This window comes from Paenibacillus sp. N22P23, assembly GCF_059383735.1.
In genome coordinates, this window is record NZ_JBXENT010000009.1 from 1 (window position 1) to 115,343 (window position 115,343).

Annotated in this window: 102 protein-coding genes, 1 tRNA gene, 1 pseudogene and 1 riboswitch (1 of these 105 running past the window's edge); of the genes and pseudogenes, 68 read left to right on the forward strand and 36 right to left on the reverse strand. The window is 52.0% G+C overall.

Annotated elements, in window-relative coordinates:
* The coding region (locus tag AC506A_RS25315) for a hypothetical protein (RefSeq protein ID WP_495463778.1) at positions 1-276 on the reverse strand (276 nt) is incomplete at its 3' end.
* Between the two features lie 465 nt (positions 277-741).
* On the opposite strand from AC506A_RS25315, the gene AC506A_RS25320 reads away from it, so the two are divergent.
* The 5 genes from AC506A_RS25320 to AC506A_RS25340 all read left to right on the forward strand — a co-directional run bounded on the left by AC506A_RS25320 (position 742) and on the right by AC506A_RS25340 (position 6,019).
* The gene (locus AC506A_RS25320; protein WP_495463779.1) at positions 742-2,169 is read left to right on the forward strand and encodes an S-layer homology domain-containing protein; all 1,428 of its coding nucleotides are present in this window, start codon (positions 742-744) and stop codon (positions 2,167-2,169) included.
* A gap of 42 nt (positions 2,170-2,211) precedes the next feature.
* On the forward strand, positions 2,212-3,165 hold the full coding sequence (gene corA, locus AC506A_RS25325; RefSeq protein ID WP_495463780.1) for a magnesium/cobalt transporter CorA: 954 nt from the start codon (positions 2,212-2,214) through the stop codon (positions 3,163-3,165).
* Positions 3,166-3,226: 61 nt separating this feature from the next.
* On the forward strand, positions 3,227-3,517 hold the full coding sequence (locus AC506A_RS25330) for a small, acid-soluble spore protein, alpha/beta type (protein ID WP_495463781.1): 291 nt from the start codon (positions 3,227-3,229) through the stop codon (positions 3,515-3,517).
* 280 nt (positions 3,518-3,797) lie between these two features.
* Positions 3,798-4,481: a response regulator transcription factor gene (locus AC506A_RS25335; RefSeq protein WP_495463957.1), complete on the forward strand. Its 684-nt coding sequence runs from the start codon at positions 3,798-3,800 to the stop codon at positions 4,479-4,481.
* Positions 4,478-6,019 carry a sensor histidine kinase gene (locus AC506A_RS25340; RefSeq protein ID WP_495463782.1) on the forward strand — a complete coding sequence of 514 codons (1,542 nt, stop codon included), beginning with the start codon at positions 4,478-4,480 and terminating at the stop codon, positions 6,017-6,019. Before AC506A_RS25335 ends, AC506A_RS25340 begins: the two co-directional genes overlap by 4 nt.
* A 28-nt stretch (positions 6,020-6,047) precedes the next feature.
* Here the strand turns inward: AC506A_RS25340 and AC506A_RS25345 are convergent, their stop codons facing one another.
* A complete protein-coding gene (locus AC506A_RS25345) occupies positions 6,048-6,677 on the reverse strand; it encodes a cyclodeaminase/cyclohydrolase family protein (RefSeq protein WP_495463783.1) in 630 nt (209 codons plus the stop codon).
* A 2-nt stretch (positions 6,678-6,679) separates the two neighbouring features.
* Entirely contained in the window at positions 6,680-7,543 is an 864-nt protein-coding gene (locus AC506A_RS25350; protein WP_495463784.1) for a bifunctional 5,10-methylenetetrahydrofolate dehydrogenase/5,10-methenyltetrahydrofolate cyclohydrolase, read from the reverse strand.
* Positions 7,544-7,623: 80 nt separating this feature from the next.
* A riboswitch (ZMP/ZTP riboswitch) is annotated at positions 7,624-7,709 on the reverse strand.
* 136 nt (positions 7,710-7,845) lie between these two features.
* Between AC506A_RS25350 and AC506A_RS25355 the strand changes: the two genes are divergently transcribed.
* Positions 7,846-9,726, forward strand: coding sequence for a glycerol-3-phosphate dehydrogenase/oxidase (locus tag AC506A_RS25355; protein WP_495463785.1), 1,881 nt, complete (start codon positions 7,846-7,848; stop codon positions 9,724-9,726).
* A gap of 36 nt (positions 9,727-9,762) precedes the next feature.
* Entirely contained in the window at positions 9,763-11,268 is a 1,506-nt protein-coding gene (gene glpK / locus AC506A_RS25360) for a glycerol kinase GlpK (protein WP_495463786.1), read from the forward strand.
* A 127-nt stretch (positions 11,269-11,395) separates the two neighbouring features.
* On the opposite strand, the gene AC506A_RS25365 is transcribed toward glpK, so the two are convergent.
* The 3 genes from AC506A_RS25365 to AC506A_RS25375 are packed head-to-tail and all read right to left on the reverse strand — an operon-like array spanning position 11,396 to position 14,891.
* Complete coding sequence (locus AC506A_RS25365; RefSeq protein WP_495463787.1) at positions 11,396-12,463, reverse strand: Ger(x)C family spore germination protein; 1,068 nt, start codon at positions 12,461-12,463, stop codon at positions 11,396-11,398.
* Positions 12,460-13,551, reverse strand: coding sequence for a GerAB/ArcD/ProY family transporter (locus AC506A_RS25370; RefSeq protein ID WP_495463958.1), 1,092 nt, complete (start codon positions 13,549-13,551; stop codon positions 12,460-12,462). The genes AC506A_RS25365 and AC506A_RS25370 overlap by 4 nt, the downstream gene beginning before the upstream one ends.
* A complete protein-coding gene (locus tag AC506A_RS25375) occupies positions 13,551-14,891 on the reverse strand; it encodes a spore germination protein (protein WP_495463788.1) in 1,341 nt (446 codons plus the stop codon). The genes AC506A_RS25370 and AC506A_RS25375 overlap by 1 nt, the downstream gene beginning before the upstream one ends.
* A gap of 98 nt (positions 14,892-14,989) precedes the next feature.
* On the opposite strand from AC506A_RS25375, the gene AC506A_RS25380 reads away from it, so the two are divergent.
* A complete protein-coding gene (locus AC506A_RS25380) occupies positions 14,990-16,114 on the forward strand; it encodes an alpha/beta hydrolase family protein (protein WP_495463789.1) in 1,125 nt (374 codons plus the stop codon).
* A gap of 72 nt (positions 16,115-16,186) precedes the next feature.
* Here AC506A_RS25380 and arfA read toward each other — a convergent pair whose 3' ends face one another.
* Positions 16,187-17,692 (reverse strand): arabinosylfuranosidase ArfA, encoded by a 1,506-nt coding sequence (gene arfA / locus AC506A_RS25385; RefSeq protein WP_495463790.1) that lies wholly within the window; start codon positions 17,690-17,692, stop codon positions 16,187-16,189.
* 174 nt (positions 17,693-17,866) lie between these two features.
* Here arfA and AC506A_RS25390 point away from each other — a divergent pair, with 174 nt between their 5' ends.
* Together AC506A_RS25390 and AC506A_RS25395 are read left to right on the forward strand one after the other, a co-directional pair.
* Positions 17,867-18,775: an ArsR/SmtB family transcription factor gene (locus tag AC506A_RS25390; protein WP_495463791.1), complete on the forward strand. Its 909-nt coding sequence runs from the start codon at positions 17,867-17,869 to the stop codon at positions 18,773-18,775.
* Positions 18,776-18,853: 78 nt separating this feature from the next.
* A complete protein-coding gene (locus AC506A_RS25395) occupies positions 18,854-19,837 on the forward strand; it encodes a TRM11 family SAM-dependent methyltransferase (protein ID WP_495463792.1) in 984 nt (327 codons plus the stop codon).
* A 148-nt stretch (positions 19,838-19,985) separates the two neighbouring features.
* Here AC506A_RS25395 and AC506A_RS25400 read toward each other — a convergent pair whose 3' ends face one another.
* Both AC506A_RS25400 and AC506A_RS25405 read right to left on the reverse strand, forming a co-directional pair.
* Positions 19,986-20,966, reverse strand: coding sequence for an aldo/keto reductase (locus AC506A_RS25400; protein ID WP_495463793.1), 981 nt, complete (start codon positions 20,964-20,966; stop codon positions 19,986-19,988).
* Positions 20,967-21,030: 64 nt separating this feature from the next.
* Positions 21,031-21,912, reverse strand: a complete 882-nt coding sequence (locus AC506A_RS25405) for an aldose epimerase family protein (RefSeq protein ID WP_495463794.1) — start codon at positions 21,910-21,912, stop codon at positions 21,031-21,033.
* Between the two features lie 218 nt (positions 21,913-22,130).
* Between AC506A_RS25405 and AC506A_RS25410 the strand changes: the two genes are divergently transcribed.
* From AC506A_RS25410 to AC506A_RS25430, 5 genes are all read left to right on the forward strand, one after another.
* Positions 22,131-22,451 carry a PadR family transcriptional regulator gene (locus AC506A_RS25410; RefSeq protein WP_495463795.1) on the forward strand — a complete coding sequence of 107 codons (321 nt, stop codon included), beginning with the start codon at positions 22,131-22,133 and terminating at the stop codon, positions 22,449-22,451.
* A complete protein-coding gene (locus tag AC506A_RS25415) occupies positions 22,448-23,005 on the forward strand; it encodes an HAAS signaling domain-containing protein (RefSeq protein ID WP_495463796.1) in 558 nt (185 codons plus the stop codon). The genes AC506A_RS25410 and AC506A_RS25415 overlap by 4 nt, the downstream gene beginning before the upstream one ends.
* Complete coding sequence (locus AC506A_RS25420) at positions 23,002-23,955, forward strand: DUF4097 family beta strand repeat-containing protein (RefSeq protein ID WP_495463797.1); 954 nt, start codon at positions 23,002-23,004, stop codon at positions 23,953-23,955. The genes AC506A_RS25415 and AC506A_RS25420 overlap by 4 nt, the downstream gene beginning before the upstream one ends.
* 189 nt (positions 23,956-24,144) lie before the next feature.
* Positions 24,145-25,035, forward strand: coding sequence for a multicopper oxidase family protein (locus AC506A_RS25425; protein ID WP_495463798.1), 891 nt, complete (start codon positions 24,145-24,147; stop codon positions 25,033-25,035).
* A gap of 48 nt (positions 25,036-25,083) precedes the next feature.
* Positions 25,084-26,532, forward strand: a complete 1,449-nt coding sequence (locus AC506A_RS25430; RefSeq protein WP_495463799.1) for an HD-GYP domain-containing protein — start codon at positions 25,084-25,086, stop codon at positions 26,530-26,532.
* 711 nt (positions 26,533-27,243) lie between these two features.
* On the opposite strand, the gene AC506A_RS25435 is transcribed toward AC506A_RS25430, so the two are convergent.
* A complete protein-coding gene (locus AC506A_RS25435) occupies positions 27,244-28,125 on the reverse strand; it encodes a helix-turn-helix domain-containing protein (RefSeq protein ID WP_495463800.1) in 882 nt (293 codons plus the stop codon).
* A 680-nt stretch (positions 28,126-28,805) separates the two neighbouring features.
* Here AC506A_RS25435 and AC506A_RS25440 point away from each other — a divergent pair.
* From AC506A_RS25440 to AC506A_RS25450, 3 genes are all read left to right on the forward strand, one after another.
* Entirely contained in the window at positions 28,806-32,681 is a 3,876-nt protein-coding gene (locus AC506A_RS25440) for a response regulator (protein ID WP_495463801.1), read from the forward strand.
* A 97-nt stretch (positions 32,682-32,778) separates the two neighbouring features.
* The gene (locus AC506A_RS25445) at positions 32,779-33,504 is read left to right on the forward strand and encodes a response regulator transcription factor (RefSeq protein ID WP_495463802.1); all 726 of its coding nucleotides are present in this window, start codon (positions 32,779-32,781) and stop codon (positions 33,502-33,504) included.
* A 283-nt stretch (positions 33,505-33,787) separates the two neighbouring features.
* Complete coding sequence (locus AC506A_RS25450; protein ID WP_495463803.1) at positions 33,788-35,146, forward strand: putative bifunctional diguanylate cyclase/phosphodiesterase; 1,359 nt, start codon at positions 33,788-33,790, stop codon at positions 35,144-35,146.
* Between the two features lie 120 nt (positions 35,147-35,266).
* On the opposite strand, the gene AC506A_RS25455 is transcribed toward AC506A_RS25450, so the two are convergent.
* Complete coding sequence (locus AC506A_RS25455) at positions 35,267-35,485, reverse strand: hypothetical protein (RefSeq protein WP_495463804.1); 219 nt, start codon at positions 35,483-35,485, stop codon at positions 35,267-35,269.
* A 246-nt stretch (positions 35,486-35,731) separates the two neighbouring features.
* Between AC506A_RS25455 and AC506A_RS25460 the strand changes: the two genes are divergently transcribed.
* From AC506A_RS25460 to AC506A_RS25475, 4 genes are all read left to right on the forward strand, one after another.
* The gene (locus AC506A_RS25460) at positions 35,732-37,246 is read left to right on the forward strand and encodes a sensor histidine kinase (protein WP_495463805.1); all 1,515 of its coding nucleotides are present in this window, start codon (positions 35,732-35,734) and stop codon (positions 37,244-37,246) included.
* 794 nt (positions 37,247-38,040) lie between these two features.
* The gene (locus AC506A_RS25465) at positions 38,041-38,901 is read left to right on the forward strand and encodes a leucine-rich repeat domain-containing protein (RefSeq protein WP_495463806.1); all 861 of its coding nucleotides are present in this window, start codon (positions 38,041-38,043) and stop codon (positions 38,899-38,901) included.
* A 163-nt stretch (positions 38,902-39,064) separates the two neighbouring features.
* Positions 39,065-39,139: transfer RNA gene (locus AC506A_RS25470), tRNA-Thr, on the forward strand.
* 269 nt (positions 39,140-39,408) lie between these two features.
* Positions 39,409-39,816 carry a hypothetical protein gene (locus AC506A_RS25475; RefSeq protein WP_495463807.1) on the forward strand — a complete coding sequence of 136 codons (408 nt, stop codon included), beginning with the start codon at positions 39,409-39,411 and terminating at the stop codon, positions 39,814-39,816.
* A gap of 747 nt (positions 39,817-40,563) precedes the next feature.
* On the opposite strand, the gene AC506A_RS25480 is transcribed toward AC506A_RS25475, so the two are convergent.
* Positions 40,564-41,217 (reverse strand): NUDIX hydrolase, encoded by a 654-nt coding sequence (locus AC506A_RS25480; RefSeq protein WP_495463959.1) that lies wholly within the window; start codon positions 41,215-41,217, stop codon positions 40,564-40,566.
* Positions 41,218-41,221: 4 nt separating this feature from the next.
* Positions 41,222-41,728, reverse strand: a complete 507-nt coding sequence (mscL, locus tag AC506A_RS25485; protein ID WP_495463808.1) for a large conductance mechanosensitive channel protein MscL — start codon at positions 41,726-41,728, stop codon at positions 41,222-41,224.
* Positions 41,729-41,905: 177 nt separating this feature from the next.
* Here mscL and AC506A_RS25490 point away from each other — a divergent pair, with 177 nt between their 5' ends.
* Positions 41,906-43,711 (forward strand): ATP-binding protein, encoded by a 1,806-nt coding sequence (locus AC506A_RS25490; RefSeq protein ID WP_495463809.1) that lies wholly within the window; start codon positions 41,906-41,908, stop codon positions 43,709-43,711.
* A 41-nt stretch (positions 43,712-43,752) separates the two neighbouring features.
* Here the strand turns inward: AC506A_RS25490 and AC506A_RS25495 are convergent, their stop codons facing one another.
* Positions 43,753-44,772 (reverse strand): diacylglycerol/lipid kinase family protein, encoded by a 1,020-nt coding sequence (locus AC506A_RS25495; RefSeq protein WP_495463810.1) that lies wholly within the window; start codon positions 44,770-44,772, stop codon positions 43,753-43,755.
* Between the two features lie 151 nt (positions 44,773-44,923).
* Between AC506A_RS25495 and AC506A_RS25500 the strand changes: the two genes are divergently transcribed.
* Complete coding sequence (locus AC506A_RS25500; protein WP_495463811.1) at positions 44,924-46,093, forward strand: DNA alkylation repair protein; 1,170 nt, start codon at positions 44,924-44,926, stop codon at positions 46,091-46,093.
* Entirely contained in the window at positions 46,090-47,109 is a 1,020-nt protein-coding gene (locus tag AC506A_RS25505) for an FUSC family protein (RefSeq protein ID WP_495463812.1), read from the forward strand. The genes AC506A_RS25500 and AC506A_RS25505 overlap by 4 nt, the downstream gene beginning before the upstream one ends.
* Before the next feature lie 67 nt (positions 47,110-47,176).
* On the opposite strand, the gene AC506A_RS25510 is transcribed toward AC506A_RS25505, so the two are convergent.
* The 6 genes from AC506A_RS25510 to ilvA all read right to left on the reverse strand — a co-directional run bounded on the left by AC506A_RS25510 (position 47,177) and on the right by ilvA (position 51,406).
* Positions 47,177-47,470: a transposase gene (locus AC506A_RS25510; RefSeq protein WP_495463813.1), complete on the reverse strand. Its 294-nt coding sequence runs from the start codon at positions 47,468-47,470 to the stop codon at positions 47,177-47,179.
* A 34-nt stretch (positions 47,471-47,504) separates the two neighbouring features.
* Positions 47,505-47,654 carry a hypothetical protein gene (locus AC506A_RS25515; RefSeq protein WP_495463814.1) on the reverse strand — a complete coding sequence of 50 codons (150 nt, stop codon included), beginning with the start codon at positions 47,652-47,654 and terminating at the stop codon, positions 47,505-47,507.
* 110 nt (positions 47,655-47,764) lie between these two features.
* Positions 47,765-48,076 carry a hypothetical protein gene (locus AC506A_RS25520; RefSeq protein WP_495463815.1) on the reverse strand — a complete coding sequence of 104 codons (312 nt, stop codon included), beginning with the start codon at positions 48,074-48,076 and terminating at the stop codon, positions 47,765-47,767.
* A 21-nt stretch (positions 48,077-48,097) separates the two neighbouring features.
* Positions 48,098-48,703, reverse strand: coding sequence for a TVP38/TMEM64 family protein (locus tag AC506A_RS25525; RefSeq protein ID WP_495463816.1), 606 nt, complete (start codon positions 48,701-48,703; stop codon positions 48,098-48,100).
* A gap of 23 nt (positions 48,704-48,726) precedes the next feature.
* Positions 48,727-49,881: an MFS transporter gene (locus AC506A_RS25530; RefSeq protein ID WP_495463817.1), complete on the reverse strand. Its 1,155-nt coding sequence runs from the start codon at positions 49,879-49,881 to the stop codon at positions 48,727-48,729.
* Between the two features lie 250 nt (positions 49,882-50,131).
* A complete protein-coding gene (gene ilvA / locus AC506A_RS25535; RefSeq protein WP_495463818.1) occupies positions 50,132-51,406 on the reverse strand; it encodes a threonine ammonia-lyase IlvA in 1,275 nt (424 codons plus the stop codon).
* A gap of 456 nt (positions 51,407-51,862) precedes the next feature.
* Here ilvA and AC506A_RS25540 point away from each other — a divergent pair, with 456 nt between their 5' ends.
* From AC506A_RS25540 to AC506A_RS25570, 7 genes are all read left to right on the forward strand, one after another.
* Positions 51,863-52,477 carry a DUF2238 domain-containing protein gene (locus AC506A_RS25540; RefSeq protein ID WP_495463819.1) on the forward strand — a complete coding sequence of 205 codons (615 nt, stop codon included), beginning with the start codon at positions 51,863-51,865 and terminating at the stop codon, positions 52,475-52,477.
* A gap of 195 nt (positions 52,478-52,672) precedes the next feature.
* Positions 52,673-54,688, forward strand: a complete 2,016-nt coding sequence (locus AC506A_RS25545) for a metallophosphoesterase family protein (protein WP_495463820.1) — start codon at positions 52,673-52,675, stop codon at positions 54,686-54,688.
* A 146-nt stretch (positions 54,689-54,834) separates the two neighbouring features.
* Entirely contained in the window at positions 54,835-55,404 is a 570-nt protein-coding gene (locus AC506A_RS25550) for a histidine phosphatase family protein (RefSeq protein ID WP_495463821.1), read from the forward strand.
* Entirely contained in the window at positions 55,395-55,817 is a 423-nt protein-coding gene (locus AC506A_RS25555; RefSeq protein WP_495463822.1) for a GNAT family N-acetyltransferase, read from the forward strand. The genes AC506A_RS25550 and AC506A_RS25555 overlap by 10 nt, the downstream gene beginning before the upstream one ends.
* An 89-nt stretch (positions 55,818-55,906) precedes the next feature.
* Positions 55,907-56,212, forward strand: a complete 306-nt coding sequence (locus AC506A_RS25560; protein WP_495463823.1) for a Dabb family protein — start codon at positions 55,907-55,909, stop codon at positions 56,210-56,212.
* Between the two features lie 99 nt (positions 56,213-56,311).
* On the forward strand, positions 56,312-56,557 hold the full coding sequence (locus tag AC506A_RS25565; protein ID WP_495463824.1) for a hypothetical protein: 246 nt from the start codon (positions 56,312-56,314) through the stop codon (positions 56,555-56,557).
* A 42-nt stretch (positions 56,558-56,599) separates the two neighbouring features.
* Complete coding sequence (locus tag AC506A_RS25570; RefSeq protein ID WP_495463825.1) at positions 56,600-57,076, forward strand: GNAT family N-acetyltransferase; 477 nt, start codon at positions 56,600-56,602, stop codon at positions 57,074-57,076.
* Positions 57,077-57,310: 234 nt separating this feature from the next.
* On the opposite strand, the gene AC506A_RS25575 is transcribed toward AC506A_RS25570, so the two are convergent.
* Entirely contained in the window at positions 57,311-58,336 is a 1,026-nt protein-coding gene (locus AC506A_RS25575) for an electron transfer flavoprotein subunit alpha/FixB family protein (RefSeq protein ID WP_495463960.1), read from the reverse strand.
* A gap of 27 nt (positions 58,337-58,363) precedes the next feature.
* On the reverse strand, positions 58,364-59,257 hold the full coding sequence (locus tag AC506A_RS25580) for an electron transfer flavoprotein subunit beta/FixA family protein (RefSeq protein WP_495463826.1): 894 nt from the start codon (positions 59,255-59,257) through the stop codon (positions 58,364-58,366).
* 296 nt (positions 59,258-59,553) lie between these two features.
* Between AC506A_RS25580 and AC506A_RS25585 the strand changes: the two genes are divergently transcribed.
* The 9 genes from AC506A_RS25585 to map all read left to right on the forward strand — a co-directional run bounded on the left by AC506A_RS25585 (position 59,554) and on the right by map (position 71,189).
* Positions 59,554-61,902 carry a (Fe-S)-binding protein gene (locus AC506A_RS25585; protein ID WP_495463961.1) on the forward strand — a complete coding sequence of 783 codons (2,349 nt, stop codon included), beginning with the start codon at positions 59,554-59,556 and terminating at the stop codon, positions 61,900-61,902.
* Positions 61,903-61,916: 14 nt separating this feature from the next.
* Positions 61,917-64,340 carry a 3-hydroxyacyl-CoA dehydrogenase/enoyl-CoA hydratase family protein gene (locus AC506A_RS25590; RefSeq protein WP_495463827.1) on the forward strand — a complete coding sequence of 808 codons (2,424 nt, stop codon included), beginning with the start codon at positions 61,917-61,919 and terminating at the stop codon, positions 64,338-64,340.
* A 38-nt stretch (positions 64,341-64,378) separates the two neighbouring features.
* Positions 64,379-65,581 (forward strand): acetyl-CoA C-acyltransferase, encoded by a 1,203-nt coding sequence (locus AC506A_RS25595; protein ID WP_495463828.1) that lies wholly within the window; start codon positions 64,379-64,381, stop codon positions 65,579-65,581.
* Between the two features lie 20 nt (positions 65,582-65,601).
* Positions 65,602-67,398, forward strand: a complete 1,797-nt coding sequence (locus AC506A_RS25600; protein WP_495463829.1) for an acyl-CoA dehydrogenase FadE — start codon at positions 65,602-65,604, stop codon at positions 67,396-67,398.
* A 16-nt stretch (positions 67,399-67,414) separates the two neighbouring features.
* Entirely contained in the window at positions 67,415-69,160 is a 1,746-nt protein-coding gene (locus AC506A_RS25605) for a long-chain-fatty-acid--CoA ligase (RefSeq protein ID WP_495463830.1), read from the forward strand.
* Positions 69,108-69,560, forward strand: a complete 453-nt coding sequence (locus AC506A_RS25610; protein ID WP_495463831.1) for a PaaI family thioesterase — start codon at positions 69,108-69,110, stop codon at positions 69,558-69,560. Before AC506A_RS25605 ends, AC506A_RS25610 begins: the two co-directional genes overlap by 53 nt.
* Before the next feature lie 111 nt (positions 69,561-69,671).
* Positions 69,672-69,893 (forward strand): hypothetical protein, encoded by a 222-nt coding sequence (locus AC506A_RS25615; protein WP_495463832.1) that lies wholly within the window; start codon positions 69,672-69,674, stop codon positions 69,891-69,893.
* Positions 69,894-70,158: 265 nt separating this feature from the next.
* A complete protein-coding gene (locus AC506A_RS25620) occupies positions 70,159-70,347 on the forward strand; it encodes a hypothetical protein (RefSeq protein WP_090978737.1) in 189 nt (62 codons plus the stop codon).
* A 98-nt stretch (positions 70,348-70,445) separates the two neighbouring features.
* The gene (gene map, locus AC506A_RS25625; protein WP_495463833.1) at positions 70,446-71,189 is read left to right on the forward strand and encodes a type I methionyl aminopeptidase; all 744 of its coding nucleotides are present in this window, start codon (positions 70,446-70,448) and stop codon (positions 71,187-71,189) included.
* Between the two features lie 126 nt (positions 71,190-71,315).
* Here map and AC506A_RS25630 read toward each other — a convergent pair whose 3' ends face one another.
* Positions 71,316-72,242, reverse strand: coding sequence for an AraC family transcriptional regulator (locus AC506A_RS25630; protein ID WP_495463834.1), 927 nt, complete (start codon positions 72,240-72,242; stop codon positions 71,316-71,318).
* A gap of 112 nt (positions 72,243-72,354) precedes the next feature.
* On the opposite strand from AC506A_RS25630, the gene AC506A_RS25635 reads away from it, so the two are divergent.
* Positions 72,355-73,011 (forward strand): SOS response-associated peptidase, encoded by a 657-nt coding sequence (locus tag AC506A_RS25635; protein WP_495463835.1) that lies wholly within the window; start codon positions 72,355-72,357, stop codon positions 73,009-73,011.
* Positions 73,012-73,441: 430 nt separating this feature from the next.
* Here AC506A_RS25635 and AC506A_RS25640 read toward each other — a convergent pair whose 3' ends face one another.
* Positions 73,442-74,230, reverse strand: a complete 789-nt coding sequence (locus AC506A_RS25640) for an AraC family transcriptional regulator (protein ID WP_495463836.1) — start codon at positions 74,228-74,230, stop codon at positions 73,442-73,444.
* A gap of 129 nt (positions 74,231-74,359) precedes the next feature.
* On the opposite strand from AC506A_RS25640, the pseudogene pyk reads away from it, so the two are divergent.
* A pseudogene (gene pyk / locus AC506A_RS25645) lies at positions 74,360-75,358 on the forward strand (pyruvate kinase); the annotation flags it as partial.
* A gap of 156 nt (positions 75,359-75,514) precedes the next feature.
* Positions 75,515-77,455 (forward strand): ABC-F family ATP-binding cassette domain-containing protein, encoded by a 1,941-nt coding sequence (locus AC506A_RS25650; RefSeq protein WP_495463837.1) that lies wholly within the window; start codon positions 75,515-75,517, stop codon positions 77,453-77,455.
* Positions 77,456-77,568: 113 nt separating this feature from the next.
* Here the strand turns inward: AC506A_RS25650 and AC506A_RS25655 are convergent, their stop codons facing one another.
* Entirely contained in the window at positions 77,569-78,027 is a 459-nt protein-coding gene (locus AC506A_RS25655; RefSeq protein WP_495463838.1) for a Dps family protein, read from the reverse strand.
* A gap of 33 nt (positions 78,028-78,060) precedes the next feature.
* A complete protein-coding gene (gene trxB / locus AC506A_RS25660) occupies positions 78,061-79,023 on the reverse strand; it encodes a thioredoxin-disulfide reductase (RefSeq protein ID WP_495463839.1) in 963 nt (320 codons plus the stop codon).
* Between the two features lie 139 nt (positions 79,024-79,162).
* Here trxB and AC506A_RS25665 point away from each other — a divergent pair, with 139 nt between their 5' ends.
* From AC506A_RS25665 to AC506A_RS25675, 3 genes are all read left to right on the forward strand, one after another.
* Complete coding sequence (locus AC506A_RS25665; RefSeq protein ID WP_495463840.1) at positions 79,163-79,795, forward strand: NAD(P)-dependent oxidoreductase; 633 nt, start codon at positions 79,163-79,165, stop codon at positions 79,793-79,795.
* An 83-nt stretch (positions 79,796-79,878) separates the two neighbouring features.
* Positions 79,879-80,709 carry a DUF8832 domain-containing protein gene (locus AC506A_RS25670; RefSeq protein WP_495463841.1) on the forward strand — a complete coding sequence of 277 codons (831 nt, stop codon included), beginning with the start codon at positions 79,879-79,881 and terminating at the stop codon, positions 80,707-80,709.
* A 232-nt stretch (positions 80,710-80,941) separates the two neighbouring features.
* Entirely contained in the window at positions 80,942-83,776 is a 2,835-nt protein-coding gene (locus AC506A_RS25675) for a response regulator (RefSeq protein ID WP_495463842.1), read from the forward strand.
* 4 nt (positions 83,777-83,780) lie between these two features.
* Here the strand turns inward: AC506A_RS25675 and AC506A_RS25680 are convergent, their stop codons facing one another.
* The 3 genes from AC506A_RS25680 to AC506A_RS25690 are packed head-to-tail and all read right to left on the reverse strand — an operon-like array spanning position 83,781 to position 87,676.
* Entirely contained in the window at positions 83,781-84,698 is a 918-nt protein-coding gene (locus AC506A_RS25680) for a polyprenyl synthetase family protein (RefSeq protein WP_495463843.1), read from the reverse strand.
* Between the two features lie 18 nt (positions 84,699-84,716).
* Positions 84,717-85,349: a response regulator transcription factor gene (locus AC506A_RS25685; RefSeq protein WP_495463844.1), complete on the reverse strand. Its 633-nt coding sequence runs from the start codon at positions 85,347-85,349 to the stop codon at positions 84,717-84,719.
* On the reverse strand, positions 85,346-87,676 hold the full coding sequence (locus tag AC506A_RS25690) for a sensor histidine kinase (protein WP_495463845.1): 2,331 nt from the start codon (positions 87,674-87,676) through the stop codon (positions 85,346-85,348). Before AC506A_RS25690 ends, AC506A_RS25685 begins: the two co-directional genes overlap by 4 nt.
* A gap of 77 nt (positions 87,677-87,753) precedes the next feature.
* On the opposite strand from AC506A_RS25690, the gene AC506A_RS25695 reads away from it, so the two are divergent.
* On the forward strand, positions 87,754-87,945 hold the full coding sequence (locus tag AC506A_RS25695; protein ID WP_495463846.1) for a hypothetical protein: 192 nt from the start codon (positions 87,754-87,756) through the stop codon (positions 87,943-87,945).
* Positions 87,946-88,159: 214 nt separating this feature from the next.
* Entirely contained in the window at positions 88,160-89,341 is a 1,182-nt protein-coding gene (locus AC506A_RS25700) for an ATP-binding protein (protein WP_495463847.1), read from the forward strand.
* Between the two features lie 51 nt (positions 89,342-89,392).
* On the opposite strand, the gene AC506A_RS25705 is transcribed toward AC506A_RS25700, so the two are convergent.
* A complete protein-coding gene (locus tag AC506A_RS25705) occupies positions 89,393-89,779 on the reverse strand; it encodes a DUF6220 domain-containing protein (protein ID WP_495463848.1) in 387 nt (128 codons plus the stop codon).
* A gap of 315 nt (positions 89,780-90,094) precedes the next feature.
* On the opposite strand from AC506A_RS25705, the gene AC506A_RS25710 reads away from it, so the two are divergent.
* From AC506A_RS25710 to AC506A_RS25725, 4 genes are all read left to right on the forward strand, one after another.
* Positions 90,095-91,225 carry a GntR family transcriptional regulator gene (locus AC506A_RS25710; protein ID WP_495463849.1) on the forward strand — a complete coding sequence of 377 codons (1,131 nt, stop codon included), beginning with the start codon at positions 90,095-90,097 and terminating at the stop codon, positions 91,223-91,225.
* Positions 91,226-91,297: 72 nt separating this feature from the next.
* Positions 91,298-91,993, forward strand: coding sequence for an L-ribulose-5-phosphate 4-epimerase (araD, locus tag AC506A_RS25715; RefSeq protein WP_495463850.1), 696 nt, complete (start codon positions 91,298-91,300; stop codon positions 91,991-91,993).
* Positions 91,994-92,060: 67 nt separating this feature from the next.
* Positions 92,061-93,740: a ribulokinase gene (locus AC506A_RS25720; protein ID WP_495463851.1), complete on the forward strand. Its 1,680-nt coding sequence runs from the start codon at positions 92,061-92,063 to the stop codon at positions 93,738-93,740.
* Between the two features lie 587 nt (positions 93,741-94,327).
* Positions 94,328-94,570: a hypothetical protein gene (locus tag AC506A_RS25725; RefSeq protein ID WP_495463852.1), complete on the forward strand. Its 243-nt coding sequence runs from the start codon at positions 94,328-94,330 to the stop codon at positions 94,568-94,570.
* Between the two features lie 133 nt (positions 94,571-94,703).
* Here the strand turns inward: AC506A_RS25725 and AC506A_RS25730 are convergent, their stop codons facing one another.
* On the reverse strand, positions 94,704-95,669 hold the full coding sequence (locus AC506A_RS25730; protein WP_495463853.1) for a hypothetical protein: 966 nt from the start codon (positions 95,667-95,669) through the stop codon (positions 94,704-94,706).
* Positions 95,670-95,822: 153 nt separating this feature from the next.
* Between AC506A_RS25730 and AC506A_RS25735 the strand changes: the two genes are divergently transcribed.
* Positions 95,823-96,659: an alpha/beta fold hydrolase gene (locus AC506A_RS25735; RefSeq protein WP_495463854.1), complete on the forward strand. Its 837-nt coding sequence runs from the start codon at positions 95,823-95,825 to the stop codon at positions 96,657-96,659.
* Between the two features lie 78 nt (positions 96,660-96,737).
* On the opposite strand, the gene AC506A_RS25740 is transcribed toward AC506A_RS25735, so the two are convergent.
* Complete coding sequence (locus AC506A_RS25740) at positions 96,738-98,960, reverse strand: methyl-accepting chemotaxis protein (RefSeq protein WP_495463855.1); 2,223 nt, start codon at positions 98,958-98,960, stop codon at positions 96,738-96,740.
* Positions 98,961-99,148: 188 nt separating this feature from the next.
* Complete coding sequence (locus AC506A_RS25745; protein ID WP_495463856.1) at positions 99,149-99,760, reverse strand: superoxide dismutase; 612 nt, start codon at positions 99,758-99,760, stop codon at positions 99,149-99,151.
* A 293-nt stretch (positions 99,761-100,053) separates the two neighbouring features.
* Here AC506A_RS25745 and rfbC point away from each other — a divergent pair, with 293 nt between their 5' ends.
* The 10 genes from rfbC (at position 100,054) to folE (ending at position 108,340) form a co-directional block, all read left to right on the forward strand.
* Positions 100,054-100,611 carry a dTDP-4-dehydrorhamnose 3,5-epimerase gene (gene rfbC, locus AC506A_RS25750; protein WP_495463857.1) on the forward strand — a complete coding sequence of 186 codons (558 nt, stop codon included), beginning with the start codon at positions 100,054-100,056 and terminating at the stop codon, positions 100,609-100,611.
* 8 nt (positions 100,612-100,619) lie between these two features.
* Complete coding sequence (gene rfbB, locus AC506A_RS25755; RefSeq protein WP_495463858.1) at positions 100,620-101,609, forward strand: dTDP-glucose 4,6-dehydratase; 990 nt, start codon at positions 100,620-100,622, stop codon at positions 101,607-101,609.
* Positions 101,606-102,475 carry a dTDP-4-dehydrorhamnose reductase gene (gene rfbD / locus AC506A_RS25760; protein WP_495463859.1) on the forward strand — a complete coding sequence of 290 codons (870 nt, stop codon included), beginning with the start codon at positions 101,606-101,608 and terminating at the stop codon, positions 102,473-102,475. Before rfbB ends, rfbD begins: the two co-directional genes overlap by 4 nt.
* Before the next feature lie 279 nt (positions 102,476-102,754).
* Positions 102,755-103,177, forward strand: coding sequence for a GNAT family N-acetyltransferase (locus AC506A_RS25765; protein ID WP_495463860.1), 423 nt, complete (start codon positions 102,755-102,757; stop codon positions 103,175-103,177).
* A 128-nt stretch (positions 103,178-103,305) separates the two neighbouring features.
* Entirely contained in the window at positions 103,306-103,857 is a 552-nt protein-coding gene (locus AC506A_RS25770) for a DUF402 domain-containing protein (protein ID WP_495463861.1), read from the forward strand.
* Between the two features lie 5 nt (positions 103,858-103,862).
* Entirely contained in the window at positions 103,863-104,525 is a 663-nt protein-coding gene (gene lepB / locus AC506A_RS25775; RefSeq protein ID WP_495463862.1) for a signal peptidase I, read from the forward strand.
* 34 nt (positions 104,526-104,559) lie between these two features.
* Positions 104,560-105,708: a tRNA epoxyqueuosine(34) reductase QueG gene (gene queG, locus AC506A_RS25780; RefSeq protein ID WP_495463962.1), complete on the forward strand. Its 1,149-nt coding sequence runs from the start codon at positions 104,560-104,562 to the stop codon at positions 105,706-105,708.
* A 25-nt stretch (positions 105,709-105,733) separates the two neighbouring features.
* Entirely contained in the window at positions 105,734-106,768 is a 1,035-nt protein-coding gene (locus AC506A_RS25785) for an HD-GYP domain-containing protein (RefSeq protein WP_495463863.1), read from the forward strand.
* Positions 106,769-107,457: 689 nt separating this feature from the next.
* Complete coding sequence (locus AC506A_RS25790; RefSeq protein WP_495463963.1) at positions 107,458-107,703, forward strand: YneF family protein; 246 nt, start codon at positions 107,458-107,460, stop codon at positions 107,701-107,703.
* 43 nt (positions 107,704-107,746) lie between these two features.
* Positions 107,747-108,340, forward strand: a complete 594-nt coding sequence (folE, locus tag AC506A_RS25795) for a GTP cyclohydrolase I FolE (RefSeq protein WP_495463964.1) — start codon at positions 107,747-107,749, stop codon at positions 108,338-108,340.
* A 71-nt stretch (positions 108,341-108,411) separates the two neighbouring features.
* Here folE and AC506A_RS25800 read toward each other — a convergent pair whose 3' ends face one another.
* On the reverse strand, positions 108,412-109,470 hold the full coding sequence (locus tag AC506A_RS25800; protein WP_495463864.1) for an alpha/beta hydrolase: 1,059 nt from the start codon (positions 109,468-109,470) through the stop codon (positions 108,412-108,414).
* A 259-nt stretch (positions 109,471-109,729) separates the two neighbouring features.
* Here AC506A_RS25800 and AC506A_RS25805 point away from each other — a divergent pair, with 259 nt between their 5' ends.
* Positions 109,730-110,476 (forward strand): IclR family transcriptional regulator, encoded by a 747-nt coding sequence (locus AC506A_RS25805; protein ID WP_495463865.1) that lies wholly within the window; start codon positions 109,730-109,732, stop codon positions 110,474-110,476.
* Positions 110,477-110,553: 77 nt separating this feature from the next.
* Here AC506A_RS25805 and AC506A_RS25810 read toward each other — a convergent pair whose 3' ends face one another.
* A complete protein-coding gene (locus tag AC506A_RS25810; protein ID WP_495463866.1) occupies positions 110,554-111,813 on the reverse strand; it encodes a sialidase family protein in 1,260 nt (419 codons plus the stop codon).
* A gap of 140 nt (positions 111,814-111,953) precedes the next feature.
* Entirely contained in the window at positions 111,954-113,198 is a 1,245-nt protein-coding gene (locus AC506A_RS25815) for an exo-alpha-sialidase (protein WP_495463867.1), read from the reverse strand.
* Between the two features lie 178 nt (positions 113,199-113,376).
* Here AC506A_RS25815 and AC506A_RS25820 point away from each other — a divergent pair, with 178 nt between their 5' ends.
* From AC506A_RS25820 to AC506A_RS25830, 3 genes are all read left to right on the forward strand, one after another.
* Entirely contained in the window at positions 113,377-113,745 is a 369-nt protein-coding gene (locus tag AC506A_RS25820) for a hypothetical protein (RefSeq protein WP_495463868.1), read from the forward strand.
* A 155-nt stretch (positions 113,746-113,900) separates the two neighbouring features.
* A complete protein-coding gene (locus tag AC506A_RS25825) occupies positions 113,901-115,118 on the forward strand; it encodes a glycosyltransferase family 2 protein (RefSeq protein ID WP_495463869.1) in 1,218 nt (405 codons plus the stop codon).
* Positions 115,115-115,343: the 5' portion of a glycosyltransferase family 4 protein gene (locus tag AC506A_RS25830; RefSeq protein WP_495463870.1), read on the forward strand. Its footprint extends 857 nt past the window's final position; 229 of the gene's 1,086 nt are visible here — the first part of the coding sequence; its start codon is at positions 115,115-115,117; its stop codon lies off the right edge, out of view. The genes AC506A_RS25825 and AC506A_RS25830 overlap by 4 nt, the downstream gene beginning before the upstream one ends.

The window sequence follows — 115,343 nt, forward strand, 5'->3', positions numbered from 1 at the left end:
CTGACGGGGAATTGGCTGCGCGCGAGCCTGAGAGTCGGGAAATCCGACTCTCAGCGGCAAAACCGCGCGAAAAAGCAGCTGAGAGTAGGAAAACCCGACTCTCAGCATCCCACCTGACGGGGAATTGGCTGCGCGAGAGCCTGAGAGTCGTGAAATCCGACTCTCAGCGGCCTCAAACAGGTCACTGGAGCGTTCAACTTCATTATAGTGTTGCAGTTCTTGCAACATTAATGGAGTGTTGCCCTGTGTGGAGGCGAAATGTTGCTCAATGTTCAAGATTTCCTCCAGTCCGCCCCCCCAAAGGTGCTCATATTCAGTGAATTGTTGCATTTCCCGCAACATATATGGAGTTTCGTCCATGGGACAGGGCGAAATGCTGCACAATGTGCAGCATTTCGTAACTCTGTCTATACAACCGACTCTCAGCGATTCGAAGTCGCACCTCGAACCTAAACGCACCGAAGTCGCACCTCGAACCATAGCGCATCGAAGTCGCACCTCGAACCAAAGCGCACCCGGCCTCGACTCATCCTCCGCCTCCGCAGGCTATCTCAGTAAGCCCCGATGTCCGCCACTTTTCCCTCCATCCATACCCTCAAGTTTCGCAACACGCCTTCGAAGGTTATGAATATAGTAAAACCGTCCATAATTCAAATAACTGTAAATGATAGACATATTTTGTGCTAAGCTAGCAATAACGAGAATGATAGATTTGCGAGTAGCAGGGGGATCACGAGAAGCATGAGAACGCAGTGGATCAAAATCGCACTCATCGTCGCCGTCGGCCTAACAGCGAGTCAGCTGGGAACGGCGCCGAAACGGGCGAATGCAGCAGCAGTAACCGGATCACCAAGCGAGTGGGCCAAGCAAGAGATTGGAGAAGCGATCTCGAGCGGACTCATCCCCTATGGGCTGACGAATAGTTATCGACTGGCATTGACGCGGCAGGAGTTTTGCGAGATGGCCGTTCAGCTCTATGAAGTGTTGACCGGTACGAAACCAGCTGATCCGAAGCAGAATCCGTTTCGGGACACGACTAATTTCCGAATCGGCCAAGCCTACGAGCTGGGCATTATTAAAGGGACAAGCCCGAACACCTTCTCACCTAAGGCGAATGTGACGCGCGAGCAGCTCGCGCTTATGCTCTATAACACGCTGGCCAAAGCCGGCTTCCAAAAGAAACTGCTGGAGGGAAAAGGGACACGACAGCCAAAATTCGCGGACGACAAGCAGCTCGCCCAGTGGTCGCGCGATGCGATTAGCATGCTGGCCGGTAACGGCATCATGAAAGGCAATGTGAGCGGCAATCAGCTGCGTTTTCAGCCGCGTGTGACGACGACCCGGGAGCAGGCGATTGTGCTGGTATACCGGATTTTCGATCGGTTCGGGACCTATTTCGTTCATGACGAGGAAGATTTGCTGGGGGCGGCCAAACAATCGCTTCCCGTAGTTATTAAGAACGAACAGATGATGGAAATCGATGCCCGTGCGAGAGAAGTGCTCGCCGAGATCATCCGACCGGATATGACCGAGTATGAACGCGAGCTGGCTATTCATGACTATATTTTGCAGCATACCGCTTATGATTATGAGAACTACAAGAATAACACTGTTCCAGCGGAATCTTACTCTGTGTATGGGGTACTAATGAATGGCGTCGCCGTATGTCAGGGGTACGCCGGTACCGCTGATCTGCTGCTTAATATGGCAGGCGTCGAATCTCATATCGTGATCGGCACGGCAGACGGTGGCAGCCATGCGTGGAACAAAGTGAAAATTGACGGGGCGTATTACAATCTCGACGTAACATGGGATGATCCTGTTCCGGATGTGGCAGGGAGATTGAACTACGGCTACTTCAATGTGACAGATAAAGAGCTTCGCGAAGATCACGATTGGAAGGACACGCTTCCGGAAGCAGCGGCGAATACGTTCAACTATTATGTGATAAATGGCCTCACCGTGAACAATCCAGCGGAGTTCGAAGCGAGAGTTAGCAGCGCTGTCGAGGCGCGTTTGACGTCCATAACCATTAAACGCACCTATAAGGATGAACAAGGGCCGAGCGGCTGGGAAGCTCTGCTGAAGAGTTATGGCGAATTTCTCGCGTCTTATTCTTACACGATGGATAACAGCGGCGTTGTGAGCTTCAAGTTTAGGTACCGTTAATGCTACAATTAGAAAAAAAATAGGGACGGAGCTTCTTGATCCATGATTCGAATTCTTGTCGTTACGAACGATCATCACATTAAGCAGCTGAACAAGCTGGAAGACTTAAGCAGCATTACTCATATGAAGTGGTACTGGGTAGATTTCTGTGAGCCGACCGGAGAAGAAGCGAAGCTGCTGGATGATTATTTTCATTTCCACCCGCTCGCCATTGAAGATTGTCTGCTTTACTTGCAGCGTCCCAAAATGGACCATTACGACGATGTGCATTTCTTCGTGCTTCACGCGATTCATGAGCAGACACTTGAGGCGTCAGAAGTGGATCTGTTTGTTGGTCCGAATTTCTTGGTGACCTACCATCAGCTGCCGCTCCACGAGGTCGACCGCGCTTGGGAGAAAATTATCCGCAAACCGCATACGGAAGCGCATGGCAGTCTGCATGCCGCGTATTCGGTGATGGATGAGCTGGTAGATCAATATTTTCCGGCACTGCAGGCGATCGAGGATCAGCTACTTGAGTTTGAAACAGGCGGCTCCGATCAGGGATTCCGTACGGATCTGAGCCATGTGTTTGAAATTCGAAACAAACTGCTCCGACTTCGCAAAACGATCGTCCCTATGCGTGATTTGCTATATCGTATCCTCAATACGCAGAGGATCGAAGCGCTGAAGCATTACCATGTGTTCTTCACCGATATCTACGATCATCTGCTGAAACTTGCGGAGATGGTCGATTCGAATCGCGATATGACGTCAGATCTACGCGATCACTATATGTCACTCAACTCGAATCGCATGAATGCCATTATGAAAACATTGACGGTCATTACAGTGATCTTCATGCCGTTAACTTTCATTGCCGGCATTTATGGGATGAATTTCTCCAATATGCCGGAGCTCGGATGGCATGCGGGCTACTATATGGTGCTCGCGTTTATGGTGCTGCTTGGCCTCGGCATGTTTGCTTGGTTCAAGTTTAAGGGCTGGTTTGAATAGTTGAACTATCCTTAGGGGACGGTAAGTATACGACTCACACCTTAAGGAGGCGGCAGAAATAATGGCAAGAAGAAGTCGGAGGAAACATCTGGTACCAGGCGCGGAAGCTCAGATGAGTGCATTTAAGGCGGAAGTGATGCGTCGTGAGGGCTATGTCGTAAATCCGAGCAACCCTGATGATGTGAAATATGAAGTGGCGAAGTCGCTCGGCATTCCGCTGGAACATGGTTACAACGGCGAACTGTCGACGGAGTCAGCAGGGCAAATCGGCGGCCAAATCGGCGGAGCGATGGTCAAAGAGCTCGTGCGAATGGCGCAGGAGAAGCTGGCACGCCAGCACTCGGAGCATTAATGAGACATCACCCATCACGATGCGATTGAAAGAACCATCAGCTTGTTAGCTGGTGGTTTTTTTTGTTTGCCCGTTGCCCGAAGCGGAAACGACGGCAATTTCGGATGAGAACGACTTTTGTACGCAGTACAACGGGAGTGATCACCGAAATTGACGGAACTGAAGCGAAGCTGCCAACGAGAAGACCGTTTTCAGTATTTTTTCAGAAACGATTCATACTGTTTTCATCTTCGTCGGTTATGCTGGAGATAACATGCTGAGTAGGATGGGGGATTGGACGATGCCTGCCGCAATATTGGTTATCGAAGACGATTATTATATACAAGAGCTTATTGCCGAGTTTCTAAGGGCGCAGCAATATGAGGTGGATGTGGCTGGGGACGGTTTGGAAGGCTGGGAGAAGTTTCAGCAATCCTCGTATGACCTTGTTATTTTGGATTTAATGCTGCCCTCCATGCACGGTTACGAGATTTGCCGCAGCATTCGCGAGCGTTCCGATACGCCGGTCATTGTACTGACAGCACTAAGCGAGGAGAAGGATCAACTGCGCGCATTCGAAGAGGAAGCGGATGATTACGTGACGAAGCCGTTCTCTTTCCACGTGCTGATGAAGCGAGTGGAGGCGGTCCTTCGGCGCACGCGCAGCGGGCAGTCCGGAGAGCAGCTGTTCGACGGCAGACTGCGGTTAGATGCCGATGCGTACAAAATTTACGTCGATGGCAAGCTTATTGATACGACGACAAAGGAATTTGATATTTTGCATACGCTCGTACATAATGCAGGACGGATTATGACACGTGACATGCTGCTGGACAAAGTGTGGGGCTATGATTATTACGGCGATTCCCGTATCGTCGATGCCCATATTAAGAACATCCGCAAGAAGCTCGGCATTTCCGTCATTCGTACGGTAAAAGGAGTCGGCTACTCGCTGGAGTCGGAGCTGGCGATGGTGGAAGGATGATCCGGCGCAAGGGGATAAGGTTTAAGATCTTCATGGTAACGGCGGCGCTGCTTGTCGTATCTGCCCTGCTCATCTATTTGACGCTATATTTCATGCTGCCGGGTTATTACAAGACTATTAAGCAATCCCGTCTGGAGAGCAGCTTCAGCGAACTGGTGAAAGAGATCGACGGCGTGAGTGCGGCTGATGCCATTCCGCTGATGGCGAAGTTTGGTCAAGAGCATAATGCAGCGCTCATGATCCGAGATAAAGACGGGCAGGGGTATTATATTCCGCCGAGCTATCGGGGAATGAACGGCTGGCTGTCCCGGAATGCGAGCTACCTAGGCATGCGTAAGCAGCTTGAAGCAGGGCGGGCAATCGATGGCCGTGAAGTTACGAAAGGGCCGGGAGACGGTAATGGCAGCGGCCCTATGCAGATGATAAGCGTCGATAAGACGATTAAATTCGCAGAAAGCAACGATCCTTACACGCTGTCCGTGGATGCCCCGCTGCAGCCGATCGGGGAAGCGACAGATGTCATCTTGCTGTTTCTGCCGTATATGCTGATCCCGATTCTATTGATAGCAGTCGGTGGTGCACTCATTTATTCGCGTTTAATCGCGCGCCCGCTTCTATCGCTTAATCAAGTGGCAAGGCGGCTTGCTAAATTGGATTTCTCCGTAACAAAGCCAGCGCTGAACACGAAGGACGAGCTTGGTGAGCTGTCGTTTAGTCTCAGCAAATTGGCGGTTAATTTGCAGTTGACGATGGGTGAACTGCAGGATGCGAACGCACAGCTCAAGAGCGATATCGAACAGGAGCGCGAGCAGGAAGCGAAGCGGCGGGAATTTGTGGCGACGATTTCCCATGAGCTCAAGACGCCGATTACGGCGGTCAGCGGTCAATTGGAAGCGATGATTGCCAACGTAGGCTCCTACCGCGATCGGGACAGATATTTGCGCCAATCCTATACGATCATGCAGGATATGGATAAGCTGGTGCATGAGATCTTGGAGCTGTCGAAGCTGGAAAGCCGGGATTTTCGCCCGCTCATGCGCAAGGTGGATTTGACTGAACTGGTACGGGAATCAATGAACAATATGAGCTACTTGGCAGACGTCAAACAGATGAAGCTGGAGGTCGAGCTGCCGGAGGAAGCGATGATTACGGCCGATGAGCGGCTCATGTCGAAGGCTGTAGCGAATATCATCACCAATGCCGTTCAATATTCAGGGGAAGCCGAGCGGGTCGTTGTTCGATTATCCGAGGAGTATTCTGCCGATGAGGGGAGCGAGCAGCAGGATCAATCGCTTCGTTCGTGTTCGTGGTATAGGCTGGAGGTATTGAACACCGGCGTACAGGTGGAAGAATCGAAGCTACCTCGTTTGTTCGAGCCGTTCTACCGGGCGGAGCAGTCACGCAGCCGCTCAACCGGCGGCAGCGGACTTGGTCTCTATATTGTTAGTAAAGTACTCGATGCTCATGGTGCTGAATATAGCATCGTCAACACGGCTGAAGGTGTACGCTTCAGCGTAAGGATGCAGGGAGCAGCTTGAGGCTTTAAAGGGAAGAGGGAACCGGACATTAGATTCTGTCGCGAACGACAGCTAATGTCCGGTTTTTGAGTTGTTCGATTTCAGCGATAAGGGCGGTTCGTTTCGCTGAATAATGAGCTTTCATCCCTTCATCCTTCAGAGCGGCTACATTGATCTCTACCGTTAAGCGTGCAGATTGCGCAGCAGCTTCAAGTAGCAAAGCGCCGATACCAAGATCAGAGATAACATGCGCATTCGTGCAGGCAGCGATGCTTAGCGTAGACTGCAGCGCTGCTCTGCAAACCTCCATCAGACGGAGCGGGACTTCAATGGCGGCGATGATTGCGTTATGAATGGCTTCTTGTCGATGCGATTTCTCAGGCTCGCTCTGCTTGGGCAGCTTTAGTGCACGCATATAACCGTCAAAGGCTGAAATGTCTGAGGCGAGCAAGGCTTCACACGCGGCGGATAGTCGGCTCATCTCATTCAGAGTTGCATGGACTTGAAGCTGAACATCGGCGTACTTCTCCCCTTGCGAGAGATGGGCCGCCATTGCCGTCATGGCTGTGCCGAGCGCTGCGGCAAGCGCGGCGGCGCTTCCGCCACCCGGTGTCGGGTCGGAACTGGCTGCCTTCTCTAAGAAACGGCGAATGGAATCATCCCACGATACAGTAGTCATCTTCACGCATCTCCTTTCAGCGACATTTGGATATCGATAGCTTTCATCAGATTGCGGAACAGGATCGCGGTCGTTAAGGTGCCGACCCCACCGGGGACCGGCGAGACAGCCGCTGCCGCATCGACCAAATCCGAAGCGCCATCGCCGGTGATCGTACCATCGGCAAGCTCGTTTATGCCCGCGTCGATGATCGTTAAGTCCGGATGCACCATATCTTTCGTGATCACATTCGGCTTGCCAACCGCAACGATGGCGATTTCCGCATGCTTCAGCTGTGACGCGAGATCAGGCGTCCTGGAATGGCAAACCGTCACGGTAGCATTCTCTCGTTGAAGGAGATGAAACAGTGGTAGTCCAACCGTCTGGCCTCTGCCTACTAAAACCACGTTACGTCCTTTTAGTTTGTACCCGTAATGCTTGAGTAACCCGATACAGGCTTGCGGTGTTGCGGGATGAAGCCCGCTATCACTGCCGGTGTAAACGGCAAGTTTATTCGCCGGAGTGACACCGTCGATATCTTTGGCAGGCGCGATGCAAGCCTCAATTGCGGATGCCGATACATGAGCAGGCAGAGGAAGTTCGAGCATGATGCCGTGAATGTCCTCATCTGCATTAAGCGCTGCGATGACGCGCTGTAATTCTTCTTCCGAGACATCGTTTGCGAAAGGATGAAGATGAAACGAGATACCTAGCTTCTCAGCAATCTTCTGCTTGGAGCGAGCGTAGTAGGCTGAGGCAGGATCACCTTCGACTAATAGTGTCGCCAGAGACGGCTGCTTTCCATGCTTCTTCCATTCCTCTACGCGGGACGATATGTCCGAATACACGTGCTCTGCCGCTTCTTTCGCTTTTAGGACAATGGCCATAGAGATTCTCTCCTTCACTGTGGAATGAAAAAAAAGCATTCGCAGGCAGGCTCGTCCTCAGACATAGCCAGCCGCGCGAATACTTCTCCCCAGGCGAACGGTGTGCTTCGATCTGCATGCTCCCTCGTGGTTCATTCCACTGATTTCGCCAGTTGCATGCAGCGTTTATTTGCTAAGAGTGTAGCATGAGGAGGCGACTTTGAACAGGGCAATTGGAATGAAATTCCGACTAAGCATATACTGTAAATTAAAGGATAGTAGTTTGGGGAAAAGCTTCTTGTGTTAAAGGAGGAATGAACGGCATGAGCGAGTCTTTCTCGGTGGAGCACCGGGCTGCGCGTCTAGAGCGAATGTCATCAGAGCTGCTCGATGTGCTTATCATTGGGGGCGGCATTACGGGGGCCGGCATTGCGTGGGATGCGTCGCGGCGCGGTCTTCGGACAGGTCTTGTGGAAATGGGCGATTTTGCGCAAGGTACGAGCAGCCGCTCTACCAAGCTGGTGCATGGCGGGCTTCGCTATTTGAAGCAAGGTGAGGTCAAGTTGGTTGCCGAGGTCGGACGTGAACGGGCGCTGCTGCATAAGCATGCGCCTCATGTCGTGACACCGACGCCGATGCTGATGCCGGTCTATAAAGGCGGCACCTACGGATATTTGGCATCTGCCATTGGATTGTATATCTATGACAGACTTGCAGGCGTCAAACGTGCGGAGCGGCGGAAAATGTATCGGCGTGAGCAGACGGAAGCGCTGGAGCCACTGCTGAAGCGTGAGGGATTGCGCGGTTCGGGCTACTATTATGAGTACCGGACCGACGATGCGCGGCTGACGCTTGAGGTGATGAAGACGGCACATCGGCATGGAGCCGAGATTGTGAATTACGCCAAAGTGGAAGAGATGCTGTATCGGGACGGCGTTGTGTGCGGCGCTCGAATTGCGGATGTACGCAGCGGCAAGCGTTATGATGTCTATGCGCGGAAGATCGTTAATGCGGCAGGGCCTTGGGTTGACCATGTACGCAAGCTGGACGGCGAAGTGACGGGCAAAAGGCTGCTTCTCACAAAAGGTGTTCATTTGGTTGTGGATGGTGAGCGACTGCCGGTCCAGCAGGCGGTTTATATCGATGTGCCGGATGGTCGGATGATCTTCATCATTCCGCGAGATGGCAAAACGTATATCGGGACGACGGATACGTTCTATCACGGCGATCCCGGTTCCGTTGTCACCACGCGCGGGGACCGCGATTATTTGCTGCATGCGGCGAATTCCGCTTTTCCAGAGGCGAAACTGAAGGCGTCGGATGTGGAGTCATGCTGGGCAGGAGTTCGGCCGCTCATTCACGAAGATGGAAAGAGCCCCTCGGAAATTTCCCGGAAGGATGAAATGTTCATTTCGGAGAAAGGGCTCATTACGATCGCAGGCGGCAAACTGACAGGCTTCCGCAAAATGGCGGAGAAGGTCGTGGATCTCGTCGCGGGCGAGATCAGGCGCGGTACCGGTCGTAAGTTCGGCCGCTGCACAACCGGGGACGAAATGCTCTCCGGCGGCGATTCAGGTAAGTATGATTCGTTCGATGAGCTGCAGAGGGAACTGCTTAACCAAGGATTGAAACTTGGTGTGCCGCAGGAGGATTTGAAGATCTGGATGGCGAGGTATGGCAGCAATGCCGCGCATTTATTGGCGCGTTATGCCGCGCTTAGGGAAGCGGACAGCGGGGGCTCGAGCGTTGCTGCGGGATGTGCCGGTGGGGCAGTGAGTGCAGGACTGCCGGGATCTGGATCGGCTGGCGCAGGAGCGGGTGCTTCTGCAAAAGGGCCGGCTGCCAAAGCGGTGGCTGGTCGCATTACGGTATCGGTCGGCTCCTCGGCTGTAGCTGCGGCTGCGGCCCAGGCTGCTTCCGCGCACGGAGGGGCTTCTGCTGCTTCTGTTGGGGATCGCACCTTACGAGCGGAACTTGATTACGCGATTGAGGAAGAGATGACATGCAGCGCGGTCGATTTCTTACTGCGACGTACGGGTATGATTTTATTTGACCGAAAAAAGGCAGAAACACTGGTACAGCCTGTCCTACGATTAATGGGGCAGCGCTTTGGCTGGAATGATGCGCATTGCAAGGCAGAATTGGCCCGCGTGCAAGCGGAGCTTAAGGCTGTGACGGAATTTCCCGAATCGGTGCAGGAATAGGTTGTAGGTGAAGGCTTGTAACGGGGAGCGAAGACAATGGAGCATTATATATTAGCTTTGGACGAGGGAACGACCTCCTGCCGGGCGATCCTGTTTGACGAGCAAGGCCTTGCTGCCGGATCGGCGCAACAGGAGTTCGCCTCTGTATTCCCGCAGGCTGGTTGGGTGGAGCAGGATGCGAACGAGATTTGGCAGAAGCAGCTGCAAGTGATGCGCGATGCGGCGGCTGGCGTTGGCGCGGAGCGGATTCGCGCGATCGGGATTACGAACCAGCGTGAAACGCTGGTGGTCTGGGATGCGCAAACCGGTGAGCCGCTGCATCCCGCGATCGTATGGCAGTGCCGCCGGACGAGCGCGCTATGCGAAGCGCTGAAAGCCGATGGCTGGGAGGACGAGGTGCGCGCGCGAACCGGCTTGCTGCTCGATCCGTACTTCTCCGGAACGAAGCTGAAGTGGCTGCTGGATGCAGTGCCTGGGCTTCGCGAGCAAGCGGAGCAGGGGCGTGCCCTGGCCGGAACGATAGACAGCTGGTTGATCTGGAAGCTGACTGAAGGTGCAGTGCATGCAACGGATGTCTCCAACGCGTCGCGGACGATGCTGTATAACATTCATACGCTGGAATGGGATGCTGATATTTTGGCGAAGCTCGATATTCCCGCTGCCATGCTGCCAGAGGTCAAGCCATCCAGCGGCATATTCGGGTATACGCATTTGCTTGGCGATGCAGCCGAAGGGGCTTCCGATTCGCAAGCGGCGGGGGCGGGGATTCCGATTGCCGGCGTGGCGGGCGATCAGCAGGCGGCGCTGTTCGGACAGGGCTGCTTCGATACCGGCATGGCGAAGAATACGTACGGGACGGGCTGCTTCCTGCTCAAGAACACAGGCGATGCACCGGTAGCTTCGGCTAAAGGATTGCTCACGACGATAGCGTGGCAGATTGACGGCCGGACTACGTACGCGCTTGAAGGCAGTGTGTTCACAGCGGGCTCCGTCATGCAGTGGCTGCGCGACGGACTTGGTCTGATTGCGCATGCATCAGACAGCGAGGCGCTGGCTGCGTCGGTAGCGGATACGCTTGGCGTCTACTTCGTGCCGGCGTTTACCGGACTTGGCACGCCGTATTGGAACGCGGATGCGCGCGGTATGATCACAGGTCTTACCCGCGGCGCGACTTCGGCTCATCTGGTGCGCGCGGCGCTCGAGTCGATCGCGTATCAGACGGCGGATGTGCTGAACACGATGACCGAGGAATCCGGACTGCCGCTGCAGGAGCTGCGGGTCGACGGCGGAGCGGTCGCGAACGGCTTGCTCATGCAGTTCCAAGCCGATCTACTCGGCGTATCTGTCATTAGGCCGGTACTGCTGGAAACGACTGCGCTTGGCGCCGCGTATCTTGCCGGACTCGGTGTTGGATTCTGGAGCGGCATGGATGAGCTGCGCGGACTATGGGCGCTGGATCGCACCTTCGAACCGGAGCTTGATGAAGCGTGGCGCGGTGAAGTATACAGGGGCTGGAAGAAAGCCGTCGGCTATCAGCTGTAGGCTTGCCTGAGCTGCAGCTCGGCTGCTTCCCTTTAATAAGAAAATAATTCGGCCTGTGACCTGCAGTTCCAATAGGAACTTGCAGACTCACAGGCCGAATTTCATTTCTGGTGGTGATCGTCAGGCGCTAATTTTCCTGGATGTCGCCCGTATTCGTTATGATACATATCACATTGATTTCCGGTATGAGCTGGGGGTAATACGTTTCGCGCCATAGCTTGAGCTTGGAGAAGGCCAGCTTATTCCGGAAATATTCGCCCGTCCCCAGCGAATCCGCTTTGCTGGATTGCAGCTTCTTGAATAATTGCTTGTACCGAATCTCCATTGCCTCCGATAACGCGCTTTCGATTTGCGGCTCGGACATGTTGCCGTTGTTCTCAAGCAGATGCAGCGACAGCTTCAAGCGCATGTTCAGCACGGGCTTCCCGTCCCTCCAAGACGTGCGAATACGGTTATTGCAATTGACGATGGACACGCTGGCTTGATGGGCGGTTTCGACTACGGAGCCTTGGAACAGCTCGTCGTATAAGTTCACCAGCAGCGATTGCTCCTGCGAAATTTCGCCCACCATTTTTTCCTTCGACATGATGGCCGAACCAACGAATTCCATCATGGTCGATTTGCCCGACTGCAGAATCGGAATCGTGACATCCTGCGTATCCGAGTGGATGGCGCCGAAGGTTTGCCAGAGATAGGCAAGATTGATTTCGGGGCTCCAGCCGGCGTTCTTATTGAAAAAATTCATTAAAGCGCTTCCGTCAGTCTGGATGGAATTGCCGGTATGATTGAGAAATTGCTCTATATTTTGCGAGGTGATGGCCACAAGCGCTTTCGTCGGCATATGCTGGCTTCGTATCATATAAGCCATTTCGTCCCGGATGCCGTCTATGGCGACTTTGCGGTCGAACAAAACCAGCTGCAGATGCATGAAGTCGATGCCGGCTTCGATGTTAGTATCGATTTGGGTCAGCGCTTTGCTGATTGTGTCGGCCTCTTCGTAATGCACCTTGGATATGAGCTTTCGGCCATACGGTAGCGGAACTTGAATAAACACCCGATATTTCTTTGCCTCCCCGTAAGAGATGCCCATAACGATAGGAAGCATGCGATGGTTTACATCCTTGATGTCCCAGCAGGCGGTTAAGGAGAGCATGCAAAGGAGCAACAAAACAGCTGTACGTGCCCGGCGCATCATTCAGTCAAAACCCGCTTTCCCTTCTGAGCGGCAATATATCTTCCCCGTAAGAAGACGGCGGTCGGAATGACCGCGTAAATCAACAGGCGGAACCACGTATCCGCGGCAAAGACCCGGATGTAATCGTTCCAGCTTGGAATGATGAAGCTGATCAAGAAGACAATGAGGCTAAGAGAAATCCGGATGTAGGTCTCGCGCCAAGCCGGAATAATCTTGCGAATCAGGAGCGCCGAAGACCACAGAGAGAACGAGCTGAGCGTCATGACGAATGCAAGCAACGCAACGGCGTAAAACAGCGAAATCCGGTTGAACACCGTCCATGTAATATTAACGGAGTCGAAGCTGGTCATGAGCGGGAAATTCATAATCTTCGCCGCATTGAGGCCATATATGACGATCGGAATATACAGGACGACAACGTGCAGCAACGAAATTAAGACAAAGCTGATTAAGATCGGCCTTATCTTCACCTTGCATACGGGAGGCAGCATGCCTAGAAGCAGGAACGGACAGATCGAGAACAGCGTTATTAAAAAGGTGCTGTTGGCCAAAAAGTCCATACTTGGATTGATAAGCGGGTAAACGCGCACGAATTTGGCATTCTGAAAGCATGCGAATACGGCGAATAACAGCACAGGAAAGTTGATTAACGTGAGCAGGGTGCTGGCTCTCATAATGCCCTGCGGTCCGATGGATGCCCCGAAGAACATAAGCAGGCAGAGCACAGCCAAGATGATGTGAAGCGGCGAGCGCGCGATAAAAACGATAATCATCAGTTCGGCAAAATAACGCAGCGCCAAAATCGGAATAAGCAAGATGAACCCGGCCAACGGCACGATCAATACGGCGCTAATCCATTTGCCAAGGGGCAGAAACAGGTCGGCGTAATCTTTGTTCCCGGCTTTGCGGAGCCCCAGCAGAAGCAGCAGAAGCAGAAACAGTTCGATCCCCATGCTCAAGCATACGGGCTCCCAATGGCCGTATTCAGTCGTTTCCAGCATCGAACGCGTAAAGGCGGCGAACAGGATACTGCAGTGGGCGGCTATAAAGAATATAGGAGCAGTCATAGTAGCGACCCATCGATGCATCAATTGCGACACTTCTTTCTTAGAGTCATTGTTCTCGCTTCTTTCGCGGAGAGAAAATCCATGAACGGAACGCCGAACCGCTGCAGGCTGCAAACGTAGTAGCAGATGGCGATAAAGCCGACGAATAAGCCGAAGATCCCGAATACGCCCGAAAGGATGACAACGCCTGACCGCAGCATCCGCACGATTAACGTATTCAAGTAATTTGGAAAAGCAAAATGAGCCGTCACCGAGGCTGCAAGCACGATGATGACGAGGTTGCTGACGAGCTTGGCGTCAACGATGGCCTGGCCGAGGATAATGCCGCCGATCAAACAGTTCGTCGATGCGATGGTTTTGGGCAGACGCTGCGTCGCTTCGATGATGATTTCGCTGATTATTAGAAGCAGCAGCATCTCGAGAAACGTCGGCAACGGGATGCCGATCCGGCTCTCGGCGATGGAAAGGGCGAGCTCGATCCGCAGCGTCTCGGGATTAACGGATACAAGAGCCACATACAGCCCTGGTAGCAGCAGTGCGATCAGAATGCTGAGCAAGCGCAAGCCACGCAGGAGCAGCATGACGGGAATAGGGAATTGTCTGTCCCATTCCAAGGCAATGAAATCACTGAATATCAAGGGAAGCACGTACGCGGTCGGCTCGCCGTCGATCAGCAGCAGGACTCTGCCCTGCATCATGGACGCGACGGCTTGTCCGGGCAGCTCCGTTTTATGATAAGGAGATAACAAATGATAGCGACTTTGGCCGAAGATGCGGATGAGGTCCTGTCCGTTCCGGACGTCTTGCTTCGAAGCCTTCTTCAAGGCGTTCTTGACGGTTTCGAGCAAATCCCGATCCACGTCCTCCGATAGATACACCAAGGCGGCTTGCTTCTGAGCCACACCTTGGAAGTGAAGAATCTCGATCTGGAGTTCAGTTGAATCGATCGTTTTGCGCAGAATGCCCATGTTGGTGGTTAAGGGCTCCATGAAGGCGATCGCTGATGCGAAGGGGAGGAACTCGTTTTCCGCTTTATCAATGGCACGGTCGAGCTGCTTGAGCTTGCCTTGAAAACTGAATGCCCGATTTGCCGTCGCGTCGATCAAGACGACCTTCCCCTGCAGCAAAAGATCCATAACGGCCGGTGTCCAAGCTTGCCCTAATAAGCGGGCGCAGATTTCCTCGAAGCCGGACTCGGCGCCGATGCCGCAGTTCGAGATAAACGCAATGGTTTCCTCCCAGTTCACAAGGGATTCGTAGCCGGCCATCCACAGTGAGATCGATCCCACTCGGAGCTGATCGATTTTTAAGTCATGCTGGGTTTTTGTTTGCTTTTGCAGCGTTTCGAAATAGGCTTCCATTGCTACACCTCTCGAAGTATTTTTTTACAAGCAGAGGAAAAATATGCACCGGGTCGAATGTATTACGGCATATGCAGCTATCAAAGGAGGGACAATCCGTGGAACGTTCGATACCGCAGCTTCTGGTCAGTCTTGATGGCAATGAAATCGATTCGGCAGGGGAATGGAGGGAGCGGCGCAGGCCCGAGCTGCTTGAGCTATTCGCTGAGCATGTCTACGGCAGGCAGCCGCTGAGTCGGCCGCAATGGATGATCTTCGCCATTGCTTCGCAAGAGCCGTGCTTAGATGGCAAGGCCGTCCGAAAGAACGTCGATATTCATTTTATAGGAGATGGCGAAGGAGAAAGCGGCGGCCAAGGTCGCATTCGCTTAACCTTGTATGTTCCTGCCCATACTGGTGGGGCTGATAAGAAGAGGTGGCCCGTGTTTCTGCTACTCGATCACGGCAGGCTGTCAGCGGTGGGGGAAGGGGAATCGCCTTCCACGCCTTTCTGGCCGGTGGAGCAAATTATCGACAGCGGGTATGGCACAGTGATGATTGCCGCCGAGGACATCGATCCCGACGAGCATGACGGTTTCCGCAACGGGGTGCACGGGTTGTTTGATCCGAAGGATCGGCTTCGCGCCGGGGATGCATGGGGCACGATCTCCGCATGGGCGTGGGGGCTTAGCCGCGCGATGGACTATTTGGAAACAGATCCGGACGTCGATTCGGCCCGGGTTGCCGTCATCGGCCATTCCCGCGGGGGCAAAACCGCGCTCTGGGCCGGCGCGCTCGACGAGCGCTTCGCCATGGTCGTCAGCAATGAGTCGGGCTGTACCGGCGCGGCTATTTCGAGAGGGAAGGTCGGGGAGCGGGTTCATCAGATCAATGCCTCGTTCCCGCACTGGTTCGCGGATAATTACAAGCGCTATAACGAGCGTGAAGAAGAGCTTCCGGTTGACCAGCACATGCTGCTCGCTATGATTGCACCGCGGCTGTTGTATGTATCAAGCGCCGCGGAGGATGAGTGGGCTGATCCGGCTTCGGAGTATTTGTCCCTTCAACTGGCTGAGCCCGCTTACCGGCTGCATGGCTTGGGCGGCTTGGCATCTGCGCCGTTTCCGGCGCTGGATTCGCCGCTTCATGCCGAGCGCTGCGGGTACCATATCCGGGCAGGACGGCATGATTTGAACGAAGTAGATTGGACATATGTGCTTGCTTTTGCAGAGGGGCGTTTGTAACGCGAAAAGACCCGTAGGAGACGGCTGCGCACGGTGTGCGCAGTGCTCTTACGGGTCTTTTATCGATATAGCCTACAGCTTAATCCGGATTACATTCCAAGAAGCTTTATCAAGCGCGGCTTGGACCGTGCTGCCTTCGACAATGGCGCTGCCTTGCGAATGAGGTGTCACGCGGTTCGGCGCATCCAGTGTGTTGGCTGCCTTCAAGTCATCGCACTCCATGACGATATGTTCCTGGATGCGGAAGGTGCCGAAGCTGCGCAGATCGATTTCGAGCGGCAGCGCATCGCTTAAGTGGCGGTTCACCGCGAATACCGTAACTTCGCCGTCTTCGGCATTGTGTACAGCTACGGCGTCAAGGTACGGAACGTCGGTGTAATCTTTAGCGTCGTACTTCGGCGATTGGATCAGCGGAACGAGCACCGTGCCGCGTCCGAATATGCTTGCGTGCATGTAAGGATAGTAAATCGTTTGCTTCCAAGCGCCGCCGCCGCTTGCTGTCATGATCGGGGCGATGACGTTGACGAGCTGTGCGAGGCAGGCCATTTTGACCCGGTCGGCTCGCTTCAGCATACTGATCAGCATGCTGCCGACCAGCAAGGCGTCCTCGTGATTATAGACGTCCTCCAGCTGAGGCGGCGCGACGGACCATGGCTCGATCCGGGAATCGGCCTCATTGGAATGGTACCATACGTTCCACTCATCAAAGGAGAGGTTCATCCGCTTCTTGCTGCGTTTCGTCGCTTGGACATAGTCGCAGGTGGAGATAACCGTGTTGATAAAAGAGTCCATGCCCATCGATTGCGCCAGGAAGTTGGAAGTATCCTTGTCCCGGTTGCCGTAGTATTGGTGCAAGGAAATATAGTCGACCTCGTTATAGCAAAGGTCGAGAACGGTGCGCTCCCACTCCGGGAACGTCGCCATCGTGAGATTCGAGCTGCCGCAGGCAACCAGCTCGATCGAAGGATCGACCCACTTCATTACCTTCGCGCTCTCGGCTGCGATTCGGCCGTATTCAGTCGCGGTCTTCGCGCCGATCTGCCACGGTCCGTCCATTTCGTTGCCCAGGCACCAGGTCTTGATTTGGTGCGGCTGTTTGTAGCCATGCGAAATACGAAGATCGCTTAATTGTGTGCCGGACGGATGGTTGGCGTACTCGACCAGTTGACGGGCTTCATTCGGCCCGCGCGTACCGAGATTGATGGCCATCATAGGCGCTGTGTTCGCCTTGCGGCACCAATCGACGAATTCATTCAGGCCGAACAAATTCGGTTCAATCGTCCGCCAAGCCAGCTCCAGCCGTTTCGGGCGAAGCTCCACCGGACCGACGCCGTCCTCCCAGTTATAGCCGGAAACGAAGTTGCCGCCCGGATAACGGACGATCGGCACGTCTATCCCTTTGACCAACTCCAGCACATCGCCGCGAAAGCCTTGCTCATCCGCAGTCGAATGGCCGGGCTCATATATTCCCCCATATACCGCGCGCCCCAGATGCTCGATAAAAGAACCATAAATCCGCTTATCAACCTCGCCAATCGTAAAATCCTTCTCGACAATCATCTTCGCTTTCAATGACATGCGGGGAAGCACCTCTTCTTCTTTGGATTAATAATATAATTAATTGATTAATATAATTCAGATCTATATACTGCTAATTAAACCGCAATTCGGGCTGAGCGTGCAAGCTTTTCTTTTTGCAGAAATTGAATTAATATATCTGTTAACTAAGCGAGACGGAAGGAATCGTGCCTGATGATAAAAGCAAACCTGGACCGCAGATGGCTCCCTCTCTACGAAGCACTTGCCAGTGATGTGCGGCTGCGCATCCTTGAGCTTCTTGCGGTGCAGCCTATGAATATTAAGGAGCTTGCAGCTGCGCTCGGCTTAAGCAGTGCAATCTTAACGATGCATGCGAAGAAGCTGGAGAAAGGCGGACTAATTGAGACGAAGCTTGTTCGGCGAGGCGGCGGTACGCACAAAATCTGCTCACTTGCTGCCGGCCAAGTGGAGATTACCATTCCGCAGACCATGGAGCCTAAGCGAGAGTTTCATGAAGTATCGATTCCGGTCGGCCATTATACTGCCTTCGAGGTCCATCCCACTTGTGGTCTTGCCACTTCTCAGCATATCATCGGGCAGTTCGATGATCCGCGTTATTTCATGGAGCCGGCACGGATGCACGCACAAATTCTGTGGTTCGGCAAAGGGTATGTGGAATATCGCATCCCTAATTATGTGCTGCAGGGACAGACGCTGGAGGAGATTGAGATTTCGGTTGAAATCGGCTCGGAAGCACCGGGTGTCCGTGCGGATTGGCCTTCGGATATTCATTTTTATTTAAACGATACCTTGCTTGGCGTTTGGACCAGTCCCGGCGATTCCGGCGAGGGGCGCGGCAGATTGACTCCATCATGGTGGAGTGTCAATCAATATGGCTGGCTCAAAGTGATAAGGATTACGGACCAAGGAACGTTCATCGATGGTCAGCGATTGTCGGATGTGTCGCTGCCGGATATCGTAATGACACGAAATGACTGGCTGCTCCGACTGGCGGTTCCGGAAGGTGCCGAGCATGTCGGCGGTTTGACCATCTACGGCGAAGGTTTCGGTAACTACAATCAATCGATCGTATTTCGCACCTACCGCAGTTTGGGGCATTAGGGCTTGAAGCAGCTAGATGACGAGGGTGAAAATGTGCAAAAAGTGGTAAGTGGTTCGAGAATGTACGAGGAGCACTATGTGGGTAGGTTTTATTATCCAGTCACAGCTCATGAGGAAGAATCGGAATTATGCGGTATGGAAATGCGCTCGTTATTCGGATGTAATCCAAATAATGGTTGTGTGATAAGCGATAAAAATATTGAAATGGGCAGGAGTCCTTTCGTCCGCGGGAAGCTGTCCATTCTGCTTGAGTCAGACGATCCAGCGGGTATTGCCGCACAGGTTGCGGATGCTGTCCGGCTTGAGGGACGCACGTTCAAAGTTATGTTTGTCGGGGGCGGCGATGAACAAGTGTCGATTGATTTCGACCGCCAGCGGGAGATTGAGAAGGAAATTGGCTGGCAGATCGTTGGCAAAGCGGAGATGCGGCGGCCCGAACGGCTTTATGGCGTAGCCTACGCTGACGGACGCTACCTCTTCGGGGAATATGAGAAAAGCGAGGCGCTGTGGCTGAAGTATATCGATAAGCCGCAGCCGTATTCCACCGCGCTTAGTACGCGCGTAGCTCGGGCAGTTGTGAATATTGCCGCGCCTACGACAGGTGAGCGGGTCATTGACCCTTGCTGCGGAATCGGCACGGTTATTATCGAGGCACTGTCGATGGGCATTTCCATCGTTGGCTTCGATAATAATCCGCTGGCACTGAAGGGAGCCCGTATCAATCTGGCTCATTTCGGCATGCCGGATGTGGTCAAGCTTAGGGATATGACGACGCTGGAACCGAGTGAATTTGTCTCGCAGGAGGGAGCCGCGGAGTCGAGTGATCAGCGAGCCTTCGATGCGGCGATTATCGATTTGCCGTACAATCTATGCTCGAAGCTGCCTTCGGCGGAGCGTCTGGCTATGCTTCGCAGTGCGAGCCGCATGGCAGAACGCGTCGTCATCGTCACGACGGAGCAGATCGACGCTGACATCGCTGAAGCTGGCTTCGCGATCACGGACCGCTGCATCGTCCGCAAGGGCAAGTTCGAGCGGCAGATTATTGCCTGCCGCGGGATATAGTTCTGGGGATAGTAGCTCTCAGGGCGACACATGCGGTGGGGAAGTAGTGAAATGAACGCAAGAGTTGCTACAGCTGCTCCGAATATAAGAAGAAGGGCCAGACATCTCTAAGAGGTCTGGCCCTTCGGCATTTTCATTCAATAAACCATTAACGAGCACCGCAGCGGTCAGCGAGCTCGGCTAGCTCCAGCAGTTCGTCGCGGCTGATTGCGAACGTCATGGCACGCACGTTTTCCATCGCGTGATGCGGCTTGGAGGCGCCGGGAATGGCGAACACGGTCTCGCCATTAGCGTGGATGAGCCAGTTCAAGGCCACCTGGCTCGGGGAAGCCTCGTACTTGCCGGCCAGTTCCTGCAGCCGGGCAATTAATGGCCTTGTGCGCGCAAGCGCCGCTGGCTTGAAGCCGCCGGAGAGCTTGCGCATCCCGCCAATACCTGCGACTAGCGCTGCGTCATCGTGAAACTTGCCGCTCAGAATCCCTTGCTCTAGCGGCGAATAGGCGATGATGGCAACGCCAAGCTCCTTGGCGGTTTCCATGATGCCATTTCGCTCGACGCGGCGGTCCAGCAGGCTGTATTTCACCTGATTGGACGCAAGTCGCAGCCCGTGCTCGCGAAGGGCTCGGTCTGCCTCGCGCATCCGCTTGGCAGAGAAATTGCTGACGCCAACATGGCGGATTTTGCTCTGCTTCACGAGCCCGGCCATTTCCTTCATTTCTGCTGCTGCCGAAGAGAATGAGAATGGCTGATGCACTTGATGCAGGGCAATTGGCCAGTTTTTCAATCGGCGCAGCCGCTCATCAATGGTCCGTGAAATGCTGCCGGCTGTGCGCATCATCGGCCACCATTTAGTCGCGACGTAGGCATCCTTGGCTTCATCGCCAAGGGCAAGCAGCGCTTCCGCCAATACTTCCTCGGACTTTCCGCCGCCATAGATTTCAGCCGTATCGAACCAATTGATACCGCCGGCGAGACTGGTCCTCACGATATCTCGAATCACTTCATCGCTGAGCACAGGCCAGAACTTGCCGATCATGCCGCTGCCCTTACTAAACTGCCAACAGCCAAGGCCCAGCGGTGAGAGCATCAAGTCTGAATTACCTAGTCGACGAAGCTGTATCTGTTGCATCGTTTGCCCCTCCATATTCCGCACTTTGCTGTCAAAGCACTCCCTGCTTTGCGCATTGCATTCCTTACCCGTTATACCCGATCTTCACCAGCAGTTCCATTTTCCCACCGGCCTCCAGCATCGGAAGTTCATCTTTGCTAACCAGCTCGCCGTTTAGCGCCATCCAAGGTTCGACGCAGACAAATGGTGATCCGTTCACCTGCCACAGCACCACGTACTTGAAGGCGTCACTGTAAGACAACGACACCGTGCCGCGGCCACCCGGGCCTGGGAACGTAATGTTACGCGCGGAAGCATCCAGTAAGGCAACGGATTCCTTCAAGCCATCGAGCATAATAGCGCCGTCGATTGATTTTACAACGTTATCGTTATAATCCAGATAGGAAGTGGCATCCGTGCCATACACCAAATCCTTCGACTCGGAGCGGAAGTATGGATGGAACCCTGCATAGAACGGCATCGAGGTGTCCGACAGGTTGGTGTACGTTTGGCGGATCTGCAGCTCGCCCTCAACGAGCGCATAGGTGAACAACAGCTCGAACTGCCAAGGATACTCGATCAAAGTACTCTCGCTGCTGCGCAACAATACGGTGACAGCGGCTTCACCTTCATCAGAACCAGCAACAACTTCCCAGGCGCGGTTTCGCGCAACGCCGTGATTTCGCATCGAGTAAACAGTGCCGTTCCATTCATATTGCCCACCGGGCAGCTGTCCGCAAATGGGGAACAGAATCGGATTGCCGCCGCGTATATTCGCCTCCGGATCAAGGAAGGTCGCTTTATCGAGATAAAACAGCTCTTCGCCGCCCAATATACAACTGGTTGCAATAGCACCTCGCTCAGGACAGATCGTAACCGAAGAATTCGTAGCGGAATCCGTCAAGGTATATAGCATATAAGTCGTTCCATCATGATGTGATTTCACTTCATAGCGGTTTTGATTCATTTGAGGAATCCTCCCAAGTATGGTTTTATGCGAACAAGCATACCATATTGCGGCAGTGTACTAAAACGCAGGGACCCTCCATGGACGACTAACTATTTTTCAAACACTATATTGCATAAATGAATAGTGAGTTATATACTATAGCAGCAGGGACATTTTTTTTGCTCCGCTATTCTACAATGATGAATACTTAACGATATGGTATAGGGGCGTTGACTATGAATGTACAGTTTAAGAAAGGCGTGCTCGATTTGTGCGTTCTTGCGTTAACCGCTTGGGAGGACCGTTACGGTTACGAGCTTGCGGTGACCATGTCCGCGAAATTCGAGGTCGCTGTCGGCAGTGTTTATCCGCTGCTCAGCCGCTTGACGCTGGAGGGTTATTTTTCAACCTATCTCAAAGAATCAACAGAAGGACCGCCGCGAAAATATTACAAGCTCACGCCAAAGGGGCATACACATCTCATGGGGCTAATCGGCGAATGGCGGACATTCTCCGTCGCAGTGGATGAATTGATTAAGGAAGGTGTCGAACGATGATCAGAGAGCAGTATTTAGGACAACTGTGGGAGCTTCTGTCGCCTGTGCCGGAGCCGCTTCGCAGAGAATGGATGTACGATTATGAAGAGCATTTTCGCATGGCAGCCGAACATGGACGATCTGAAGCGGAAGCAGCCGATGAGCTTGGCGATCCGCGGTTGATTGCGAAGGAGCTGATGCTCAATTATCGCGTTGATCAAGCGTCGAATAAGAGCGGAAGCATCACGCTCGTATCACGTGCCGTGCTCGCTGCAGTCAGCTTAGGTTTCTTTAATCTCGTATTCGTGCTGGGTCCCTATGTTGGACTGCTTGGTGTGCTTGTTGCAATATGGGCGACGGCCATTGGAGTCGGACTTTCCTCGGTTATGGTCATGTATGAAGGCGCATATGGCGGCGGAATTACGCTTCTGCAAGGAACCTTCCTCTCTATGGTGTTAATTGCGCTCGGTATGCTGATAGGTGCTGGTGCACAGTGGTTGACACGGGCTTTTGCGAAAATGACCTTAAGTTATTTGAAATTTAATTCCAGAGTGATAAGGGTGAAAAAAGGATGAGAAATTGGATCGTTGTCGCGTTGATACTGCTCGTTGTCGGTTTGATCGGCGCCTTCGGCACGTTCCGTAAAGAAGGAGCGCTCTCCTTAGGAACGGAGAAGGTGGCCCAGGAGCAATCGGTAGCCGGAGATGGTATTGAAGAGGTGGAAATCAATACCGGCAGCTTGGATCTGACCGTCGTTCCAAGCTCCAATAATGAAGTGAAGGCAGAGCTGACAGGCCGCGCCAGCAAGAAATACCGGGATAAACTGAAGCTGGAGCTTCAGAAAGAAGGCAATGTCCTTCGGGTCTCTGTGCAGGATGGTGTCGGTTTCACGATTGGCCTCAACATTCGCAATCTGGATTTGCGGCTAGAGCTGCCGGTGCAACAGTATCGTAAGCTAATGCTTGATGCAGGCAGTGGAGATATTGATATTGCGCAGCTGCAAGCGGAGCATATTAATCTTGATTCCGGTTCAGGGGATATGACGCTCAAGGGGCTGAATGCGCAATCCATTGAAGCTAAGATCGGGAGCGGCAACATGAGCTTTACCGATGTTACGGCTACAGATCTTATTGCGGTAGACGCAGGTTCAGGCAATGTCTCTACAGAAGGCGTGAAGGCAAAGAAGTTTACGGTTGATGTCGGCAGCGGCGATGTGGAATTAACGGATGCTGCAGCAGAGCTCCAGATCGAAACGAACAGCGGGGATATCGATCTCATTCTGAAAGAACTCGAACAGCCTGCTGAGCTGGAAACCGGCAGCGGTGATGTATCGATTATGACGGACGAACAGCCGGAATCGGCTCGCATTACGTTTAGTCACGGCTCTGGCAGTCTCGACAATGAATGGAATGGCGGGGAGCAATCGACGGACAAGGATGATCGCGACGTTCTGCTCTTCGGCAGCGGATCCATTCCATTGCATATTCATACAGGATCTGGCGATTTAACAGTTGGCGCTAAGTAAAATAATTAGTAGGGTTCCTATTGCTTATTGAAGCAAGTGGAGCCCTATTTTCTTTGTGTCTGCGAAACTACAATTTTATTGTCGAAAAACCGATATTCTGAAAGAAGGATAATAGACCTAGTAAGAAGAAGTCATATTCTAGCAGTTCCCTGCATAAACTTCGTTGTTTATGAACAGGGGGAGATGTGAATGGTAGAATCGCCGGATTTGCCGCTGCTGCCCTATTGTGTAATTGGTGGGGTCAAATGCTTTGAGTTGTTCGCCGGTGTGGTCCGGCAGGAACTTCTGCCAGGAGTATTTATGCAAGGCTATGGATATAACGGATCCATTCCGGGGCCAACCATCGTAGTTGAGCCTGGGGATTTCGTGCAAATTCGAGTCATCAACCATTTGCCGGAGCCGACGAGTGTTCATTGGCATGGGCTAGACGTGCCTAATGCAATGGATGGCGTGCCGCCGTTTGAGCCTTCACCGCTCATACAGCCGGGGTACGGCTTAGATTACCGGTTCCGGATTATTAATCCGCCCGGCACACATATGTATCACAGTCATTATGAATCCATACGGCAAGAAATGATGGGACTTGGCGGGTTGTTCATCATTCGTAATCCACAGGAGAAGCAAGTCACCAGAGACTTTGCCTATATGCTTCAGGAGTTTCATTTGAACGGCCTTCCGAAAGGTGAGATCCAGCCGGGTATTTATGCCATCGATCCACTTTCGGATGGATTTAATTTCTTTACGATGAATGGACGATGCTTTCCGAATACGTCGCCGCTTCATGTGCGGCTGAGGGATCGCGTTCGGATCCGATTGGCTAATTTGGGTATGCAAGGGCATCCGATGCATCTACATGGTGTGCAGATGCTGGAAACCGCTTATGACGGTAATGAAGTCCCGCCTTGGAACCGACTCCGCAAAAGCACCGTATTCGTAGCGCCGGGCGAGACGCGTGATATTCAGTTTGATGCATGGAACCCGGGTAGATGGCCTTTTCATTGCCATATTCCGCATCATACCTCGAATAATTTCACGCTGCCGGCTGGCGGAATGTTTACGACTATTCAAGTCGGTGACTAAATTAGCGGTACTCGTAAGAGGCAGAACTATGTGAAGGAGTTTAACCCCATGCAGATGAAAGAAAAATCCGCCATCGGACCAATTCTAGGCGTCTTACTGCCCATTTTATTTTTTGAAGGGCTGCGTTCCTTTAAGACGCTCGATATTTCTGTCGAGGCACCGGAGCGGCATTTTCAAATTGTAACGCTTGTTGCTGCGCTGGCGATTGTGGCTGCTATTGCAGTAGGTATTGCCGGACATCGACTGCGGAATATTAAAGTAGGATTCATGTCACTTGCATATGTGTCCTTGGCCGGGATATTCGTCTTGCATGGACTGACTACGCCGGGCTTCATTATTCATGCCGGACATTTACCGAGTGTGCTAGCTCAGCTTAGCGTATTGGTTACTTCCGTGTGGCTGTTCTTATCATCTGTATCAACCGATCGATTCATCATAAGGCAGCTGTCGAGAATACGGACGTGGCTCATACCGGCATGGCTGGTGCTGCTTGGTTTCGTCTGCCTGTTGGCGCTGCAGAAGCCGCATATGATAGATGAAATTCCGCTTAATATCGATCCTTACAAATGGATCGCCTCGTCAATCACTTGTATCACTTGTGTGTGGACGATGCATCGGTATTGGCAATCCTATCGCAGTGCCGGGTTCCCCCTGCAGCGTGCCATTGTCTATAGTGTCGGACTCATTATCGCGGCACAATATATTATCGTGATGGGATCGGCTTGGAAATTAAGCTGGTGGCTCTATCACATCTTGCTATTGTTCTCTATGGTTATCATGTTAGTTGGACTGCTCCGGCAGTATTTCTCACAAGGCTCCTTCAGCAATTCGCTGAAAGTATTGTTTCAATCCGATCCGCGTGCTTGGTTGGAAGCCTGCAAGACGCCAAGCGTTCAAGCGCTTATTATGGCAACGGAGGCGCGAGACGCCTATACAGCCGGCCATAACAATCGCGTTGCGCTGTATGCGCTCCGACTTGGCGAGGAGATGGGGCTCAATAAGCACCAGCTTCGAGCTGTTGCGCAGGGAGGCGTCGTGCATGACGTTGGGAAGCTGAAAGTACCTGATGCGATCCTGAACAAGGCAGGAAAGCTAACGCCGGAGGAACGGCTTGTCATCGAGCGGCACCCGGTTTCCGGCTATGATATGTGCAAGAGGCTGGGATTCCTGAAAGACGAGCTGTCGGTGATCCGTTCTCATCATGAGAAATGGGATGGAACAGGTTATCCGGATCGGCTGAGCGGAGAGAACATCCCTCTGCTCGCCCGTATAACGGCGATCGCAGATGTATATGATGCATTGACATCTTCCCGTTCTTACCGCCAAGCGATGTCGCAAGAGGAAGCGATGGGCATCATCATTCAAGGCAGCGGAGCCCACTTCGACCCGGCTTGTGTAAAAGCATGGCGGCGCTTGGCTGCTGCAGATGCGAAATTTTTCGAAGAGATCGCGGCGAACAGCCGCAGCTTGAAGCTCGTACATAAAGCGGCACAATAATGAAGAAAAAGCGGAGATCCTGGGGATCTCCGCTCAGGCTGTCGATAAAGTCTCGACGGCCTTTTTTTTATCTAAATTAACTCATCACAGCATTAATATAGTAAAAATCTCATCTCGCATTCCTCCTCTTGCATGCCGCGAAAATCTAACGAACCGTAGGGGCGTTATTCGGCCGAATTTCGGGGCTTCGGGAATCTAACGAACCGTAGAGCCGTTATTCTGGGATAATTGGTTCCCAACTACTCCGAAACCGTCAAATAGAGCCCCCACGGTTCGTTAGCATATTTTCGGTGCCATCAATGGTCAAATAAGCGCCCCACGGTTCGTTAGAGCATTCCACACTTTCATGTTGCAGGAATGAATGCACAAGGTCTTTACTGTTGCCGGTTTCGCGGAAAAAAAGTGCTGGATCAAGCACGGATGACTGCGATCTGCCTGAACATAAAAAAGATCGCCAACCACCTGTCCAAGCAGGAAGGTTAAGGCGATCTTGTTGTTTGAAGTGCGGAGACCTTTTCATTTCTGTGAGTCATTAAACAGACAAAGCCCCGAAACAGGGGCTTTGTCAACAGCCTGAGCGGAGATCCCCGGGATCTCCGCTTTTCTGTAAATATAAGCCTTGTATAAGTTTCACCTTATACAAGGCTTATATTTCACCGGAATGAAACGCGCTGCGCCGCCAAGAGGACGGCGACAGCCGTTTCACCTTGATTAAGGCCAAATATCTTGAGGGGTAACGTTCAGCTTGGATGCAATAAGCATCGCGGTTTGCCGCTGCGGCTTGCCGATCTTGCCATTGCGAAGCTTAGAAATCGTCTGAAGCGATATTCCGGTCTCAAGAGACAGCTGCTGGGCGGACATGTAACTGCGTGCCATCAGCACTTTCAACGTAACCGAAGGATCAACAGCCTCGGAAATCGTCTGGACATCTGTCACAATAAAGCCGAAGTGCTTCAGTACACCATCGCCGCTATAGAACGGACGGAAGGTAATATTCAGCTCCAGCTGGGCTGTGTTGGCTGCCAGCTTGGTTTGAACGACAATGCGATCCATCCGATTGTGCAGAGCTGCTTGCTCGAGTGCATAAACCAGACGATCGCGGTCACTGTTATTGAAGAACTCGTGAAGCGACTCCTGCTCGATGCGAATGAGGCGGCCGTACAACGGTGCGGAATCATGCTGATAATATCGCTCTATGACATAACGATCGTTTAAAATACCGGAGAACATCACTTTCTTCGAACTGCTCATCGTGTCGATCCAAGTCTTGGCTGTGATATCTTCGGCTGTGAGCAGGTAAGCGGGTTCTTCCGTATCCCTTACGGCTTCCCAGGTGAGGAGAAGTCGCTGCGGCTCTTCAGGTTTCGGCCGATCTAACAGCACAGTCTCGGAGCTAATGGAGGTGAGCAGATTGTTATTGTTCCAAGTCGAAAACAGTCTGCTTGGCGGCAAGCCTGCCAGTTCTGCTTCAGAGCAGCCCACAAGATTGGAGAAGGCCTTGTTTGCGCTGTTAAACCGTATGTCGTCACCCCGTCCTACAACAACAGCTAATGGCGTTCGTATGGTATGAAATATAGCGGTCAATAGTGTCACTTTGGCTATCCCTCGCAATCGGCTTTGGCTGTTGAGTGACGAATGCTACTTATACAATCTAACGACTGTAAACGCAATCCATTCGTCGTTTATAGAACAGTATAAGAGCGAAAAACTGAATTATCAACTGATTATTTATAAGTTCTTGTGATTATTTATGAATATTTTTATTATTCGGTCTTTCTAATATAATCCATGTCAATCATGCAGTGCTACATTTACCAACAGAAATGCAGCTCAGGGAACTTTCCAAATGAAGCATTTTCACTCATAATAATACATAGAGTTGCATCATTGTATTTACATCGAGAGGGCGAATTTGTATGCAAAATTGTACCATTAATGAATGTGACAAACCAGTGAAGGCGAAGAATATGTGCTCCATGCATCATCAGCGTTGGCGTAGACACGGAGATCCGGTGGTGACCAAGGTTCGTCAATCCGCAGAGCCGACCTTGTGCAAGTGGGTGAAATGCCAAAAATCGTCGATTAGTAAGGGATATTGCTCCAAACATTACTACATTCATCGTATGCAGGTATTGCAAATGCAAACAAATTCATAGGACAAATCGAATAGGAAACTCCATCTCTGATCTATGAAGCTTTTTCCTCTCAAGGTATAATGGGGGTAATTACTACCATTGATCCTTACTGGAGGGCTTAGATTGGGAAGTTATTCATTGCGAACCAAAGTTCTTGTCCTTATCCTCGTTGTGACCTCTGGCGCTCTGACTATTGTCGGCTACGGCAATTATTCAGCAGCCCAGCACACCATTATGGAAGCGCTTATCGAGAAGGCCAATACGAAAGTTCAAAATACAGCAAACAATTTATCTTCTTGGATCGATACCCGCCGAGCAGAGGTAGAAGTGATGAGCCGAACCGACCAGGTGCGATTCGGTGCTAATTTCGAGCGTGAAGCTTACTTCTGGAATGAGACGCGCAGAACGGGTTCACCGTTTGAGACGATCGGTTTCGCTGATCCAAGCGGTAAGGCACTGCTCAGCGACGGAAGAATAATCGAATTAGCTAATGACCCTTCCTTTCCAATAGCCATGAGCGGCCGGGTCGTCGTGACTGATCCGATGACAAATGGCAGCACGAAGTCCAAAATCATTGTGATCCAAGTTCCGGTATACGGCACGACCAATGAGGTCATTGGAATTATTTACGCCTCATTGCTCGCAGAGCGTATGTATAGTGAACATTTAAATATTCGCGTGGGGACAACCGACCGATTATTCATGTATAACGATAAGGCAGAAATCATCGAAGCGCCGACAGAGAGCGGGATGAATGAGCTGTCTTCGAAATCGATTCTGTCCGAGGAGCTGCCCTTCCAGCCAGCCGCGCTGGATATGCTCGTTAATGATAAAGGTTATTTTGAACTGGATGGACAATCCGGCTCATCCATTCTGTTTTTCTCCGCAGTGAAAGGTACGTCCTGGCATATTGGATTAAACGTATCCTTGTCTGAAATTCAACAGCCGCTGGTAGCGATTAAGTGGCGTTCTGTCCTGTCTATCGTCATTGCCGAGGCGATGCTGACGATTCTCTTTTTCCTATTTTCCGATCACATTATCAGGCGTATTAAACGTGTTATCAATGTAACGGAGGCAGCTGCTGCCGGTCGGTTTGACGTGAATAACGTGCTGGATGACAGTGGGGATGAAATCTCGCAGCTTTCGCATTCAGTCAATGAAATGAAGGTGCAGCTGAGCGGAATGTTTGGTCGCATGGATGCGATGATTAATCAGAATCAATTCGCTTTCATTGTGCTTGACGATCAATACCGCGTTACCTATTTCAGTAAAGCGGCAGAGCTGATGCTGGGGTATAAGGCCGAAGAGGTCATCAATAAGGCGACTGGTCTGCTGTTTATCGATCCGGCGGATATTCAGCGGGAGGCTGAGCGGCTTTCTATCCGACATGGCTACCCGGTGCCAGCTGATATTACGGTCTTTGAAATGCTTCGTTCGGAACGGTTCTCCTATGAACGGGAGTGGAATTATATTCGCAAGGATGGTACCAGCTTCCCGGTTGCCCACAGCTCTAACGGGATGAGGGACCGGGAGGGCAGGTTTATCGGCGTGGCTGCGATTGCCCGCGATATCACGATGCAGAAGCAAGCGGAGAAGGCGCGTAACAGGCAGTTTAAGGTTATGGGAGCAGCGAAGGATCTTATCGCCATGTTCGATGATCAAGGCCGTCTGCTCTATATTAATGCGGCGGGGCGCACGCTTCTTGGCATACATAAATCCTATAGTGACAATGATGAAATGCCGATGCGTACCATCGGCGAGCTGCTGCAAGGCATTGAGGACGCGCAAGCTTACGGCTACCAAGAGGATGAGGTGCTGCTGCGGACCGTTCAAGGCGAATTTATTCCGGTTTCCAAGATTCTTGTCGTTCATCACGACGACGAAACCGGCGAAACCTTCTATTCTTGTATCGCACGTGATATCTCTGAGCATAAAAGGGTGCAGTTTGAGCTTGAGCACGCAAGGCGCGAAGCGGAGAGTGCCAACCTGGCCAAGAGCCACTTCTTGGCTCAAATCAGCCATGAAATCAGAACGCCACTGGCTGGTATTATCGGTCTAACCGGGCTGCTGCAGAAGACGGAGCTAACTTCACTGCAGCTGGATTATCTCCATAAGACGAGAGACTCCTCTGAAGCGCTGCTGTCGATTATTAACGATATATTGGACTTTGCTAAAGTAGAGGCCGGCAAAATCGAACTGAATGAAATGCCCTTTGACCCCTACAGTATGATTCATAAGCTGACAGAACTGCTGAGCATGTTTGTAGGCGGCAAGGAACGATTCCAATTCATTATCGATACACCGAATGACTTGCCCGAGCAGTTGATCGGGGATTGGCTGCGAATCGAGCAGGTACTGCTGAATTTATGTGTGAATGCGATCAAGTTTACGGAACACGGGCATGTCAAGCTTCAGGTCCAACTGCACCCGCGTGGGCGGCTGGAGAAAAATGTGCGGATTGCCTTCCTCGTGGAGGATACCGGGATCGGCATGACGGAAGAGCAACTTTCCAAGCTGTTTAAACCGTTTGTCCAAGCGGATGCTGCCACCAATCGCAAATACGGAGGTACGGGCCTTGGCTTGGTTATTGTTAAGCGTTTGGTTGAACTGATGGGCGGCAGTATTCAAGTAAAGAGCGAGATCGGCAAAGGCAGTCAGTTTACCTTTACGATTGAGCTTCCTATAGCGGAGGAGCACCAGCAGGGTCGATTCGTACTGGGGCAAGGCGAGGAATATTCCATCTGGGTCGTCGAGGACTACGAGCTGCTGAGTCAGCGGCTCTGTGTTGGTCTCGCAGATTGCGGTTTGACGCCAATTGCGCTTTCTTCATGGAAAACAGCCCAGGAGAGGCTGCTCCGTTCTGGTATCGGTGTACGGCCATTTGCGCTGCTGCTGGATTTTGAAATGCCAGATATGTACGGGGAAGAGACTTGGCATAGCATGCATGAAACGGCAAGGGATGCCGGGGTCAAGACGATTGCGCTGACGACGGCATACGGCCGCGAGGAGCTTCTCAAGCTGCCGGAGGAGAAGCGTCCGGATGCGATACTTGTGAAGCCGGCCACCCGAGTGAGTCTTTATCAATCATTATTGACGTTATTTGAGCATACGGAACTGGTTGTGACGACGGCTGATGCCGAAGTAGCGGCTGCCGCTGTAGAGAAACCGAAGCGGCCAAGCGGAGCGATTCTGCTTGCTGAGGACAACGACATTAATCAGTTGGTTGCTGTTGAACAACTACGGGAATGGGGCTTTACCGTGGATGTGGCGGAGACCGGAACCGAAGTGCTTCGAAAGCTGACAACAAGACGCTACGATCTCATTCTTATGGACATTCATATGCCGGAAATGGACGGCGATGAGGCGGCGCGTATTATTCGTCTTGATTCGAAGTATGATCGGCTGCCTATCGTGGCGCTTACTGCGAATATTATGCAGGAGGACCATGACCGGTATATGCAGCTGGGCATGAATGATGTGCTGACAAAGCCAATTCCTCCGGATGCGCTGCTTCAGATCATATCGAAGTGGATTCGCTACGGAGGGGAACTGCGCGTCGAACCGGCCAAGACGAAGTCTAGAGATCGTGATGCCGTAGGTGCTGTCTATGTACCTGTACAATCGCTCGATGACGAATGGCTGCACAAGGGGATACCTGGCTTGCAGCTGGAAGAGGCACTGCAGCGGGTGAACGGGAAACGGGATATTTTGAACCATATGTTAAAGCTGTTTGTGAAGGATTACGTAAGTTTTGACGAGCGGCTGCACGAAGCGCTGACGAACGGAGATTTCACGCTGGCTCGTCGGATGGCGCATACGCTCAAAGGAGTTGCCGGCAATTTGTCGGCAGTCATGCTCGCCAAAACCGCGCAGGAGCTTGAGCAACTGCTCAAAACGCCGGAAGATATGCTGGATATTGACGCTGTGTACAATGCTGCTGCTGAAGTAAACGAGGTTCTGAAAGAACTTGTTTCTCATTTGTCAGAGTTGACAGATTTCGACAATATATCCTAACAAATTTCTAACAATCTATTGTTGGGTTGATCTTCCTATTGTATATTAGTAGTAAGAAGATTAGTCGATTCATGAATCCCTTCATGAGGTGAGAAGCATGTACAAAATACTGGTTATCGAAGATGATGTGATGATGAGCGATATGCTGTCCATGTACATGTCTGAAGAGGGCTACGAAATAAAACAGGCTGCTACCGGCGGGCAAGGATTAAAGCTGCTGGAACAGTTCGCACCGGATGTCGTTCTACTCGATCTCATGCTTCCTGACTGGGATGGTACAGAGCTGTGCCTCCAAATACGCCAGCATTCCTCGGTTCCGATCATGATTGTTTCTATGAAATCTGAAGTATCGGAGCGCGTCCAAGCACTGCGTGCAGGCGCTGACGACTACTTATGCAAACCTTTCTCCATGCACGAGCTGAGTGCTCGTGTTGAAGCACTTATTCGTAGAGCGAAGCTGATGCAATCTGCTGTTGCTGAAGGCGTCCTTCAAGCAGTAGTCGACAATGAGAAATCAGAGACGACAATTAGGCTGGATTCGGAGCGGCGACTGCTGCTTGTGCGCGGGACGCTTGTTGAAACGACCTTCTCTGAGTTTGAACTGATGAAGCTCTTTCTTACTCATCCTGGTAAGGTATTTAGCCGCGAAGACTTAATTAATGCGATTCGAGGGTTTGACTCCTTTGTTACGGATCGAGCTATCGATGTACATATCGTGAATCTAAGACGCAAAGTAGAGAAGAATCCGAAGGAACCGCATTATATCCGCACCGTCTGGGGAGTCGGGTATAAGTACGTTACTGAAGTGGAATCTGTTTATTAACAATCCAAAGACAGCAAGATATTAATGTGCTGTCTTTGGATTAACAATTCGTACCTGTTGCGGTAGCTAGGCAACAGGTACAGATTAACACAAAATATTCCATAAACAGCAGAAGCTCTGTGCCGGGGCACGAAACTCGTGTGGCAGAGAGCTTTTTTACGCGTTTTTTTAGGTAAAATTAATGCAGTTCTCTTAAATACCTACTTTATTCCTACTGATTTTGTGTGATAATTTACCTATGACAGTCATGTTGGTTTTAGGTCGGAAGGATGGGTGATTGGAGATGGAAGTCAGGGATCCATTCTCTCAGCGGGCTGCTTCGCAGCGCCGTGGGAATGCGCCTGCTGATCAGGTATATGATTCACTAACAGGCTTGCCAGGGCGAAAAGCCGCATTTGCGATGCTCGCAAGAGCGGTTTCCTTGGCAAGAAGCTGTGATAGAGGCGTACTTACAGCGCTTGTAGATATGGATCGCTTTTATCTCATCAATGAAACCAGAGGGACTGCTTTCGGTGACGAGGCGCTTCGTCAAATGGCCAATCGGTTGTGTGAGCTTACGCATTGGTCAGGTTCGGTGTTCCGGCTCAGCGGCAATACGTTTCTCTTATTTCGGGTCGTGAAGTTGGACGATGCGCCTGTTGAATCGGACAAGCTAATAGAAGAGTTGAAGAAGACGGCAGAGGATTGGCTGCAAGTTCGTGGACAGAATCTGCAGCCATTCTGCAGCATCGGTGTAAGCAGTTACCCTGCAGATGGTGAGACAGCAGAGAGAATTGTTCGACATGCAGAAACTGCGCTTCAGCAAGCGAAAGAGGCAGGCGGCAACCAGGTTGTTGTATATGCAGAGGACGATGCTGCGCAGATCCATCGCATGGAAGCGATCAGAATCGCGCTGCGCAGTGTTCTGCAGAGCAATGAACTGTCGCTCTATTATCAACCACTGTACGAGGCACAGGGGCGGCTGAGAGGCTTTGAAGCGCTGCTGCGCTGGCAGCATCCACAGCTCGGATTACTCCTGCCAGATGAATTTGTTCCTCTGGCTGAGCAGAGCGGCCAAATCGTGGAGATCGGCGAATGGGTTATCCGCGAAGCTTGCGGTATGCTGAGCAGGACTAGCGCCAGAGGGCTGACGCAGATGATTGTATCTGTTAATCTGTCGCCCAATCAGCTGGTTTTACCGGAATTCGTCCAGTCTTTGCAGCGTATTCTTGAAGAAACGTCAACATCGACGGCATGTTTGGAAATTGAGATTACCGAGAGAAGTATGATCGCTTGCGGCGAAGGGGCTTACGCGGTTCTGAAGCAGCTAAGAGATTTGGGAATCCGCATCGCGCTGGATGACTTCGGTATTGGGTATGCCTCATTGACTTGTTTACGGAAACTGCCGCTGCATACATTGAAGCTGGAAACCTCCTATATCAGGCATATTTGCGATCAACATGCGGATGCCGCGATTGTGAAGGCGTTGATCGCACTGATGCATGAGCTGGGCCTTGAGGTTGTAGCAGAAGGCGTAGAGTACGAAGGACAACTGGAGCTATTGAAGCAGTGGGGCTGCGACTTCTATCAAGGTTATCTGCTCGGAATTCCGATGCAGGAAGAAGCGGTTGGTACACATCTGCTTCAGCTTCAGCAGGTGTAATTCTTCTATAAATGAAAATAAAAGGGCAGTCGGCACGAGCGTACCATTCGAATCATCGAATGTACACCAACATGCTGGCTGCCCTTTTCGTTGCGGAGTATGCTGAGCGGAGGGGGGCCGTTAGCACACTTCCAGATATAGCTTTGTACCGTCACTGTATTGTAAAATAGCGACGTCACGAATCATTTCAACCGACTTAATTCGTTTCCACTTCTTACGGAAATCAAAGTTGAATTCCATTTCCAATAATTTATTATGCAGGAGCTCCATATAGGACAATTTCTCGGATGGGTAGTGGACTGGGACGGAACGATTTTTGAAGGTAATGACCTTTGTCATTGGGAATACGCCTCCGTTTATTTTAATAACTACATTGTAAACAAAATCTTTTAGTCGCTTATAAAATCCACATGAGTCTTTTGTTTGATTTACTTAACCTTTTCTAACAAATTACAACAAATTTCGGCAATTTTGAACAGGGGGTAATGGTATTATTTGCGAAGAGGTACAATAATAATCCACCTGTGTGTCATTCCACCAAATATAGGGTAATAACCAACAATCGGAAGGCAGGGGGATCACGTTTTGACTAATGCAAAAGCATTGTTCGCCAATATCAGTTTGCTTATCGCACTTGCTTATTTGTTTGATTTGGGGTACAGATACCTTTTTCAATATGCGTCGAATCGTGTCAAATATGGTCTTACCATAGCGATGTTCATCATTGGCGGTTGGTGTGCGATGGCATTCGGTCCTCGGATGGGTGATTTGCACCTGCTTGATCTGCGTATAGCACCGCTCATCATTGCTGTGCTCGTCTTTCCATCCCCATTCGTCATAGCACTGATCGGCGTTGGAATCGGCATCGGACGGCTATTCCTCGACTTTGATGAAGCAGCCATAGCAGGGTTCCTGAATATGGTTATCGTTGGTCTTGTTAGTGCTTGGCTAAGCAATTGGCTAAAATGGAAGCCGTGGCGATTCCTATGGAAAAGTACGGCCACCCTACTTGTAGTAAATGTAGTGTATGCCTTAATTGTGACCCTGACACTGCTTCATCTGGATCTCATGAATGTTCGTACCTATTGGCTGGAGTTTGGTATTTATGCGCTGCCGCTGCGACTTTTGTTATGCGCGCTGCTGATCTTCATCATTCGTGATTTCCAGAAGGAGCAGCAGCGGGTTGACGAGCTTCGAACCATGAATATGCTGCTGCGCAGGCAGACGCGAGAGCTGCGAGAGGCTAAGCGTGATGTCGAAGAAAAGGCACGCGAGCTGATGCTGGCGAGTAAATACAAATCCGAGTTTCTGGCGAACATGTCGCATGAGCTGAAGACGCCGCTAAACAGTATTATTTTGCTGTCTCAGTTAATGCAGGAAGAGGATACGAATCGGTATAGTCCTGAGGATGTCCGTTATGCAGAGCTTATAAATGGGGCAGGGAATGATCTGCTGCAGTTGATCAATGACATCCTCGATCTCTCCAAGGTGGAAGCCGGGAAGATGGACATTAACTTCGAGCCGCTATCGATCGAAGAACTTGTTCAAACACTGCATCAGCAGTTTCTGCCGGTCGCAGGACAGAAGAAGCTGCTCTTCGAAACCGAAATATCTCCGGCTGTACCAGAGGCCATGCAATCTGATGCGCTGCGGGTTAATCAGATATTGCGAAACCTGCTGGTGAATGCCTTCAAGTTTACGGAATCCGGCTCTGTGAAGCTCGTTGTCAAAGTTGAGGGAGGCGTGCCGATCGAGCCGTCAGCGCTGAAGAAGCGGACGCTTCGGAATTGGAATCCGGTGTCGTGGGGCCGCCCGGCAGTGCGAGTGGTGTCGCCGCAACGTATTTCGTTCTCGATCATTGATTCAGGCATTGGCATTGAGGCGGAGAAGCAGCAGCTGATCTTCGAAGCGTTCCAGCAGGAGGACGGCTCCATTAATCGCAACTATGGCGGTACAGGGCTTGGCCTGTCGATCAGCTTACAACTGGCACGGTTATTGGGCGGTACTTTGTCGCTGGAGAGCCGCAAGGGCGAAGGGAGTAAGTTTACGCTGCGGCTGCCGGTCACGCCGTTTGGCGTTCCGACTGTGGCATCAGAGTAGGAGCGGAGGTTGGTGCTTCCGGAAAGCGGATTTAAGGCGGTATTTTGCTCTAACGAATCCCAGAGGTCTTAATTCAGCCTAATTGCTCGACTTGAAAATCTAACGAATCGTACAGACCTTATTTCGTGCTTAGATACCAATTTTTGCTCCATTTTCTAGAAATAACGCTCTCACGATTCGTTAGAATCGAAAAGGAGCTGTTCTCAGGCAAATAAGGCTCCTACAATTCGTTAGCGCATAACAGCGCTAGTTGCATAGGGTTACAGATTAAATAAAAACGCGGTTTCCGAAGTTCGGGAACCGCGTTTTTTAGTGGAATAATGAAGGTGAGTTATCTAATAAAAGAGGTTGAAAATGTAAAATTATGTTGATTTAATAGGTTTGATGGTTTAATGTTGAAAAACAGCATGAAAACACTCGCAGTTTCTGCACTAATGTCACTTACATTTGATACGAATGCATTGCAAGTGAGAGCGTTCAACAAAATGCAACTAACGTGGAAATCACGCCATTCACATACATCGAAGAGGTTGTAAGCTACACATCTACAACACAAAGAAAAATTGGTACAGGTTCATGGGAAACTCTTGCTTATTACTATTAAACATTTTCTTTTCACAATACTTATAGTTTAACAGGAACCACAACATCATATACAGAATCGACAGGAAGTCTTGGCGTGTACTACCGTAAATTGATAGTATCGTACAACTATTCAATAAGCTAAATATTAATGGCAAGAGTAGTTTAAGGGATTTCCCTTAAACTACTCTTTTTGTGAAGGGAAGTTAATCATGAAAAAGATGAATGCAATAGGTGTATTGCTAGTTTTATGTGTGGTGGCTGCTATTTTTTTTATTAACCAGCAATCTGGTAAAACTCCGCACCGATTCAGTAATCCAAAAGTGGCAGAGAAAATTAGAGAACAATTAAATCTGCCCCATAATGATCCTTTAAGCGATGAGGATCTTCTTCGCGTCGAGGATTTAACTCTGATAGGGATTGGTTTGGAAGATGTGAATGATCTACAATCCTTATCCAATCTTAAAGCGCTTATTCTCAATGATAATAATATTGAATCTTTAACAGGTATAGAGTCATTATCTAAGCTGGAAGTGTTGGCTGTTAAGCACAATAATATTACAGATATTAGCCCAATTGCCGGACTTAAGAATTTAGTTTTTTTGGATATAAGCACGAATCAAATAACGAACATCGAGAGTATTCAATCGTTAACCAAATTAACTACACTTGATATGGTACAAAATAAGATTGATAGTATTGACCAACTGGCAAGGCTCACGAATCTGGAAGCATTTTGTGTGGATGAAAATAAAATCAAAAATTTAGAAGTAGTGAACAATTTCAATAAACTCACTATCCTTGGAGTCGGCGGGAATCCAATATCGGACCTTTCGCCACTCTTGACTTTGAAGCAGCTTCAATGGCTGACGGTTGGGAAACTAAAAATTAAGGAGCTTACCTGGCTCGAACATTTCCCTAATCTCAGAATTTTATATGCACATGATAATCAAATCACAGATCTCAAACCGTTAACGAAACTCACTCATTTAAATTCATTAAAAATTGATAACAATCCTATAACCAATTATGAAGTGCTGGATCAACTGAAGCTTGAGAAACTCATTAAATAGTGCACAACAAAGTGGGCAATTCCCCCGTGTATAATCACGGGGGATACTTGTTCTATAGGTGGCTCACGGCGGTGCAGGATGGGTGCTGGAAAGAGGATTGACGGTGAGAAAATGATGCAGTATATTAAAAAAGTTGCAGTTCTTTGCAGCTAGATAGGTTCATGCTGGTGTAGCTCAGGGGCAGAGCAACGCACTCGTAATGCGTAGGCCGGGGGTTCAATTCCCTTCACCAGCACCACGAATAATCCATTAAGGGCGCGGTTTCCGAGGTTTCGGGAGCTGCGCTTTTTTGCTGTTCGCATAGGCATCCAATCATTAGAAGCAGCGGGCTATTGTACCCCCATGACACTAAAACGGCTTCAGGGAGTAGGCCAATCGAGGGGAAGGCGATTGACTACGCAGAAACAGCGGCTTACAGGTTATGCGTTTGCCGCGGGAATCTTGTCTTATACTAGAATACCTCTCCTATCATAGTTTATTGTAGTTCGTTTGAAAGGAGGAAATCAGGTGTCAATTAAATTGAAAGTGAAGAGTGTGCAGAAGGTGGCAACTAAGAACCGGAAATCTCGCGGCGCGCGTGTTTCCAACGAGCAAATGATGGGCAACAGAAGCGGTAGCCATTGTTGCAAACAACGTGATGGCGCTGTAGAAGGTATCCAAGAGGCAGGTGCAGATCTATCCGATTTGTTCTGTCAGCTTCGTTCGCCGGAGGTAGCTGCTAAGCTTGTTCGTGCAATTCGCTGCAGAAACCGTAAGGTCGTTGAAGAATTGATCGGATCCAACTGTAATGTTGTCTGTTTCTTCCACCAAGGCCGCATGGCTTGTGTACGGATTGCATGTGTGTTCGGTAACTGCTGCGACGTCCGCATTACATTCGACATTTGCGTATCGATGGGAAATTGTAATAACTTCTGAATTTGATTGGCGAACCGTCTTCCTCTGTAAGGGCTGTCTTCACTTCGGTGAGGGGAGCCCTTATTTGTTATGAACCCCTCCCAATGCGCCGGCATAGACTAACTGGAAATGGACGTTTGGCATAGGAGGGGACAGGTATGCCGTTAATTCCGAATTTTCCGTCAGCGCTTCTGCAGGAGCATATGCAATGGCACCATGCCAATCATCACGATGATCCGACGCAGCTGCCGGCGGGCTATGGTGCAAAGTTTATGCAATTCCATCGCTATTTCATCAATAAAGCGCTGCAGTGGTACTATCAGCAAGGCTATGACCCGCAGCTCGTCGCGCCGTGGCCGAGTGTGCCTGAGGCGATCCGCAATACGCGCTGTTATAACAAATCCGCCGAATCCCGCATTATGAATAACTTACAGTCTTTCAGCACGCTGGATCAGCTTGGGCTGTTTATCGAGGGTTCGAATATGCATGGATGCATTCATCAAGAGGCGGCTAAAATCTACGGAGAAGACTTTCTGAACGATTTCGATCTTGCGCCGCAAAGCACGTTGTTCTATCAGATTCATGGCATGATCGATCAGTGGTATAAACAGTGGGAACGGCTGGTGGGGCAGAACGGCTTCGTAGGAGGCGGCAGAGGGGCGACCCGGAAGTCTGCATCCACTGGAAATCGAGGTCAGGTGAGCTCAAGCAGAGCGGCGGCGAGTCAGTCGAGAAGAGGCAAAAAAAGGCGCAGTTCCGCCCTGCTGCTCACAAATGGAGCAGCAAAGCGCGGAATACGCCTGAATAATAGCTTGAAGGCCGTGTTACAAAGTCGGCCGCCTTCACTTGCACCGTCGAAGGGAGCTGCTGGTGATCGGGGCCAAGCCGGAAACCGGCCGCCTCTGCAAGATCCCGCGCTCCTTCAAACAGGGCAATCATCTCTTCAAGGTCGGCTTCGTACACCCCGGCCACTTCTTCGGCTTGCAGGGTCAGCGACCCGAGCGGCGCGTCATAAACGAAACCGAACACCCCGCTGACCTCGCGGTCGACAAACGCTGCACCCTTGGCGAAGCCCGAAGCTTCTTTACGGGCTTCGCCAAGAGGAATTAGCGCTTCGAACGGGATGGACGCGCCGAGCTCCTCTTCAATTTCGCGAGCAGCGTCGCGCATTGACTCACCGGCCGCCAGATGCCCGGCAGCCGTAATATCGTAGTAACCCGGATAGGTATCCTTATCCGAGCTCCGCTGCTGAAACAACACCAGCTTGCGCGTGCCTTCGCGCCGCACCAGCCAGCAGTGAATGGAATGATGCCACAGACCTCGCGCATGCACTTCGCTGCGAGGCGCCGTTCCGAGCCATACGCCGACTTCGTCGTAAATGTCGAAGTGCTCCTCTTCAGAAGCGTGCCTTGGAGTGGTCATCGGATTAGGACAAGCCTTCTTGAAGCTCAGCAGGCTCATCATTCAGATGAGACGTGCAATGGCCGCAGCGAGTAGCTTTGATAGGGATCTTGGACAAGCAGTACGGGCAAGTCTTATCCGTCGGTTCAGCAGGCGCCACTACAGGCTCGGGCTGCCCGATTCGTCGCAAGGTATTAGCGCCTTTAACCATTAGGAAGATACAGAATGCGACGATGGTAAAGTCGAGCACTACGTTGAGGAAATTACCGTACGCAATGACGGAAATCGATGCTTTTTGCGCGTCGGCCAATGTTGTTGGAGTCGCTTGATTCTCTTTAATCTTGGATAAGATCAAAAACTGATCGACCAAATTTACATTGCCAAGCAGCTTACTGATCGGAGGCATAATAATGTCATTGACCAGTGAGGTTACGATTTTGCCGAAGGCTCCACCGATGATGACTCCGACAGCCAAATCCAGCACGTTGCCGCGGACGGCAAATTCTCTAAACTCTTTTAAAATTTTAACCATAAGTTCACTCCTTTACTTGCATTATTATAGCGCACCTCCCAGTTCAGCAACAGTCCAGATGTCATAGGAAGGGAATTCCTACACTTTCCTGACGAAGAATAAAGGATAATTTGGGAAAATGTCGAATTCTTGAGCGAATAGACTTCCAAAAAAATCTATCGTTATCGGAGAATCGTAATGAGTGAACTTATGATTGGCGATAAGTGGATGCTGTTGATGTTGGCCCTCACGATCAATTTATTCGCCTCCATCACGATGTACAGCATGATCGGCCACCTCCAAATGCTCCGTGTCATGCGGCAATATTGGCTGCTTAGCGGTGCGCTTGTTTATGGTCTCGGCTTGTGGGTAAGCCATTTCATCATATTACTGACATCGGACACCATGATCCTTATAGACTGGACAATCATCGTCAAACTGTTCAGCATTATGGCAAGCGCTTACGGCTCCTTCCGGTTGCTCGGATCTAGGGCACCGCGGTCGATTCGCTTGATAGGCTGCAGCTTGTTGATGGCGCTCGGAACGAGCTCCTTAATTTATTCCACGCTGCTAAGCACTCAGGTGGAAGGATACAGCATTCATTTCAGTCTGGCATTCCTCTCGTTTCTGTTTAGCTTCCTCGGGACGGCGTCCTCTTTCTTTATCTTCGAGCGGAAGAACGGCTCAATGCTGCTTTCGGGCTTGCTGCTCGGTTTCACCGGCATTATTATGCAGTTGTTAGGGCTTGAAACGGTCACCGTGATCTATTCGGTGGTGCTCACCGCAGATCGATTGAATGACTACATGCAGCTGTTGTCCATTGTGCTTGGTCTGGCTACGCTGGTCATCTTTGTGTTCAGCTTGGTAGCCCGGTACGTGGACCGCCGCTATACCTCAATGAACGAGCGCTATAAGCTGCTAGTGGAAACGTCCATCGATATGATCGCCATCATTCATGACGAGAAATGGGAATATATTAATCGTTCCGGCTTGCAAATGTTTGCGGCGGACAGCGAGACCGATATGCTCGGCAAACCGGTCTATCAATTTCTACAGCCCAAATTCCATACGGTGATGAAAAGAATGCTTCAAGTGACGAAGCAGCGGGTTCGGCAGAGCCCAATCGAGCTGGATTGGTATACGGTGCAAGGTAAACCGCTGCATACGGAAGTGATTGAGACAAGCACGAAGCTGTCGGGTAAGCCAGTGTTTCAGATCATTATCCGTGACATCTCGGAGCGCAAGAAGAACGAAGAGCTGCTCATTAATTCCGAGAAGCTCTATGTGGCCGGTCAGTTGGCGGCGGGGATTGCACATGAAATCCGTAATCCGCTGACTTCCTTGAAAGGCTTCCTGCAGTTGATCGCGTCAGGGCGCAACAACAGTAAGAACTATTACGACATCATGAAATCGGAATTGAATCGGATCGAATCGATCGTGAGCGAACTGCTGATGCTGTCCAAGCCACAAATCTACGAGCTGGCTTACAAGGATATTCGCTCTATTATGGCGGATACGATTACGCTGCTGGAAGCGCAGGCGATTTTGCACAATATTGAGATTGAATCTGATTTAGGCGAGGAAGCACTGTGGGTGCGAGGCGTCGAGAACCAGCTTAAGCAAGTGTTTATTAATGTGCTCAAGAACGCGATCGAGGTTATGATGGACGGCGGTAAAATTACGGTGACTTGCTTGCGTGAAGGCTCGCGAATTATCGCGCGGATCGCCGATCGGGGACCTGGTATTCCGGAGGATCAGCTTTCGAAGATCGGTCAGCCATTCTATACAACGAAGGAAAAGGGCACAGGTTTAGGTCTGATGGTGACTTACAAAATCGTCGACAACCACCAAGGCAGCATCGACGTGAAAAGTTGTGTAGGTGATGGAACGACGTTTGATATCATATTGCCTTATTCAATTCCGGCAGAGGTTACGGATGTTGAGGTATGGAACAAGGTCACGCCGATTCATCGGCTGCGCCAAGAAGACGAAAGCGCATCATGAAGGAATCCCTGATGCGCCATAAGCTGCAATCAAGCAGCCGGTTACCGCAGCAAGCTGATGCGGTTGCCGGCTGCTTCTGCGTGTAAAGGTGTTGTGCCGGTTGGTTCGCCATCACCATAAATCGCAATCGGTTCTGCACCGGACTGCTGCTGAGCCGCGACGGTAACGACTTTGCCGCGCAGCATCGTCACATAAGGCAGGTGAACATGTGCGCCGCTTAGCAGCGTAGGGAATACACGCAGCATCTGCAGCGGGGTGCAGGTGTGGATGACACACACATCAAGCAGGCCATCGGTCGGAGAAGCATCCGGACAGATGCGTAAACCGCCGCCGTAGGCCGGAACGTTGCACACGGCTGCCATCCAGCCACGCTCGAAATCATGCGCTGCACCGTCTACTGTCACCGTAATGGGACGGGGGCGGTAGGAGATCAGCATCTGAAAAAGGCCAATGACATATGCGAAGGAGCCGACCCCAAACAGATTGCATAGTTTCTTGTAGGCGGAACGGTTAACGGCTGCGGCAATTGCGGCGTCGAAGCCGACGGCAAGCGCGGTCAGCACGGGGCGCATTGTCGTTTGTCCACCTGAAGAGCTGCTGCGCAGCAGAATGAGATCTACCGGTAAAGCGCTTTCGGCAATGAGGATACGATGGAGCGCTTCGAGCGGCTCCGCAGGAATATGGAAGGCGCGCGCGGTATCGTTGCCCGATCCGGAAGGGATGATGCCAAGCGGCACGCCGCTCTCATACAAGGCTGGCAGTATGCTGTGGATCGTGCCGTCTCCGCCAATGACAACGACTGCCTTTACAGTCGAACGCGTTATGGATCTGCCATGCGCATCGCCGCTGTTTATGGAAGCAGGAACATCAGTCGACAAGACCTCGCTGCGACTTGCGTATATGGCGAGCTGCTTGCGGATTTCCGCGCATGCTTCCTCCGGCGTTTGTGCCATGATCGTTTGGTAGGGGAGCTTGCGGCGCTGCAGCTCAGCCTCCACGAGCTTCCATACTTTCTTGCCCCGGCCGCCGCCGGACTTGTCATTTACGGCAAAAATCCACATGTGCTTGACGCCTCCTCTGATGTGCTCATTATAAAGGTGGATAAGCAGGTTGAAAACTTCTTTTTGCTGTAGAATCGGCTATAATACTTGAGTGTTGCAAAAATTTTGGCAAGACTCAAGTATAATAGCGAGAGGAGGCGAGAACAGAGAGATGGCAGAACCGTTGAAATTGATGTATGACATGCCGTTCCTGCGGCGATTTGCGGAGCTTATCGGATCCGAGTGGCCGGCTTTCGAGCGTGAACGCTTCATGCTGCTTGTCACAGGCGAAGGTTGGGAGGAGCTTGAGCTCAAGGGCCGAATCCGCCGAATTACGGAATCATTAGGGGCTGTATTGCCCGCAACTTACCCGGAGGCACTGCATGTATTGCTCGCGATTCATGAGCGCTGCGCCGGATTTCCTTACTTATTCTTTCCCGATTTTGTAGAGCGATATGGGCTTTCCGATTGGGAACGTTCCATGCATGCGCTGGAGAAGTTCACGATTCAATCGTCGGCGGAGTTTGCGATTAGACCGTTTCTGTTGCAAGAAACCGAGCGGACGATGGCCCGAATGATGGAATGGGCACAAAGTGATAATGAGCATTTGCGCCGTCTTGCGAGCGAAGGCTGCAGACCGCGACTGCCGTGGGCACAAGCGCTCACCATGTTCAAGCGTGATCCTTCTCCGATCGTTCCGCTGCTGGAGCTGCTCAAATGTGACCCGTCGCTTTATGTGCGCAAGAGTGTCGCAAACAATCTGAACGATATTGCCAAAGATCATCCCGGCGTCGTCAAAGCAATCGCTGCGCGGTGGAAGGGACAACATACACGCACAGACTGGATCGTTCGACACGGCTGCCGGACGCTGATTAAAGCGGCCGACCCTGAGATTATGGCGCTTTTCGGCTATGAGGAAGGCGCAGCGCAAAGCTGTGTTGACGCTGCCGAAATCGAGGTCATGCAGGATAAGGTCGAACTAGGCGGAGCAACCGAGATCAAGTATGCCTTGCGGCTACATAACACAACAACGGAACCCATAAAGCTTCGTATAGAGCTTGGCGTCTTCTATGTAAAGGCAGGGGGCAAGGTGTCGCAGAAGCGTTTCCTGCTAAGTGACAAACTTGCAGCCCAGGGAACGAGATTGGCCGGCGGGAAGAAGCTGGACTTTGCAGACTTAACGACACGCAAGCATTATGCGGGACTGCATCGCCTTGAGCTGGTCGTGAACGGCTCGCCTGTTGCGGATACAGCGGTAATGGTCTATGCTTCGGCCGATGAACGTAACGGCTCACAGTCGCAGCAGCAGGAGTGGGTTGGGAAGGGGAACGAAATCGAATGACCATAGGCGCACGCGTATTGAAGACAGGCCTCGCGGTAGCGCTGGCTGTTTACTTAAGCAATTTGCTTGGGTTTCCTTCCCCGATTATCGCAGCCGTTGCTTCGATATTTACGATTCAGCCCTCTATCTCCCGCTCTTGGCAGCAGATTGTGGATCAACTGCAAACGAATGTATTGGGAGCCATCGTGGCACTTGCGGCCGTTCGGCTTTTCGGGCATACCCCGATTGCAGTTGGCTTGGTCTGTATTATCGTCATCCTGATCAGTATTCGGCTGCGCATGGAGAATACGATCGGGCTGACGCTCGTGACTGTAGTAGCGGTAATGGAAGCCAATCAGGAAGGCTGGGAGTTTGCGGTGGAGCGGTTCCTCATGGTGCTGACGGGGATGGCCGCCGCATTCGCGGTTAACATTCTCGTCATTCCGCCGCGTCCGCGCAAGCTGTTTACGGTTCAGGTGCAGGAAGCGTATACGCAATTGTCACTGCTGCTGCGTATGGCGATTTCGAACGAGATGCGCGAGGACGTGCATCGGAAGGAGAAAGAGAAGCTGCAAGGAACGCTGCGCAAGCTGGATGAGGCTTATCTGCTGTTTGAGGAAGAGCGCTCATTAATGCCGCAGCGCAGGCAAGTTCGTGTACGGCAATTACTGTTGTCCAAGCATCTTATCAAGGCACTGCATCAAGGCGTCGATCTGCTTGAAGTGGTGGAAGAGCATTACTTTGCAGCTACAGGAGCGGAAGCATGGGCGAAGCAATTTGATCGTCAAATTGAGGAGCTGACCAAGTACCACGAACAGATCTTGCTGAAGATCGAGGGAAAAATGAAGCCTAACGCTGAAATTGAGCCTGAGGAAGAACGTGAGGCAAGACTCATCAAGCAACTGACGGATTATATGCGTGAAGACCCGGACGAGCATAAGCGGCTTGTCTTCGTGGCATCCGCCATGCTGGAGTATGCATACCATCTGCGCAGGTTGGAACGTGTGTCGGACCAGGTTCAACAGCGCGACGACTAGCTAATACTATAACGATATAACGCCCCTGTACCCGGCGCTTTAGCGCCGGGTACAGGGGCGTTATTCATTACTCTAATTTATTCGGTTTAGCAGGATGGCGCTTCGGATGCTGAAGATGAGCTTCGTGTGCGGTAGCATCCTTCGTCGGATAGAGGCGCGGATCGGTCTCGCCGTTCTCATGCGTGTTGATTTCGAGCTGGGTGAGCTCCCATTCGGTGGTGCCCAGCATGGGATCAGCCGGGAACACATCGCCGCGCTCCAGCTTCTCTTCACGGCCCCATTCATTCTTATATACTCCGTCTACTTCAACCGGTTCACCGGACATGGGATCCATCTGAAAATGGCCTTTTTCTTCGCTCATAACGTTCTCCTCCTGATGATATCAGCTCTATAGACTACAGCCCATGCTTCGGAACAGCGGCACGATCGGCTTCGGATTGCGCCGCGCTCGCTTGTGCTTTGCCTGCTCCCGATCCTGATCGATCTGCCTTAGACTGCGCCTTACTCGCTTGAACCTGCAAGTGGGACGGTTGTTCACCTGACATAGTAGTGGCCTCCCTGATGGCTAATGGTCATGAAAATCCTTTATCAGTTTGCCACAGGCGGAAGAAAACTATGTGCGAATCAAACCATTGGAGAACGTTTGCGAAGGCGGCTATAACAGTCGCAGCCCGCAAGAAGGACACTCTTGATGCTGATGAGTAACGGGATCGCCGCAAGCCGGGCAAGGCTCATTGAAGGGCTCGTCCATCACGGAAGCACGAGCTGCCGCGCTTTCTTGTTGTCCGCTGGCGGCGGGATCGGCTTGCACAGGCGAAGCGGAGCCACCGAACAAGGCTGTCACGAATTGTTTGATCTCTGGGTGTTTGTCCGAATCATCTGTTGATAAGCGAATCATAACAATCATGGCTGCGACAAGTCCGCCGACTATAAACAAGACGATGCTGGTTGCAAATACATTCATCATATAAGCGGACCCTCCCCAGGATTACTTCAGATGATAACGCGACTCCAGCTTCTTGCCACCAAACCACATGACAACGAGCAGCACGAGAGTGATTACGATGCGCCACGGTTCTTCGAGCAGATCGCCGATATTGAAGCTAAGCAGCGAGACGCTGAAAATCATGACCGCTTTACCCAGTAAAACGGCAAGCGCAAAGGAGCCAAAGGAAATCCCGCTAAGACCGGATACGATATTAATAATGGCAGAAGGCGAGAAAGGAAAGCAGGCGAATAGAAAGATCGGTGTAAAGCCGCGGTGTTCAATAAAAACTAGCAGCTTCGAGGCTCTTGGGAAGCGTCGGCGAAGCCAGCCGCTGAAACGACCGCCTAGCTTACGTGCGAGCCAGAACACAAGAATCGATCCGATGGATACACCAAGCCAGGAGTAGAAGGAGCCGAGCCAGAGCCCGTAAATATTAGCGTTCGCCGCCACAAATACGAGCAGCGGCAGAATCGGCAGGAACGATTCTGCCAAGGGCAGCAGAATACCCGGCAGCGGTCCGTAGGCCTTGTAGCTTTCCAGCGTTCGCTGCAGGTGTTCAAGGTCCATTTTCTTAAAGGAGTCAATCAATTCTTGCAAGACATTCATTCCGTGTTCTCTCCTTGCTATCATCACGTTTTGCCGTGGCTGCTGTCTTTAAACGCACGGAATGGGAACCAAATGTAGAAAAAACCGATCAATGCATACATGATTCCGCTGTACCAAAGTACGGCCGATTGTCCCTGCCATGTAGCAAGCGTACCGCCGACAACAGGACCAATCATCCCGCCAATGCCCTCTACGGTAGAGAAGATTCCCCACCCGAGACCCTGCTGCTTAGGCGGCACATAATTAGCCAGAAGCGCATTCCAGGCAGGCAGCAGCGTAGCGTAGGATAAGCCGAGGACGGCGGTCAACACGATGCATTGCCACATAGGCGGAGCAAGCGATAGGAAGTAAAGGGCTGTGCCGATCATAACGAAGCCGAAAACAAGGAACCATTTCTTCCCGCCGAGGATGTCCGATAAGCGTCCAAGGGGGATGAGACCTATAACGGTGCAGGCACCGCCTGCGAGTAAGAGCAGCGAATATTGCGCGCCGTTCATCCCAAGTTTATTCTCGGCAAAGCTCGGCAGGATAGGCACAAGCATGCCGGCACCCATCGTTTGAAGCACCATTCCGGGCAGCAAAAGACGCATATGCCGAAGACGTTCCTTTAGTATTACGAGCTGTTCGCGTAATGGTAACGAAGAAGTTGCGCCGGACGACTTTTGGTTGCTGATGAACAGGGAGAGCAGCCAGCAAAGCAGCGCCAGACCAAGCAGCAAATAATAGGTCCAAGCCGTGCTGTGATCGAGCAAAATATTCGTAACAATGGGTCCGGAGCCTATGCCGATGAACCAAATCGTGTAGAGAAAGCCCATCTGCATGGCCCGGCGTTCCTCGGAAACTTTAGTCAAACAAACGATCCAAATCGGCGAAATGCCGACGCCATATAAGGCGGCAGCCGTAATAAACAGCCAAGGCTGCTGCGCAAATTGCAGGAGGAAAATGCCGACGAGCGAAGCAAACAGGCCGGTATGTACGACAAACCGGATGGAGAAACGGTCGAGCAAATAGCCGATGGCCATCTTAAGCGCAGTGTCGGTTAAGTAGTGGGCGGTGATGGCAATGCCAATGATGTCGAGGGACAAACCGAGCGTCTTCTCGCCGAAGATCGGGAGGAAGCTGATTAAAGCAGCGCCGCGGACAAATTCAACCAGAAACAAGATGACCGAGAACAACACGATTTCACGGCCGAATAGACGAGTAGTAATGATGTCACATCCCCTTTATGCAGGTTTTATCCATACGCAATCACCTGTGGGCAGACGTCTTCTTCATTATATGCAAGCTGGAACAAAAATCCAAGTTACGTCCCACAGCAGGTAAACTTAAGGATTCCCCAAATAATAGCGGTTCATTGCTTTGTTGCAGGAGACAGCAAAAAAAGCCTGACTGCTCCAAGGAAAAGAGCAGCCAGGCTTTACAAAAACATTAAATGAGTAGATTGAACAATACCGGGTCCTTGTTCAGTTCGATGAAGTTAAGCCCCTTCTTGTGCATGCGCGCAACGAGCGGTTCGTAATCGTTACGGTTCTTGAGCTCAATGCCTACGAGCGCAGGCCCGTTGTCTTTGTTGTGCTTCTTCGTATATTCGAAACGCGTAATATCATCATCCGGCCCAAGTACCTCGTCTAGGAATTCACGAAGAGCGCCTGCACGCTGCGGGAAGTTGACCATGAAGTAATGCTTCAGCCCTTCAAAAACGAGCGAGCGCTCCTTGATTTCCTGCATCCGGTCGACATCGTTGTTACCACCGCTGACGACACAAACGACTGTCTTGCCCGCGATTTGGTCGCGGTACAGGTCAAGCGCCGCAATAGGCAGCGACCCTGCCGGCTCAACGACGATGGCATTCTCGTTGTACAAATCCAGCATCGCGGTGCAAGCTTTGCCTTCCGGCACGAGAATAATATCATCAATCATATCCCGGCACATGCGGAAGGTGAGTTCGCCGACGCGTTTCACGGCCGCGCCGTCCACGAATTTATCGATCGTATCCATCGTCTGCACTTCGCCTGCATCAAGCGAGGCACGCATGGATGCGGCACCTTCCGGCTCAATGCCGATCAACTTCGTGCTTGGCGAGACGGCTTTGACATAAGCGCCAACGCCTGCAGCGAGGCCGCCGCCGCCGATCGTAACGAATACGAAGTCAGGTACAGATTCGATGGCTTCCATGATCTCTTTGCCAATCGTTCCGTTGCCTGCAATAATCTTCGGATCGTCGAAGGGATGAATGAAGGCGAGATCGTCCTTGCGGCTCGCGGCAATTGCCTCGTTGAACGCATCGTCGAACGTATCGCCGGTTAGAATAATTTCAACATCGGCACCGCCGAAGAAGGCGACTTGAGTGACCTTCTGCCTAGGTGTTGTGCTTGGCATATAGATTTTGCCGGGGATACCGAGCGTATGGCAGGAATAAGCGACGCCTTGGGCATGATTGCCGGCACTGGCGCAGACAACGCCGCGCATTAGACGTTCTTCGGGAAGCGATTTGATCAAGTGATACGCACCCCGCAGCTTGAACGAACGGACGACCTGCAGATCCTCCCGTTTCAGATAGACATTGCAGCCGTAGCGCTCTGACAGCACTCGGTTATGTTGAAGAGGTGTACGTGCCGCCACTTCCTTTACGTGCATTTGCGCTTGTGCAATTTCGGTCAACCCTACTGAGATCGTCCCGCTAACATTCCATTCATTTCCCATGACAGCCATTCTCCTTTAATTCCCCGGATACGTATAAACATACAAAAAAATCCCGTCCCACAAGGGACGAGATTGATCTCGCGTTACCACCCTACTTCCGCTGAGCCTTCTGGATTGAAGGCCGAAACGGCTCTTTGTCACGTACCAACATACGCGCTCCGTGTAACGGCGGACACCGTCCATGCTTACTGTCCTTTTATAAAAGGACTTGAAGCGGGTTCAGCATGGCTTCTTCGGGAGGATGCGGCATAGCTCGGCAAACGTCGGCTTTCAGCGGGTGCGCCGACTCTCTGGGGATTGTCCATAGCGATGTGCGTGTTCCCATCAACGAATTTGAACATTTCGATTATCCTTGTTATACTCCCAAGCCAGGCAATTGTCAACGGGCATTTGCCTAGGATATTTCGCCAGCAGTAGGTAAAGATGATGGAACATGATCGTGAGGAGTTGTAATGCATGCCATTTCGAGCGAATCGCTGGCTTCAAGCGGATCTCATCGTGTTTGTCATTCTATGGACGCTACTGGCGCTCTATCCGGTCAACGTGTTTGATTGGTGGATGGAAAATATATTGAACTTCTTGACACTCATCGGATTAATGATTGGGTATCGCTACTTCAAATTCAGCAACCTATCCTATACCTTCATCCTGTTTTTTATACTGCTGCATACAGTAGGTGCACACTATGCGTATGGTACAACGCCATATGATCGATTCATGCACCATGTGTTTGATTTCAAGCGAAACCAGTATGATCGTGTGGTTCATTTTGCTTTTGGCCTGCTGATCGGTTATCCTGCGGTCGAAGTGTTAACCCGTGCTGCAGGCACACGCAGAGGTTGGGCTTACCTGCTCGTTCCTTGGCTGCTTCTTGGCTTTGCGGCGATTTATGAAATCGGGGAGATGTATGTGGTGTTTGTTGCTCCCCCGGAGAAGGGAAACATGTTTCTCGGCGCCCAAGGCGACAAGTGGGATGCCCAGCATGATATGGAGGTTACGCTGTATGGTGCGATTATTACGATGCTATATTTATTTGTTCAAAAAAAATTCAACAAAAATAGACAGGGTTGAAGCGGTTACTGTAACAAATACATAGTTGAATAACGAATAAAAACCACAAATACAATTACTTCAATGCTATCCACAGGAAGATAAGCTTGTTTTTTTGGTATGTTTACCAATGAAAGCGCATACTTGACGAACGGTCATCCCCTCTCTTATGATACCGAGTATATTCAAAAAAAAATGAATTCATGGGGGATGCACATGTTTGTGAATCAAAATGTTCTTAAGCAATTTGCGAGAACAACAGCGATGTCCGTTATTATTCTTGGATTGATCCTATCCAATCTGTCATTCGTATTCGCTGAAGGCGCTACGCTCAAGTCGCAGCAAACGTCCTTTGTCGCAGGCGAAGGCGTGAAATTCGATTACACCGGAACTTCAGCAAACGACTGGGTAGGGATATACAAGGAAGGTGTTATCCCAGGTGCGGATAATCCGGCATTGATCTGGCAGTATACCTACGACAGCGGCCAGCCGGATGGAACGATCGACTTCACGAAGAAGGCCACAGGCACCATCGAGAGCATTGATAAGCTGGAGCCGGGTAAATACGAAGCTATTCTGTGCAAGGACGACGGATACGACGTACTAGCTTCCGTCAAATTCGAGATTACTAACGCTCCGGCAGGAAGCGCAGACAACGCAAAGCCCTCCATCAAAATGAGTAAGGACGTTTATGTGAAGGGCGATCCGATCGAAGTCACCTACACCGGTACGACAGGAAAGGACTGGATCGGAATTTACAAGTCCGGCGAGAAACCGGGACCTGTGCAATCGCAGTGGTGGCAATATACATCAGAGAGCGGCCAGCCCGGCGGGACAATGGATTTCTCCAAAGGCGAGGGCATGACGAAGCCGGATAAGCTTCCGGCAGGCAAATACGATGTCTTCCTATGCGCTAATGATGGCTACGATATCTTGGCTACTGCCAGCATCGAGATTAAAGGCTCCGATGTTCCGCTGGCAGCGCCAGATAGTCCGAAGTCCGTCACCTATACTCGCACCGCTGTAGAGAAGGGTTATGCGCAAGGTACCGTTCAAATTACAGGACCGGATAACGCCGAGGCGGTTACGCATTTTGTTTTGTACTGGGGAGATGCTGAAGGGAAACTTGCAGACTACGTTGCAATTGATTCCGTAGCGAAGGAAGGCAGCTACACATTCGAGGAAAATGTGATTATCCCGGAACAGGCAACCAGATTGCTAGCCTACTCCGTGAATGAAACAGTCGTATCGGAGAAATTCGCCGAGGTCGCTCTGCCTGAAGGGATTACCTCTCACATTAAAGGCAAACTACTCTACAGCTTCAACGTGCTGTCGGACGTACACATTACAACGGATCCAAATCACGAGAATAATCTCCATTTCTCTCCGGCGATTCAAGATATTAAAGAGCTTTCCCCTAACAGTGCGGGGATCGTTGTGAACGGTGATATCGCCGATTCCGCTCAAGAAGACGAATATAAGCTGCTGAATAAATATATGGACGAGCTCAAGCCGACGCCGCCATTCTATTATGTTCCGGGCAACCACGACTTCAGCTCGGGCGACTTCAATCGCGATCTTGGATTGTTCGAGAAATACACGGACCGGAAAGGGAATTACAATGATTTCTGGCTGCATGATTATCACTATATTTACCTAGGCTCGGATGGAAGCGGACCTAATGATGCCACGCTGTCCGATAAACAGCTTGCTTGGCTGGATACGAAGCTGCAGGATGGGTTTAAGAAAGGTCGGCCGATCTTTCTATTCCTCCACCAGCCGCTCAAAAACACAGTGTCAGGCTCCATTGGAGATCAAGGCTGGAATGGCGTAAAGGAAGATGCTAAGTTACGTGCGATTGTCGATAAGTACCCGGAGATTGTCATGTTTAGCAGCCATACGCACTGGGAGATGGAGTCGAAGCAGAATGCATTCTTTGATAAAGCCAGCTTCTTCAACACTTCTGCCGTTGCTTACCTCTGGAACGATGATAATGTGTACAGAAAAGGCAGCCAAGGCTACTATATCGACGTCTACTCAGACAAGCTCGTTGTGAGGGGCAGAGATTTTGAAAGCAAGGCATGGATTCCGGCTGCACAGTATGTGGTCAGCTTCCCTTCTGCGGATAAATCGCTATCGACAACAACGATTATTGTCGGTGCGGCAGCAGCTGTCATCATTATTGCGGGCGCTGCAGTTGTCATGCTAAGAAGAAAACGCAAGACTGCCTAATCAGGCAGAAGGAGAGGTTGTCCCGCGTGTAAACGCAGGAGGCCTCTTTTTTTGTTAAAGCACTCAGATAGAGGATGCTTCTGCACGGCGGCATGGATTATAATGGATGGCATGGGAAAGAGGATCAGGATGGAAAGAGGTGCGGGATGAATACGCAGCTTTATATGGTTAGACATGCCGAATCTTCCTACTCGACTGGCGAGGACCGTACGCGTGGTTTGACTGCACAAGGACAAGAGGATGTTCGCAGAGTAACGGCGCTTCTGCGAGACACGCCTATCGATAGAGTGGTCTCTAGTCCATATGCCAGAGCGCTATTAACCGTGCAAGGAATCGCGGCGGAGCGAGGGTTGCCGATTGACCAGTTCGAAGAATTACGTGAACGACAGCTTCATGGCGTCGACTATCTGCTGGCAGAGGGTGAGTTTCAGGCGGCGATTATGCGATCCTTCTCGGATCACGATGCGGCGCTTCCCGGAGGGGAATCCTTCAGGCAGGCTCAGCAGCGGGCAGTGCCGGTTATAAAGGGATTGCTTCGTGATTATCGGGGTCAATCCGTAGTTGTTGGCACGCATGGTAATGTGATGAGTATGATTTTGCATGCGTTTGATGCTCGTTATGGATGGGCGTTCTGGAAGAGCACCTCGATGCCGGATGTGTACCGCTTGGAATTTCAACTCGATGAGCTTATAGGAGTGGAGCGTTTATGGAGCTGATTTATAGAGAGATGGTAATGGCCGACTACGATGAATCTCACGCGTTGTGGCTGAGGACTGAGGGAATGGTGCTGAGCGAAGCGGATTCCCGCGAGGAAATTGATGGCTACTTAGTGCGCAACCCGGGCTGCAGCTTCGTCTGTGAGGATAGTGACGGGCAAGTGGTTGGTACAATATTAGGCGGACATGATGGCAGGCGCGGTTTTATCTATCATGTAGCCGTGTCGCCGGATCAGAGGGGTAAGGGCATTGGCGGGCAATTGGTGAAACTGAGCCTGGACAAGCTGCGTGAAACAGGTATTCAGAAATGTCACCTGTTCGTGCTGGAGAACAACGAGATTGGCAATCGCTTCTGGGCACGGTCGGGCTGGACGAAACGATCGGGTATCGCGATATTTTCGGCGGATACTTGAGGGGTTGACGAGTAGGGAGCACTCTGTAGTGAACAACACGGTTAGATGCAAGGCCAATATAAAACACAATAAACAGGAGGCGTTACAAAATGAATCAAACAAGCATCCAGCACATGGTTATTTTCAATTTGAAGCACGAGCAAGGATCGGCTGCGGCCGAGCAGTTCTTGAAGGATGGGGAACGTCTGTTGACCTCGATTCCGGTTGTGCAGGACTTCAGCGTGTTCAAACAAGTCAGCGTCAAGAACGACTACGACTATGGTTTCTCCATGGTGTTCAGCAGCCAGGAAGATTACGAGACGTATAACGCGCATCCGGTGCATGTTGATTTTGTGGAGAATAGATGGATTCCAGAGGTTGACCGTTTCTTGGAGATCGATTTTAAGAAACGATAAGTAAACTGATCCTCAGTGGCAGGAGCATAAGGGCTAGGTCCGGCCTATCGTGCCGTGCCAGCAATAACTAGTGGGAGAAGTTGAGGAGGGGTTGCCGGAGTGACAAGGAGACAAGCAGTTGTTGGGGCTGTCCTATCGCTGGTTTTCCCGGGTGTTATTTATTTCATCCTGTACGCTATAGTGGCATTGAAGAATAGGGATGAGCGGGATTTTGCGTATCATGACAGCTATTTCCTGGTGATGCATGTGGGATGGGGTGGATATCTGGCTTGCGCGGTGGCTGCGATGCTTGTGTATGCAAGTGGGGATTGGGCGTATCGACTCGCGAGGAAGCTATTCGGATAGTGTGTCTGTGGTAGATATAGCTATGCAATCAAGAGAGCGGTGATGGTTGTGACTCGGTTGATCAAACAAGCTGAGCCGCATGAGCTCGGTATCGTTCATCGCACGATTCAGGAGGCTTTTGCAGAGTACGAGGGAAAGCTGGTTCCGCAATCAGGAGCGCTCAGGGAAACCGAAGAGAGCATTCGCCGAGATCTTGCAGAAAGCGGTGGTGCTGTCATCGTGTGGGAGGATGCTGTACCGATCGGAACGGCACTCTATCTTTACAAGGACAGCTGCATGTACATCGGAAGGGTTTCCGTGAGTCCGAATTGGCGAGGAAGCGGCGTTGGGAAAGACATCATGCTTTATTTAGAAGCGCTGGCTGTTGAGCGTGGATTTGCGGTAACAGAGGTAGGCGTGAGGTTGTCGATTCCAAGTAATGTCGCGTTCTATGAACAGTTGCATTATGAGATCGAGGAGCATCTCTTCTACCCGGAGGGAACAGACAGCTGGTATGTGATGAGGAAGAAGCTTGTTTAATAGAAAAGGGGTTGCCTATGTCATCCGGCTTCGCGGATGACATAGGGCAGCCCCTTTTTTGTGGGAGTGGTGTGTGGAAGAGCGGTAGCAGTTACCGCTCTTTGAGCTGAAATGCTCCAATTCGGCCGATGTGCGGTAACTGTTACCTTACAGGTGGTTTAGGTGGAGGCTGCTTTCAACTAGAGTAGCTTGCAGTCGCTGAAGAGTAGCTCTGGGAGCAACACATTGGTTCGGTTAGTTGCTCGGATTTGATAGGATCCGCTCGAACTCCACGGTGAGGAGCGGCAAGACCTCGAACAAGTCGCCGACGATGCCATAATCGGCCACACCGAAGATGGGGGCGTCGGGGTCTTTGTTGATCGCGACGATGACACGGGATTGGCTCATGCCGGCGAGATGCTGGATAGCGCCGCTGATGCCGCAGGCGATGTAGAGCTTTGGCGTGACCGTTTTGCCGGTTTGGCCGATCTGCAGCGCGTAGTCGCAGTAGCCGGCATCGCAGGCACCGCGCGAGGCGCCGACTGCGCCGCCGAGCACCTGCGCCAGCGCTTCGAGGGGCGCGAAGCCCTCCGCGCTGCGCACGCCTCTGCCGCCGGCGATGATGATATCCGCTTCGGCGAGATCGACCCGTCCGCTGGCTTTGCGCACGACGTCGCGGACGATGGTCCATAAAGGCGGCGCGGCGTAGGGAAGCGCCGCTATCGTGCCCTCGTTGCCGGCGTCGACCGGCTCCGCGACGGGCAAATTGTTTGGGCGCACCGTTATGACGCACGGTGCGCCTCGCTCGATGCGCCGCTGCTCGAACGCCTTGCCGGCGTAGAGCGGGCGAGTGAAGATCGCGCCCTCGACATCGCCGTCCTCCTGCACGGTGACGGCAGTCACATCCGCGATGTGGCCGCCTTGCACGGCGGCGGCCACGCGGGGCGCGAGCTCGCGCCCCGCCGCGGTGTGGCCGAGCAGAATGAGGCTCGGCTGCACCGCAGCAACGGCGGCGCCGATGGCGGCGGCGTACGCCTCAGGCGCAAAGCCCGCCAGGGCGGGGTCGTCAATGACATGGACGACCCCTGCCCCCCGGGCGGCAAGCTCGGCGGCAGCCTCAGCGAGCGCTGCCGAGCTTGCCGCCGAACCGCCGCCGGCCAAGACGGCGTGCACGCTGCCGCCGTCTCCGGCCAGCTGCCTAGCGACGCCGAGCGCTTCCAGCGCCACGCGCCGCAGCTTGCCTTCCGCACACTCGGCATACACGAGTGCCGTTCGTTTCAATGGATCGCTCATCGCTTATTTACCTCCTCAGAACAGCTTTGCTTCGCGCTGCAGCAAATCCGCCAGAGCCGCAGCCTGCTCGCCAGGCGTTCCCGCGAGCTTGCGGCCTGCGGCGCGAACCGGCGGCGCAAGCAGCGCGACTCGCTCCGTCCGCGGCGCCAGGTCATCGGCGGTGAGACCGAGCTCCGCTGCGGTAACTTGCTTAAGCGGCTTGCGCTTCGCTTTCATAATGCCCGGCAGCGAGGGGTAGCGCGGTTCGTTCAGCCCTTGCTGCGCGGTGACGAGTGCGGGGAGGGGGACCTCCACCGTCTCCAGGCCCCACTCGGTATCCCGCTCCACAACTGCGGTCAACCCGCCGCTGCCTGCCCAGGCCGCTCCGCTCTTTGCACTCCCAGCACTTCCAGCACTTCCAGCACTTCCAGCGCCTCCAGCACTCCCAGCACTACCAGCACCACCAGCACTACCCGTACCGCCGCCATCCCGCACCTCAAGCTTCAGCGCCGCAGACGCATGCGGCAGGCCGAGCAGCTCCGCCGCCTGCAGGGCGACACTTCCCGCTCCGCGGTCAACGGCAAACAGCCCTGCCAGCAGAAGGTCGGGTTGCAGCGACTTCACGACTGCGGCAAGCGCCGCCGCAATGGCGCGGTCGTTCCCTTGCAGCCCTTCATCGCTCACATGGACCGCTTCATCTGCTCCCATTGCAAGCCCGGTGCGAAGCGCCTCAACTGTACGATCCGGCCCGCAGCTGACGACAATGACGCTGCCGCCATGTGCTTCGCGCAGCCGAAGCGCTTCCTCAAGCGCGTACTCGTCATACGGATTAATGATGTATTTCACGCTATGCTCGGATACAGCCCCGCCAATGAGCTCGATTTTTTCCTCCGTATCGAAGGTTTGCTTCATCAGAACCACTACTTGCATCGGAACCAAACACCTCCCGATCGTTCGTTCGAATTGAAGGCAACAGTCATACCGCCGCGCCGCGTCCGAATACGATAAACTAAGCCCTCTATACATGCTCCGCCCAGTGTTACCTTATGAACTTGGCCTTTAAAATAGACCGCAGCAGGCGCCTTCAACGGAGCCTTTTCCGCATGTTACCGCTTAAGAGGACATATACTGAATCACTCCGCGATTCCAGAAAAGGAGGGATCCTTGTGGGGTTTTTAAGTGCGCATCTGCTTGCGGCGTTGTTGCGATGGCTGCTTTTTGCAGGGATGACGGGAACTGCGCTCTGGTGCTTCTACACCGTAGTGCTGCGGCGGGTTGGTTACATCCGGATGGGCCGCAGCGGTGTTCCTAATCGGCCATCCTCTTCGCCCTACGATGATTCCGATCCCGAGAATGATAACCGCGAGGAGATGCTGCATACTTCATCCTTTACGGCAAACGCAGCGCTCGCATCGGCAGCAACAACGGGAAACGAGAGTACGCGCAGAGGCTGGGAATGGGTGTTTCAGGTGTTTGGCCACCGGAAGCTGTTGAAGGATATTCGCAGCGGACTGATGCATGTTGTCATCTTCTACGGGTTTATCGTGCTGCAATTCGGTGCGGTCGATATCATCTGGAAAGGAATTACCGGGAAGCCGCTGCCGCTGCCGGCCTACGATGCTTTTGTCCAGTCACAGGAAATAACAGTGCTGCTCGTCCTTGTGGCGATTCTGTACGGCGGTTTTCGGCGCTACGTCGAGCGACTTCGACGGCTGAAGCGGGGCTGGAAACCTTCCCTCGTGCTTTGGTTTATTGGCGGCTTGATGGTGACGATTCTTCTCACGCAATCGTTTGACAGGCTGCATACAGCTGAGCAGCATCTCCTTCAGACTGACTCGCTTTATACGCGTTACGCTCCCATTTCCTCCGCAATAGCGGAAGCGCTGCGCGACATCGGCATGACTGCTGCGGTGGGCAGGGTTTTCTACGAGCTGTTCTGGTGGCTTCACTACGCGGTGCTGCTTGCTTTTCTGGTGTATGTGCCGCAGTCGAAGCATTTTCACATCATGACGGCCCCCATTAATCTGTGGCTTCGCCGCAAAACGCCTCCGGGCAGGCTGGTGCCGCTCGATCTGGAGGATGAGGAAGCGGAGTCCTTCGGCGTCGGCGCGGTAGAGCAGTTCACGTCCAAACAGCTGCTGGATCTCTATGCATGCGTCGAATGCGGGCGCTGCACCAACGTGTGTCCCGCTTCGAATACCGGCAAGCTGCTGTCCCCGATGCATCTCATTATGAAGCTGCGTGATCACTTGACCGAGAAGGGAGCGGCGATTACTTCCAAATCTCCTTGGGTCCCTTCGTTCGGAGGGCAAGTCGATAAGCTGCAGACGAGCGCGCATGTGATGACCAGCGCAACGCCAGTATGGGTGCAGCACAGCGGACACCATTCGGCGAAGGCCGCGACGACGATCGAACCTACGATGACCGTGCAGCAGCAAGCATGGAACGTGCACGAGGATACAACGGTATCGGAAGTGGCGCTGATCGGCGAGGTGATGACGGAGTCGGAGCTGTGGGCTTGCACCACCTGCCGCAGCTGCGAGGAGCAGTGTCCTGTAGGCAATGAGCATGTGGACAAAATCATCGATATGCGCCGTTACCTCGTCCTCATGGAAGGCCGGATTCCGGCGGAAGGCCAGCGCGCGATGAACAATATCGAGCGGCAGGGCAATCCTTGGGGGCTGCCGCGGGCGGAACGCGCTGCTTGGCTGAAGGCGTACGAGGCTGAAGCAGTTGTTCTAAGCGGTGGCGACGGTCAAGGTCAATCAGCAAAGCCTGTGCGCACGATGCAAGAAGCGGTGAGGCAGGGCGAGCAGCCGGAGCTGCTGCTGTGGGCCGGCACAATGGGGGCGTATGATCAGCGAAGCCGCAAGGTGCTTTTTGCTTTTGTACGTTTGCTGCAGGAAGCTGGGGTTCCGTTTGCCGTCCTTGGCGGCGAAGAGAAGAACTCTGGCGATACGGCGCGGCGGATGGGCAACGAGCTGCTATTCCAGACGCTTTGCCGCGACAATGTCGAGACGTTGCAGCGTTACGGCATTCGCCGGATTGTCACGATTTGCCCGCATACGTTCAACTCGCTGAAGAACGAGTACACGGATTTCGGCTTAAGTGGATCGGTCGCTGTCGAGCACCATACCACGATGCTTGCCCGCCTAGTCGCACAAGGTCAACTGCGTCCTGTTCATCAGGTGAAGGAACGGATCGTGTATCACGACTCCTGTTACTTGGGCAGGTATAACGGCATCTATGACGCGCCGCGCCAAGTGCTTACTTCGATACCCGGCGTCAAGCTGGTGGAGATGGAGGGAAATCGGCAGAACGGGATGTGCTGCGGAGCCGGCGGCGGCCTGATGTGGATGGAAGAGCGGACCGGGCTTCGGGTTAATGAAGCGAGAACCTCACAGGCGCTGGAAACGTCGCCTACGGTTATCGGTTCGGCTTGCCCCTATTGCCTTACGATGATGGAGGACGGCATCAAGCAGCTTGGCGTGGAGGAGACCGTAAGAGCAAGGGATGTTGCTGAACTGCTCGCCGAGAGCGTATTCGGCAAACCGCAAACAAGCACAGTCACTTAAAAGGGGGGAGCTATGTGGGAGTACGAGCTTCACGGTCGACGCCAATTCGCCGCGCGGCTGTTATTGGGTCGGGTGTTATGGGAGCTGGAATCGCCGCTCATCTTGCAAATGCAGGCATCAGCGTGCTGCTGCTCGACGTACCGCCGTCCGCGTTGACCGAGCAGGAAACTCGCGCCGGATTGACGCTGGAGGACAGGAGTGTCCGCAATCGACTTGCAGCGGCAAGCATTGCGAAGCTGGCAGGTCAGCAGCCGCCTGCTCTATATGATTTGGCCTTCGCGCAGCGAATTACGGCCGGCAATCTGGAGGATGATCTCGGCAAGCTGGCTGGCGTAGAGTGGATTGTTGAAGCGGTAGTGGAACGGCTTGCTGTGAAACGTGACGTATTTGCCCGAGTGGAAACGGTGCTGAAGCCGGGGACGCTTATTACGACAAACACGTCAGGGTTGTCGGTTGCCGCGATGTCTGAAGGTCGGAGCCACGTGTTCCGGAGTCATTTTGCAGCCGCACATTTCTTCAATCCACCCCGGCATATGAAGTTGGTTGAGCTTGTGGCGGGCCCGGATACAGATGCCGCTGTCATGAATCGACTGACCCGCATCTGTGAGCTTCAACTTGGAAAAGGTGTCGTGATTGCCAAAGATACGCCGAACTTCATCGCCAATCGAATCGGAACGTACGGCATGCTGACTACGATTGCGGCAATGAAGCAGTTCGGACTGAGCGTCGATGAGGTTGATGCCTTGACAGGTCCTGCAATGGGGCGGCCGAAGACGGCAACGTTCCGTATGCTCGATCTGGTCGGACTCGATACGCTGCTTCACGTTGTGGATAATGTGCGGGAGCGCAGTGAGGATGCGATTGATCAAGAAGCGTTCACAAGACCTCCGGAGCTTGAAGCGCTTGTTGCGCGCGGATGGATTGGGGAGAAGGCGGGAGCCGGGTTCTATCGCAAAATCAAACGGCCTGGCGGCGGCAGCGATATTGAAACCTTGCAGCTGGACACGATGACTTACGCACCGAAGAAGAATGTAAATTCGCCGATCATCGAGGCATCGAAGTCGGCCAAAGGAGCCGCCGGCAAGGTGAAAGCGCTGCTCTTCACCGACACCAATGACCGCTATGCGCAGTTTGCTTGGCAGTCAATCAAGACGGTGCTGCTCTATGCCGCTCGTCAGATCGGCGTAGTAGCGGACACGGTCAATGATGTGGATCGCGCGCTTGTCTGGGGCTTTAATTGGGAGCTTGGACCGTTTGAACTGTGGGATGCCATTGGGCTTGAACGGTCGGTACAGCGGATGCGCGCCGAAGGTGAAGATATACCGACATGGCTCTCGGAGTGGCTGGCATCGGGAAACACAAGCTTCTATAAGGAAGAGGGACAGCGCAGATTCTATGTGAATCGCGAGGAGTATCGGCTTCTGCAGGAAGAGCCGGATGTCATATCTCTGGCTGGTCTCAAACGGGCCGGTAAAGTGATCCTGGGCAATTCCGGCGCATCGCTGCTTGATTTGGGCGATGAAGTGGCTTGCTTGGCGTTCCACTCCCCGAACAATGCGATTGGCGGGGATATCCTGACGGCGATTCGTCAAAGCGCAGACGAGGTCAGCCGTAATTGGCGCGGACTTGTCGTCGCGAATGAAGGTCGTCACTTCTGTGTCGGCGCTAACCTCATGATGCTGCTGATGGAAGCGCAAAACGGCGATTTCGACGAGGTGGACGATATCATCCGCCTGTTCCAGGACAGCATGCTGCTGCTCAAACGGCTTGATCGTCCGGTCGTGGCCGCGCCACATCGGATGACGCTTGGCGGCGGCGTGGAAGCCTGCCTGCCGGCGGATGAAATTATCTACTCCGCGGAGACGTATTTCGGTCTTGTCGAGACCGGCGTTGGACTCATTCCTGCCGGTGGCGGCTGCAAGGAAGCAGCGGCGCTTGCGGCTTCGCGCGCCGGAGCGGGAGGCGATCTGCAGCCGCATGTGAATGCGTTGTTCGAGACGATCGCGATGGCTAAGACATCCGGCAGCGGTTATGATGTGCAGCGCATTGGCCTGATGCGGCCGCAGGATCGCGTCATTATCCGCGGCGAGAGCCGCGTGGCGGAAGCGAAGCGGCGCGTGCTTGAGCTAGATCAAGCGGGCTATACGCCGCAGCCTGCGGGAGTCCGCATCCGCGTAGCGGGGCGCGAAGGCCGTGCCGTGCTGCAGCTGGCCGTCGACGCGATGCGCCTTGGCGGGCAAGTGAGCGAGCATGACGTGCGCATCGGCCGCAAGCTCGCGCATGTACTCGCCGGAGGCGATGCCGCGCCTGGCGCGGAAGTGAGCGAGCAGTATTTGCTCGATTTGGAACGCGAAGCGTTCCTCAGCTTGTGCGGCGAGCCGCTGACGCAGGCGAGGATGCGGCATATGCTTGCAACGGGTAAGCCGCTGCGGAATTAGCGAGAAGGAGTAAGTTAAGTTCAAGGAGGTGACCGCCAATGTTGAAAGCAAACCATCCGCTCGACGCTGTCATTGTGTCGGCGGTACGGACGGCTGTAGGCAAAGCGAAGAAAGGCAGTCTGGCAGATACGAGAGCCGAGGATCTCGGCCGAGCGGTGCTCCGAGCAGCGGTTGATCGGGTTCCCGGATTGACGTACGGCGATGTGCAGGACGTTATTATCGGGTGCGCCATGCCCGAAGGCGAGCAGGGGCTGAACTTCGCCCGCATCATGACGTTGTATGCGGGCTATCCGGTAACTACGCCGGCTGTTACCGTGAATCGCTTCTGTGCCTCCGGCTTGCAGGCGATTGCATATGCGGCCGAGCGAATAAGGCTTGGCGAGGCAGAGGTCGTGCTCGCCGGAGGGGTTGAAAGCATGAGCCATGTCCCGATGACCGGCTTCAAGCTTTCGCCGCATCCCGGCATTGCCGATGCGATGCCGGAGGTATACATGGGCATGGGCCACACTGCGGAGGAAGTGGCTCGCCGCTATGGCATCAGCCGCCAGGCGCAGGATGCTTTCGCTGCGGAGAGCCACCGCAAGGCGGCGAGGGCACAAGCGGAAGGCAGGTTCCAAGGCGAGATCGTTCCCCTTCAAGTGCAGCGGGAAGGGGTAGACGATAACGGCAGACCGTGGGCGCGCAGCTTGCTCTTTGATCGGGATGAAGGGGTCAGGGCAGATACGACCCCGGAGGTGCTGGCGAAGTTGAAGCCGTCCTTCGCGCGTGAAGGGACGGTTACGGCTGGCAACACCTCGCAGATGAGCGACGGCGCTGCAGCCGTTATCGTGATGAGCCGTGCTCGTGCGGAGAAGCTCGGGATTACGAAGCCGCTTGCCGTCTTCCGCGCCTATAGCGTTGCAGGGGTTGCTCCTGAGGTCATGGGGATCGGACCCATTGAAGCCATTCCTAAGGCGCTGGCCCGCGCCGGAATTACGAAAGAACAGGTGGATATATTCGAGCTGAACGAAGCTTTTGCAGCGCAGTGTTTGCCCATTATCGAGCAGCTCGGCCTGGACTCTGAACGCGTAAACGTGAACGGCGGCGCCATTGCGCTTGGTCACCCGCTTGGCTGTACGGGGACGAAGCTGACCGTCTCGCTTATCCACGAACTGCAGCGCCGCGGCGGCGGAATCGGCGTCGTCTCGATGTGCATCGGCGGCGGCATGGGCGCAGCAGGCGTGCTCGAAGTATCGCCATGATAGAAAGGAGTGAACGTCAGATGGCGCAAAACAATCGATGGGGCGGCCGGTTTGTCGTGGAGGATATGTCGCCGGGCGCGGTCGTCACCCCGGAGGATTTTACCGAGGAGCAGCGGATGATTGCTGATGCGGCACGCGCCTTTCTTGTGGGTGAAATTCGCCCCCGCGATGCCGAAATCGAAGCGCTCGACTATAAGCTGACGGTGGAGCTGATGCAGAAGGCAGGCGAGCTCGGCTTGCTCGGCGCCGATGTGCCGGAAGCATACGGCGGGCTGGGGCTCGATAAAGTAAGCTCGACGCTCCTGGCGGAAACATTGGCCGAAGCCTCGTCCTTCGCGCTCTCCGTCGGCGCACATGTCGGCATCGGCACATTGCCGATCGTCTTCTTCGGCTCGCAGGCGCAGAAGGAGAAGTACCTGCCCGACCTCGCTGTCGGCAAGAAAATCGCTGCTTACTGCTTGACTGAACCGGCTTCCGGCTCCGATGCGCTCGGTGCGCGGACTACGGCAAGGCTGACGCCGGACGGGAAGCACTATATTTTGAACGGCTCGAAACTATATATTACGAACTCCGGTTTTGCGGATTTGTTCATCGTGTATGCGAAGGTGAATGGAGACCACTTTACGGCCTTCATTGTGGAGCGGGGCTTGCCTGGCTTCAGCATCGGCCCGGAGGAACACAAGATGGGCATTAAAGGCTCCTCGACCTGCCCGATCTTCTTCGACGATACGCCGGTTCCGGTTGGGAATGTGCTGGGCGAGGTTGGCAAAGGCCATCTCATCGCCTTTAACATTCTGAACATTGGTCGCTTCAAGCTGGCTGCAGCATGCGTCGGAGGTGCGAAGGAAACGATCGGGCTTGCCGTCAAATATGCCAATACGCGCAAACAGTTCGGCCGGACAATCGCGTCGTTCCCGCTGATTGGCGCGAAGCTGGCGGACATGAATATTGCCACGTATGTGCTGGAGAGTATGGTCTACCGAACAGCAGGCTGGATCGACGAAATGCTCAAAGAGAGCGAGGCCGCAGGTTCGGATAACGGAGCAGATGCTGGGGTGATTGTGGCAAAAGCCATTTCCGAGTATGCGCTGGAATGCTCCATTAACAAGGTTTTTGCAACGGAAGTGCTCGATTATGTGGCGGACGAAGGCGTCCAAATTCATGGGGGCTACGGCTATATCAAGGAGTACAAGATCGAACGAATCTATCGCGACTCTCGGATTAATCGAATCTTTGAAGGCACGAACGAGATCAATCGGATGCTCATTCCCGGCACCCTGATGAAGAAAGCGCTCAAAGGCGAGCTGCCTCTCCTGCGTAAAGCACGTGCTTTGCAGGCGGAGCTGCTGCAGCCCATGCCGCTTCCTCTATTCGATGAGCCGCTCAGCAAGGAAACGTACCGCATTCAGCAGGCCAAAAAAATCTTCCTCGCCGTTGGCGGCATGGCGGTGCAGAAGTACGGACTCGCCCTGGAACAGCAGCAGGAAGTACTGTGCCTCTTGGCCGACATGATGATTCAAGTATTCGCCATGGAAAGCGCCAATCTACGTACACGCAAAATGCTGCTTCGCGGCGATTCCGCTTCAGCTGCAGCCACACAAAATGCAATCGACATGACGGTCGTTTTCGTTCAGGAGGCGATGGAACGGATCGAGCGGTACGCCAAAACAACGCTCGCCGCGCTGGAAGAAGGGGATGCACTCCAAACCCAGCTTGCCGTCATGAAGAAGCTGACACGCTCCCCGCTTGTCGATACAATCTCGCTTAAACGCGGCATTGCCGCGCGCGTCATCCGCAGCCAGCAATACACGTTGTAGGGGGAGGCGTTTGGAGATGGAACAACCGCAAGAGAGGCCCTGGCTTCGCTGTTACCCCGGTGAAATTGCGCCTGATGTGGAAATTCCGAATATAAGCATAAGCGATATGCTGCTTCAAACAACCGCCAAATACCCTAACCATGAAGCGCTGCATTTCTACGGCAAGAAGACAACTTATCGCGAGCTGCTGACCGCTTCCCAGCGGTTGGCTGCAGGGCTGCAGGCTGCCGGAGTCAACAGAGGCGACCGGGTCGCGATCATGCTGCCGAACTGCCCGCAGACGATCATCGCTTACTTCGGCGTTATGCTCGCCGGTGCTGTTGTCGTCATGACGAACCCGCTCTACGTCGAGCGGGAGCTGGAGCATCAGCTTAAGGATAGCGGCGCAGTGGCGATTCTGACTTTGGATTTGTTGTACCCCCGTTTGGAACGGGTGCGGGGCAAGACACCTGAAGAAGGCCCCGTGCCCAAACTGCAAACCGTAATCGTCACCTCTATCCAAGACGCGCTTCCTTTTCCCAAAAACCTGCTCTTCCCGATCAAACAAAGACGCTCCGGAAATAATCCGCAAATTGCCTATGGCAAGCATGGCGTGACACGCTATACCTCATTTATGTCGAAAGCGCCTAAACTGCCGTCCGAGGTGGCTGTCGATCCCGCCGCCGATGTTGCGCTGATCCAATACACCGGCGGTACAACGGGGGTTGCGAAAGGCGTCATGCTCACGAACCGAAACTTAATCGCCAATGCCAAACAGTCTGTGGCCTGGTTTTACCGGATGGAGGAGGGAAAGGAACGTCTTCTTGCCGCATTGCCGCTCTTCCATGTCTTCGGATTGACGGTCATCATGAATTTGTCTGTGATGATAGGCGGTACCATCATATTGCTTCCTCGCTTCGAGGTAGGTGTGGTGCTGGAGACGATAAAGAAACTGAAACCGACGCTTTTTCCGGGCGCACCGACGATGTACATCGCCTTGTTGAATCATCCCGACGTGAAAAAATATGATCTATCTTCTATTCGAGTCTGCGTTAGCGGGTCATCGCCATTACCGCTTGAGGTGCAGACACAGTTCGAGGCGCTAACCGGCGGGAAAATTATCGAAGGTTACGGGCTAACGGAAGCGTCGCCGGTGACGCATGTCAATCCGATCTGGACGAAGCGCAAAATCGGCACTGTCGGTCTGCCCTTCCCGAACACAGATGCCAAAATCGTCGACATGACGACTGGCGAAGATCTCCCTCAGGGAGAAATCGGCGAGCTGCTCGTGCGCGGACCGCAGGTCATGCTGGGATATTGGAACAGGCCTGAGGCTACCGCTGCGACATTTCAGGATGGCTGGCTGCGCACCGGAGACTTGGCACAAATGGACAGTGACGGCTTCTTCGCTATCGTTGACCGGATCAAAGATATCATTATCGCAGGCGGCTTCAATATCTACCCACGCGAGGTGGAAGAAGTGCTCTACGAGCATCCCGGTGTGCGCGATGCTGCCGTTATTGGCGTGAAGGATGCTTATCGGGGAGAGACGGTGAAGGCGTTTATCGTGCTGCGCAAGGATGTAACCCTCTCATCAATGCAGCTTGATCGGTGGTGCCGAGATCGTTTAGCTGTTTTTAAGGTGCCGCATCTGTATGAATTTCGAACCGAGCTTCCCATGACGATGATTGGGAAGGTGCTGCGGCGCAAGCTGCAGGAGGAGGAAGCGAATGAGCGAGAAGGAAACGGGCCAGGGGCCGGCGGAACCAGTGCACCCCCATGATGCACGAGCTGCGCTCGAAGCGTTGGCCGAGGCGGCAAAACCGACGTTCTGGGGACATCTTGGCTGTGAGCTGGATCACGCAGAGACGGGGAAAGCGGTCGTATCGCTGAAGGTGCGTCCGGAGCATCTGAATCTCGCCCGCATCGTGCATGGCGGCGTGCTCGCTTCATTGCTTGATAATGCGATGGGGCTTGTCGTTATCTTGGAGTGTCCGGGCGAGAAGACGGTGACGACGCAGCTGAACGTCCACTATTTGCAGAGCACGGGCATAGGAATTATCCGTTGTGAAGCGCTGCTTATTCATAAATCGAGACGAACACTCACAATGCAGGGGCGTATTGTCGATACAAATGGAGAACTGCTTGCATGGGGAAGCGGAACGTTTCGCAGAGTAACTTAATTGTAACATGTTACATTTTCGCAGAGGGTTGTTCGTGACATTGAAAGCGTTATCCCTTTCCCCTATAATTAGCATATCTGGAAGTCAAACTGGGGGAGAGGGGAGAATGACGTGGTTAGTCCATGGATGACGAACGTGGTTATCTTGTTTGGCATCATTGTCGCAATCGTAGGTGTAGTGGCCTATTTGCGAGTATATAAGAATAGTGCCTGGTCAGCCGCATCGCCATCGAACTCTCGCCGAACCGATCAAGCAAGCGAAGATCTCATACAGTCCGCTGAAGAGTCGGCTGCGACCAGACATGAGATCGAAGAAGAAGCAGGCAAGAACTGAAGGAATTGTAAAATTAATCGTGTTCGCTTTTATATCTAAGTTTAAAATGTTATAATTGATTGATAAATGAAACAATTTCATCGTGCACATGAAACGGTTTCAAAAAACAATTTTGATTTCATTTTGCTACCTAACTCCTAACCCACCTTCATACAGCCGATCGTTCGACACCAATGAGGAGTACCAGCCGCGGTTCAAGTTCCGCCGTGCGCGTTCTCGTGCAGTAATTGTTAGGACCACTAAGCCGATGCTAGGAGGGGATTTCATGGCGAAACGCAGCCATAATGAAGTCAAGGAAAGCCTCAAGGAACTAACAAGGATTTTTCAGCCGAAGGATTCACGGAAGTTTGTCCGAGATTATATCCGCAAATATCGTATTATGGGCGGATATGAGGAAGAACTGACCATGCTCGTTGAGCATGAGATGGGACGACTGCGGTCATCCGTAAGCTAAATAAGTTGAACCATTAACCTTGCCCGGCACGATAGGGACAAGGTTTTTTTGTTTGTATGCTTCCTTCACCTCAGCTAACGCATATGGAGGGATGCCGTATGATTCACTACAAAACGGATGAGCAGCTGCTCCTTATTCGCAAGGCAGGCCGGATCGTTTCGGGCTGCCATGCAGAAATTGCGAAGCGGCTTCGACCGGGCGTCACGACGCTTGAAATCGACCGATTCGTTGATGCCTATATGCGCCAAAATGGAGCGCGGCCTGCTCAGAAGGGCTATAAGGGCTACCCCTATGCAACTTGCGCTTCGACAGGCGAGGTTGTTTGTCATGGTTTTCCGAAGGATGTACCGCTTCGCGAAGGGGAGATTGTGACCATCGATATGGTCGCAGAGCTCGATGGCTGGATGGCGGATTCGGCATGGACGTATGCGGTTGGCCATGTAAGTCCGGATCTGCAGCGACTGATGAATGCGACGAAACATGCGCTCTATCAAGGGATTGCTCAGGCGATTGTGGGCAAACGTTTGGGTGATATCGGTCATGCGGTGCAGCGTGTGGCAGAATCGGAGGGGTATTCCATCGTCGATGCGTTCATTGGACACGGCATCGGGCGCAGCATCCATGAGGAGCCGCAGGTCCATCACAAGGGGAAAGCGGGGACAGGCAAAAAGCTCGCTAAAGGTATGGTCATCACCATCGAGCCGATCTTCGTCACTGGGAAGCCGTACATTTCGATTGATCAGGACGGCTGGACAGCTCGGACTTTCGATGGGTCAATTGGCGCGCAATATGAGCACACGGTGGCGATTACGGATGGGGAAGCTTTTATTCTAACGAGTTAATAGTGCGCCGAGTTGAGGGGGCGTCGTGCAAACTACGTGCGCCTTCCGGAGCGCCGCGGTGCTCTGTCACTCGTCGGCGGTCAAACTTCGGCCCGCTGGGCCGACCAATTGACATTGCCTTCTAGGTTACTTGGGAGAGAGTCGGTATTGGCGCGGCGTTACGCCGGTTTTCTTCTTGAACAGCTCGTTAAAAAATTTCATATCCTGGTAGCCGGCTTGGGCGGCAATTTCGCTGATTTTGGCATCTGTTCGCAGCAGCAGCTTGCAGCTGAGATCGATGCGCGCACTCTGTACATAATCCAGAAACGTCATGCCGGTCGCCTTCTTGAAGCCGCGCTGAAAATGCCGCTCGCTAATCCCGAGCTGTGCCGCCATGTCGGCAACATGCAGATCAGAGGTGCAGTTGGCTTCAATCTGCTCCACGATCTGCTGCATGGAAGCAGATGTCGTGGGACTCGGTTGCTGTTGCTGCATGGTCTGCGGCTGTGATTTCTCCAGCCATCTGCGGTAGACCATGATGAGCAGCTCAATGGTAGCGGCGCATAGATTAGCGGAGAACCCGGGTTTGCGGGACGTAAACTCGTCATGCAATTTATGAAAGAGCTGCTGGCCTTCTTCATTGCGGTCGCGAACATGAAGCCATTGCCCGGCGTTATTCAGCTGGCTAAGCGATTCGGTTATTTGCGAATCTGCTTGGACGGCGTGCAATAGCTTGTCCAACTGCTCCGTGGTGAAGATGCAGTTGTACATGATAAGCGCGCGGCCTTTTGCCGTGGATCTGGGACGGAATACGTGGGAGATGCCAACTGGAATGAAGAACAGGTCGCCGCGGGAAACGGGCATTTGGTCGTCTCCGATATAATGAAACCCGGTACCTTCGGTCACCATGCAGATTTCGATAAAATCATGCGCGTGCATGACGAGGTCGAAAGATTCATGTACACGGTTGACGAAGATGGGCAATGCTTGCGATTCGTGATCACTTTGGAATAGGGAGGAGTACGGCAACAGCCGCTCTCCTTTGGAGAAATTCGGGTTGGAGCTATCAGTCATTGGCCGCGTATACCCTCCTCTTGTTGAGTAATATTATAGCGGATCTGTCCATGGGCGCACATGATTTTGGCTAAACCGGAAATAATAGCCGAAATAGATGGAGGTGTTTCCCATGTGTCAGTCAATATCCATAACGGCTCAGGCATCTGAGCTGACGGAGCGGTTCGAGCTCGACAATGTACTGTTCTATATTTCTAACCGGTATGAAGTTAATCCAACGGATTCGGTTTCGGCGATTATTGAGACGAAGGATGGAAGGGTTCTGGATGAATTCAGGTGGGGGATGGTACCCTACTGGGCTCGTGATTCTGTGCGGATGAACAGCTCGGAGTTGTTTGATAAACCGATTTATGAGCGTATCGCGAACAAGCAGCGCTGCATCATTCCATGCACGGGGTTCTATGTGACGCGTACGATCGGCAAAGAAGTTCATCGGATGAAGCTTACGATGCGAAGCGGGACTTTTGCCATCGCAGGGCTCTATGATGTGTTTCGTCCGGCTTCCGGCGAGGAGATGCGCACCTGCACCATGCTGATGACCGAGGCCAATTCGCATGTGTCCCCGTATCAGTCGCTGATGCCGGCGATCTTGGAGCAGGAGGACATCAGCGATTGGCTGCTGCGAGGGCAGCGTACACCGTATGAGCTTCGGTCGATGCTGCGTCCGATGGATGCACTGCGCATGGTCGCCATTCCGCTGTCTCCGAGCATCGACGATATGGTCGATTTCGAGTCACCGCGCACGGAGTGGGGTAGAGGAATGGGTTGACGTTTAGCAAGGCCGCCAAGGTTGTGTTGGCGGCTTTTTTTTGTTGTATGAGTGGGATGCAGGGAAGCACCATAAGCGGCATATCCGCTCTCAGCAAACAAACCCACCGAAAAAAGCCAATGATAGCGGATATACCGCTCTCACACCAAACTAACCAGTAAAACCAACCCCCAACTGCCACCCCGGACTCTCGAAAGCGGCATATCCGCTTACACAGCGAACCAACCAGTCAATCCCGCAACTTTGTGTTGAAGTGAGCGTTCGAAAATCGAACTCTCACCTCCGAAACAGCGCCGAAATGAAGTTGAGAGTCCTGAAATCGAACTCTCAGTGTTTAAGCTAACCAATCGTGTCCTTTGTGTGGGAGCGAGAGTTCGAATATCGTACTCTCGCCTCAGAGGCCCCCTCAAGCGGAGCGCACCCCGCCAACTCACTCCCGCGCCGTGCGCTCCGCGATCAAATCCGAAGGCAGCTTGCCGATGATGCGCTTGAAGATGCGATTGAAATACGATGGATCGCTATAACCGAGGTGCTCGGAGATATCCTGCGCAGTTAGTTGAGAGTGGCGCAGCATATAATGGGCCGTCTTCATCCGTCTGCGGTGCACGTATTCGCTGATGGTGAGGCCGGTTACTTTACTGAAAAGCGTAGCTGCATAGTTCGGGCTGACGTTGATGCAGGCGCCGAGCTCGAGCTTCGTTATTTTGCTGCGATAGTTGTCTTCAATGTAGCGTTTCATTCGCTCAATGTGCTGGATGGAGGACGGCGCTTTCTCGCCCTCGTCGTACTCCCGGCTGATCGTCACGATCAGCTCGGTCAGCAGCGCCGAGCACATGACAGAGAAGTAACGATCGCGGGCGCTCCACTGCTCCACGATATAGAGCAGCTTCTCCAGCAGCAGCTCCGGCATATGCGTGACCCAGCGCAGCGGCGTCCTTCTCGCGAGAATCGGCAGCAGCTGCATAGATGAAATATCAGCCGGGCTGAAGCGCACCGTCACGCTCTCGCGGATGCTCCCTGCGCCATGCAGCTCCGCAGCGGGAACGCCGGCCGGAATAAGCAGCAGCTCGTTCTTGCGGCAGCTGATGGTTTGACCGGAGTAGGTGTAGGTGGTTTGGCCGAAGCGGACCCAGATCAGCGTGTAGCTGTCCATGCCGAGGATGCGTCGCTCCCCTTGCAGGATACCGCGCTCTTGCCGAATATCGAAGATATGAAACATGGGGCAGCGCTCACTTTCAGACAATGATCGTACTATTTTACAACCACTGTACTATAGTCCTATGTAATCGTGCAATTGTTCTCTTACAATAAAAGTAACAGAACGATAATAGACTTGGGAGTGATCGACATGAAGAAGACGGCGATTGTATGCACGATGGGACCTGCTTGTATGTCGGCTGACATGTTGGAAGAAATGCTGAAAGCAGGCATGAATATAGCAAGATTGAATTTGGCGCATGGCGAGCTGGATGACCACCGCGGACGGATTTTATCGGTTCGGGCAGCAGCGAGCAAGTTGAACGTACCTGTTTCCATTATGCTTGATATTAAAGGACCGGAAATTCGGACGGGGGTCCTTCAAGAGTCGTCCTACATGCTTAGAAGCGGAGAATTCCTAACGCTGACAACAGAGCAGATCGCAGGTACGGCTTCGCGCATCTCGGTTTCTTATGACCTCGCTAAAGATGTTACCGTTGGCTCGCGCATTATGATCGATGACGGATTGATCGAGCTGCAAGTGGTTCGTATTGAAGGCAGCGATGTCGTTTGCGTAATTCTGAACGGTGGCATTATTAAATCTCGCAAAGGCGTTAACCTGCCGGGTATTCAAACAAGCCTGCCGGGCGTAACGGAGAAAGACAAGCTGCATATCGCCTTCGGTATCGAAACAGGCGTCGATATGATCGCGATGTCGTTCGTCCGCCGCGCAGAGGATGTGCTCGAAGTGAAGCGTCTGCTGGCAGAGAAGGGCGCAAGCCATATCCAAATTATTTCGAAAATCGAAAACCAAGAGGGTCTGGATGAGCTTGCCGCGATCGTGGAAGCGTCTGAAGGCATCATGGTTGCTCGCGGCGATCTTGGCGTAGAGATTCCGATTGAAGAGGTGCCGATGGCACAAAAGCGGATGATCGCAGCCTGTAACCGCGCAGGCAAATTCGTAATTACAGCTACGCAAATGCTGGATTCGATGCAAAGCAACCCACGTCCGACACGCGCAGAAGCATGCGATGTGGCCAATGCCGTATGGGACGGAACAGATGCAGTCATGCTCTCGGGCGAGACAGCTTCCGGTAACTATCCGGTTGAAGCGGTTCGTACGATGGCGGCAATTGCGATCAAAGCGGAACAAGCAGCGGGCGATTTTGCAAAGAAAGATTTGATTGAAGCTTAGCAGATCGTTTAAAGTGAGTAGATACGGAGTAACGGCTGTCGCTATGTTCGAACCATTCACGCGTAGCGCGGTGCGTTTTGCGATTTACTAACGTTGGGCGGGAATAACAAGATGCACGTATTAACGGTTGATCATATTTCAAAGACTTACGGTGAAAAGATATTGTTTCAAGACGTGTCGTTCGGCGTGGAAACAGGCGACAAAATCGGAATTATCGGCGTCAACGGCACCGGTAAATCGACGTTTCTTCAAGTTGTTGCAGGAATAGAGCCCCCTGATTCGGGCTCTATTCTTGTTGCTGGGGGCGTAACGGTGCGGATGCTCTCGCAGGATCCGCAGTTCGATCCCGAGCAGACCGTGCTGGAGCATGTGCTTGGCGGCGATTCGCCGCAGATGGTTGCCGTGCGCGCCTATGAAGAAGCGCTGCAAGCACTGGAGCTGCTGCGGGGCGACGCTGCGCTGCAGGAACGACTGGTTCGCGCCAATCAGCAGATGGCGGAGCTGGATGCGTGGGGTATCGAGAGCGAAGCGAAGATCGCGCTCTCGAAGCTCGGCATCGCAAGCTATGGCGCTAAGCTCGGTACGCTCTCCGGCGGTCAGCGCAAGCGTGTCGCGATGGCTGCGGCACTGATTCAACCAGCTGACGTGCTGCTGCTCGATGAGCCTACCAACCACATCGACAACGAGTCTGTCGCCTGGTTGGAAGGGATGCTGCAGAAGCGCAAAGGCGCGCTGCTTATGATTACGCATGATCGGTATTTCCTTGACCGTGTCAGCAATCGGACGCTGGAGCTGGACAAAGGGAAAGCCTACTTCTATACGGCGAACTACAGTGCATTTATAGAATTGAAGCTGGATCGCGAGGAACGCGAGGCGTCCTCGGAAGCGAAGCGCAAGAACTTGCTTCGCAATGAACTTGCTTGGATGCGAAAAGGCGCTAAGGCGCGGACGACCAAGCAGCAGGCGCGTATTCAGCGGTTTGAAGCGCTGAATGCTGCAGCTCCGGAGAAAGCGAACGGGAAGCTTGAGGTTTCCGTGGCTTCTACACGGCTCGGCAAGAAAATTATCGAGCTGGAGGGACTGACCAAAGCCTTCGAGGGGCGGACGGTCATCCGCGATTTCAGTTATATTGCGGTACCGGAGGATCGTGTAGGCATCGTCGGCCGTAACGGTTTAGGCAAGTCGACGCTGCTGAAGCTGATCGCCGGCAAGCTGGAGCCGGATGCAGGCGAGGTTCGACTTGGACCGACGGTGAAACTCGGGGTCTTCTCGCAAGAGCGGGAAGAGATGGACGAGACGCTGCGTGTCATTGATTACATCCGCGAGAGTGCGGAGCGCATCACGACCGGCGACGGAACGAACATAACCGCGGGACAAATGCTGGAGCGGTTCTTGTTCCCGCCCGCACAGCAGTGGACGCCAATTGCGAAGCTCTCCGGCGGAGAGAAGCGCAGATTGCAGCTGCTGCGTGTGCTGATGGAAGCACCTAACGTGCTGCTACTCGATGAGCCGACGAATGATTTGGACATTACAACATTAACGGTGCTGGAGGATTACTTGGACGACTTCCCGGGCGTCGTGTTCACCGTATCCCATGACCGTTATTTCTTAGATCGTACGTCCGAGCGCATCTTCGCCTTCGAAGGTGATGGTGCTATCGAGCAGCATGTGGGCAACTTCTCGGATTACCAACAATATGCGGCGCAATATGGCAGCCGTTCCGGAACGGCTGCTGGCACGGGTGGAACTGTAACTGCGGAGCGTAAGGCAGAGCCGGTTCCGGCTGCGACCAGCGACGAGCCTGCTCTTCCGACCAAAATGACCTACAAAGAGCAGAAGGAATTTGAATCCATCGACACCGACATCGAGAAAGCTGAAGCTGCACTTACGGCAGTTCAGACCAAAATGGAAGTATCAAGCAGTGACTCCGCTACCCTGCAAGATCTACTGAAAGAACAGCAGGAGCTCGAAACGAAGCTTGAGCAGCTGATGGACCGCTGGGCGTACTTGAACGAGCTTGCCGAGCAAATTGCGGCGAATAAGAAGAAATAGACGAGATGCGAAAAAGACACCTTTTGCAGCGGGAAGCTCCCGGCTGCAAAAGGTGTCTTTTGTATAGGTAAACCCGAGCAAGCAGGTTGCCCTGCATGGAGGCTGGTTCGACTTTAAACTTCTTTCCCATTAAACGCTTTAAGCATCCAAATATGCTTCTCAAGCTCACTGTGGATCGCAAGCAGCATGTCTCCGGTCGTCTCGTCGCCGGCGGACTGCGCCTCTTCCATACCTTCCTTGAGCTCGGAAGCGATCAAGGTGAAATCGGCTACAACGGCGTCAACCATTTCTACGGCGGACTCGCTGCCTGTCGCTTCTTTCACGCTGGAGTGCTCGATGTACTCCGCCATAGTCGCAATCGGCTGGCCGCCAATCGAAAGCAGGCGCTCCGCGATTTCATCCACGTGCAGGGTAGCTTGCTCGTAAAGCTCTTGGAACTTTACATGCAAGGTGAAAAACTGATTACCCTTCACATACCAATGGTAATTATGAAGCTTGATATACAATACGCTCCACGTTGCAATTTGTTTGTTTAGAGTGCCCTGTAGTTTTGTTTGTAGTTTAGTCGTCATCTTGAACAGCTCCTTCATAATAGGATATAGATATTACACTTCTACTGTTGTGTCTGTCGCAAGCCCTGCTGCCCTTGTCCATGCTTCCAGATCATGCTCGCAATCCAGTGCAGCCATACAGCCGCTTCCTGCTGCAGTAATCGCTTGGCGGTAATTGTGATCTTGCACGTCGCCGCAGGCATAGACGCCTTCAATGTTCGTCTTCGAGGAGCCTGGTGTTACAACGACGTAACCAAGCTCATCTGTCGTCACTTGACCGCCTAGGAAAGCGGTATTCGGCGTATGGCCAATGGCTACGAATACACCGTCTGCTTCAAGGAGCATTTCTTTGCCAGTCGCGTTATCGCGGACACGAAGTCCCTTCACGCTGTGCTCATCTGCTTCGACTGCGATAGGGGTGACGCCGAGGCTCCATTTGATTTTGTCATTGGCATGCGCACGGTCCTGCATAATCTTGGATGCGCGTAGCTCTTCCCGGCGATGCACGATGCGAACCTCAGTCGCAAACCTGGTCAGGAAGCCTGCTTCCTCCATTGCGGAGTCGCCGCCGCCAACAACAATGATCTTCTTGCCTCGAAAGAAGAAGCCGTCACAAGTTGCACAGGTGCTTACACCTCGCCCAATATTGTCACGTTCACCAGGGATACCCATATATTTTGCCGAAGCACCTGTCGAAATAATCATGGCCTCTGCAATCAATTCTTGTCCGCCAGCCAGAGACAGCTTGAATGGACGCTTGGACAGATCAGCATGCTGCACCCAGCCGGTTTCAAAGCGTGCGCCGAAGCGCTCAGCTTGTGTACGCATATTCGCCATGAGCTCGGAGCCAAGTATGCCATCTGGGAAGCCCGGGAAGTTCTCCACCTCTGTTGTGGTGGTCAATTGGCCGCCCGGCTGAGGCCCTTCAAGTACAAGCGGGCTGTAACCGGCACGAGCGAGATAGATAGCTGCCGTTAAGCCGGCTGGCCCTGTGCCTACGATAACGATATTTTCCATAGAATGACTGCTCCTTTCCACTCTATAACCCGATACGATTGAAATTGAATCTTAATAATAATTATTACTAAATTAAAATTATTATAAATAAGGTCATAAGTCAATAGAAAAATGTTTCTGCCAGGAGGGAGAAGGGGCGATGAAAATGATCGTGTTTGGTGCAAGCGGGAGGACGGGGCAAGAGGTAGTCCGGCAGGCGCTGGAGCAAGGGCAAACCGTTACCGCATTCGTTCGTTCGCCGCAGAAGTTGAGTGTAGACCTCCCGAACAAGGGCAATGCCAAGCTGCTAATTGTGCAAGGCAATGCGCTGGACCGTGAAGCTGTATGCAGGGCTATCGAAGGTCATGATATTGTCGTTTCTTGTCTCGGTACAAGGGGATTAAGTCGCCGCGGAAATTCCATCTCGAAAATGACTGCTAATCTCATTGCTGGCATGCAGGAGCATCATGTAGGACGGATCAGTTACGTTGCATCTGCGGGGATCTACAACGAGATTCCGGGGGTGACCGGATTCCTGGTGCAGCTGCTGCTGCGACAGGTACTGGCCGATCATCGGCGGGCGGCCGATGCGCTTGAAGCAAGCGGACTGCAATGGACGATTGCTCGTCCGCTGCAGCTTGTGAATGGGCGGCTTAGAGGGCAATACCTCGAGGCCAGGCATGGGGTGCCCAGCGGGAAAGGACGTATTTCCCGAGCTGATGTGGCTCATTTTCTGCTGAGGACGCTCAAGGATACGACTTATGTGAACCAATCCGTAGCGTTGTCCTATTGAGCGTACCTTTGCAACGGGTATGGATGACACCATTTTGTGGAATATAGAGGGGGATAGGATGATTTATTGAAGAGGTGGAACGATTGATACGAAACGCGGCAATAGTTGGATTGGCATTACTCGTACTTAGTTTAAGTGCTTGTTCCAGAGCGGCAAGCATGAAGGGAGACTCCGCTCCTGTCAGTGGACATCACGAGCATCATGAGAGGGGGAACTCCTCGATTCAAGGCATGTGGCGATTAAATCCCGAGATACCGGCTCCGAAGTCGAATACTCGGATTCAATTTATGGCTCATGGCCCGGATGGGAAGCCGGTTACGCAGTTCATGGTTATGCATGAGAAGCTGCTTCATCTAATCGTGGTGAGCAAGGATTTGTCCTATTTCAATCATATCCATCCGGATTATGACGGAGCGGGCATGTTTACGATCGATACAACGTTTCCTTTCGGAGGGGAGTATCGGTTATTCGCGGAGTTTCAGCCATCGGGAGGCGGCTCTGTCGTAGCGAGGCAAGCCATCATGTTAAGCGGGAAAGCAGCATCTAATCCAATTCGGCCGGATGCCGTGCTCACGAAATCGACCGGGCAAGAGATTATTTCTTTAACCTATGATCAATTAGCCGCGGGCGAAGAAACGAGCTTAACATTCCATATTGCGGATGCGAAGACGAAGAAACCCGTAACCAATCTTGAACCGTACCTGGGGGCTGCCGGTCATGTCGTCATTATTAGCGGCGATTCGGAACAGTACATCCATGTACATCCTGATGATGCAAAGTCAGCGGATTCGCAGGCTGTTTTTCACGCTACCTTCCCAGCTCCGGGTATTTACAAAGTTTGGGGTCAATTCGCAAGAGAAGGAAGATCAATTACGGTAGGCTACACGCTGCAGGTTAACGGAGTGCGGGATTGAACCGATAAGAGCGCAATGTGAGAATACCAACGAACACCTTGTGGAATGAAACCAATAATGTTTAATATTACCACATGGATCAAGGCGAAACATTCCAATTGATGTTAGGTTTAGGGCCTGCGAATAAAGGGGAAATAGCCTACTCCAATATTCGTATTTATTTATGTCCAAGGGCTATTGTAATGTCGATTTATGTTGTAAATTAGTATAAAAGCCCTTGGACGGTGACGGTGTGCCTATAGATTTAATCCTCAATTTTGCGATACTCAGCGTGTATCTATTCTTTGTCTCCCCGTTCTTCATCCGAGAGGAGAATCAGGCTAAGCCGACGCTTGTTAAACGTTTGTACATAGGCAGCGTATTCGGATTATTAGGTGTCATTCTGATGTTCTTCAGCATCCAAATTCAAGGGACGGAAGTGCCTTTGAACCTGCGGGGAATCGCGCTCATGATGGCAGCTTTCTTCGGGGGTCCGGCGGGGGCGCTTGCAGAGCTTGTCGTCGTGTACATCGGACGATTTATTAAAGATGGCTCTATTAATCTGGTGCAAATGGCGATTGGCATAACGGCAGCATTCGGGACAGGCTATGTCTTCTTCCGGATTCAGCGCTATTGGGTCAAGTGGCCTGTCGGAGCACTGTTTCTAGTAATCTATTACTATGGCGCCTTATGCTTGGCTGGCCAGATGACATTCAACACCATCCTGCTGTACATCCTCATTCAAATGATTTACTCCCAGTTAATTGCCTGCTTCCTGTACTATCTGATCCGCAATCATCGTTATAAGACCAAAATGCTCCAGGCCGAACGTGACATGAGCTATTTGCTTCGCATGCAGCCTGGCTTTACGTTTCGTTTTCAGAAGAAGAACGGTCAATTTATATACAGCTTGATCGAAGGCCAGCTCTTGAAACAAGTAGGTGGGAAGCCGAATGACTTTATAGGGAAATCAATAGACGATGTTCGGATATTCTCGGAAGAGTTTGCTGCGTTTCTTAAGGTTCAATATGAGAAAGCATGGCAAGGAGAGAAGATATCCTACGAAACAACGATGATGGATATCAATATTCTCGTTACTTTGCATCCCATTAAGAATCACGGCGCAGTTGTTGATGTGATCGGAAGTGCTGTGGACACTAGTGATATCATGAAGCGTAAGGAAGCGGATGAATCGAACAAAGCCAAGAGTCAATTTCTGGCCCAAATGAGTCATGAAATCCGCACGCCGATCAATGCGATCATCGGACTTAATTACATCCTTCAGCAATCCAATTTGAATCCGAAGCAGCTGGAATACGTGGATAAATCGATTACGGCAGCCAAGAGCCTGCTGAATCTTGTGAATGATGTACTTGATCTGTCCAAAATCGAAGCCAATAAGATCGTTCTGGAATCGACGCGGTTTGACCTGTACGAGGTGCTTCGCAATATCTCGAATTTGATCAGCTATAAGGCGAATGAAACCGGCTTGCAGTTCCGGTTTGACATCCACCATGACGTTCCTCAGATGCTTGTTGGCGATCCGTTTCGCTTGCAGCAAGTACTGCTGAACATAACGAATAACGCGGTTAAATTCACGCCTAAAGGCGGATTATCCATTACGATAAACCTTATCTCGCAAGATGAACAGACTACGAAGCTGGCCTTTGGGATCCGTGACACAGGCATTGGAATGAGCACTGAACAGGTCGCTAAGCTGTTCCGGGAATTCACGCAGGCCGATATGACGACAACGCGGAAGTTCGGAGGTACCGGTCTTGGCTTGGTCATTAGCAAAAAGCTGACGGAAACGATGGGCGGAACCATCGAAGTGGAAAGCGAGCTCGGTGCAGGCAGTGTATTCACGGTAACCTTGCCGTTTCAATCGGCATTACCGTCAGACAAGCCCGTGGCCGTGTATGGCAGCGAATTTGGGAAGAAGAGACCTCGCTTATTGCTCGTTTGCGAGGACAACGAGATGCGTTCCGTGCTCGGGAGCCAGCTGGAGCAGCTTGAATTCAAGGTCCAAACAAGCTCCAATGCCGATGATGCAAGGCAGCTGCTAATGGCAGGCAGCGCGTTTGATCTCGTTGTGATCGATTGGAAGCTGGATGGATCAAGCGCAGCTGTTCTTGCTGAAGAAATCATCCGGGATTTGGACGGGAAGAGCCCGTCTGTGCTGCTCATTAGCGCTTATCATGAATTGGAATACGAAGCGGCGGGGCAGTTACCTTTCATCTCGAAAGCGCTGCTGTACCCGATCAGTCAGTCGCAATTGTATAACGAATTAGGGGAGCTGCTTCATCGTGACGGTGTTTACAATTTGCCGGAAGGCGGTATGAAGCTTATTGAGCCTGCAGCGCTCAAGAATGCTGTTATTTTGCTGGTCGAAGATAACGAAATTAACCAATTGGTTGCGAGGGAACTGCTGCGAGAGGTAGTCAGTCATGTTGACGTCGCCAGCAACGGGGAAGAGGCCGTCAAGCTCGCGGGGCTTAAGGCTTACGACGCTATTCTGATGGATTTGCAAATGCCGGTCATGGACGGTTATGAGGCGACGAAAGCGATTAGAGCTCAGGAAAAGGGCAGGGCGGTTCCGATTATCGCCATGACTGCCGATGTGATGAAGGGCGTAGAGGATCAGGTACTGTCAATTGGCATGAACGGCTATCTCACCAAACCGTTTGACCCCGTTGATCTGTATAACGTGCTGCTGCGTTTCTGTCAGAATCAGGAGCCGGATTCAACTGCAAAGCTTGATTCGGAAAGCGTTATTACGAGGCTTGGTGGAAACGCGGCGCTCTATAATCGGATACTCGCGTTATTCATCAGCAATCATGCGGATGACATCGAGCAGATTCGACAAGCCGTTCAAGACGGCGAACTGACTCTTGCGAAGCGGCTTGTCCATACGCTCAAAGGAGTCGCCTTTGATATCGGGGCCGGCGCATTAGCGGCCATTATGGAGAAGGGCCAAATGGCGCTAATGCGAGGCAATCTGGATGAGTTCAATCTGCTTATGAATCAGGCTGATGCGCTGCATCAAGCGATCATAAGCACCTACGGCCAAAGAGCTGCCAACGAGTAGATTACTAGACGAACGATCCAAACGTAAGCGTTTTGAATTGTTCCTTCCAAGGAGAGCTGAGCGGCAGGGTGCCGAACAGCTCCTCCGCCTTTTGAATGCAAATGGACTGAATGACGCGGGCATATTCCAAACATCCGGAGTCTTGTATCAGTTGGATGATTTCATTCTTATTGCTCAGTATGAAGTCGGATGTCACGTTGCCCTTGTAATAGTCTTGAATAGGTGCGAAGTCATCATCCTGGGTGGTAATCAAATAGAGCAGGGGAAGTGTGCGTTTCTTGCCGAGCAAATCGTTCTTCACATCGAAGCGCAGCACATCTCTAATGTCATTCTGAATTTGATGAATGAGGCCAATACAGTCGGCAAGATCCATTAATCGTGAAGCCGTTTCCTCATCGACAGCAAGCGGAGCATATCCGACGCAGCAGGCAAGCCGGAAGATGGAGCCTGACTTTTCTTGAACCATCGTTAAATACGCTTCCGCACTCGTTATGGAATGATTCAAATCCTTCTGCTGTCCGTTTACTGCCCTTGCAACGATGCGGCTTACTTTTGTGAAAGCCTGCGGCGCGAGCTTCTGCTCGCCCATCTCACCGACAAATCCCATCTGCATCGCCAGAACGGCATTCAAGGCGAAACCTTGCGGACATTGCATCCAGGGCTTGCCGGGCTGGTCTTGATCCTGCAGATCATCCATAATATCGAGACCGAGAATCATCAGCTCCGCTGCGGCTGCGAGCCGGTCGATCCGGGAATGCCGATCACCGCCAAGCATCTGGTGCGTAAGAATGGTAAGCAGCGACCAAACACTCGTTTCTTCTGCCTTATCGTCGATAAATGATTTCAGCAGACCGTTCAAATCCTCTGATTCGATATAGTCATCCACGATACGGTACATATGCTCTTTGATAGTCGACTCCATGGCTGCACGCTCCGATGTCTAGGAATAATAGCTGCTTTTTATAAAAGACTCAATCGCTTCCGTTCGCGTTCGCACGCCTAATTTATCATAGATTTTGCGCAAATAATTATCGACGGTACGTTTGCTCATGTGAATGCGGGCTGCAATTTGATCCAACGTGGAGCCTTTGACAAGCAAATTCATCATTAAAATTTCTTCTTCTTCCAACAGTGCTGCTTTACTTGCAAGCGTTCCGTTCAGCTGACATTGATGATAGAGGGCAAGCGGCATCATCGTATGGTTGTCCAATATGCAATTCACCATATTCATAATCGTCCGTTCGCTGCATTCCTTCGAGAGCACTCCGCTTACTTGGATATCAATCAGCTTGTTATAGATGTCCGTTAGCTCAATGCCTGAGAAAATAATGATATGCGTATTCGGATATTGACTTTTAATTTGCGCGGCAACCTCGGTGCCATGCTGATCGGGCAGATGATAATCCAAGAAAACGAGACCTGGTTGTTGCAATGACACTTGTTGAAGGCATTGCGCGGCACTGCTTACAATACCTATGACTTCAATGCCCTCTATTTGCTCGAGCAATGTTTTGGTGGCGCTGGCGAAGAGTGGATGATCGTCTACTATGAGTGTTTTGACCCTTTCGTTCATGCCGAAATCTCCTTTTCGTTCTGTAGGGTAATCTTGATGTTCACGCCATTGCCTTTCATTGAAATGATCTGCAGTTGACCGCCTAGATGCTGGATTCTGCTTCTTATCTGTTCCATGCCCATGCCGGATGCTTGTCCAATTTGCCTCTGGGCAAGTTCCTCATGTGGAAACCCTACCCCATCATCTCGATAGCTCAAATGAAACTTGGAACCAGCCTCGGTGAAGCGGAACGTTACTTTAGTGGCCTCGGAATGTTTCTTCGCATTGTTCAGCAGTTCTTGAACGATGCGAAAGATATGTCGCTGCACCTGCAAATCCTTCGTTTCAATACTATGGACCTGCTCGGCATAGAAGGAAAGCTCGAAAGGGACGGTGTACGCCTCCTTATCGAGATACGTTCTTACGGTCTGCACAAGTCCGATTTCGTTCAGCAGATACGGATTCAAATCAAAGCAGCTTTGGCGCAGGCTGGCATTAATCATGTCCACGAAATTAACGGTATTGTTTAACTGCTCTTGGCTTTCAGGACTTCGTTCGAGCTTCTCGCCAAGTGACAGCAGTCTGCGCTTCAAGAAGAAGAGATCCTGCATCGTCGTATCGTGAAGATCGGCAGCTATGCGGATACGTTCTTCCTCTTGGAGCTCGAACATGATTTTGCGGAACCATTGAATGTCTTTGGCGGTGCTTTCATCGGGAAGCCTTGCGGCCAGCTCCTGCAGTCTGCCCTTCAGCTTATTGATCAGATGAAGATTCTCCAAGCTGATTTCCAGGTAGTTCGTAATTAATCCAAGCCAGCGCAGCTCTTCTTTGCCAAGGCGCATATTCGTTTTCTTCCGAGACATGATCAAATAACTGGCATAATCCTCGTGGTTGTTCATCTTCAAGCAGGTGTAGTCCGGATTATCGGTAAGTGATTGCGAAACCAGCAGCCGTTTGATCTCCTCCGCATCAAGGTCCCCTTCATGAATAATCTCTGTTCCATCATGATATTGAAACACAATCGCCCCTCCCGTCACTTGAAGCGTCTTGACAATATCGACGAGGAACAATTCCTTCAATTCGCGGAAGCTGGAAATGCTGCCGAGTTTGCGGGAGATGTTCATGAGGGCGGACTGCAAAATGAATTTCCTTGGAAATAGAAACGGCTCGAACCGCGTCATTAAATATTCTGCCGCATACAGCATAGCGGCTACAAGTGAAAGCGTACCTAAGAAAACAAATAATAGTTGCTGCACCTCCACCGAATGGTGGAAGAGCAGCATATAGATCCCCGTAAACAAAGTGACCGGAAGAGCAGCGATCAGTCCGTTAAATAGCAATCGTCGCAGGACCAGCGCGATGTCATGAACCTGATCCGATACGAGCAGATAAGCCAATGAGATGGGGAACAATAAAATAGACCAGCTTGTATACACACCATCTAGTATTCCAACACCAGTCAGTAATTTAGGGAGAAAAGTCAAACCGATCACCGGTAAGAATGAAACAAGCATGGACCACCATGCGGTCTTCACGATGGTAGACGTAGGCGTATGTTGCTTCCGAACCTTCACGTAAAGTGCCGTTAATACGTACATGTTAAATAGAAATCCGGCGATGAACAGTAGTAGAGCGACCGGACTATCATATTGGAGCATAGTGTACGCCAACGGAGTGTTGAAGAAGTAAACATATAGTCGAACAACTGTGGATAACGCTGCTATCGCATAGAGAACGTTTAAGAACCGAGTCCGTAATCTGATTTCTCCTTTTTCTCTGAAAAAGACACATAAAAAGTGATAGAAAACAAGAGGTAAAATGACCATAAAGCTAATTATTAGCAATTTACCAACGGCGTCCCCGCGAATTGATGCGCCTAAACTCATATAGATAATCGACGCAGTTAAGAAGAACAACAATAGAAGTCTGGCAGATAAAGAATGTCGCATTCTAACGAGGAGAAATAGAGCCATAAATTGACAAATTATTTCCTCGAGAAACGGAATAATCGCGAAAGCGGAAAGCCTTGTCATCTCTATTCTGATTTCATGCTCAAGTCCGGCTCTTGAAAGTAAGACATGATGCGCCTGCTCGATAACATGCCAGTTCTTCACGGTATGAAACTCATTGGGATTCCTACCATCAACCTCTACAATGATATCCCCCACTCTCACATCTAGTTGACTGCTTGCCCCTTCAAGATCCAGCTTCGAGACGACCCATTGTTGTTCAGGTGTATAGGCAAGATTAATACCCGTATAAGGGTTAGTAAATGTAATGAATGAACACCATAACTGCAGCAGTACGAAGGTGAAAACACATATCTTAATCGTGAAGTTATTTTGCACACAAATTCTCCCATATGATAGTAAAGTTTGCTATAATAGGCTCGTAATACAAAATTCGACATAAGGAGTTGTTCAACATGCTAGCGATTCAGTTAAGCTCCCAGCTTCAAAACACGGTTTACAAGATGAAAAAGGTCGATTTACGCGAGACGGTAAGCACGTTTCTAGGCAAGCAAGGACTCACGATGCAAGAAACAGCAGCAGTAAACGGAACCTTTAACAGTACTATCAAATCCGAAGGTGCACAGCGAGCTGATAATTGGGCATAAGTTTTATTCAGTACTTAGCCATTATTTTACCAAATTAACTAAGGATTGCATATTCAGTGTTTTGCTGAATATGCAATTCTTTTTTCGTTATTGCGCAATATTAATTGCATGATCGCGCACCTATTATGTGATGAACTTATTCGAAACTAACCTTATGATAAATAATATAATTATGGAAAAATTCGGCAAAACCTGACATGAAAGGTAGGCACATATGCCAAATTCATCCGAGAAGGAATATGCAAGGTTAAAGGCTTTACAAGCCTATTCCAATTTTGACACCACGCCGGTAGATGCTTTTGATAGAATCACGAGTCTAGCAGCACAGTTGCTGAGCATTCCGCTATGCATGATTATTTTCGTTGATGAGGATCGAATTTGGGTGAAATCGAGTTACGGCACTGATCTACGGGAGATTGAGAGAAATTCCGGTCTATGTAGTGCGGCTGCCTCTTACAATAAGCCATATATTATTGCGGACGTTTGTCTGGATGCTTGTGCAAGTACGGAACCTTTTATCACTGGGCAGAGCGATATTCGGTTCTATGCGGGAGTACCGATTACAAGCCGTGATGGACAACATTTAGGCGTTCTTTGTGTGCTGGATTATAAGCCTCGGTATATTACTGAAGAGGAAATCGGCATACTTGAAACACTTGCCCAGGTGGTTATGGACGAGCTGGAGCTTAAACGGATTGCGGATCAGCTGCGCACAGAGGAGCTTAGGCACCATTTCAGCAAATTGCATGTCTCTCAGCAGCTGGCAGCTGGTTTAGCGCATGAAATCCGGAACCCGCTTACAGCGGTGAAAGGGTTTCTTCAGTTGATGGGCACTCGCTCTGAGTTTCAGGGCTATATCGAAATTATGAATGAAGAGCTGAATCAGATCGAAGCGCTGACCAAGGAGTTTATTTTGCTATCGAGGCCATATCCTTCTGTGCAGTTTGTTAAGCGGGAGCCGCTTGGCATCATCCGGCAGGTACAGTCGATGCTTGTGACCGAAGCGTTACAGAACGGGGTATCTATTGAAGTGGAGAACGAAGGGCGAGGGAATTCCTATCTGTATTGCGATGAGCAGCTATTGAAGCGTGCGATTATGAATATCGTGAAAAATGGCATCGATGCCATGCCGGATGGCGGAGTGGTGCGTGTGACTTGTATCGATACAGTCGATAATGTCATCATTCGGGTAGAGGATTCAGGGCGTGGCATTGATCCTGAGCGAATTCGATATTTGGGACAGCCCTTCTATGGGACGAAAGAACAAGGCATTGGACTTGGGTTAATGACCAGCTACAAAATCATTCATGAACATCATGGTGAAATCGAAATTTCGAGTGAGTTGAATCGTGGAACTGTTGTCGAAATCAGTCTCCCCGCTATTCACGATGTCTAATAAAGAACCCGCATGTTCCGCCATTACGCGGCTCATGCGGGTTTTATTGTTCTATAGCGTGCGGCGCCAAATGAGATAAGAGCGTTTCACCGTGTAAATGGACAACCATAGCAGAATCATAGCAATAACGGGATGGGTAGCAGAGAAGTACGGGAGTTTATCGCTCAAATGGGCGGTCGCGTATTGGGCCATAACGAGCACGAGCATGGCAAGTCCGATCCAGCGAACAGCTCCGCGCACGCGGCCGAAGAAGGACAAGACGAATATCGCCAGCGGCACCGGTTCAATAATATGGACGAAGTTTTTATGGTCTGACCAGTGCGTGCCATCGATAAACGTAGCCATGCCAGCTAAGTACACCTGAATGACAATACAAGCTGCAAATAATACCGCAAGCAAAAATATGGTCAAGCGCAGATAACGATTGCCTTCGGGCAATGCAACCCCTCCTCTTAATATGGCCGTACTGCTATCGTACTGCTATCATCTTACTGCTGATTGATCGTGTTTGTAAATTGCGTCGAGGTCTAGTTTTTTAACATTATAGGATTCATAAAGGTTAGTTATTAATTTCTATAATGTCTAAGGGAAGAAACTAAATGCGCCTCCAAAGGACGGCTTTATACGTTTTTTCTTGTACGTATAAAGCTAGAAACGGCTGTCTACCTTCTTGTATGTACGTACAAGTTGAGCGCATGCTATACTACATCCATACAAGTTGACGGAAACAACAGAAAACAGAGGTGCTTGGCCATGAAGGAACAGATTCCCCCCAAATACATTCAGCTCAAAGAGGAAATTGTTTCATGGATCGCAATGGCTCAGTTTAAGCCCCATGATAAACTTCCATCCGAAAATGAAATTGCATCCCGATTCGGCTTCAGCCGGCAGACCGTTCGACAAGCGCTTGGCGATTTGGAAGCCGAAGGCTGGTTATATCGTGCTCAGGGCAAAGGGACCTTTGTGTCTGATGCCGAGAGGGGCCATCCCCGTACGGAGCCTCAGCAGAAGCTGACGATTGGGATGATGACTACGCATATCTCGGATTATATTTTCCCGACCATTGTGCGCGGTGTGGAGTCCGAGCTGCGGAAGCAAGGAGCCAGATTATTGCTCTCAAGCACGGAGAACGAGAAGTCGCGGGAGCGGGAGAATCTAGAGTCTATGCTGCTCCAGCAGCAGCTTGGCGGACTGATCATTGAGCCTACGAAGAGCGCGGAAGGCAATCCGAATTTGGATTATTTTCTGGCGCTGGAGGCGAGGAATATTCCTTATGTCATGCTGAATGAACGATACAGTGATCTGGATGCGGTCTGCTTGAAGGTGGACGATGAGCTGGGCGGCTTCCGCGCTGTGGAACATCTTGTGAAACTGGGGCATCAGCGGATTGCGGGGTTTTTCAAGACGGATGATTTTCAAGGTGTGCACCGGATGCGTGGCTTTATGCGCGGGTTGCGAGAACGGAAGATAACGCTTCAGCCTGAAACGATCATTCGTTATACGACCGAGGAGAAGCTGACCAAGCCTGCTGCTATGCTAACCGAGCTGCTGCGGCGCGCCCCCGCGGAACGTCCGACTGCTATTGTGTGCTATAACGATGAGCTGGCCGTTCGGCTGCTGGATGTCATTCGTCGCAGCGGGCTAAGTGTGCCTGGTGATCTGTCTATGGTTGGCTTCGATGATGCTTCGCTTGCGACCGCAACGGAAGTGAAGCTCACCACGTTTGAGCATCCCAAGACAAAGATGGGCGAAGATGCCGTAGCTTTACTTATGACTATGATAGAGCGGCGCATCGGGCAGGAACGTAGTGACGATGTGATCTATGAACCGAAGTTGATCGTTCGAGAATCTACCGGACCTGTTCCGGTGCAGCCGGTAAATTAAGTCGTGACACACTTGTACGTACAAGTTATAATGGGCTTACTATTGACCTGGTGAGGGGAGTTTTGAGGACGTATGTTGGAAGCATTGAAACAGGCGGTATGGGAAGCAAACATGGAGCTGCCTCGCTATGGGCTTGTGACGTTCACATGGGGAAATGTGAGCGGCATCGACCGCGAAAGCGGATTGGTTGCTATTAAACCGAGCGGTGTGCCCTATGAGGAGCTGCGCGCTGAGCAAATTGTTTTGGTGGATTTAGAAGGCCATGTCGTGGAAGGCAACCTTCGTCCCTCTTCCGATACGCCGACGCATGTGGCGTTGTATAAGGCTTTCGATGGGATTGGCGGCATTGTGCATACACACTCGCCATGGGCTACGAGCTGGGCGCAAGCGGGACGTGCGATTCCGGCGCTGGGCACGACGCATGCGGATTATTTTTACGGGGAAATCCCTTGTACGCGTCCGATGACGGAGGCCGAAATTGACGGGGCTTACGAGCTTGAAACGGGCAATGTCATCATTGAGACTTTCGTGAAAGGCGGCATCGATCCGCTTCAAGTCCCGGCTGCACTCGTGTACAGCCATGCGCCTTTCTGCTGGGGGAAGGACGCGCATAATGCGGTCCATAACGCCGTCGTTGTCGAGGAAGCGGCTAAGATGGCGCTGCATACCTTCCAGTTAAATCCGCAGGTCCAGCCGATGGATCAGCACCTGCTTGATCGTCATTACTTGCGGAAGCATGGCAAGAATGCGTATTACGGGCAGAAGTAGAAGGTTGGGAGTATAGCTTAGTTAGTCGTTGGAAGTCGCAGTGTAAACTATTCTAGGAGGCCTAATCATGAATTTTAAATATGCAATTGGTGTTGACTATGGTACAGAGTCTGGTCGCGCGGTGCTTGTTCGCTTGTCCGATGGAGCCGAGATTGCCGAGCATGTCACGCCTTACCGTCATAACGTCATTGATGAGCGTTTACCTGAAACCGGACTGAAATTAGAGCATGATTGGGCGCTTCAGCATCCAGCCGACTATATTGAAGTGCTGGAGCAATCCGTGCCTGCGGTTGTGCGCGAATCCGGCATTGATCCTACCTATATTATCGGTCTTGGTATTGATTTCACCGCCTGTACGATGCTGCCGATTAATGAAGCGGGTCAGCCGCTTTGCTTCGATCCGGCTTACAAGGAGAACCCGCATAGCTGGGTGAAGCTGTGGAAACATCATGCGGCGCAGGATGAGGCGAACCGCATTAATGAAATTGCAGCGGCACGCGGAGAAGCGTTCCTGCCTCGTTACGGCGGCAAAATCTCCTCGGAGTGGATGCTCGCGAAAGTATGGCAAATTTTGAATGAAGCGCCGGATATCTATGAAACCGCCGATAAATTTGTGGAAGCGACCGATTGGGTCGTGGGTCAAATGACGGGCAACATTGTGCGCAACAGTTGCACAGCCGGTTATAAAGCGGTTTGGCATAAGCAAGACGGCTATCCGAATCGCGCCTTTTTGAAAGCGCTTGATCCTCGACTGGAGGAGCTGGCTGAGACGAAGCTTCGCGGCGATGTTCTTCCGCTCGGCACGAAGGCCGGTGAGCTTACAGCTGAGATGGCTGCACGTATGGGGCTTGCTGCTGGCACCGCCATTGCAGTCGGCAACGTCGATGCGCATGCGGCAGTTCCTGCTGTTGGCGTGGTTACACCAGGCAAGCTGGTTATGGCGATGGGCACCTCCATCTGCCACATGCTGCTTGGATCGGAAGAGAAGCAAGTGGAAGGTATGTGCGGCGTGGTGGAAGACGGCATCATTCCTGGATATTTTGGCTATGAGGCGGGGCAATCAGCGGTTGGTGATATTTTTGCATGGTATGTGGATGAGGCGGTTCCTGCTTATGTCGTTGATGCGGCCCGAGGTGAAGGTATCAACGTCCACGAATGGCTGGAGAAGAAAGCCGCTGAGCTGAACGTCGGCGAATCCGGCGTGCTTGCGCTCGACTGGTGGAACGGCAATCGTTCCGTGCTCGTCGACACGAACTTGACCGGCTTGCTGGTTGGGCTGACGCTGCTGACGAAGCCGCAGGAAATTTACCGCGCCTTGCTGGAAGCAACCGCATTCGGCACGCGCAAAATCATCGATGCTTTCCACAGCAACGGCGTGGAAGTGCACGAGCTGTACGCGTGCGGCGGCTTGCCGCAGAAGAACCGTCTGCTGATGCAAATCTACGCAGACGTCACGAACCGCGAGATCAAAATCGCGGCCTCCAAGCAAACGCCTGCGCTTGGCGCAGCCATGTTTGGCGCAGTGGCAGCCGGAGCGGGCAACGGCGGCTATGACAGCGTCGTTGATGCAGCGGCAGCCATGGCCCGCGTCCGCGAGGAAACGTTCAAGCCAATCCCGGCGAACGTTGCCGTTTACGAGAAGCTGTACGCCGAGTACAACCTGCTGCACGATTACTACGGCCGCGGCGCGAACGACGTCATGAAGCGCCTGAAAGCGATCAAGGAAGAAGCGAGCAGCACGCACTAATACGATTATTGGAACGGGGTGAGGCAGCCGATCGGCTTGCTTCACCCCGTTTTTTGTTTGTCTGCGCGGCTGATACCTGTGAAATCGATCGCTCAGCGGTCCAACTAACCAGCTTGACGCTGTTGGTGGAACTGAGAGTTCCAAAATGAGACTCTCAACGCCGAAACCGCGCAGAAATGAAGCTGAGAGTCGCGAATTCGAACGCTCAGCGGTCCAACTAACTAGCTTGGCGCAGTTGGTGGAACTGAGAGTTCCAAAATGAGACTCTCATCGCTGAAACCGCGCCGAAATGAAGCTGAGAGTCGCGGATTGGAACGCTCAGCGGTCCAACTAACCAGCTTGACGCTGTTGGTGGAACTGAGAGTTCCAAAATGAGACTCTCAACGCCGAAACCGCGCCGAAATGAAGCTGAGAGTCGCGGATTGGAACGCTCAGCGGTCCAACTAACCAGCTTGGCGCAGTTGGTGGAAGTGAGAGTTCCAAAATGAGACTCTCATCGCCGAAACCGCGCCGAAATGAAGCTGAGAGTCGCGGATTGGAACGCTCAGCGGTCCAACTAACCAGCTTGGCGCAGTTGGTGGAAGTGAGTGTCGGGAGATCCGACTCTCACTTCGCCGATGGTGGCACTAACGTGGGAACTAGCCCATGATCGCCAGCTGATAGCGGATATGCCGCTATCGATGGGGGAAACAGATGAAAGTACAGCTGTAAGCGGAATAGCCGCTCTCGGTGATACCCAAGAGGGGAAGTTGCCTGATAATCGGCATATTCGTCAGCTGATAGCGGGTATGCCGCTATCGCAGTTCGAAAACATGCGAAAACAATGCTGAAAGCGGAATAACCGCTAATGGAATCACAGTCGGCCTCAACCGCAATATCGTGCTGAGAGCTGTGAAATGGGAAGCGTCCAAACTACAAAAACCGTCCGCAGTAACTGACTGCGGGCGGTTTTTGTCGTGCAGGTTAGCCTTGGTTGTTTTCTTCCAAGCGCTGGAGCTGCTCATAGTTATTTTCGATCTGATCGGGGTGAAGTCCGAAGGTGTCATCATTGCCGCGAGGGCCACCAATTGGGGATACGGTGAGTTCAAGTCCAACCGTGTCGTTGAATTGGACCGGCAGGTACAGTAGCGACTCCGGAATACGGCGCCCGTTGAGACGCAGAATGGTGTCGACACTGCCAACAGTAGCAACGCCATTGACGGATATAATTCGGCCGTTATTGCCGAAGCGTACAACACCTGTGCCTGCGAGTGCTTGCGCTATGGTCATGCTCGGGAAGTGTCTTACGTTATACACCTGTGTTACCCAAGGGAAGAAGTTTCCACCGTTGATGACGACTCGCACAAACCGCTGTCCCGGTCCTGGGAATGGTCCCGGCCCTGGAATCGGAATAGGGATTGGAATTGGGAATGGGAAAGGTGGAGGTGGGAATGGTCCCGGTCCTGGGAATGGTGGAGGTGGGAATGGTCCAGGTCCAGGTGGGAAGCCGCCTCCTCCGCCGCCGCCAGGGAAGCCGCCGCCGCCTCCGCCGCCAGGGAAACCGCCTCCGCCGCCGCCAGGGAACATACCGCCGCCCCCGCCGCCGCCAGGGAACATACCGCCGCCTCCGCCGCCGCCAGGGAACATACCGCCGCCCCCGCCGCCGCCAGGGAACATACCGCCGCCCCCGCCGCCGCCAGGGAACATACCGCCGCCCCCGCCGCCGCCAGGGAACATGCCGCCGCCTCCGCCGCCGCCAGGGAACATGCCGCCGCCCCCGCCGCCACCAGGGAACATACCGCCGCCCCCGCCGCCACCAGGGAACATACCGCCGCCGGGAAGCATGCCGCCTCCACCGCCAGGGAACGCGCGCGGACCGCCGCAGCCACAATCCGAATATTTACTGGAATAGCCAGCAGGCGCACCAGGAATATACGCATAGGTACTCATGTATCAAACTCCTTTTCCAATAACGTGGATAGGTAAATGTCTCGGTTCAGTGTATGCGGCTATCGCCTATCTGGTGTTTGATCGCAGCAGGATTCAATACTATACGCCTGCCTCGCAGTATACATATAGAGATGGGAGAAAGGTGGCTGAACGATGGGGTTCTATGTGGAAGTAGAGCGAGGCGTAAAGATATACGTAGATGATGTCGGATACGGCAGGCCGGTCGTATTCGTACACGGCTGGCCGGTCAACCGCCAAATGTGGGAGTACCAGCTGAATGTAGTGCCGAAATATGGTTTTCGCTGCATCACCATCGATTTGCGGGGCTTCGGCAACTCGGATGCTCCTTGGCATGGGTACAATTACAACCGAATGTCCGATGACATTCGCATGGTGGTGGAGTCGCTCGGCATCCAGAACGCGACACTGGTCGGTTTCTCCATGGGCGGTGCGATTGCCATCCGCTATATTACACGGCACGCAGCCCGCGGAATGTGCGGACTTGTCCTCGCCGCTGCCGCGGCACCGCTGATGACCCAGCGCCCCGGCTACCCCTACGGCAAACCAGCCTCCGAATCGGACGCCACACTCCACAGCCTCATGATCGACAGACCAAAGACAATTGACGGCTTCGGCCAGTTGTTCTTCCACAAACCGATCAGCGACCCATTCCGCACGTGGTTCAACGGCCTAGGATTCGAGGCATCTCCCTATGGTGCCATCGGAGGGACGAAGGCGCTGCGAGATGAGGATCTTCGCGCAGACTTGGCCCATATCCATGTGCCGACAACGATCCTGCACGGCAAGCAAGACCGAATCGTTCCGTTTGCACTTGGCGAGCTGCAGCACAGAGGCATTCAGAACTCCAGATTCATCCCCTTCGAGGAAAGCGGACACGGCCTGTTCTATGACGAGAGGGAGAAATTCAACCGGGAGCTGCTGAGCGTACTCACAGGCAAACTAGGCCCGCACACACCGATCTACGACTGAAGCCGAAACCACGGAAAAGCCCCTCCAATCGCAGCAACTGCAATCGGAGGGGCTAAGCCATCCATTCCACTTATTCAATTATCGCTTGCGAGCGTCGCTTAACTGGAACTGCCCAACCAGCTGCTGCAGGAACGCGGTAATGGCTTCGACATGATTGGAGGTATGGCGGACGTTGACGAAGTCGCCGAGCAGCTCTTGCACATTGCCCTCAACCTCCGTCGAAATGTTGCGATTCTGCTTGCTGACCGCTGCGATCTTCTCCATAATCACAACGACTTCATCAATAATTTGCGATTTCAACGAATCATCTTCCTGAGTACTGCTCAGCAGCTCCGAAGCCGCCGCGACGAGTGCCGTTCCTTCAGACACGACAAGCGTGCCTTGAGCCATGGTAGTTGTAGCGTCCTTGGCATGAACATAGATGTCCTGGACGATGCTGTGTACTTCTTCCGTCGATTTCTTGGTGAGGGCGGCCAGCTTCCTGATCTCGCCTGCAACAACGGCGAAACCTCTGCCTTGCTCGCCGACTCGCGCAGCTTCAATAGAGGCATTCAGGGCAAGCAGATGCGTTTGCGCCGAGATTTCCTCAATAACGCCAAGAACATTGCGAATTTCATTCGTCGTTTTCATAAAAGCTTCGATGGACCGGTTCGTTTCCGTTACGCGCCCGGAAATCTGCTCCATTTTGTCTCCGATCCGCAGCAGTTCCCCTAGAGCGACGCTGATGTTGGCAGATGCTTTATCTTCGAGCAGCCGCAATGTCTCGCGCATTTCGCCGGCAACATCCTTGGCGATGTCGATATCCTTCAACTGATTTCGAATGCTCAGGATCATATCCCCAATCCGGCCGCTGACACGCTCGGTTGTACTTGCAGTCGCTCCGGTTGTCTCAAGCAGCGCGCGTTGATTCGTCAACACATCGCCGGAAGCGAGCTTCACCTGCAGCATGACGCCCTCCAGGGAATCGATCATATTGTTGATCCATTTTGCCAGCTCACGGGTTTCGTTAGCCGGAAATAAACTCGTATCGAGCCGCTGAGTGAGGTCGCCTTTCCCCTCGGCATTGATACGGATAAACTGGTTCAGCCTCCGCATTTGGAGGGAGGTCACCTGATTGCCTTTCCGATCCAACGACCACACCATGGCTAGTCCGAATAATAAATTGAAGAGACCCACGATAATGGCTCCGGCGACTGGCATCTCATTCGTGAATAAGTAATAAGAAAGAATGGTACCAAGTGCACCAAGAGCGGCCAGCCAGCCTAAGGAATGCCGGAACTGGGTGAAGCGAATGCTCCGAATGCGGTACACTTCCTCCAAATCACCCTCGCACATCATCCCCCACACATCCGGACAGTGGGGAAGCTGGAACGTGACACCTTTGCCGATAACGGGGATATGTCGATAATCCGAATAGCCGGGAAATTCGACGAACAGGTTGCTGCCGTTTCGAATCGTGTTGGCAACACCGGGGTGAAGCTGTCCTGTAGCGGGATCCGTGAATACAAGTTCCAGCTCGGTATGCTCTTGTACCGAGACAACACCGTAATCCGTAGACACACCGTCCATCAAATTTTCACCATGAGTAAACGTGCGGTCCTCGAACCTGCTTCGAGATAAAGCAGTTCCCGGTGCGATATGCGTATTCAACACGGGACGCGCCATGAACAAATAGTTATCCCCGGAGTCGGGATACACATGCCCGGATTCCCGCTGGATGAGATCGCCGATGACGTCGTTTGGAACCCGGCCGCAGAGCGTGCCGCTCCACTTGCCGCCAAGCGTGATGGGGGAAATAAACATTAGGGTCATTTTATCGTGAAAAGAAGACGAACTCGGCCCGATCTTCAGCGTCCATGGATCAGCATAGGGGCCGAATAAGCAGTTGCGGCCACCCAGAGCACCGCCCTTCGAATAAGCCAAACCCGGCTCCAGCAAGCTGCCCGTACCATAGCGCTCGCCAATATGGCGTGTCTCCGTTGAGAAAACGACGCGGCCATCTTCATCCAGCATGAAGATCTCAGAGAAATCCGAGGCACGTGCCCGAGTTCCTGCGAATAACCGCTCCAATGTGGAGGGATCCCAAGCTTCATCGTCAGCCGCTCCGGGCTGACGGAAGGATAGCTGATTGTGCAGCCGGTCCAGATGATCCCAATATTCCGTTGTCCATGCCGTGAGAATATCCATCCGCGTATCAGCGATGCCTTCGAAAATATCCGCTACATCTTCTTTCATCCCTGCATTCAGCTTGTACGACCACCACAAGGGCAGGCCTTTGCGAAATCCCAACCAATCGAACATCAGGTATCCCCATCTCTCTACTGTGATATATGGGAGGAATTATAACATGAAAATAGTTCCAATTGTCTAAAAATAAAGAATTTCTTTAAAAATTGCAAGTTCATGTTAGGTATAAGGACGCAATTTCGGAATAAAAAGCAAAAAGACCTCCGTGCAATAGCACGAAGGTCTTCGGAAGCGAGCGAAACTTATTTCGCTGCGTCGTAACGTTTGCCAACTTCTGACCAGTTTACAACGTTCCAGAACGCTGCAATGTAGTCAGGGCGTTTGTTTTGGTAGTTCAGGTAGTAAGCGTGCTCCCAAACGTCCAGACCAAGAAGAGGCGTGTCGCCTTCCATGATCGGGCTGTCTTGGTTCGGAAGGCTGTAAACTTTCAGCTTGCCGTCTTGGCTAAGTGCAAGCCAAGCCCAGCCGCTGCCGAAACGAGTTGCTGCCGCTTTCGCGAAGTCAGCTTTGAATTGATCGAAGCCGCCCAGCTCGTTTGCGATAGCATCAGCGATCGCGCCTGTAGGTGCGCCGCCTGCGTTTGGTCCGATTGTTTCCCAGAAGAGGGAGTGGTTAGCGTGGCCGCCGCCGTTGTTGCGAACAGCAGTGCGGATAGCATCCGGTACGCTGTTCAGATCAGCGATCAAATCCTCGATGGATTTGCTTGCAAGCTCAGGAGCGGACTCCAGTGCTGCGTTAAGGTTAGTTACATAAGCGTTATGATGACGGTCGTGGTGAATCATCATCGTTGTTTCATCGATATGCGGCTCAAGCGCATTGTTTGCATAAGGCAAAGCGGGCAATTGGTGTGCCATTGATCAAAAACCTCCTATAATATGTATCGTTTTTCATTACCATTATGCTCGTTCTTGGGCAATAAATCAACATAAATGTTTGTAAAGTACGACCTGCTGACAACTGCCCTGGAACACCTTCTAGCATGATCAAATCGGGACTTTGCAATTCATGGAAATTGAAATAAAGCTGTCTATTTTCATGAAAAACCACGGACGCCTAAAGGCATTGCCATCTTACTTTGTATATATCTATATATAGCAGCACTTCTTGATATAGTCCGAAGGCAACGTCGCTAAAATGAGGGGTAACGATGAAAATATTCGATACGAGGTTAAACGATGTCAAACTGATCGAGGCAGCGGTGCATGGCGATCATAGAGGCTTTTTTACAGAGAGCTACAATCAGGAGCTATTCGTGAAGCACGGTATCCCGCATGCTTTCGTGCAAGATAATCATTCTTTGTCGGCTGAAGCTGGCGTGCTTCGGGGGCTCCATTATCAATTGAATCCGAAAGCACAAACGAAGCTCGTCCGCGTGACGGCGGGAGCCATCTATGATGTTGTTCTAGATATTCGTGCAGGGTCGCCGACATATGGCCACTGGCAAGGATTCATTCTTAGTGCCTCGAACAAAAGACAGCTGCTCGTACCTCAGGGCTTCGCCCATGGGTTCTGCACACTTGTCCCAAACTGCGAGGTGCAATATAAAGTCGATGCGCTGTATTCACCGGAGCATGATCGCGGCATTGCATGGAATGATCCGCTGCTTGCGATTGATTGGCCGGCAGCGAATCCGATCCTGTCGGATAAAGATCGGGGTCATCCCCCTCTGTCCGGTGCGGAGAAAAATTTCTATTATGGAAGGTGATCGAGCCTGTGAAACTGATTGTAACCGGCGGAGCCGGATTTATCGGCAGCAATTATCTTCAGTATATGATAGCGAAATATCCCGGCTACACCTTCATTAATGTCGATGCACTGACCTACGCAGGCAACCCGGCTAATTTATCGTCGATTACGAATCTCCCGAACTACCGGTTTGTGCAAGCCGACATCGCTGATCGGGCAGCTATGGAATTGATTTTCGCAGAGGGCATTGACGCTGTCATTCATTTTGCCGCTGAATCCCATGTCGACCGCAGTATCACGCAGCCGGATATTTTCATCAGAACGAATGTCTTGGGCACGCAAACGCTGCTTGATCTGGCCAAACAATACGATGTGGCTAAGTTCGTGCATGTATCCACCGACGAAGTGTATGGCACGCTTGGCGACACAGGGCTGTTCACGGAGTTGACACCGCTCGCGCCGAACAGTCCGTACTCAGCCAGTAAAGCGGGAAGCGATCTGCTTGTCCGCGCCTATCATGAAACGTATGGGATGAACGTGAATATTACGCGCTGCTCGAACAATTACGGGCCCTATCAGTTTCCGGAAAAGCTTATCCCCCTCATGATTCAGCATGCACTCACCGATCAGCCGCTGCCTGTCTATGGAGATGGCCTCAATGTGCGGGATTGGCTGTATGTCGAGGATCATTGCAGTGCCATTGATCGCGTCCTTCACGCGGGGCGTCCCGGTGAGGTGTACAATGTAGGCGGAAACAATGAGCGCAGTAATCTTCAAGTGGTTTCTACCATTCTATCGGAGCTCGGCAAACCGGATTCCCTCATTACCTTCGTACAAGATCGCTTAGGACATGACCGCCGTTATGCAATTGATGCGGACAAGATCCGTACTGAGCTAGGCTGGGTGCCCAAATACGATTACGAGTCAGGCATGAAGTTCACTATTCAGTGGTACTTGAACAATCAAGCTTGGATCGAGCATATTCGATCCGGCGCTTATTGGAGTGGACGTTCATGACCGCAGCCAGGCAGGGTCAACTGAAAATTCTCGTCACAGGCGCCAACGGTCAGTTAGGTAAGGAGCTCGTGCAGCTGAATGTCCAACCGGGAATACATATCCTTGGTTATGGACGAGAACACCTGGATATTACAAGTTCGGAGCAGTGCGCGGATGTCGTGAACGCTTATCGCCCGGACGTGATCATACATTGCGCAGCCTACACGGCGGTAGACAAGGCAGAATCTGACGCGGATGAAGCATACCGAATCAATGCACTCGGCACGCGCAATGTTGCTATGGCAGCGAAGGCTTGCGGCGCCAAGCTTTGTTGCATCAGCACGGACTATGTATTTGACGGCAAAGGCAGCGAACCCTACGAGATTGAGGAGCCGACTAATCCGCAAACGGTCTATGGGCAAACGAAGCTTGCCGGCGAACAAGAAGTCACGGCGCTGCTCGATCGGTACTTTATCGTTCGCACCTCATGGGTGTACGGGAAATACGGCAGCAACTTTGTCCAAACCATTCTCAAGCTGGCAGGCGAGAGAGACCTGCTGAAGGTCGTCAACGATCAAGTCGGCTCGCCTACCTATACGCTGGATTTGGCTGTTTTTCTAATCGAGCTTGTCCAATCCGATAAGTATGGCATCTATCATGCCTCCAATGCCGGCAGTTGCTCATGGTATGAGTTTGCGCGGGAGATCTTGCAGAAGAGGGGAATGACCAAGGCAGTCCTACTCGAGCCATGCACGACGGCAGAATTTCCGAGACCGGCAGCCAGACCGGCATATTCCGTCATGAGTCACGCGGCCATCGAGCGAGCTGGCTTACAAGACCTAAGACCATGGCGGGATGCATTGGCGCATTATTTGGAGCATTCGTGAGGAAAAGTGCCCGTGCGGCACTTTTTTGGTTTGAATTGGACCAAATGATAGGGTTAATGTTATGAAAACGCTTAAATTAAAGCGTTTTCAATAGGATTATGTAGATTTATTATATTTTTTAAGGGTTTTTAAAGATTTTAGAAGGAATTCGAGCTAATTTGTCGTATTATTAATTTTACCTAAAGAAGAAGGGCTGTCGCTGTCCGCACGAAGCGAAGTTCATTTCTTCCCTAGCAATGCCGTTATTTCCATACTGCGTTTGAAGAGGAGCTTAAAGTTATGGACGTTCGATCCTTCCAATTAGCTGATTATCGGCCCGTTACGGAACTGCTGGAGACTGTACTGTCAGAAGAGTGCTATGAACAAACGATGGAGGCCTTCGGCCGCCAACTATCATGGGACAGTGAGCTTGTACTCGTCGCTGCAATTGACGAAGAAATCGCAGGTATTATTATCGGGACGATCGACAAGGGCAGAGGGTACTATTACCGTATTGCCGTACATCCGAATTATCAACGTCAAGGATTGGGTAAAGAGCTGATTCGCTCCCTGCGTGGACGATTTGAGCAGCGGAATGTAACGAAAATTATGGTAACGGCTGACGAACATAACGAGCCGATTCTTTCGCTTTATGAATCATTGGGCTATGCTGCCACGGACTTTTTCCGTTCCTTTCAGAAACTAAGCATTGTTGCCGGTTAAGCAGGAACTCGACTCAAGCACTTATAAATAAGCAATTATGGACAAGCATATCTAGTGCGTCATTGATTTTGGCGCACAGATATGCTTTTCTTATAGTAAGAAAGTACCTCACTAGGAGTATTACGCTTATGACAACGTACCGTCCTTGTGTTATCAAGAGTTTCAAGAACAACGGCCATTTGCACCGAATGTGGCTGGAGAATTGGCAGATTCCGACAGAGCTGCTGGCAAGCGAGCATGCGGCGGAATCGATGCATGTATTCATCAACAGACAGACACCGATTCAAGAGGCAGACGGCAAGCAGTGGATTAGCCGAGTGCCCGCAGTATCCTTCTTTATCCCCGGCGAGTGGTTCAATGTGGTCGGCCTGCTCGAGGATCATGGCGTTCGCTACTATTGCAATGTAGCCTCCCCCCTTTTCTTCAAACATGATGTTCTCACCTACATTGATTACGACCTCGATGTTATCGTGCCCCGCGGAGGAAAAGCGCAAGTCGTCGACCAAGAAGAATATGAGCTCCATAAGATTGCCTATCACTATTCGGAAGAAGTTAACCGAAAAGTAATGGAGGGGCTCGGTGCGCTGCTGAAGCGGATCGAGAACGGACAAGCCCCTTTCAATGATGACCTTATACTCGGTTATTTTGAAGCGTGGAACAAACATATGGGCGAGGTGTAGCAGCGATGAACGTCAATCCCGGTTCGGATACGGAGTCCTCGGAGCGAGCAGAATTTGGACCTCGCAAACGATCGAGCTCTCCGAAGGTAAAGGTAAAGGCTGCAGGGGCTTCTTCTTCCCGCAAACAGTCGAGGCCGCTCTCTCCTTGGGTTGTTGAACTGCGCAGTTGGTTCATTACATTGGCGATTGCCGCTGTAGTCGTCCTTTGCTTGAATGCATTCGTGTTTAACCTCTCTACGGTCAAAGGGCAGTCCATGGAGCCTACCTTGTATGAGAAGGAATGGCTGTTTGTGAATAAGGCCACTTACTTAATGGGCTCTCCGAAACAAGGTGACGTGGTTATTCTGAAGGACCCTTCAATCGGAATGGAACATAAAGAGTATTTGGTTAAACGGATTATCGGGATGCCGGGCGACTCCATCGAGATTCGCCAAGGTCAGCTGTATCGCAATGGGAAGCTCGTTGTGGAGTCGTACACGGATACGGAGATTGAAGATTCGGATTATGGACCGGAAACGGTCACGGCCGATCATTATTTTGTTATGGGCGATAACCGTCATAATAAAGCGAGTCGCGACAGTCGGTCGTTTCAAGCTGTACCGCGCGATTTGATTCTTGGCCGCGCGGATTACATTCTGTGGCCGATCAGCAAATTGAACCATTTGTAAGATTAAAGGAGACTCCGAGTTGGACAGGAGCAGCATGAACAAGATCGACTGGCAACAATTAAAAGCCGAGATGAAAGACGCTGCGGCGAGTCTTGGCATTGATAAAATCGGAATCGCTTCCGCGGAGCCGTTCACAGCGCTGAGGCAGCGGCTGGAACGTCACCGGGAGCTCGGCTATGAGTCTGGCTTCGAAGAGCCAGACCTGGATAAACGGACGGAGCCCTCGCTGCTCTTCGAAGATCCGACGTCCATTATCGCCATCGCGGTGGCCTATCCATCTAAGCTGCAAGATCCACCGAAATCGGAACCGGGAGCAAGGCGAGGTATGCTGTCGAGATCCGCTTGGGGCGATGACTATCACGGCGTCCTGCGCGAGCGGCTGCGGCGGCTGGAAGCTTGGCTGCTGGAACGCGTGCCGGAAGGACGCTTCTTAAGCATGGTAGACACAGGAGCGCTCTCTGATCGTGCAGTAGCGGAGCGGGCCGGTATCGGCTGGCTTGGCAGCAACTGCTCCATTATTACGCCGGAGTGGGGGTCCTGGGTGTACCTCGGCGAGATGATTACGAACCTGCCGTTTCCACCGGATGCACCTGTCACGGAGAGCTGCGGCAGCTGCACGGCCTGTATTGATGCCTGTCCCACGGATGCGCTTGTAGCTCCGGGTCAGCTGAATTCACAGCGCTGTATCTCTTTCGTCACACAGACGAAAGGGGTCGTGACAGATGAGCTGATGCGCAAGATCGGCAATCGGCTATACGGCTGCGATACGTGCCAGGTTGTATGCCCTGAGAACAAGGGGAAGAATGCGACTCATCATCCTGAGCTTGTTCCCGATCATGACAAAGTGAAGCCCCTTCTGGTACCGCTGCTCACGATAGGGAATCGGGCGTTCAAGGAACAGTACGGCAATAGCTCCTCGGCTTGGCGCGGGAGGAAACCGATCCAGCGCAATGCGGTCATTGCGCTAGGCAACTTCAAGGATGCAAGCGCTGTTCCTGCGCTTGCGGATGTGCTGCGCAGCGACACGCGCTTTGAGCTTCGCGCAACCGCAGCATGGTCGCTTGGCCGTATCGGCGGAGTGGACGCGGCAGAAGCACTCCAAACGGCAGCGCTGCGCGAGCAGGATGAAACGGTTCAGAAAGCGATCAAGGACGCGCTCATGAGTATGACAGCTTCGACATAATGATATGGGAGAAGAGGTAGACATCATGAAATATGTCGATATCGAAGCGGTAGAACCAGGCGATATCCTTGGCAAGACGATCTATGCTGTAAACGGGACAGTGCTGCTTTCTTCGAGTGTGCAGCTGACTGTCTTTATGATTAGCACGTTAAGGCGCATTGGCGTCACGAATGTCTATATTAAAGATGCCAGCATGCAGGATATGGAAGAGCAAGAGGAGATTCTGTCGGAAGAAACCAAGCTCAGCATCATTAAGCAGATGTCAGAGACGATGGATTCGATTCGCTCCGGCAAAGATTTGAACTCCCGCTCGATCAGTTTAACGATTGAAGATTTGCTTTACGATGTTATTCGCAACAAGGATGTGCTCGTTTATTTGAACGACATCCGTACGCGAGATAATGCGGAATACATTCATGCGATGAACGTTTGCATGATCTCATCCTTGATCGGCGTCAGCATGCATCTGAATCAGTTGCAGTTGAAGGACCTGGCGATGGGTGCTCTATTGCATGATCTCGGGAAGCCGGACCTTGAGGCAGATGAGGAGAACGAGGAGCCAAGAAGCCATATGTGGAGAGGATTCGAGCTGCTGAAGGCCAAACGTGAGTTCAGCTTGCTCGTCGCGCATGTCGCGTTTCAGCATCATGAGCATGTCGATGGCACAGGCGTGCCGCGCGGGCTGATTGGAGATCAAATCCACTTGTATTCCCGAATTGTAGCGGTGGCTAATACGTTCGATAACCTGCTCACAAGAGGCAGCGAAGACGGTGGAGATCTGCTCCCTCATGAAGCCTGCGAGCGGATAATGGCCATGTCGGGCACACGCCTCGACCAAGAGGTCATCATTCATTTCATGCGGATCGTCTCCATCTATCCGAACGGCGTATCGGTCAGGCTCACAACGAAGGAGACAGGCATTGTCGTCGGGCAGCATCGTGGATTGCCGGGTCGGCCGATTGTGCGGATGCTGCAGCGTGAATCGAGTGACGGTGTGGAGAGCCGGGAGATTGATTTGGCGAAGCACACAACGGTATTTATCGAGCAGGTGCTGGGCTGAGCTAGACAGCTGAATAGAAAAGTGGAGTAAGCCTGACCTTGTTTATAAGGTCAGGCTTTTTGTGTATTAGGGATTCGGATAGTGTAGTCGGCCGTTGATATGCGCGTGAATATGGAATGACTCAGCGCGCGGAATGCGAGATGCGGAATGGGTAGTGCAGGATGAGCGATGCGGAGCGCGGAATGCGAGTGGGGAGTGCAGGATGAACGATGCGAGTGGGTTGCGTTATGAGGAGATACGAGTATCGAATGCGAGCGAGATGTGGCAGGTTGGATTCGACTATCGGATGCGGAATGCTCTAACGAATCATACAGGGCTTATTTGCCCGAAAACACCTTCAAAAAAATTCTAACGAACCGTAGAGGCCCTATTAGACGGTTTGCGGGTGTTTGGGAGCCGATTTTGCCACAATAAGGCCCCTACGGATCGTTAGATTCTCGTAGCCCGGGAATCCGGCCGAATAAGGCCTGTAGGATTCGTTAGAATTCTCGGAGCCCGGAAATCTGGTCGGAAAAACGCATGTCCAGCTCATAGTTGGTGCAGTCGGGAACCCGGCCAATGAGTTAGGCATGGTTGTATGATAAGTGGAAAGGGTTCTTCCTACCTTCACAGAGTGTTTGCGAACGCATGGTCCTACATGCTATTATTAGTTGCAATATACTTACAGATAAGGACAAGGTGAGATGACAATGTGGACGGTCATTATTTCGATCATTACGCTCATAGTCGGCGCTGTTGGCGGCTTCTTCGTCGGCGTATACTACTTGCGCAAGCAGCTGGAGAAGATGCAAAACGATCCGGAAATGCTGAAAAAGATGGCAAAGCAAATGGGCTACAATATGAATAACCAACAAATGCAAAAAGCGCAGCAAATGATGAAGAACCAGAACCAGCAATTTACGAAGGGGAACAATCGGCCGGGCGGACGGAGATAGGAAGTACCGGGGATTGGTTCACAGGAAAGGAGACGTTGCAGATATGGCGGGCAAGAAGGATTACGTCAATTCGGCCGTTTCATCGAATCGGGAACAAATAGAGCACCATATACGAGAAATTTTGAACCTCATCGGAGAAGATGTGGAGCGTGAAGGTTTGCTGGAAACACCGGCACGCGTAACACGGATGTATGAGGAAATTTTTGCGGGCTATGAGGTTGATCCGCGCGAAGTGCTCGGCGTTACCTTTGACGAGCAGCATGAAGAGCTGGTCATCGTACGTGACATTGTGTACTACAGCCAGTGCGAGCACCACATGGCGCCGTTCTTCGGAAAAGCGCATATTGGCTATATTCCAAGCGGCAAGATCGCGGGTTTAAGCAAGCTTGCACGTCTGGTTGAAGCGGTAACGCGCCGTCTTCAAGTGCAAGAGCGCATCACTTCGCAAATCGCGAATATCATGGATGAAGTGCTGCAGCCGCATGGCGTTATGGTTGTCGTCGAAGGCGAGCATTTGTGCATGTGCGCGCGCGGCGTGAAGAAGCCGGGCAGCAAGACGGTGACGTCGGCAGTCCGCGGTGACTTCCGTACAAGCGCGGCGCTCCGTTCGGAGTTTCTATCGCTGCTTAAGCAGTAACAACAATAAAGGCTCTTCCTGCCAGACTGCCCTGATCGGCGGCCTTGCAAGGAAGAGCCTTTTGTATTGGCTTAAGCAGCATTGCGCGCGGCATCCACTTGACTTAGGAATAAAGCAGCGCGTTGAATGTATTCCTTCGGATGCGTGCGGTACAGCATCTCATGCATGCCCCCTTCCACGATCCATTCGCGAGAGAGGGAGTTGTATTGGCTGGCGGCAACCTGTTCGGCTGTTGCGACAGGCGCTATCGCATCGGCGGTGCCGTGCATGATAAAGAGCGGCATCGTATAGGTCGTTTGCAGCACCTGCTCAACAGGCAGTTGATTAAACTTTACGCCTGTGAAGAATGGGAGCATCCATTCGATAATCGGGATGGATGGGTACTTAGGCAGATCCATGTATTGGCGTACATTGTTGTATAAGGACTCCGAACTTGGGAGAAAGGTGCTGTCGAGAATCATCGCATCAATACTGTCTGTCGAATCCGTTTGCAGTGCTGCTTGTAAGGCGGTGCCGGCTCCCATCGAGAAGCCCCAAACGACAACCTCGTCCGCGCCTTGCGTGCGGGCATAATTGACCGCCGCCAGCAATTGCTGGGACTCTTCTTTGCCGCCGGTAGCCGGGGAACGCTGTCCCGAAGAGGCGTAGCCATAATCAAACATGAATACATTATAGTGCAGGCGATTGAGCAGGGCGGCCAGCTCGTACATCGGAACCCATGTTTCTTCACGGTTCGCGCCATAGCCGTGGCTGAAAACAACCGTTCTGTCGGAATGTGCTTCCGCTCCGACTGCAGGGATGTACCAGCCGTGAACGGTAGTGCGGCCGCTCTTGCTTGGGAAGGAAACATCGCTGTAATCCAGACCTTGAGCAATCTGCGGGTTCGAGTATAACGCCGGTACATAAGGATGTGCGATTACCCATGCGACATAGCCGTGGAAGGCGAGCGCTGTGAACAGCAGCAAGGCAGCCAATGCTGACAATACAGCAAGAGCAGCATGCTTACGGCGTGTGCGTGTTCCGGCAAAGGCCCGTTCGGGTACTTGCGGCGAAGGCAGCAGCGGGGGGAGCAGTCCGGGCGTAAATCCGCCGGCTGCTGGAAGTGCAGGTCTCAATGTCGTTGTGCTCATGGTGGATGCCCCCTTATGAAGAATGATTATGATCACGATTGCTAATGAGTTATGAAAGCGCTTAACTAGTGCTATATTCCTATGGTATGGCGTGCTGCCGCGGCCTGTCAATGCGTGTCGACGTAATGTTAACGTCCTGTAACATGGCTGTAAAATAAGTCAAATCTACAGGCAAAGCTTTACCGGTCAGCCCTCATTACGTTATACTGACTGTAACCAAGTTTCACTGAGTGAAACTGTAGCGAGGAGCCAACTACTTATGGCTGAGGATGGAAAATCAACGGTTCGCGCTGTCGAACGAGCGCTGGATATATTACTTTGTTTTACGGTCAAGAAAGAGTGGGCCATGACGGAACTTGCGGATAGCGTAGGGCTGCATAAAAGCACCGTTCATCGGATGCTTGCGACGCTGGAGGAGCGAGGTTTCGTAGCGCGCGATGCGGCATCGGATCGCTATAAACTGGGGCTTCGCATCTGGGAGTTATCCGCGAATATGTCCGGCGCGGATGACCCGGCTGTTATCGGATTGCCGGAGATGGAGCGGCTGCGCGATATGCTGGGGGAAACCGTCAGCTTGTATCTGCGCGACGGCAATGAGCGGATTCGGATTCAAGCGGTGCAGAGCATCCAGGCCATACGCAGGGTGGCTCCGATCGGAGCGAGGTTGCCGCTGTATGTCGGTGCATCAAGCAAGGTGCTCATCGCCTTCGAGGAGCCTGTCAAACGCGAGGAGCTGCTGCAGGACGCCTCATGGCCGGCTTCCTTCGACCGACATCAGTATCGGGAGCAAATGGCAGAGTGGCAGAAGTTCGGCTACGCGATGAGCGTGGAGGAACGCGAGCAAGGTGCGGCAGCTGTAGCAGCGCCGGTCTTCTCTCGCACGGGCAAGCTGGTCGCGGCATTGTCCGTATCCGGTCCGGCGAATCGTCTGACGACGGAAATCATGCGCAGTCAGGCGCCGGCTGTTATTGAAGCGGCACGTCGACTTGGCGTTATGCTGAAATAGAGAACAAAAAAAGAGTCGGTTATAGGGCCATAAGCCTTCTATAATCGACTCTTTTTCAATTGGCGCTGTCGTTTCGATCAAGGGATAACAATGTCGGAGTAACCGGCAAATATCGTTTGCGTTCCTGTCCTTGTATCCATCCATGTTGCGATGTATCCGCCGGGCGGAACGCTCGTGATCGTGATATAATCGCCAATCGACTTAACCGGATCAGGGCCGACCTGCGCCGCGTTCGGATTAGAGGATACGTTCGTAATCCGCGTATTCGTAAAGGTTTGGCCCCCGTTAATGGACCTCGCTACAAACACATCGAGATCGAATCCGTTCACCTGATTGCTGTAATAAACGATATTGACGACACCTGTCAACGGGTCTACGTCGATGAAGGGGAAGAAGTTCTGCGAACCTGCCGGAGCTCCCGTGATACTGACCGGATTCGACCACGTCAAACCATGATTGGTCGACTTGGACATGAAGATATCGGCGTAACCCTCACGATTATCTTGCCATACGGCATATACCGCGTTGGTATTAGGCCCGATTGACCTGTCGCAGGATATGCTCGGGTAAGTCAGTACTCTGAATCCATAGCCAGGCACCGGAAGCACTAACGGAACCGGGTCGACAACCGAGACCTCGATTGGCGGACCGAAGGTCGTGCCGCCGTCCAGCGACCGCCGAACGAAGTAGCCGTCATTCGGCGCATTCACCGTAATCCAGGCTGTATAGACGATACCTTGTAAATCTACGGTTACGGCAGGTCTTCTTACTTTATCCGCAGTACTGGAGAGCAGGATCGGCGTGTCCCAGGTAAATCCTCCATCGGTCGAACGATCGAGAAAGGCCGTAATATTGGCTCCATTCACGACGTTGAACTGATTGGCCCTGACGACATAAACACGGCCTAAGTAGGGGCTCGACTGCGCGTTATCGGCGATGAGATAGGTCTCGTCATTATTTATGTACGTACCGTAACCTGGGGCGACAAGAATGGGAGCACTGAACGTGGCGCCGTTATCGTTGGAAATATACACGAAGGTCGATCCGAATTGATGTCCGGGGAAAACATGGGCGCTTACGATAAACGTACTCGGAAATTTGTAAGCCACGGATGCGCATTCTGCCCCGGTAAACCCTACCGGAGGAAGCGGAAGCAGCATATTCGTCCAAGTGTCCCCGCCATTCAATGAACGGTATAGACCTACTTTCGGAGATTCGCCGTCCGTATGGTCGGTGGCCGTAGCCACCATGATGCCTGGAATGAGCAAATTGACCGCGATGCTTGGCTCATACTTCGGCAGAAATCCGGTTGTTACTTGAAAATTAAAATTAGTCATTTTAACCTCCTAACAAACGAAACGGTTTTTCATATCCTATTTCATTCAACCTTGTCCTATGACATTGTACAAACCATACAACAAAAAGAGTCGAGCTGTTGGCTGCTGCCTTCGATCTCGACTCTTTTTTGTATAAGAAACTAAGGAATGACGACATCTGAATAGCCCGCGAAGATGCAGAATGTTCCGGGACTCGTATCCATCCATACCCCAATATAGCCGCCTGGGGGAACGCTGATGATGTCGATATAATCACCAATTAGCGGAACAGGTGTAGGGCTGCTGGCATTAGGGTTGAACGAAACATTGGTAATCCGAGTATTCGTGAAGGTTTGACCGCCGTTAATCGACCGTGCTACATAAACGTCGAGATCGAATCCGTTGATTTGATTGCTGTAATAAATGACATTGACGACCCCGGTGAGCGGATCAACATCAATGGCCGGGAAGAAATTCTGTGTTCCGGCCGGAGCACCTGTTATGCTGACAGGCGTTGTCCAGTTATTCGTGTCGGGTGCTCGCTTGGACATAAAGACATCGGAATATCCAAGACGGTAATCCTGCCACACTGCATACGCCTGGTTCGTGAAAGGACCTACCGAACGGTCGGTTGAAATATTGGCAAAGGTGAGTACACGGAAATTCCAGCCGACGACGGGCAGTGGGGAAGGAACTGCGACGACGTTCGAAACGATGACAGCGTTAGGAAAGGAAGCACCGCCGTCAGTCGACTGACGAACGATGAAGTTGAAGCTGGGGTCAACTGTGACATAAGCGACATCGACAACGCCCACCAGATCCACTGTAATATCGGGCCGTTCAACTTGATCGGCTTCGTTCGAGAGCAGCAAAGGTTGATCCCAGGTGGTGCCGTTATCTCTGGATCGATTGAAGAAGGCAACCGAGTTACCGCCATTATCAACGTTGAATTGGCGGTTATACGTGACATACATATTCCCGATAAAGGGACTGGCTTGCGAGGCATCAACCGTGCAGTTCGTTTCATCGTTGTTAATATACGAACCAAAGCCTGGGCTGACAATCACAGGCGCGCTGAATGTCGCACCGTTGTCGAAGGATTTGTAGACGACCGTTGTTCCGTATTCCTCGCCTGGGAAGACGTGAGCAGTCACGATAAAGATGTTCGGGAACCCATACGACACCACAGGAGCTTCTGCACCGTTAAAGCCCGAAGGCAAAGGAAGCAGGCTGTTGGCCCAACTGAATCCGCCGTCTAAGGAACGATAAAGACCAATCAGAGGGGGACCTGATGACTCATCGACGGCAACCGAAATCATGATGCCGGGAATGAGAAGATTCACAGCTACGCTCGGTTCGAATTTAGGATTCCCTGACGGTGTGACTTGAAAGTTGAAATTAGTCATATTTTTCCTCCTTTATAATTAAATATTTTCATACTGTATTGTACGGAGTTTGTCGAATAATGTTTGTTTGAATATCACGAACAATAGGAAAATGTGTGATTGGAGGCGGGTTATTTCCCAAACATTCCACATGTGAAATGAATATAATGTAATTAATTGACATATAGGAGGTGAGGACATGCCGTTTACATCCGGATTGATTCATAACGATATACCGAATCCAGCTACCAATGTTGTTATAAATGCACGAAACATCACCAGCACGACGGCTTTGGTAATAATCGAAATCTATGTTGTACCTCCAACGACGAATACGCTTACGCTGATCTATCTAACCGGCTATATTTTGCCTGGAAAATCGAGTGATACACGTGAGTTTTATATTGGTGGGGACATAGCCTATGAAGTGCAGGTCAATGCGTCAGGGGTGCTTTCAGAGGTTGCTTTTACGGCTTTCGGGGTTAATGAATTTAATTTACCCGTTGAAGGCCAACAGATGCTTGCGGTGGATTGGCAGGAAATTTCTGCTTTCTCGACAACGCCTTAGTAGAAGGTCCAACGATCAAAGATGGGAGTTTAGCGAATTAGCGCTGAATTCCCATTTTTCATGAAAAGGCTAACGCCTCAAGGGATAGCCGCACAAGCAAACGGATGGCATATAAATACAATAGTACAGGATGGTGCATTGGAGGGAGTGACAGTATGATCGACTTAGGGGTTGTCATGCCACTATACAAGCAGAAACCGGCGTTTCTTGCAGCGGCGCTAGAATCTGTGCTGAAGCAGACGTTCCAGCAGTTCAAGCTAATTATTGTCATTGACGGAGCGCCCGAAATGGAGCCTCTCGTCCGAATGCTCATTCGAGGCGATAAGCGAGTTCAAATCGTTTCCCACGTTTATAATCAGGGAGTCGCCAAAGCGCTGAACACCGGCTTTCAATATCTGCACGACATGCCTGATATTGCTTATTTAACCTGGGTGTCCAGCGACAACATTTACTATCCGAGATTTCTGGAGACGCTTCGAAGCGCCTTAGTGAAAGGACCGCAGGAGCTGGGCCTTGTCTATAGCTCGTTCCAATCGGTCGATAACGACGGCAAACCGATTTATGATGAGAGGACGCTCGCAGTCCAGCGCCAATATCAATCGCAGCCGATCGAAAAACTGCTGGATTCCTCGCTCATCGGTGTCTCCTTTATGTATAAATCCATCTATGCCAAACAGATTGACGGTTATGAGCTTGTACCGGTAGAGGATTATGATTACTGGCTGCGTATTACGGAGCATTGCGCCATCAAGTATATTCCTGTGGAGCTTATCGATTATCGCGTGAACTCCACGTTTAGTGTATCAGCAACGCTGCAATCGACCGCCCAGCATCGCATATGGCGGTACGCGTATCACTTGGCGAGGCATCGTGCCAGGATGCGCAGGGGGATTGCCCCCTACATGACGATACTATTTCCGGTGAAGGAGTCTAGTGCTGAGGCGATCGAGCGAATCGAGAACCTCTACGAGCAAACCTTCAGTAACTATACATGCTATATCCTGGATCTCTCGCCGGATATGCGGGTAACAGCTGATCTGTCGCTCATTTCCCACCCGACGACGGATTTCAAATGGTTCCCGAATGCCGATGTGGCAACAGCGTTGCTGCATGCCTCTCAGATGATCCAAACGCCTTACAGCTACATCCTCGGACCGCATCTATTTAGGGACGTGATGGATCTGACTGTGTTGTTCAATGAGATGGAGAAGGCCGCTCCCGCGGTGACGTCCAACTATTATACCGAGGATCACACTGCATTGGGCTACAGACACTCCAGTATCAACAGCAGCAAATCCGATATGTATGACGAGTTGTTCCGGAGACAAGGTCTTGTTGATTACTTCAAAGGCCAATTGAGTGGTCCCGGATGAAGAAAATATTATTTACTTTCTTTAATCCCAGCGGCGGCATGGAAACACTCAATCGGATTCGCTGCCATGCCCTGATGAAGCTGGACGTGGAATGCCACTTGCTCTATTCCTTGGATGGCGAGGGACGCAAAAACATTAAAGACATCCCGACCTTCGTCATGAATGATGAGGCTGCAATTGGCAAGCTGGTCCAGAGGCAAAACTATGATGCCATCGTTGTATGCA

Bases quoted from the DNA above. Each gene is read 5' to 3' on its own strand.
- AC506A_RS25450 (WP_495463803.1), top strand. From the start codon at position 33,788: ATGGAAGTCAGGGATCCATTCTCTCAGCGGGCTGCTTCGCAGCGCCGT.
- araD (WP_495463850.1), top strand. From the start codon at position 91,298: ATGTTGGAAGCATTGAAACAGGCGGTATGGGAAGCAAACATGGAGCTG.
- AC506A_RS25400 (WP_495463793.1), bottom strand. From the start codon at position 20,966: ATGCAACAGATACAGCTTCGTCGACTAGGTAATTCAGACTTGATGCTC.
- corA (WP_495463780.1), top strand. From the start codon at position 2,212: ATGATTCGAATTCTTGTCGTTACGAACGATCATCACATTAAGCAGCTG.
- AC506A_RS25695 (WP_495463846.1), top strand. From the start codon at position 87,754: ATGCTAGCGATTCAGTTAAGCTCCCAGCTTCAAAACACGGTTTACAAG.
- AC506A_RS25560 (WP_495463823.1), top strand. From the start codon at position 55,907: ATGAATCAAACAAGCATCCAGCACATGGTTATTTTCAATTTGAAGCAC.
- AC506A_RS25425 (WP_495463798.1), top strand. From the start codon at position 24,145: ATGGTAGAATCGCCGGATTTGCCGCTGCTGCCCTATTGTGTAATTGGT.
- AC506A_RS25710 (WP_495463849.1), top strand. From the start codon at position 90,095: ATGAAGGAACAGATTCCCCCCAAATACATTCAGCTCAAAGAGGAAATT.
- AC506A_RS25620 (WP_090978737.1), top strand. From the start codon at position 70,159: ATGGCGAAACGCAGCCATAATGAAGTCAAGGAAAGCCTCAAGGAACTA.
- rfbC (WP_495463857.1), top strand. From the start codon at position 100,054: ATGAAAATATTCGATACGAGGTTAAACGATGTCAAACTGATCGAGGCA.
- AC506A_RS25610 (WP_495463831.1), top strand. From the start codon at position 69,108: ATGAGCGAGAAGGAAACGGGCCAGGGGCCGGCGGAACCAGTGCACCCC.
- AC506A_RS25720 (WP_495463851.1), top strand. From the start codon at position 92,061: ATGAATTTTAAATATGCAATTGGTGTTGACTATGGTACAGAGTCTGGT.
- AC506A_RS25350 (WP_495463784.1), bottom strand. From the start codon at position 7,543: ATGGCCATTGTCCTAAAAGCGAAAGAAGCGGCAGAGCACGTGTATTCG.
- AC506A_RS25370 (WP_495463958.1), bottom strand. From the start codon at position 13,551: ATGCATCGATGGGTCGCTACTATGACTGCTCCTATATTCTTTATAGCC.
- glpK (WP_495463786.1), top strand. From the start codon at position 9,763: ATGGAGCATTATATATTAGCTTTGGACGAGGGAACGACCTCCTGCCGG.
- AC506A_RS25685 (WP_495463844.1), bottom strand. From the start codon at position 85,349: ATGAACGAAAGGGTCAAAACACTCATAGTAGACGATCATCCACTCTTC.
- AC506A_RS25555 (WP_495463822.1), top strand. From the start codon at position 55,395: ATGGAGCTGATTTATAGAGAGATGGTAATGGCCGACTACGATGAATCT.
- folE (WP_495463964.1), top strand. From the start codon at position 107,747: ATGGCGGGCAAGAAGGATTACGTCAATTCGGCCGTTTCATCGAATCGG.
- AC506A_RS25790 (WP_495463963.1), top strand. From the start codon at position 107,458: ATGTGGACGGTCATTATTTCGATCATTACGCTCATAGTCGGCGCTGTT.
- arfA (WP_495463790.1), bottom strand. From the start codon at position 17,692: ATGTCATTGAAAGCGAAGATGATTGTCGAGAAGGATTTTACGATTGGC.
- AC506A_RS25365 (WP_495463787.1), bottom strand. From the start codon at position 12,463: ATGATGCGCCGGGCACGTACAGCTGTTTTGTTGCTCCTTTGCATGCTC.
- ilvA (WP_495463818.1), bottom strand. From the start codon at position 51,406: ATGGGAAATGAATGGAATGTTAGCGGGACGATCTCAGTAGGGTTGACC.
- AC506A_RS25410 (WP_495463795.1), top strand. From the start codon at position 22,131: ATGAATGTACAGTTTAAGAAAGGCGTGCTCGATTTGTGCGTTCTTGCG.
- AC506A_RS25635 (WP_495463835.1), top strand. From the start codon at position 72,355: ATGTGTCAGTCAATATCCATAACGGCTCAGGCATCTGAGCTGACGGAG.
- AC506A_RS25815 (WP_495463867.1), bottom strand. From the start codon at position 113,198: ATGACTAATTTCAACTTTCAAGTCACACCGTCAGGGAATCCTAAATTC.
- AC506A_RS25550 (WP_495463821.1), top strand. From the start codon at position 54,835: ATGAATACGCAGCTTTATATGGTTAGACATGCCGAATCTTCCTACTCG.
- AC506A_RS25770 (WP_495463861.1), top strand. From the start codon at position 103,306: ATGACAACGTACCGTCCTTGTGTTATCAAGAGTTTCAAGAACAACGGC.
- AC506A_RS25515 (WP_495463814.1), bottom strand. From the start codon at position 47,654: ATGTCAGGTGAACAACCGTCCCACTTGCAGGTTCAAGCGAGTAAGGCG.
- AC506A_RS25465 (WP_495463806.1), top strand. From the start codon at position 38,041: ATGAAAAAGATGAATGCAATAGGTGTATTGCTAGTTTTATGTGTGGTG.
- AC506A_RS25540 (WP_495463819.1), top strand. From the start codon at position 51,863: ATGCCATTTCGAGCGAATCGCTGGCTTCAAGCGGATCTCATCGTGTTT.
- AC506A_RS25580 (WP_495463826.1), bottom strand. From the start codon at position 59,257: ATGCAAGTAGTGGTTCTGATGAAGCAAACCTTCGATACGGAGGAAAAA.
- AC506A_RS25495 (WP_495463810.1), bottom strand. From the start codon at position 44,772: ATGTGGATTTTTGCCGTAAATGACAAGTCCGGCGGCGGCCGGGGCAAG.
- map (WP_495463833.1), top strand. From the start codon at position 70,446: ATGATTCACTACAAAACGGATGAGCAGCTGCTCCTTATTCGCAAGGCA.
- AC506A_RS25605 (WP_495463830.1), top strand. From the start codon at position 67,415: ATGGAACAACCGCAAGAGAGGCCCTGGCTTCGCTGTTACCCCGGTGAA.
- lepB (WP_495463862.1), top strand. From the start codon at position 103,863: ATGAACGTCAATCCCGGTTCGGATACGGAGTCCTCGGAGCGAGCAGAA.
- AC506A_RS25390 (WP_495463791.1), top strand. From the start codon at position 17,867: ATGATAAAAGCAAACCTGGACCGCAGATGGCTCCCTCTCTACGAAGCA.
- AC506A_RS25330 (WP_495463781.1), top strand. From the start codon at position 3,227: ATGGCAAGAAGAAGTCGGAGGAAACATCTGGTACCAGGCGCGGAAGCT.
- AC506A_RS25545 (WP_495463820.1), top strand. From the start codon at position 52,673: ATGTTTGTGAATCAAAATGTTCTTAAGCAATTTGCGAGAACAACAGCG.
- AC506A_RS25785 (WP_495463863.1), top strand. From the start codon at position 105,734: ATGAAATATGTCGATATCGAAGCGGTAGAACCAGGCGATATCCTTGGC.
- AC506A_RS25505 (WP_495463812.1), top strand. From the start codon at position 46,090: ATGACCATAGGCGCACGCGTATTGAAGACAGGCCTCGCGGTAGCGCTG.
- AC506A_RS25595 (WP_495463828.1), top strand. From the start codon at position 64,379: ATGTTGAAAGCAAACCATCCGCTCGACGCTGTCATTGTGTCGGCGGTA.
- AC506A_RS25320 (WP_495463779.1), top strand. From the start codon at position 742: ATGAGAACGCAGTGGATCAAAATCGCACTCATCGTCGCCGTCGGCCTA.
- mscL (WP_495463808.1), bottom strand. From the start codon at position 41,728: ATGGTTAAAATTTTAAAAGAGTTTAGAGAATTTGCCGTCCGCGGCAAC.
- AC506A_RS25500 (WP_495463811.1), top strand. From the start codon at position 44,924: ATGGCAGAACCGTTGAAATTGATGTATGACATGCCGTTCCTGCGGCGA.
- AC506A_RS25490 (WP_495463809.1), top strand. From the start codon at position 41,906: ATGAGTGAACTTATGATTGGCGATAAGTGGATGCTGTTGATGTTGGCC.
- AC506A_RS25700 (WP_495463847.1), top strand. From the start codon at position 88,160: ATGCCAAATTCATCCGAGAAGGAATATGCAAGGTTAAAGGCTTTACAA.
- AC506A_RS25805 (WP_495463865.1), top strand. From the start codon at position 109,730: ATGGCTGAGGATGGAAAATCAACGGTTCGCGCTGTCGAACGAGCGCTG.
- AC506A_RS25735 (WP_495463854.1), top strand. From the start codon at position 95,823: ATGGGGTTCTATGTGGAAGTAGAGCGAGGCGTAAAGATATACGTAGAT.
- AC506A_RS25355 (WP_495463785.1), top strand. From the start codon at position 7,846: ATGAGCGAGTCTTTCTCGGTGGAGCACCGGGCTGCGCGTCTAGAGCGA.
- AC506A_RS25730 (WP_495463853.1), bottom strand. From the start codon at position 95,669: ATGAGTACCTATGCGTATATTCCTGGTGCGCCTGCTGGCTATTCCAGT.
- AC506A_RS25520 (WP_495463815.1), bottom strand. From the start codon at position 48,076: ATGATGAATGTATTTGCAACCAGCATCGTCTTGTTTATAGTCGGCGGA.
- AC506A_RS25630 (WP_495463834.1), bottom strand. From the start codon at position 72,242: ATGACTGATAGCTCCAACCCGAATTTCTCCAAAGGAGAGCGGCTGTTG.
- AC506A_RS25340 (WP_495463782.1), top strand. From the start codon at position 4,478: ATGATCCGGCGCAAGGGGATAAGGTTTAAGATCTTCATGGTAACGGCG.
- AC506A_RS25570 (WP_495463825.1), top strand. From the start codon at position 56,600: ATGGTTGTGACTCGGTTGATCAAACAAGCTGAGCCGCATGAGCTCGGT.
- AC506A_RS25765 (WP_495463860.1), top strand. From the start codon at position 102,755: ATGGACGTTCGATCCTTCCAATTAGCTGATTATCGGCCCGTTACGGAA.
- rfbD (WP_495463859.1), top strand. From the start codon at position 101,606: ATGACCGCAGCCAGGCAGGGTCAACTGAAAATTCTCGTCACAGGCGCC.
- AC506A_RS25810 (WP_495463866.1), bottom strand. From the start codon at position 111,813: ATGACTAATTTTAATTTTCAAGTAACAACCGGATTTCTGCCGAAGTAT.
- queG (WP_495463962.1), top strand. From the start codon at position 104,560: ATGAACAAGATCGACTGGCAACAATTAAAAGCCGAGATGAAAGACGCT.
- AC506A_RS25405 (WP_495463794.1), bottom strand. From the start codon at position 21,912: ATGAATCAAAACCGCTATGAAGTGAAATCACATCATGATGGAACGACT.
- AC506A_RS25525 (WP_495463816.1), bottom strand. From the start codon at position 48,703: ATGAATGTCTTGCAAGAATTGATTGACTCCTTTAAGAAAATGGACCTT.
- AC506A_RS25510 (WP_495463813.1), bottom strand. From the start codon at position 47,470: ATGAGCGAAGAAAAAGGCCATTTTCAGATGGATCCCATGTCCGGTGAA.
- AC506A_RS25455 (WP_495463804.1), bottom strand. From the start codon at position 35,485: ATGACAAAGGTCATTACCTTCAAAAATCGTTCCGTCCCAGTCCACTAC.
- AC506A_RS25335 (WP_495463957.1), top strand. From the start codon at position 3,798: ATGCCTGCCGCAATATTGGTTATCGAAGACGATTATTATATACAAGAG.
- AC506A_RS25600 (WP_495463829.1), top strand. From the start codon at position 65,602: ATGGCGCAAAACAATCGATGGGGCGGCCGGTTTGTCGTGGAGGATATG.
- AC506A_RS25650 (WP_495463837.1), top strand. From the start codon at position 75,515: ATGCACGTATTAACGGTTGATCATATTTCAAAGACTTACGGTGAAAAG.
- AC506A_RS25430 (WP_495463799.1), top strand. From the start codon at position 25,084: ATGCAGATGAAAGAAAAATCCGCCATCGGACCAATTCTAGGCGTCTTA.
- AC506A_RS25375 (WP_495463788.1), bottom strand. From the start codon at position 14,891: ATGGAAGCCTATTTCGAAACGCTGCAAAAGCAAACAAAAACCCAGCAT.
- AC506A_RS25665 (WP_495463840.1), top strand. From the start codon at position 79,163: ATGAAAATGATCGTGTTTGGTGCAAGCGGGAGGACGGGGCAAGAGGTA.
- AC506A_RS25745 (WP_495463856.1), bottom strand. From the start codon at position 99,760: ATGGCACACCAATTGCCCGCTTTGCCTTATGCAAACAATGCGCTTGAG.
- AC506A_RS25800 (WP_495463864.1), bottom strand. From the start codon at position 109,470: ATGAGCACAACGACATTGAGACCTGCACTTCCAGCAGCCGGCGGATTT.
- AC506A_RS25655 (WP_495463838.1), bottom strand. From the start codon at position 78,027: ATGACGACTAAACTACAAACAAAACTACAGGGCACTCTAAACAAACAA.
- AC506A_RS25585 (WP_495463961.1), top strand. From the start codon at position 59,554: ATGACGGGAACTGCGCTCTGGTGCTTCTACACCGTAGTGCTGCGGCGG.
- AC506A_RS25640 (WP_495463836.1), bottom strand. From the start codon at position 74,230: ATGTTTCATATCTTCGATATTCGGCAAGAGCGCGGTATCCTGCAAGGG.
- AC506A_RS25825 (WP_495463869.1), top strand. From the start codon at position 113,901: ATGATCGACTTAGGGGTTGTCATGCCACTATACAAGCAGAAACCGGCG.
- AC506A_RS25740 (WP_495463855.1), bottom strand. From the start codon at position 98,960: ATGTTCGATTGGTTGGGATTTCGCAAAGGCCTGCCCTTGTGGTGGTCG.
- AC506A_RS25480 (WP_495463959.1), bottom strand. From the start codon at position 41,217: ATGACCACTCCAAGGCACGCTTCTGAAGAGGAGCACTTCGACATTTAC.
- AC506A_RS25420 (WP_495463797.1), top strand. From the start codon at position 23,002: ATGAGAAATTGGATCGTTGTCGCGTTGATACTGCTCGTTGTCGGTTTG.
- AC506A_RS25415 (WP_495463796.1), top strand. From the start codon at position 22,448: ATGATCAGAGAGCAGTATTTAGGACAACTGTGGGAGCTTCTGTCGCCT.
- AC506A_RS25680 (WP_495463843.1), bottom strand. From the start codon at position 84,698: ATGGAGTCGACTATCAAAGAGCATATGTACCGTATCGTGGATGACTAT.
- AC506A_RS25445 (WP_495463802.1), top strand. From the start codon at position 32,779: ATGTACAAAATACTGGTTATCGAAGATGATGTGATGATGAGCGATATG.
- trxB (WP_495463839.1), bottom strand. From the start codon at position 79,023: ATGGAAAATATCGTTATCGTAGGCACAGGGCCAGCCGGCTTAACGGCA.
- AC506A_RS25345 (WP_495463783.1), bottom strand. From the start codon at position 6,677: ATGACTACTGTATCGTGGGATGATTCCATTCGCCGTTTCTTAGAGAAG.
- AC506A_RS25820 (WP_495463868.1), top strand. From the start codon at position 113,377: ATGCCGTTTACATCCGGATTGATTCATAACGATATACCGAATCCAGCT.